This window comes from Neobacillus muris (genome assembly GCF_943193175.1).
Classification (GTDB): Bacteria; Bacillota; Bacilli; order Bacillales; family Cytobacillaceae; genus Neobacillus; species Neobacillus muris.
The window spans coordinates 1-115,343 of record NZ_CALPDF010000003.1; the positions used below are offsets into that span (position 1 = coordinate 1).

At 43.0% G+C, this 115,343-nt stretch carries 105 protein-coding genes, 1 tRNA gene, 1 other RNA gene, 1 pseudogene and 3 other annotated features; of the genes and pseudogenes, 12 read left to right on the forward strand and 96 right to left on the reverse strand.

Translation table 11 applies throughout. The features are described from left to right. A pseudogene (locus NFS43_RS02790) lies at positions 1-198 on the forward strand (DDE-type integrase/transposase/recombinase); the annotation flags it as partial. Positions 199-473: 275 nt separating this feature from the next. Here the strand turns inward: NFS43_RS02790 and NFS43_RS02795 are convergent. The 21 genes from NFS43_RS02795 to cymR all read right to left on the reverse strand — a co-directional run bounded on the left by NFS43_RS02795 (position 474) and on the right by cymR (position 23,130). Beyond that, on the reverse strand, positions 474-1,169 hold the full coding sequence (locus NFS43_RS02795; RefSeq protein ID WP_251549262.1) for a YrrS family protein: 696 nt from the start codon (positions 1,167-1,169) through the stop codon (positions 474-476). A 135-nt stretch (positions 1,170-1,304) separates the two neighbouring features. Further along, positions 1,305-3,296: a S9 family peptidase gene (locus NFS43_RS02800; protein WP_251549264.1), complete on the reverse strand. Its 1,992-nt coding sequence runs from the start codon at positions 3,294-3,296 to the stop codon at positions 1,305-1,307. Between the two features lie 283 nt (positions 3,297-3,579). After that, a complete protein-coding gene (locus NFS43_RS02805) occupies positions 3,580-5,334 on the reverse strand; it encodes a peptidoglycan D,D-transpeptidase FtsI family protein (protein ID WP_251549266.1) in 1,755 nt (584 codons plus the stop codon). A gap of 77 nt (positions 5,335-5,411) precedes the next feature. Beyond that, positions 5,412-5,888, reverse strand: coding sequence for a transcription elongation factor GreA (gene greA / locus NFS43_RS02810; protein ID WP_251549268.1), 477 nt, complete (start codon positions 5,886-5,888; stop codon positions 5,412-5,414). Between the two features lie 172 nt (positions 5,889-6,060). Next, a complete protein-coding gene (gene udk, locus NFS43_RS02815) occupies positions 6,061-6,693 on the reverse strand; it encodes a uridine kinase (RefSeq protein WP_251549270.1) in 633 nt (210 codons plus the stop codon). 4 nt (positions 6,694-6,697) lie between these two features. Next, positions 6,698-7,969, reverse strand: coding sequence for a peptidase U32 family protein (locus NFS43_RS02820; protein WP_251549272.1), 1,272 nt, complete (start codon positions 7,967-7,969; stop codon positions 6,698-6,700). 14 nt (positions 7,970-7,983) lie between these two features. Further along, the gene (locus NFS43_RS02825; protein WP_251549274.1) at positions 7,984-8,913 is read right to left on the reverse strand and encodes a peptidase U32 family protein; all 930 of its coding nucleotides are present in this window, start codon (positions 8,911-8,913) and stop codon (positions 7,984-7,986) included. Then, positions 8,910-9,560: an O-methyltransferase gene (locus tag NFS43_RS02830; RefSeq protein ID WP_251549276.1), complete on the reverse strand. Its 651-nt coding sequence runs from the start codon at positions 9,558-9,560 to the stop codon at positions 8,910-8,912. The genes NFS43_RS02825 and NFS43_RS02830 overlap by 4 nt, the downstream gene beginning before the upstream one ends. A gap of 303 nt (positions 9,561-9,863) precedes the next feature. Next, positions 9,864-10,988: an endolytic transglycosylase MltG gene (gene mltG / locus NFS43_RS02835; protein WP_251549278.1), complete on the reverse strand. Its 1,125-nt coding sequence runs from the start codon at positions 10,986-10,988 to the stop codon at positions 9,864-9,866. 181 nt (positions 10,989-11,169) lie between these two features. Then, entirely contained in the window at positions 11,170-11,493 is a 324-nt protein-coding gene (locus NFS43_RS02840) for a DUF1292 domain-containing protein (protein ID WP_251549279.1), read from the reverse strand. Positions 11,494-11,505: 12 nt separating this feature from the next. Then, on the reverse strand, positions 11,506-11,922 hold the full coding sequence (gene ruvX / locus NFS43_RS02845) for a Holliday junction resolvase RuvX (protein WP_251549281.1): 417 nt from the start codon (positions 11,920-11,922) through the stop codon (positions 11,506-11,508). Between the two features lie 3 nt (positions 11,923-11,925). Then, positions 11,926-12,192 (reverse strand): IreB family regulatory phosphoprotein, encoded by a 267-nt coding sequence (locus tag NFS43_RS02850; protein ID WP_251549283.1) that lies wholly within the window; start codon positions 12,190-12,192, stop codon positions 11,926-11,928. Positions 12,193-12,260: 68 nt separating this feature from the next. Continuing rightward, positions 12,261-14,885 carry an alanine--tRNA ligase gene (gene alaS, locus NFS43_RS02855; protein ID WP_251549285.1) on the reverse strand — a complete coding sequence of 875 codons (2,625 nt, stop codon included), beginning with the start codon at positions 14,883-14,885 and terminating at the stop codon, positions 12,261-12,263. 336 nt (positions 14,886-15,221) lie between these two features. After that, entirely contained in the window at positions 15,222-16,301 is a 1,080-nt protein-coding gene (locus NFS43_RS02860; RefSeq protein WP_251549286.1) for an AI-2E family transporter, read from the reverse strand. A 96-nt stretch (positions 16,302-16,397) separates the two neighbouring features. Then, complete coding sequence (locus tag NFS43_RS02865) at positions 16,398-16,589, reverse strand: hypothetical protein (protein WP_251549288.1); 192 nt, start codon at positions 16,587-16,589, stop codon at positions 16,398-16,400. 48 nt (positions 16,590-16,637) lie between these two features. Further along, complete coding sequence (locus NFS43_RS02870) at positions 16,638-17,147, reverse strand: PRC-barrel domain-containing protein (RefSeq protein ID WP_251549290.1); 510 nt, start codon at positions 17,145-17,147, stop codon at positions 16,638-16,640. Positions 17,148-17,185: 38 nt separating this feature from the next. After that, positions 17,186-19,597, reverse strand: a complete 2,412-nt coding sequence (recD2, locus tag NFS43_RS02875; protein WP_251549292.1) for an SF1B family DNA helicase RecD2 — start codon at positions 19,595-19,597, stop codon at positions 17,186-17,188. Positions 19,598-19,629: 32 nt separating this feature from the next. Then, a complete protein-coding gene (locus tag NFS43_RS02880) occupies positions 19,630-20,283 on the reverse strand; it encodes a tetratricopeptide repeat protein (RefSeq protein WP_251549294.1) in 654 nt (217 codons plus the stop codon). Between the two features lie 83 nt (positions 20,284-20,366). Continuing rightward, positions 20,367-21,485 (reverse strand): tRNA 2-thiouridine(34) synthase MnmA, encoded by a 1,119-nt coding sequence (mnmA, locus tag NFS43_RS02885; RefSeq protein ID WP_251549296.1) that lies wholly within the window; start codon positions 21,483-21,485, stop codon positions 20,367-20,369. A 37-nt stretch (positions 21,486-21,522) separates the two neighbouring features. Next, positions 21,523-22,665 carry a cysteine desulfurase family protein gene (locus NFS43_RS02890; RefSeq protein ID WP_251549298.1) on the reverse strand — a complete coding sequence of 381 codons (1,143 nt, stop codon included), beginning with the start codon at positions 22,663-22,665 and terminating at the stop codon, positions 21,523-21,525. Between the two features lie 45 nt (positions 22,666-22,710). Beyond that, positions 22,711-23,130 (reverse strand): cysteine metabolism transcriptional regulator CymR, encoded by a 420-nt coding sequence (cymR, locus tag NFS43_RS02895; RefSeq protein ID WP_251549300.1) that lies wholly within the window; start codon positions 23,128-23,130, stop codon positions 22,711-22,713. Positions 23,131-23,290: 160 nt separating this feature from the next. Between cymR and NFS43_RS02900 the strand changes: the two genes are divergently transcribed. Continuing rightward, positions 23,291-24,559: a replication-associated recombination protein A gene (locus tag NFS43_RS02900; RefSeq protein WP_251549302.1), complete on the forward strand. Its 1,269-nt coding sequence runs from the start codon at positions 23,291-23,293 to the stop codon at positions 24,557-24,559. Between the two features lie 39 nt (positions 24,560-24,598). Here NFS43_RS02900 and NFS43_RS02905 read toward each other — a convergent pair whose 3' ends face one another. Then, complete coding sequence (locus tag NFS43_RS02905) at positions 24,599-25,549, reverse strand: ABC transporter permease (protein ID WP_251549304.1); 951 nt, start codon at positions 25,547-25,549, stop codon at positions 24,599-24,601. Further along, positions 25,542-26,468 carry an ABC transporter ATP-binding protein gene (locus tag NFS43_RS02910; protein WP_251549306.1) on the reverse strand — a complete coding sequence of 309 codons (927 nt, stop codon included), beginning with the start codon at positions 26,466-26,468 and terminating at the stop codon, positions 25,542-25,544. The genes NFS43_RS02905 and NFS43_RS02910 overlap by 8 nt, the downstream gene beginning before the upstream one ends. A gap of 165 nt (positions 26,469-26,633) precedes the next feature. Here NFS43_RS02910 and NFS43_RS02915 point away from each other — a divergent pair, with 165 nt between their 5' ends. Then, a complete protein-coding gene (locus tag NFS43_RS02915; protein WP_251549309.1) occupies positions 26,634-27,548 on the forward strand; it encodes a nuclease-related domain-containing protein in 915 nt (304 codons plus the stop codon). A gap of 333 nt (positions 27,549-27,881) precedes the next feature. On the opposite strand, the gene NFS43_RS02920 is transcribed toward NFS43_RS02915, so the two are convergent. From NFS43_RS02920 to NFS43_RS02940, 5 genes are all read right to left on the reverse strand, one after another. Continuing rightward, positions 27,882-28,649: a tRNA threonylcarbamoyladenosine dehydratase gene (locus NFS43_RS02920; RefSeq protein ID WP_251549311.1), complete on the reverse strand. Its 768-nt coding sequence runs from the start codon at positions 28,647-28,649 to the stop codon at positions 27,882-27,884. 153 nt (positions 28,650-28,802) lie between these two features. After that, positions 28,803-29,000: non-coding RNA, 6S RNA (ssrS, locus tag NFS43_RS02925), on the reverse strand. Between the two features lie 67 nt (positions 29,001-29,067). Next, positions 29,068-30,840: an aspartate--tRNA ligase gene (aspS, locus tag NFS43_RS02930; protein WP_251549313.1), complete on the reverse strand. Its 1,773-nt coding sequence runs from the start codon at positions 30,838-30,840 to the stop codon at positions 29,068-29,070. Between the two features lie 11 nt (positions 30,841-30,851). After that, entirely contained in the window at positions 30,852-32,123 is a 1,272-nt protein-coding gene (hisS, locus tag NFS43_RS02935) for a histidine--tRNA ligase (protein WP_251549315.1), read from the reverse strand. 125 nt (positions 32,124-32,248) lie between these two features. Further along, positions 32,249-32,487 (reverse strand) — a binding site (T-box leader). A 60-nt stretch (positions 32,488-32,547) separates the two neighbouring features. Continuing rightward, a complete protein-coding gene (locus NFS43_RS02940; RefSeq protein WP_251549316.1) occupies positions 32,548-32,724 on the reverse strand; it encodes a hypothetical protein in 177 nt (58 codons plus the stop codon). Between the two features lie 174 nt (positions 32,725-32,898). Here NFS43_RS02940 and NFS43_RS02945 point away from each other — a divergent pair, with 174 nt between their 5' ends. Then, on the forward strand, positions 32,899-34,641 hold the full coding sequence (locus NFS43_RS02945; RefSeq protein ID WP_251549318.1) for an N-acetylmuramoyl-L-alanine amidase family protein: 1,743 nt from the start codon (positions 32,899-32,901) through the stop codon (positions 34,639-34,641). A gap of 119 nt (positions 34,642-34,760) precedes the next feature. Here the strand turns inward: NFS43_RS02945 and dtd are convergent, their stop codons facing one another. From dtd to NFS43_RS02975, 6 genes are all read right to left on the reverse strand, one after another. Beyond that, positions 34,761-35,204, reverse strand: coding sequence for a D-aminoacyl-tRNA deacylase (dtd, locus tag NFS43_RS02950; RefSeq protein ID WP_251549320.1), 444 nt, complete (start codon positions 35,202-35,204; stop codon positions 34,761-34,763). 12 nt (positions 35,205-35,216) lie between these two features. Continuing rightward, positions 35,217-37,415 (reverse strand): RelA/SpoT family protein, encoded by a 2,199-nt coding sequence (locus NFS43_RS02955; protein ID WP_251549322.1) that lies wholly within the window; start codon positions 37,413-37,415, stop codon positions 35,217-35,219. 288 nt (positions 37,416-37,703) lie between these two features. After that, positions 37,704-38,216, reverse strand: a complete 513-nt coding sequence (locus NFS43_RS02960; protein WP_251549324.1) for an adenine phosphoribosyltransferase — start codon at positions 38,214-38,216, stop codon at positions 37,704-37,706. Positions 38,217-38,218: 2 nt separating this feature from the next. Then, positions 38,219-40,570, reverse strand: a complete 2,352-nt coding sequence (gene recJ / locus NFS43_RS02965; protein WP_251549326.1) for a single-stranded-DNA-specific exonuclease RecJ — start codon at positions 40,568-40,570, stop codon at positions 38,219-38,221. A gap of 102 nt (positions 40,571-40,672) precedes the next feature. After that, positions 40,673-42,937, reverse strand: coding sequence for a protein translocase subunit SecDF (secDF, locus tag NFS43_RS02970; RefSeq protein WP_251549328.1), 2,265 nt, complete (start codon positions 42,935-42,937; stop codon positions 40,673-40,675). 131 nt (positions 42,938-43,068) lie between these two features. Beyond that, complete coding sequence (locus NFS43_RS02975) at positions 43,069-43,365, reverse strand: post-transcriptional regulator (RefSeq protein WP_251549330.1); 297 nt, start codon at positions 43,363-43,365, stop codon at positions 43,069-43,071. A 127-nt stretch (positions 43,366-43,492) separates the two neighbouring features. Here NFS43_RS02975 and spoVB point away from each other — a divergent pair, with 127 nt between their 5' ends. Further along, complete coding sequence (spoVB, locus tag NFS43_RS02980; RefSeq protein WP_251549332.1) at positions 43,493-45,040, forward strand: stage V sporulation protein B; 1,548 nt, start codon at positions 43,493-43,495, stop codon at positions 45,038-45,040. 53 nt (positions 45,041-45,093) lie between these two features. Here spoVB and NFS43_RS02985 read toward each other — a convergent pair whose 3' ends face one another. Beyond that, positions 45,094-45,756, reverse strand: a complete 663-nt coding sequence (locus tag NFS43_RS02985) for a DUF421 domain-containing protein (protein WP_251549706.1) — start codon at positions 45,754-45,756, stop codon at positions 45,094-45,096. A gap of 244 nt (positions 45,757-46,000) precedes the next feature. Here NFS43_RS02985 and NFS43_RS02990 point away from each other — a divergent pair, with 244 nt between their 5' ends. Next, positions 46,001-46,366 (forward strand): TIGR04086 family membrane protein, encoded by a 366-nt coding sequence (locus NFS43_RS02990; protein WP_251549334.1) that lies wholly within the window; start codon positions 46,001-46,003, stop codon positions 46,364-46,366. Positions 46,367-46,404: 38 nt separating this feature from the next. Here NFS43_RS02990 and yajC read toward each other — a convergent pair whose 3' ends face one another. From yajC to safA, 9 genes are all read right to left on the reverse strand, one after another. Then, a complete protein-coding gene (gene yajC / locus NFS43_RS02995; protein ID WP_251549335.1) occupies positions 46,405-46,728 on the reverse strand; it encodes a preprotein translocase subunit YajC in 324 nt (107 codons plus the stop codon). Between the two features lie 33 nt (positions 46,729-46,761). After that, positions 46,762-47,901, reverse strand: coding sequence for a tRNA guanosine(34) transglycosylase Tgt (gene tgt, locus NFS43_RS03000; RefSeq protein WP_251549337.1), 1,140 nt, complete (start codon positions 47,899-47,901; stop codon positions 46,762-46,764). Positions 47,902-47,929: 28 nt separating this feature from the next. After that, entirely contained in the window at positions 47,930-48,958 is a 1,029-nt protein-coding gene (gene queA / locus NFS43_RS03005; protein WP_251549339.1) for a tRNA preQ1(34) S-adenosylmethionine ribosyltransferase-isomerase QueA, read from the reverse strand. Positions 48,959-49,008: 50 nt separating this feature from the next. Next, positions 49,009-50,010 (reverse strand): Holliday junction branch migration DNA helicase RuvB, encoded by a 1,002-nt coding sequence (ruvB, locus tag NFS43_RS03010; RefSeq protein WP_251549341.1) that lies wholly within the window; start codon positions 50,008-50,010, stop codon positions 49,009-49,011. Positions 50,011-50,020: 10 nt separating this feature from the next. Then, a complete protein-coding gene (ruvA, locus tag NFS43_RS03015) occupies positions 50,021-50,635 on the reverse strand; it encodes a Holliday junction branch migration protein RuvA (protein ID WP_251549343.1) in 615 nt (204 codons plus the stop codon). 145 nt (positions 50,636-50,780) lie between these two features. Then, a complete protein-coding gene (locus tag NFS43_RS03020) occupies positions 50,781-51,308 on the reverse strand; it encodes a BofC C-terminal domain-containing protein (protein WP_251549345.1) in 528 nt (175 codons plus the stop codon). A 132-nt stretch (positions 51,309-51,440) separates the two neighbouring features. Further along, a complete protein-coding gene (locus NFS43_RS03025; protein ID WP_251549346.1) occupies positions 51,441-52,124 on the reverse strand; it encodes a YhcN/YlaJ family sporulation lipoprotein in 684 nt (227 codons plus the stop codon). Between the two features lie 98 nt (positions 52,125-52,222). After that, a complete protein-coding gene (locus NFS43_RS03030) occupies positions 52,223-53,206 on the reverse strand; it encodes an aminoglycoside phosphotransferase family protein (protein WP_251549348.1) in 984 nt (327 codons plus the stop codon). Continuing rightward, positions 53,190-54,968: a SafA/ExsA family spore coat assembly protein gene (gene safA / locus NFS43_RS03035; RefSeq protein ID WP_251549350.1), complete on the reverse strand. Its 1,779-nt coding sequence runs from the start codon at positions 54,966-54,968 to the stop codon at positions 53,190-53,192. Before safA ends, NFS43_RS03030 begins: the two co-directional genes overlap by 17 nt. A 209-nt stretch (positions 54,969-55,177) precedes the next feature. On the opposite strand from safA, the gene NFS43_RS03040 reads away from it, so the two are divergent. Further along, on the forward strand, positions 55,178-55,711 hold the full coding sequence (locus tag NFS43_RS03040; protein WP_251549352.1) for a transcription repressor NadR: 534 nt from the start codon (positions 55,178-55,180) through the stop codon (positions 55,709-55,711). Between the two features lie 226 nt (positions 55,712-55,937). Here the strand turns inward: NFS43_RS03040 and pheA are convergent, their stop codons facing one another. The 29 genes from pheA to NFS43_RS03185 form a co-directional block, all read right to left on the reverse strand. Further along, positions 55,938-56,792, reverse strand: coding sequence for a prephenate dehydratase (pheA, locus tag NFS43_RS03045; protein WP_251549354.1), 855 nt, complete (start codon positions 56,790-56,792; stop codon positions 55,938-55,940). Between the two features lie 48 nt (positions 56,793-56,840). Further along, positions 56,841-57,290: an ACT domain-containing protein gene (locus NFS43_RS03050; protein WP_251549355.1), complete on the reverse strand. Its 450-nt coding sequence runs from the start codon at positions 57,288-57,290 to the stop codon at positions 56,841-56,843. Between the two features lie 29 nt (positions 57,291-57,319). Beyond that, positions 57,320-58,612, reverse strand: coding sequence for a GTPase ObgE (obgE, locus tag NFS43_RS03055; RefSeq protein ID WP_251549357.1), 1,293 nt, complete (start codon positions 58,610-58,612; stop codon positions 57,320-57,322). Positions 58,613-58,676: 64 nt separating this feature from the next. After that, a complete protein-coding gene (locus tag NFS43_RS03060; protein WP_251549359.1) occupies positions 58,677-59,216 on the reverse strand; it encodes a sporulation initiation phosphotransferase B in 540 nt (179 codons plus the stop codon). A gap of 197 nt (positions 59,217-59,413) precedes the next feature. Further along, on the reverse strand, positions 59,414-59,707 hold the full coding sequence (rpmA, locus tag NFS43_RS03065; protein WP_026572313.1) for a 50S ribosomal protein L27: 294 nt from the start codon (positions 59,705-59,707) through the stop codon (positions 59,414-59,416). After that, positions 59,708-60,049: a ribosomal-processing cysteine protease Prp gene (locus NFS43_RS03070; protein WP_251549361.1), complete on the reverse strand. Its 342-nt coding sequence runs from the start codon at positions 60,047-60,049 to the stop codon at positions 59,708-59,710. A 12-nt stretch (positions 60,050-60,061) separates the two neighbouring features. After that, on the reverse strand, positions 60,062-60,370 hold the full coding sequence (gene rplU, locus NFS43_RS03075; protein WP_251549362.1) for a 50S ribosomal protein L21: 309 nt from the start codon (positions 60,368-60,370) through the stop codon (positions 60,062-60,064). 13 nt (positions 60,371-60,383) lie between these two features. Beyond that, positions 60,384-60,466: a sequence feature (ribosomal protein L21 leader region), on the reverse strand. Between the two features lie 47 nt (positions 60,467-60,513). After that, positions 60,514-61,962, reverse strand: a complete 1,449-nt coding sequence (locus tag NFS43_RS03080) for an Rne/Rng family ribonuclease (protein ID WP_251549364.1) — start codon at positions 61,960-61,962, stop codon at positions 60,514-60,516. A 63-nt stretch (positions 61,963-62,025) separates the two neighbouring features. Next, a complete protein-coding gene (locus tag NFS43_RS03085) occupies positions 62,026-62,892 on the reverse strand; it encodes a M50 family metallopeptidase (RefSeq protein WP_251549366.1) in 867 nt (288 codons plus the stop codon). Further along, entirely contained in the window at positions 62,885-63,664 is a 780-nt protein-coding gene (locus NFS43_RS03090; RefSeq protein ID WP_251549367.1) for a M23 family metallopeptidase, read from the reverse strand. Before NFS43_RS03090 ends, NFS43_RS03085 begins: the two co-directional genes overlap by 8 nt. A 153-nt stretch (positions 63,665-63,817) precedes the next feature. Continuing rightward, positions 63,818-64,621, reverse strand: coding sequence for a septum site-determining protein MinD (gene minD / locus NFS43_RS03095; protein WP_251549369.1), 804 nt, complete (start codon positions 64,619-64,621; stop codon positions 63,818-63,820). A 1-nt stretch (position 64,622) separates the two neighbouring features. Continuing rightward, positions 64,623-65,303 carry a septum site-determining protein MinC gene (minC, locus tag NFS43_RS03100; RefSeq protein WP_251549371.1) on the reverse strand — a complete coding sequence of 227 codons (681 nt, stop codon included), beginning with the start codon at positions 65,301-65,303 and terminating at the stop codon, positions 64,623-64,625. Positions 65,304-65,431: 128 nt separating this feature from the next. Further along, complete coding sequence (mreD, locus tag NFS43_RS03105) at positions 65,432-65,950, reverse strand: rod shape-determining protein MreD (RefSeq protein ID WP_251549373.1); 519 nt, start codon at positions 65,948-65,950, stop codon at positions 65,432-65,434. Further along, positions 65,947-66,828: a rod shape-determining protein MreC gene (gene mreC, locus NFS43_RS03110; protein WP_251549375.1), complete on the reverse strand. Its 882-nt coding sequence runs from the start codon at positions 66,826-66,828 to the stop codon at positions 65,947-65,949. The genes mreD and mreC overlap by 4 nt, the downstream gene beginning before the upstream one ends. Before the next feature lie 61 nt (positions 66,829-66,889). Continuing rightward, positions 66,890-67,912 carry a rod shape-determining protein gene (locus NFS43_RS03115; protein ID WP_251549377.1) on the reverse strand — a complete coding sequence of 341 codons (1,023 nt, stop codon included), beginning with the start codon at positions 67,910-67,912 and terminating at the stop codon, positions 66,890-66,892. Between the two features lie 171 nt (positions 67,913-68,083). Then, positions 68,084-68,773 carry a RadC family protein gene (gene radC, locus NFS43_RS03120; RefSeq protein WP_251549378.1) on the reverse strand — a complete coding sequence of 230 codons (690 nt, stop codon included), beginning with the start codon at positions 68,771-68,773 and terminating at the stop codon, positions 68,084-68,086. 39 nt (positions 68,774-68,812) lie between these two features. After that, positions 68,813-69,385 carry a Maf family protein gene (locus NFS43_RS03125; RefSeq protein ID WP_251549380.1) on the reverse strand — a complete coding sequence of 191 codons (573 nt, stop codon included), beginning with the start codon at positions 69,383-69,385 and terminating at the stop codon, positions 68,813-68,815. 222 nt (positions 69,386-69,607) lie between these two features. Beyond that, entirely contained in the window at positions 69,608-70,633 is a 1,026-nt protein-coding gene (locus tag NFS43_RS03130) for an SPOR domain-containing protein (protein ID WP_251549382.1), read from the reverse strand. A 126-nt stretch (positions 70,634-70,759) separates the two neighbouring features. Further along, the gene (locus NFS43_RS03135; RefSeq protein ID WP_251549383.1) at positions 70,760-71,530 is read right to left on the reverse strand and encodes a hypothetical protein; all 771 of its coding nucleotides are present in this window, start codon (positions 71,528-71,530) and stop codon (positions 70,760-70,762) included. Next, the gene (locus NFS43_RS03140) at positions 71,527-72,153 is read right to left on the reverse strand and encodes a PilN domain-containing protein (protein WP_251549385.1); all 627 of its coding nucleotides are present in this window, start codon (positions 72,151-72,153) and stop codon (positions 71,527-71,529) included. The genes NFS43_RS03135 and NFS43_RS03140 overlap by 4 nt, the downstream gene beginning before the upstream one ends. Next, the gene (gene pilM, locus NFS43_RS03145; RefSeq protein ID WP_251549387.1) at positions 72,153-73,148 is read right to left on the reverse strand and encodes a type IV pilus biogenesis protein PilM; all 996 of its coding nucleotides are present in this window, start codon (positions 73,146-73,148) and stop codon (positions 72,153-72,155) included. Before pilM ends, NFS43_RS03140 begins: the two co-directional genes overlap by 1 nt. Before the next feature lie 19 nt (positions 73,149-73,167). Further along, positions 73,168-73,917, reverse strand: a complete 750-nt coding sequence (locus NFS43_RS03150; RefSeq protein WP_251549389.1) for a prepilin peptidase — start codon at positions 73,915-73,917, stop codon at positions 73,168-73,170. A 5-nt stretch (positions 73,918-73,922) separates the two neighbouring features. Then, positions 73,923-74,393 carry a type II secretion system protein gene (locus NFS43_RS24340; protein WP_277613892.1) on the reverse strand — a complete coding sequence of 157 codons (471 nt, stop codon included), beginning with the start codon at positions 74,391-74,393 and terminating at the stop codon, positions 73,923-73,925. A gap of 138 nt (positions 74,394-74,531) precedes the next feature. Next, a complete protein-coding gene (locus NFS43_RS03160; protein WP_251549391.1) occupies positions 74,532-75,746 on the reverse strand; it encodes a type II secretion system F family protein in 1,215 nt (404 codons plus the stop codon). Then, positions 75,739-76,788, reverse strand: a complete 1,050-nt coding sequence (locus NFS43_RS03165; RefSeq protein ID WP_251549393.1) for a type IV pilus twitching motility protein PilT — start codon at positions 76,786-76,788, stop codon at positions 75,739-75,741. The genes NFS43_RS03160 and NFS43_RS03165 overlap by 8 nt, the downstream gene beginning before the upstream one ends. An 11-nt stretch (positions 76,789-76,799) precedes the next feature. Beyond that, positions 76,800-78,461, reverse strand: coding sequence for a GspE/PulE family protein (locus tag NFS43_RS03170; protein ID WP_251549395.1), 1,662 nt, complete (start codon positions 78,459-78,461; stop codon positions 76,800-76,802). Between the two features lie 24 nt (positions 78,462-78,485). Further along, complete coding sequence (locus tag NFS43_RS03175; protein ID WP_251549397.1) at positions 78,486-79,814, reverse strand: VanW family protein; 1,329 nt, start codon at positions 79,812-79,814, stop codon at positions 78,486-78,488. Positions 79,815-79,831: 17 nt separating this feature from the next. Beyond that, the gene (locus tag NFS43_RS03180) at positions 79,832-80,599 is read right to left on the reverse strand and encodes a PRC-barrel domain-containing protein (protein ID WP_251549399.1); all 768 of its coding nucleotides are present in this window, start codon (positions 80,597-80,599) and stop codon (positions 79,832-79,834) included. A 73-nt stretch (positions 80,600-80,672) separates the two neighbouring features. Then, positions 80,673-82,235 (reverse strand): hypothetical protein, encoded by a 1,563-nt coding sequence (locus tag NFS43_RS03185; protein ID WP_251549401.1) that lies wholly within the window; start codon positions 82,233-82,235, stop codon positions 80,673-80,675. Positions 82,236-82,591: 356 nt separating this feature from the next. Here NFS43_RS03185 and NFS43_RS03190 point away from each other — a divergent pair, with 356 nt between their 5' ends. The 3 genes from NFS43_RS03190 to NFS43_RS03200 are packed head-to-tail and all read left to right on the forward strand — an operon-like array spanning position 82,592 to position 85,337. After that, the gene (locus tag NFS43_RS03190; protein WP_251549403.1) at positions 82,592-83,035 is read left to right on the forward strand and encodes a type IV pilus modification PilV family protein; all 444 of its coding nucleotides are present in this window, start codon (positions 82,592-82,594) and stop codon (positions 83,033-83,035) included. Next, positions 83,028-83,522: a PilW family protein gene (locus NFS43_RS03195; protein WP_251549405.1), complete on the forward strand. Its 495-nt coding sequence runs from the start codon at positions 83,028-83,030 to the stop codon at positions 83,520-83,522. Before NFS43_RS03190 ends, NFS43_RS03195 begins: the two co-directional genes overlap by 8 nt. 3 nt (positions 83,523-83,525) lie before the next feature. After that, on the forward strand, positions 83,526-85,337 hold the full coding sequence (locus NFS43_RS03200) for a hypothetical protein (RefSeq protein ID WP_251549407.1): 1,812 nt from the start codon (positions 83,526-83,528) through the stop codon (positions 85,335-85,337). A 73-nt stretch (positions 85,338-85,410) separates the two neighbouring features. On the opposite strand, the gene NFS43_RS03205 is transcribed toward NFS43_RS03200, so the two are convergent. From NFS43_RS03205 to NFS43_RS03215, 3 genes are all read right to left on the reverse strand, one after another. Further along, positions 85,411-87,135 carry a sensor domain-containing diguanylate cyclase gene (locus tag NFS43_RS03205; protein WP_338150587.1) on the reverse strand — a complete coding sequence of 575 codons (1,725 nt, stop codon included), beginning with the start codon at positions 87,133-87,135 and terminating at the stop codon, positions 85,411-85,413. Between the two features lie 70 nt (positions 87,136-87,205). Next, positions 87,206-88,528, reverse strand: a complete 1,323-nt coding sequence (locus NFS43_RS03210) for a bifunctional folylpolyglutamate synthase/dihydrofolate synthase (RefSeq protein WP_251549409.1) — start codon at positions 88,526-88,528, stop codon at positions 87,206-87,208. Between the two features lie 69 nt (positions 88,529-88,597). After that, entirely contained in the window at positions 88,598-91,240 is a 2,643-nt protein-coding gene (locus NFS43_RS03215; protein WP_251549411.1) for a valine--tRNA ligase, read from the reverse strand. Positions 91,241-91,294: 54 nt separating this feature from the next. Beyond that, positions 91,295-91,519, reverse strand: a binding site (T-box leader). 270 nt (positions 91,520-91,789) lie between these two features. On the opposite strand from NFS43_RS03215, the gene NFS43_RS03220 reads away from it, so the two are divergent. Further along, positions 91,790-91,978, forward strand: coding sequence for a hypothetical protein (locus NFS43_RS03220; protein ID WP_251549413.1), 189 nt, complete (start codon positions 91,790-91,792; stop codon positions 91,976-91,978). Between the two features lie 17 nt (positions 91,979-91,995). Here the strand turns inward: NFS43_RS03220 and ysxE are convergent, their stop codons facing one another. The 8 genes from ysxE to hemA form a co-directional block, all read right to left on the reverse strand. Further along, positions 91,996-93,048 carry a spore coat protein YsxE gene (ysxE, locus tag NFS43_RS03225; protein ID WP_251549415.1) on the reverse strand — a complete coding sequence of 351 codons (1,053 nt, stop codon included), beginning with the start codon at positions 93,046-93,048 and terminating at the stop codon, positions 91,996-91,998. Between the two features lie 94 nt (positions 93,049-93,142). Beyond that, positions 93,143-94,255, reverse strand: coding sequence for a stage VI sporulation protein D (gene spoVID, locus NFS43_RS03230; protein WP_251549417.1), 1,113 nt, complete (start codon positions 94,253-94,255; stop codon positions 93,143-93,145). Positions 94,256-94,424: 169 nt separating this feature from the next. Next, positions 94,425-95,711: a glutamate-1-semialdehyde 2,1-aminomutase gene (gene hemL / locus NFS43_RS03235; RefSeq protein WP_251549419.1), complete on the reverse strand. Its 1,287-nt coding sequence runs from the start codon at positions 95,709-95,711 to the stop codon at positions 94,425-94,427. 67 nt (positions 95,712-95,778) lie between these two features. Further along, complete coding sequence (hemB, locus tag NFS43_RS03240; RefSeq protein ID WP_251549421.1) at positions 95,779-96,759, reverse strand: porphobilinogen synthase; 981 nt, start codon at positions 96,757-96,759, stop codon at positions 95,779-95,781. Positions 96,760-97,023: 264 nt separating this feature from the next. Further along, on the reverse strand, positions 97,024-97,803 hold the full coding sequence (locus tag NFS43_RS03245; RefSeq protein WP_251549422.1) for a uroporphyrinogen-III synthase: 780 nt from the start codon (positions 97,801-97,803) through the stop codon (positions 97,024-97,026). Continuing rightward, entirely contained in the window at positions 97,796-98,734 is a 939-nt protein-coding gene (gene hemC, locus NFS43_RS03250; RefSeq protein WP_251549424.1) for a hydroxymethylbilane synthase, read from the reverse strand. The genes NFS43_RS03245 and hemC overlap by 8 nt, the downstream gene beginning before the upstream one ends. Before the next feature lie 13 nt (positions 98,735-98,747). Then, positions 98,748-99,581 (reverse strand): cytochrome c biogenesis protein, encoded by an 834-nt coding sequence (locus NFS43_RS03255; protein ID WP_251549426.1) that lies wholly within the window; start codon positions 99,579-99,581, stop codon positions 98,748-98,750. A gap of 17 nt (positions 99,582-99,598) precedes the next feature. After that, positions 99,599-100,936 carry a glutamyl-tRNA reductase gene (hemA, locus tag NFS43_RS03260; RefSeq protein ID WP_251549709.1) on the reverse strand — a complete coding sequence of 446 codons (1,338 nt, stop codon included), beginning with the start codon at positions 100,934-100,936 and terminating at the stop codon, positions 99,599-99,601. Between the two features lie 272 nt (positions 100,937-101,208). Here hemA and NFS43_RS03265 point away from each other — a divergent pair, with 272 nt between their 5' ends. Beyond that, the gene (locus tag NFS43_RS03265; RefSeq protein WP_251549428.1) at positions 101,209-101,697 is read left to right on the forward strand and encodes a LiaI-LiaF-like domain-containing protein; all 489 of its coding nucleotides are present in this window, start codon (positions 101,209-101,211) and stop codon (positions 101,695-101,697) included. Between the two features lie 147 nt (positions 101,698-101,844). Here NFS43_RS03265 and yihA read toward each other — a convergent pair whose 3' ends face one another. The 12 genes from yihA to racE form a co-directional block, all read right to left on the reverse strand. Next, positions 101,845-102,426 (reverse strand): ribosome biogenesis GTP-binding protein YihA/YsxC, encoded by a 582-nt coding sequence (gene yihA, locus NFS43_RS03270; RefSeq protein WP_251549430.1) that lies wholly within the window; start codon positions 102,424-102,426, stop codon positions 101,845-101,847. Beyond that, positions 102,423-104,750 carry an endopeptidase La gene (lon, locus tag NFS43_RS03275; RefSeq protein ID WP_251549432.1) on the reverse strand — a complete coding sequence of 776 codons (2,328 nt, stop codon included), beginning with the start codon at positions 104,748-104,750 and terminating at the stop codon, positions 102,423-102,425. The genes yihA and lon overlap by 4 nt, the downstream gene beginning before the upstream one ends. Before the next feature lie 231 nt (positions 104,751-104,981). Then, entirely contained in the window at positions 104,982-106,649 is a 1,668-nt protein-coding gene (gene lonB / locus NFS43_RS03280; RefSeq protein WP_251549434.1) for an ATP-dependent protease LonB, read from the reverse strand. 144 nt (positions 106,650-106,793) lie between these two features. Continuing rightward, the gene (gene clpX / locus NFS43_RS03285) at positions 106,794-108,053 is read right to left on the reverse strand and encodes an ATP-dependent protease ATP-binding subunit ClpX (RefSeq protein ID WP_251549436.1); all 1,260 of its coding nucleotides are present in this window, start codon (positions 108,051-108,053) and stop codon (positions 106,794-106,796) included. Between the two features lie 431 nt (positions 108,054-108,484). After that, positions 108,485-109,771, reverse strand: a complete 1,287-nt coding sequence (gene tig, locus NFS43_RS03290) for a trigger factor (RefSeq protein WP_251549438.1) — start codon at positions 109,769-109,771, stop codon at positions 108,485-108,487. 170 nt (positions 109,772-109,941) lie between these two features. Beyond that, positions 109,942-110,967: a tetratricopeptide repeat protein gene (locus NFS43_RS03295; protein WP_251549441.1), complete on the reverse strand. Its 1,026-nt coding sequence runs from the start codon at positions 110,965-110,967 to the stop codon at positions 109,942-109,944. A gap of 102 nt (positions 110,968-111,069) precedes the next feature. Continuing rightward, positions 111,070-111,146 (reverse strand) — tRNA-Arg (locus NFS43_RS03300). Between the two features lie 105 nt (positions 111,147-111,251). Next, a complete protein-coding gene (locus tag NFS43_RS03305) occupies positions 111,252-111,761 on the reverse strand; it encodes a metallophosphoesterase (protein ID WP_251549443.1) in 510 nt (169 codons plus the stop codon). After that, complete coding sequence (locus NFS43_RS03310) at positions 111,758-112,369, reverse strand: XTP/dITP diphosphatase (RefSeq protein WP_251549445.1); 612 nt, start codon at positions 112,367-112,369, stop codon at positions 111,758-111,760. The genes NFS43_RS03305 and NFS43_RS03310 overlap by 4 nt, the downstream gene beginning before the upstream one ends. A gap of 66 nt (positions 112,370-112,435) precedes the next feature. Further along, on the reverse strand, positions 112,436-113,191 hold the full coding sequence (gene rph / locus NFS43_RS03315) for a ribonuclease PH (protein WP_251549447.1): 756 nt from the start codon (positions 113,189-113,191) through the stop codon (positions 112,436-112,438). Between the two features lie 115 nt (positions 113,192-113,306). Further along, complete coding sequence (locus NFS43_RS03320; RefSeq protein ID WP_251549449.1) at positions 113,307-114,353, reverse strand: GerMN domain-containing protein; 1,047 nt, start codon at positions 114,351-114,353, stop codon at positions 113,307-113,309. A gap of 166 nt (positions 114,354-114,519) precedes the next feature. After that, positions 114,520-115,314: a glutamate racemase gene (gene racE, locus NFS43_RS03325; RefSeq protein ID WP_251549451.1), complete on the reverse strand. Its 795-nt coding sequence runs from the start codon at positions 115,312-115,314 to the stop codon at positions 114,520-114,522. Between the last annotated feature and the right edge of the window lie 29 nt (positions 115,315-115,343).

Here is a 115,343-nt window from a genome sequence, read left to right on the forward strand (position 1 = left end):
GGATTTGGCTCTGAACACGGATCTGTTTCCTTTGTGACTCTGTTTGTGGCTTACTTTAACTTCTTAAGGCCACATTCCGCATTAGGAGGTAAGGTACCAGTGCTTAATCCAGAGCTACTCCAACTTCCAAATATGCCTGCACGATGGTCAAAACTTATCGGTTTAGCTCAAGACTGGATTATCGAGCAAACAGCTTAACTTTTTGTTTTTGGAGCCCTTGAAAAAAGATTGTGTGAAACGAGCAATCGGCGAAGCGAACTCTTGACAAACCGAACTTGCCAATGGTTTAAAATGGAAAAACCAAGGGCTATTAAGCATGCCTTCTTTTTGTCCCCTTCGCCCTTGTTAAAGTAAAGTTAAACCATTGGCGTGTTTGTCAAGAGCGATTGCGGGGCCTTTTCACCAATAAAATGGAAAAGCACCTACCCAACCTATTGAATTTTCATAGAACTTTTGACACTACCACTAATTGATCACTGAATTTCAGATAGTTCTTCCATTTTAGTCGGCTTCCAGCCTTCGCCATCAACCCACTCCAAATAAACATTATATTTTTGCGTCTTATCTTTTGAAGCAACCGTCGCAAATGAACCATTATTGGTTGATTTATCTCTTCCAAGCCAATAAACGGTCATATTGCTTTGGTCAATTCCTGTTGCATACGTAACCGCCTTTAACATTTCCTGCCAATCAACAGAACTCTGATCATAAACAGCGGTGTGCTCCCCTGTTTGAGAGGTGCCCACTGGCTTCCAGGCTGGGTTGACAATCGTTTTGGCCACATTCGGCGAACTGCCGCCTTCCATAACTGTGGCTTGTTCTGCATCAGCTTCCTCTGGATCTGTTTCCTCTTGATCATCATGAGCTGCTTTAGAATCAGATTCATCCGAATCTTCATCCTTCTGTTTGGCAGTATCTTGGCTGCTGCCATCCGATTTTTCCGCTTCAGTTGACTGCTCATTTTTATCCTTATCTACGGCTGCCTTCTGTTCTGTCTTTGGCGTCGCCTTTGATGACGAGGCATTTTCATCATCTCCAGAAGCAAAAACATTATACGCAACTATAATAATTAACGCCAGTACCAGGATTATTAAACTATTTAAGACGAGGTTCGTTTTCCTTCGTTTTGCCCGATAACCGGAACGTGAACTTTGAAAATCATTATTCAATTGAATCACTCCTTTTAACAATAGGCTTTCAATATTTTAACATGAATTCACGCCAACTTGAAGGAATTACCTCGAACTAGCCCATAAATAGGAAAAACCGCACGCTTTTTTAATAGCGTACGGATTTATTTTGAATTAGTCGATGTATTCCTTGAACCAGCCAGTAATATAATCCAATCGGTTCATCCGCAGCACTGGTTTGCCGCTCCGCGAAAGTTCGTGATTTTGGTCTGGGAACCGGACAAATTTTGTTTGCTTGCCCAGCCGTTTTAGGGCAATAAAATATTGCTCTGCCTGTTCAATCGGACAGCGGTAATCTTTTTCACTGTGAAGGATTAATAAAGGCGTCTCAACGTTTTCCACATAAGCAAGCGGCGAGTGCTTCCAAAGTGTCTGGATATCGCGGAAATCAGATTGAATCTGCCATTCTGTAAAATAATACCCAATATCGCTGACACCATAAAAACTAATCCAGTTTGAAATCGACCTCTGGGTAACCGCCGCCTTGAAGCGATTGGTTTGTCCTACAATCCAGTTCGTCATGAAACCGCCGTAGCTGCCGCCGGTAACTCCAAGCCGACTTTCATCAATGAAATCAAAATGCTGCAATACATAATCCATACCATTCATTAAATCTTGATAATCGTTTCCGCCATAATCGCCGCGTACTGCATCAACAAAATCCTGCCCATACCCATGGCTTCCTCTCGGATTCATATATAGAACAGCATATCCCTCGGCAGCCAATATTTGAAATTCATTCATGAAGGTATTTCCATACATCATGTGCGGTCCGCCATGAATTTCAAGAATGAGCGGGTATTTTTTTCCTGCTTCAAACCCTAATGGTTTGATGAGCCACCCTTGAACCTTCCAGCCATTTTCACTTTCAAATTCAATGGTTTCAGGCGTTGACAGTTCGATTGCCTGCAAATAGTCCCTATTTACTTCTGTTAAGCGCCGCAAGATTTGCCCGTCCGGCAATGACACTGAATATAGGTCACCTATTTGGGCAGGCTGACTAATGGCGCAAATAGCTGTATTTGAGGAATGATCAATGGTGAAACCATAAACATGCTGATCCCCTGTTGTTTGCGGCTGGATTGCCCCATTAACGGAAGCAAAGTATAGATTTGTATTTCCCCGGTCTGTAGCAAGGAAATAAAGCCCATCGCTGCTATGGTTCCACACTAAGCCAGGGTCGGTAACTCCCTGTTGGAAATCCCCCACCATTAAATTGCCAACGGGCACATCCCAGTTCGAGGTTAAACATGTTAGTTCCTGCGTCTCAAGCTGATAGACCCATATTTTGGGGTGGGTGGCATTTTCATATTCCCGTTCATGCCCAATGATCCCTATCCATTGGCCGTTTGGCGAGAAGGATGCTTTTTCGAAATACCCTGTTCCATTGGTGATTGGGGCTAGTTTCTTAGTGTTAACCTCTAATAGAAAAATATCTTGATTGAAGGATAGATCTGATTGCTCCTCGAGATCAGCACCAATTAAAAGATTTTGTCCATCTGGGGACCAGCCGTAAAGCGCATAATCAACATTGCCTTCCGTTAGCTGTGTCACTTCTCCGCTGTTGATATCAATAACGGCAATTTGACTGTATTGTCCCTGCCAAAAGCCGCTGGAATCAGATTTATACTTCATTTGCGAAACTTCGAGCGGCTGTGGCTTATCCTGCTTTTTATCCGCTTCCTCTTGATTAGAAAGGGTCTGGTCCAGCTTTAGGGAAGTCACAAAGGCAATCGTTTTGCCATCCGGCGACCAAACCGGATGGCTGGCACCACTCGGAAGATTGGTCAGCTGTCTTGCTTCTCCGCCAAATTTGCTTAAACAGAACAGCTGGTTTTTTCCGCTGCGGCTTGAAATAAAAGCGAGTTCCGTTCCATCAGGAGACCAGCTGGGAGAATAATTCTTGCCTTTTCCGAACGTCCATTGTACAGCTGGCTCATCGCCAGTTAAGCCTTGGAAAAAGAGATGTGATTGGTAATCATCGGTTTCTTTATCAATGGTTGTTTCGACATAAATGAAGGAGTTTCCATCCGGTGCAAATTGTGGGTTTGCTGCCGACTTAAGCTCATATAAATCTGTTGACTGTATTCCTTTTCTAGTTGTCATAACATTACCGCCTTTTAAAATATTTACACTATTTCATTTCGACACTAGAAATAATTTTTCCTGCAAAAAAAACAGCCAAAATTATTTTAATATATTTTGGCTGTACTGTTCCTCCAAAGTGGGGGGGTTTTATTTGCTTGTAAAGTTTCACTTTTATCTATTTTAGTGACCTTGTCCTTCGAAATACTTGGGCATTAATAGCATTTGGTCCTGATATTTTCATGACGGCGAATCTTTGGGCTCTTCCTTCTTTTTGTCCTCATAAAGGCTTACATCAACACTGTTATCTTTGATCGTTCTCATAAAGCATTTTTACCATATCAGCAAACAGCTGATTAACCCCGCCTTCACTGTCTATTACATCAAGATTAACAGCAACAAGTGCATACTTCGGGTTTTGGTAAGGGAAATAACCGGCAAACCATTTATTGTGCAACTGCTGGCCATTCTCATATTTTCCGGTTTCCGCCGTACCTGACTTACCAGCCACTTCGTACGGCAAATCCTGAAACCAGCGTCCTGTTCCATTCGGATTGACAACCACCTCACGCAGCAATTTTTGCAATTTCGAGGCTGTATAAGGGGAAATCGTTTCTCCTGCAAGGCTATTTTCTGGAAAATCAATCATCGTCGTCCCATTTTTATACTCAATTTTAGTAGCAGCCCGGACCATTTCCTTCTTCCCGCCGCGTGCAATCGTTGCCATCATATTGGCCACAGCCAGCGGGGTGGCACGGACCTCATGCTGGCCGATTCCTGACATGGCCGCATAGTTACTGTCTGTCCTCGCCTCATCCGATAAAAAAACACGTCCCTTGTCTTCGTCAGCAAGCTGCTTAAAATTGCTAGTATGAAACACCTCTCCCTGCCAGCCAACTGAACCAGTCAGAGACAATTTTGCTGCATACTCCTCTAAAGCATTCGGATTCTGTTTTTGCAATTCTTGCGCCAATTCCCCAAACGTGCGATTACAGCTTCTTGCAAAGCTATCAGAGAAGTTTAGCATCCCATAATTATATGTTAATTCCGGATTGCCATTAATTTTTTTGCTGCAATCAAACAAGCGCATAGGATCATCCAAATTTTGGTCAATGGCAGCAGCTGCCACTACCGTCTTAAAAACAGATCCTACTATTTGCTGTTCTGTCATCATATTGGTGATACCAGCACTGCTATAAGGGTCCTTTTTATTTACAGCGGGCCGGGAAACCATGGCTAACACACTGTTATCCTCCATATTGAGGAGCACAAGGCCACCTTTTTTGATTTGATATTGATCCACTAATTTTTCTGCCTTCTCCTGAATGGTTTTATCAATGGTGGTCCGAATATTGACCGGATAAAACGGATTAGCTGGGTCCACATATTTAACATTGGTGCCAAATAATGGGGCTCCGCTGCCGTCCACGTGGTAAACAAGTTTGGATTTGCCTTCAGGCAGGAGAAATTCATCAAAACTTTCTTCTAATCCGGAAACGCCAATCAGCGTTTTCTCCGATAATTCTTTATTTGGATAGCGCCTAGCGAGTTCTTCTGGGTTTTCACCCGTTAACCCGATTAACTGTTCAGCTGGAACGGAGGATCGTTCAAATTTTTTTTCTACAGCAAATACACCTGGAATATTTAAACCATTGATTTTTTTCGTTTGTGAATCAGTTAGTTCAATTGGATCGGGCTCTCCATAGGCAAATGGTTTTTTCGCCGATGCTACTGCCTTTTGCAAATCAGCCGCCGGAATATTGGTGATGGCTGAAACCTTTTCTATGTCCCAATCCAGCTTTGTTAAAAACGGGAATAAAACCAGCACGGATACCATTTTATGAGTAAGCATCGTGCCGTTCCTGTCCAGAAAATTCCCTCTGCCATTATCAATGACGAGCTCCTGTGTTCTTTGTTTAACACTTTCCTCGAGCAAATTCACATGATGCTTAGAAAAGGTCTCTGTATCAACTAGCTGAATTTGAATTAATCGGGCTGCCAGCAGCACCAAACCCGTGATACAAATAAACAGCCAGGCTGCCGCACGTTTCCTCCACATAAAAAAACACCTCGTCAAAAGTTTTGACGAGGTTTCGAATTTTCAAACAATCTTATGATGAATACTTACATTTATTTTTACTTGATGGAAACGATCCGGACGTTCATTTCACCGCCTGGCGTTTGAACCGTTACTTGATCGCCTACTTTTCTGCCGATCAGGCTTTTGGCAATTGGAGAATCGTTAGAGATTTTTCCTTCAAACGGATCCGCTTCCGCACTTCCCACGATGGTATATGTTTCTTCTTCTCCATCCGGAAGTTCGACAAATGTAACGGATCTTCCCAATGATACGGAGTCACCGGCTAATTCGCCGCCTTCAATGATTTTCGCATTGCGGATCATATTTTCTAAAGTGGTAATTCTGCCCTCAACAAAAGCTTGTTCTTCTTTTGCAGAATCGTACTCGGAGTTTTCTGATAAGTCACCAAAGCTTCTGGCGATTTTAATTCTTTCTACCACTTCTTTACGTTTAACAGTTTTTAGATATTCTAATTCCTGTTCTAATTTTTCTTTACCAGCCTGCGTCATTGGAAATACTTTTTCTGCAGCCAAAATCCTCACTCCTTCTAGTCTCACAATCCCCCATTAGAATTGTGCAATATATGTAATTCATATTATGCCGCAGAAGGCATAATATAAGCTTGCGCGTCCTAAAGTTTAGGGCGCGCTTTTTAAAAATTATAACTCCAAAATCAATTTTATGGTGCATTCTGTTGCTATTGTGTCATAAAATTGATTTTTGTTCAAGAATTGTTTGAATTTTTGTGACCATTAAATCGATTGCCACGTGGTTTTGTCCGCCTTCCGGAATAATGATATCTGCATAACGCTTAGTTGGTTCAATAAATTGGTTATGCATTGGGCGCACCACATTTGTATACTGGTCAATCACAGAATCAAACGTACGCCCCCGTTCCTTGATATCCCGTGACAGCCGGCGGATAATTCTGAGATCGGCATCTGTGTCTACAAATAATTTAATATCCATTAAATCCCGCAGACGCTCATCCTCTAAAATCAAAATGCCCTCTAAAATAATGACTTCCTTCGGATCAACATGGATAATTTGATCTGAACGGGTATGAAGTGAATAATCATAAACAGGCTTATCGATTGGTTCATAGTGCAGCAGCCTGCCAATATGCTCGATTAATAAATCATTGTCAAAGGCAAAAGGATGATCATAATTGGTTTTTAACCGCTCCTCAAACGGCAAATGACTTTGATCCTTATAATAATAATCCTGCTCAATCACTAAAAGAGAATGGTCTTTAAAGCTCTCTGCTATGGCTCTTGTCACACTTGTTTTTCCAGAGCCGGATCCACCGGCTACTCCTATAACAACGGGTTTGCGCATCTAGCTAGTTCTCCTTTCGCATCATGTTGTTAGGATAGACCGGCTTATCCATTTTAAAACGGACGATTTGAAGCGGATGTCTGGCAGCATCCAGTTCATTTCCTTTTTCATCCCAAATTTTATCAATGACATGAGTAAAGTTTTGAATTTCCGGTCCGAAGAATTCAACTTCATCCCCAGGTTTAAAATGATTTCGCTGCTGCAGCGTGACCATTTGTGTTGTCTCATCATAATTCAAGACCAGACCGACAAATTCAAACTTTGTCTTTTTGCTATGATTACCAAACATTTGCTCTTTATACCCCGGCACGCCTTCAAAGAATGCTGGAGCGGTTTCCCGATTGGCACATTTATCAAGTTCTTCGAGCCATTCGCGTTTGATCACAAAGTGATCGGGGTCTGCACAATAAGCGTCAATGACTTTTCGATATACACTCACAACGGTAGCGACATAGTGAATGGATTTCATTCGCCCCTCAATTTTCAAACTGTCAATCCCCAGTTCAATCATCTTCGGGATCGACTGGATCAGGTTTAAATCCTTAGGGCTCATGGCAAAGGGCGCGTCCCCTGATCCAAAAAGAGCCGTTTCCTTATCGCTTCCCTCCAACTGGTATAAGTCATAATCCCAGCGGCATGACTGGCAGCATCCACCGCGGTTCGAATCTCTGGCAGTCATATGATTACTTAAAACGCAGCGGCCAGAATAGGCGATACACATGGCACCGTGAATGAAAGTTTCAATCTCAATATCCACTTTTTCTTTCATTTCACGGATTTCTTCCGAACTTGTCTCACGGGCTAATACTACCCGCTCCAACCCTTCTTCCTGCCAAAACTTAATGGCCTTCCAGTTAGCAAGAGATTGCTGGGTGCTTAAATGAATTTCAATCTCCGGCGCAATCCGGCGGCATGTTTCAATGATGAGCGGGTCTGCCACGATAATTCCTGCGATGCCTGCTTCTTTTAAGCCTTGCAGGTATTCCTCTAACCCGGAGATATTTTCATTGTGTGCATAAATATTGGTTGTTACATAGATTTTCGCACCGTACTTTTTGGCGAACTCGACGCCCTCTTTCATTTCCTCTACCGTAAAGTTATCTGCATTGGAACGAAGTCCGTACTCTTGCCCGCCGATAAATACGGCATCTGCACCATACTGCACCGCAATTTTTAATTTCTCCAGATTGCCTGCTGGAGCAAGGAGTTCTGGCTTTTTCACAATGACACGTTTTCCGTCAACTATCTCAGAAATTTTGTCCTTAACTGTATTCACGATTGAACCCCTCCCTAGTATACTGTCTCTTTGAAGAAGAATCCTGTATCTAATGGACGGTTTGCCGGCTGAATTTCTTCAATTGTCTCTAAGAATTCGTCCTTTTTATCCTCATAAAGATCTGGATCCTCAAAATATAAATCAATTGCCTCACGATAGATTTTGGTCACAGCAAGAATATACTCTGGGCTCTTTAGGATACCGTCAATTTTAAATGAATCAATCCCAGCCTCTAGCATATCCTGCAGTTCATCAATGATACAAATATCATTTGGGCTCATAATGTGTGTGCCGTTTTCATCTTCAAAAATGGGATATTTAGTGCCGCGTTCTGGATCGTGAAGGAACATATTTTTTTGCTGATTGCGGTTTTCAATTTCCATCGCCTTGCCTTGGTACTCGAAATAGTTTCCAAGCAGGCTGCGTTTGGATTGGAACATACAGCTCATCCCGTGAACCTGCACTTCAATTTCCACCTCGGCATTTTCCTTTATTTCTACAATGGAATCCATATTAATTTCACGGGCCAGGACCGCTCGCTTCGCCCCTTTTCTCCCCCAATAGTTGCAGGTATACCAGTTTGTCCCCGTTGTTTCCGTACTCCAGTGAAGCTTCATATTTGGCGCTGTTTCCCTCACCGCCATTAACACAGCAGGGTCTCCAAAGATAATCGCATCCGCTTTTGCGTCAGCTGCAAAACGAATATAATCATTTAACTCATCCACTTTTTCATTATGAAAAATCGCATTCATAGCAATATATACTTTTTTTCCAACAGAATGGGCAAGTTCAATTGCTTTCTTTACATTCTCACGGTTAAACTCACCGGCAAGTCTCAAACCATAACGCTGTTCCCCGATAACAAAAGCATCCGCCCCTGCTTGGGCCAAAGGCATAATATCATCAACAGAAATGGGTGTCACAAGCAGTTCAGTTTTTTTCAATTGCTTTCACCTCTTCTTTTACTAATTGCTACACCATCGCCAACCGGCAGGATCACAGAATCGAAATCCGGATGTTTCATTAGCCAATGATTAAACTCATTAATTTTCTTAACCAGATTCCGGGTTCTTTTTGATTCAATCTCTTTCTCCGCCACAAGACCTTTGAATAATACATTATCCGTAATAATCATTCCGCCAGCACTCAGGTACTTGGAGTAAATCTCGAAGAATTTTTTATACTGGCCTTTTGCCGCATCAATAAAGACAGCATCAAAGGGGGCATAGTGCCCGGCCAGTTCCGAAACCTCCAGGGCATCCCCTTTAATTAAGTGAATGTTTCCGCTAAGGCTTGTCCGCTTGAAAAATTCTTCTGCTGCCAAGATGCGTTCTTCATCACGTTCGATTGTGACAATTTGCGCAGTTGGAAGTGCTTCGGCCATGCGCAAAGCAGAGTACCCGATAGCCGTTCCAACCTCCAAGATGGTTTTAGAATGATGGATTCTAAGCAGCTGCAGCATGGATTCAATTCCTGCCAGCTCCATAATCGGAACATGGTGAATTTTTGCATAGCTTTCCATCTCAGCAAACAAGGGCTGGCGTTCTGGTATAAGTTCCTCTAAATAAGTATGCAGCTCTTCATTAATCAAGCTGCGTCACCTCAATCCTAAAAAGAAATCCTTTAAAAATACCCGAGGCGTTGGCTTGCGGGCATCTGAAGCAAAACTATTTACAAGTCAAATAAATTTATTATTTGCTTAATTACGCCAAATTAGACATAAAAAATAGCGTATACAGAAATTTGACAGTGAAGGCAGGCCCAGACAAATAACTGGAAATTCCCTACATTCATTGTTGCTTTACTGTGAGTTACGCTATGGTTTGCAAATAAACACTTGAACTATTCTACCATAAAAAAAGGGGGAATGCTATACTTCCCCCCTTCTATCGAACTATTTTTTGCTAGAAATATATTTTTCCTTTTCTTGATTGTGTTCTTCCAATGTTTTCGTAAAGATCACATCACCCGTTTCAGTAGCCAAGAAGTAATAATAGTCCGTTTTTTCTGGTTCTAATGCGGCTTCAATCGAAGACTTCCCTGCATTGGCAATAGGACCTGGCGGAAGGCCCGTATGGAGATACGTGTTATAAGGGGAGTCCACCTCTAAATCCTTATACATGACCCTTTCCTTATGCTTGCCTTGAGCGTATAGCACTGTCGGGTCTGTTTGCAGCGGCATGCCCTTGTCCATCCGATTATAAAATACACTTGCAATCGTTTTGCGGTCTGTTTTTGCAGTCGCTTCTTCTTCCACAAGCGCAGCCATTGTTAATACTTGATGGACAGATAAATTCTTTTGGCTCATTTGATCCGAATAGTCAGCCAGCACCTCTTGCGTTTTGCTGAGCATTGCTGTCACTATTTCTTCAATAGAAGGATTCGGCTTATAGAATGGATAGGTTGCCGGATACAAATACCCTTCCAGTGGATATTTTACAGCAGGATTGGTTATTTCGGTTGTTAACAGATCAGGAAATTTGGCCATAACCTGTTTAATAAACTCGCTGTCATTTAACTTATTAAAAACATCCGTTTCATTTTGGTTTGTGGACTTTGCCATGATCGCAGCAATTTCTTTTAGCTGCTTGCCTTCTGGAATGGTAATTTTAAAGCTCGCCTCCGCCAATACCTTCCCTGTCTTCAATCGGCTGACAATTTCCGGAACATCCATAGATGGGCTTAGTTCATATTTGCCGGCCATAAAACCGCCTTCATTTTTTAACTTCACATAATATTTAAATACTTTTGCATCCTTAATGATTCCATTTTTTTCTAATGTTTCTCCGATTCCCGTTACGGATGAGCCCAACGGAATTTCGACCTTTTTATTTTCCTTATTGTCGGCATCCATTGGCTTTAAGGCAGATTGAATATATAAGTAGCCTCCGCCTCCAATAATAAAAATCAATAATAGCAATAATATGGAAATCATGAATACGATTCGCCTGACAATTCTTGCTTCACTTTGGTGTTCAAGCATTTTTTCCCGAATTATATCTTTTTTGTCGGTTGTCATCCCTTTCCTCCTTCCTAAAGAAACTGGGTGCACTAATCATTCTCGAAACTTGATTTAAACTAATAAAGCATAGAGGTGACATTGTAATTATTTCAGCATATAGTGAGAAAAATGTCAATTTTACTCTTAAAATGTTGAAAAGAGCCGACAATGTGCCGGCTCTTTTCAACTTTACTTATTCTTATTCTTCTTCCTGGTCGTCGATAAATGTGTTAAATACTTCTTCAATCATATCCCATTCTTCGTCGGACTCGACAGGCAATAATTCGCCAATGCCGCCGTCTTCGGTAGGGACATAGGCATAGGCGTGAACAACGCCCTCCTCATCTTCCTCTAATTCTCCGACTGGAAAACATAATAAATAGGATTTGTCGTACTCATCTGAATCGAAGGTTAACAGGATTTCAAATAATTCTTCATCACCATTCTCATTCACAAGCGTAATAAACTGCTCATCGTGATTATGATCATGGTCATGATGGTTATGGTTGTGCTCGTTTGACATTTCTTCACCTCATTATTTTATACTATCAAGATAGCCTTGCAGAATCATGACAGCCGCCATTTTATCGATGACTTTTTTCCGTTTTTTCCTGCTGACATCTGCTTCAAGCAGGACCCGTTCCGCGGCCATTGTTGTCAGCCGCTCGTCCCAAAGCACAGCAGGAACCGAAAACTTCCGTTCGATTTCCTCGGCAAATTGTTTGCTTGCTTCACCGCGCGGCCCTATGGTTCCGTTCATGTTCTTCGGCAAGCCGACGACCACTTTGCTAACCTGATACTCTTCTATTATTTGACCAATTTCTTCAAAACCAAACTGTTGTTTTTCTTCGTTGATTTTGAGCGTCTTCAGCCCCTGAGCAGTCCACCCCAGTTCATCACTAAGAGCGACACCCACGGTCTTGGAACCTACATCTAAACCCATTACACGCATGCTTTAGACCTCTCGCTGTTGTTTAAGATAGGATTTGACTAACTCCTCAATGATTTCATCCCGCTCCAGCTTGCGGATGATATTGCGGGCATCCCGATGACGGGGAATGTAAGCCGGATCCCCAGATAAAAGGTAACCAACAATTTGATTAATCGGATTATATCCTTTTTCCTGCAATGCTTCATATACTTGAAAAAGAACTTCCTTTACGTCATGTTCAAACGGCTCTTCTGGAAAATTAAACCGCATGGTTTTGTCAAATGAGCTCATTCACCTGCACCTCAACTTGTCATTGTTACCTTTTATTCTACACTACTTTGTCCCTATTACAAAACAGATTATACCGATTCCTCGACAAATTGCAGGGCGCTCTCGAGCTGTTCCGGATTTTTCCCGCCAGCTTGAGCCATATCCGGACGGCCGCCGCCCCCGCCGCCGCATCTTGCCGCCACTTCTTTAATCAGTTTGCCGGCATGATATCCACGTTCGATTAAATCCTTCGTGACTGCAGCAATCAGATTTACTTTTCCTTCATGGGCACTGCCTAGCACAACCACAGCGGAGCCCAGCTTTTGCTTGAGGTCATCAGCCATATTTCTTAGGTTATTCATATCGGCAGCTTGAACTTTGGCTGCTAATACTGTCACTCCATTAACCTCTTTAGCTTTTGATACAAGACTTCCTGCTTCGATATTTCCAAGCTTGGCTGCTAATGATTCATTCTCCCGCTGAAGATTCTTCATTTCAACCATTAATCCGTCAATTCGGGCAACAACATCTTTTGGATTTGTTTTCAATTTTTCAGCCGCTTCTTTCAGCATCCCGACTTGCTCATTTAACAATTTATAGGCAGCCTCTCCTGTTACGGCTTCAATCCGTCTCGTGCCGGCACCAATGCCGCCCTCGGAAACAATTTTAAACAGGCCGATAACAGAAGTGTTTGGCACATGGCAGCCGCCGCAAAGTTCAAGACTGTACTCTCCCACTTTGACAACCCGGACAATGTCCCCATATTTTTCGCCAAACAGTGCCATAGCCCCCATTGCCTTTGCCTCAGCAATTGGTTTTAAACTAATATTGACCTCCAGACTGTTCCAGATTTTTTCGTTAACGATTCTTTCAACCTGCTCCAGTTCCTCTGGCTTCACTTGGCCAAAATGAGAAAAGTCAAAGCGGAGACGCTCATGTTCAACAAGCGAACCAGCCTGGTTCACATGCTCCCCAAGAACATCCTTTAACGCACGGTGCAGCAAATGGGTCGCAGTGTGGTTTTTAATAATCCGCACTCGATTTTCCGGATCAACCGCAGCGGTCACTTGCTGTTTTACCTTTAATATACCTGATTTGACAACAACCTTGTGAAGGTTTTGGCCGTTTGGCGCTTTTTGAACATCCTTAACGGAAACGATGACGCCTTCTCCTTCCAATACGCCGCGGTCGGCAATTTGTCCGCCGCTTTCAGCATAAAAAGGAGTCACATCCAAAATCAGCTGGACTTCTTCGCCTTCATTGGCAGTCTCTGCAAGCTCCCCGTCTTTCACAATGGCCATCACTGTGGACGTGGTCCTAAGCTCATCATAGCCAACAAACTTGCTTGGAACGGTCAAGTCTCTTAAGACACCGCCCTGCACATGCATAGAGTTTTCATCTTGGCGTGCGGCACGGGCTCTTTCACGCTGTCCTTCCATTTCTTCCTCAAAGCCTTCATGGTCAACTGTTAAACCTGCTTCTTCCGCATATTCTTCTGTCAACTCTACAGGAAAGCCGTACGTGTCATAAAGACGGAAAACATCCGCACCACTGATCATGGCTGAGCCTTTTTCTTTTGCATTTTTAATGATTCCGGCTAAAATGGCCAAGCCTTCATGAAGCGTCTCGTGGAATCGTTCCTCTTCATTTTTAATGACTTTTTGGATGAATTCAGTCTTTTCCTTTACTTCTGGGTAAAAATCATGCATGATTTCGCCAACGACAGGAACAAGTTCGTACATAAATGGGCGCTCAATATTAATTTGCTTAGCATAACGGACAGCCCGGCGCAGCAAGCGGCGCAGGATATAACCACGGCCCTCATTGGACGGAAGCGCCCCATCGCCAATCGCAAAAGCAACAGTACGAATATGATCCGCAATTACTTTGAAGGCAACATCCTGTTCTTTAGAAATTCCGTACTGTTTGCCGGAGATTTCCTCCGTGGCCCGGATAATTGGGATAAATAAGTCCGTATCAAAGTTGGTCGGCACATTTTGCACAACCGATGCCATCCGTTCCAGTCCCATTCCAGTATCGATGTTTTTCTTTGGCAGCGGGGTATAGGTGCCATCAGGATTATGGTTAAATTGAGAAAATACCAGGTTCCAAACTTCCAGATAGCGCTCATTTTCACCGCCTGGATAAAGTTCAGGATCATTTAGGTCATCTCCATACTCCGGCCCGCGGTCATAGAAAATTTCTGAGTTTGGACCGCTTGGACCTTCGCCAATGTCCCAGAAGTTTCCTTCCAAACGGATAATCCGTTCCTCAGGAACGCCGATTTTTTTGTTCCAAATTTCAAATGCTTCCTCATCTTCTGGATGAATGGTAACCGAAAGCAATTCTTTGTCAAAGCCGATCCATTTTTCATCGGTTAGAAATTCCCATGCCCAATGGATTGCTTCTTCTTTAAAATAATCGCCGATTGAAAAGTTCCCAAGCATTTCAAAGAACGTATGGTGCCGGGCGGTTTTTCCGACATTTTCAATGTCATTGGTCCGTATTGATTTTTGGGCATTGGTGATTCTCGGATTATCTGGAATAACCCGGCCATCAAAGTATTTTTTTAAGGTGGCTACCCCGCTGTTAATCCACAATAGAGAAGGGTCATCATGGGGAACCAAGGATGCACTAGGTTCGACTGAATGGCCTTTTTCCTTAAAAAAGTCTAAAAACATTTTTCGGATTTGTGATCCCGATAGATCTTTCATAAAAATTGCCTCCTATAATTTAAAAATGCATACAAAAAAGCCCTCATCCCCAAAACAGGGACGAGAGCTTGTCTCGCGGTACCACCCTGATTATGAATACAAAACTGTACTCATCTCTCAATATCGCCTTAACGCGGCTCAAGACGGCAGTGGTTAGCTGCACTCCAGATTAGCGTTCTGTTATCCTTCATCTAGAATCTCTTTCAGCCAAGGAGACTCCTCTCTTCTGCGGTTTTAAACGCTACAGATGGACTATAACATACTCGATCCTTCTTCATTTTCAAACAATTAGCATATATGACGAATTATATCGGCGGAAAAAAGGTTTGTCAAATCCTATGTGGATGATTCATTTCTCTTTACATTGATAAAATGGTTCTTGGCATGAATAAGACCAACCTTTAGCACCGCGAAAACCGGCACAGCCAAGATCAATCCCAGAATCCCGCCAATCTCTCCGCCGGCAGTCAACGCAGCCATGATCCACAACGGGTGCATATGTAAGCTTTTTCCGACAATATAAGGAGATAATATATTTCCTTCAATAAATTGCAGGCCAAATACAATCATAATGGTGATGATGACCAATTTGCCCGAGGTAGTTGCTGCCACAAATACAGCTGGAATGGCTCCAATGATGGGGCCAAAATAGGGGATCACATTCGTCACACCAACCGTCAAACCTAACAGCAAAGGATATCTTAACTGAAAAGCCCAAAATAAACAGGCAGCGATTGTTCCCATCATTAGACAAACGAGCAGCTGGCCTCTAATATAATTTCCTAAAGACTCATCAACATCCCTTAGAAACAGCGCCCCTTTTTTCCGCCAGCGTTTCGGGGTTAAATACCAGATTGTTTGTCTAATTTTGGCGTAGTCTTTTAACATATAAAAAACGATAAAAGGAATAATCATTAATATGACCGCTGAATTAAAAAATTGAATGGATACATTTACAATGGTAGTAAGAAGACTATCCAGCCTTTCCTCAAATGCATCAATCGCTTCATTGATTCGGGCCTGCAGCCCATCAGGCCATTCTCTAGTATGGGATTGGAGTATTTTAATCCATTCCCGATACTGCTCGGCAAAAACAGGCGCGCTTTCCGATAAGTCTTTTATTTGAGCAATAATGGCAGGAATCCCCTTATACAGGGCAAAACCGAGGCCGCCAAAAAATAAAAGATAAATCGAAAAAATAGCCAATCCCCGATGCAGCCCTTTTTCATGCAATTTTTCAATGACGGGATGAAGCAAATAAGTAATAAAGGCGGAAATGCCAAAAGGAAGCAGAATCACAAAAATCACTTTAACAACGGGCAGCCAAACAAACCGCAATTTCAGAAAAATATAGAGGGCAATTAATAAAAGGAGTGTAAAACCGATTCGATATAACCACTTCATACGAATTTCCAAAGCTTTAGGCCTCCTTTTAAAGATAGTGTTGGAGACCCGTAAGGTAAATATACAAAAACCCCCCGAAAAAACCGAGGGGTTCCACCCAATTTCTTTTTACATTGTAAAGCGGCGGACTTCTTCCTCAAACAAGTCGTCCAAAGAGCTTAAGGTTCCGTCTTCTTCGACCTGATGAGTGTTAATAATCCCCTTTGACACAGATAGCTCAATAAAACAGTTCCAGCAGTAGTACTGGTTGATGCCAATCTTACCAATATCCTTGCTTTGACAGTTCGGGCACTTGAACATGGAAAAGACACCTCACGTATTCTTACATTACTCTTATGAAACCTTTGCCTATTTCCTGTCTAGTGAAGGAGTAATAGACGGTGATGTTTCATTTACGTCTACGATGATGGCATCTTTTCCAATCGTTAAGGGCTTCTTGGAATGAACCACTTGTTTCCCTTCCGTTATGTCCGAAAAGAAGCCATCCGAGATCTCGTACCCTACGATTGTGCCCACTTCTTCCTGAAAATATACGTCATTCAACAGCCCCAGCGAATCACCACTTTTAGAAAGTATCATTTTCCCTTCAAGAGAATGCTGAAGGCTTATGGTATTGTCGGCCGTTTCTTTTGCCTTTTCTAAAAGCCCGGCATCCTCAATCATAACCCCATCCCAACCGAAGGAATCCACTTTTTGAATATCAAGAAAGCAGGATTGCTTAAATACAACACCTTTTTTCACCAGTAATCCTTTTACGGTTCCTTCCGGAGAAATATATAAGTCGCTAATTTCGCCAATCTTCATGCCGCTTTTCGTTTCAAATACAGGCTGCCCTTTTAATAAGGAAAATGTTCGCAAAGAGAACCCACCTCCTGTGAACATTTTTAGTTTCAGTCTTATGGCATAAAATCATAAGGTGAAACGTTTTCCATTCCGATCATCGGGTCCACCTTCATTAAAGCTTCTTCATATGGAATGGCTTCAAGCTCCGGCTTACTGTCCAATTCTTGATTCAAACCAGGAATGGGAATGGCTTCTTGAAGCTTTTCGCATAGGGTGGTCAGTCTTGACATTTCATCTGCCCGTTCCACACCCATCCTCAATGCATCCTCTTCACCACAAATGATTAACGATTGCCTTGATCGGGTGATCGCTGTATAAATCAAGTTTCTTTGAAGCATTCGATAATAGCTTCTTGTTACCGGCAGCAGGACGATGGGGAATTCACTGCCTTGTGATTTATGTACCGAACAGCAGTAGGCATGGGTGATTTGGTTTAAATCCTGCCTGGTATACTCCACTTCATTGCCTTCAAAAGAAATATAAATCAAGTCTTGCTTTTCCGTGTTTTCCTTAGCATAAATAATCGAAATAATTTCCCCGATGTCCCCATTAAACACATTATTTTCGGGCTGGTTGACGAGCTGAAGCACCTTATCGCCAATCCGGTATTTCACATCGCCATAGGCAATTTCCTTTCTTGTTCCACCAGGATTGGGGTTGAAAATTTCCTGCAGCAGAACATTTAATCGGTCAATGCCCGCAGGTCCCCGGTACATCGGAGCCAGCACTTGGAAATCCATCGCGGTGAACCCTTTATTCTTGGCGTTAATCGCGATTTTTTCAACCACTTGCGCAACCTGTGCCGTGCTGCATTTAATAAACGATCGGTCCGCCTGCTTCATCGCTATATTCGCCGGGAGTCTGCCCTTCTTAATTTCATGGGCCAGTTCAATGATAGAGGATCCTTCTGCCTGGCGGTAAATGTCTGTTAATCTCACGGTGGGAATTCGTTCCGAACGCAGCAAATCCTTTAATACCTGACCTGGACCGACAGACGGCAGCTGGTCCTCATCTCCTACGAGTATCACTTGGATATGCTCCGGCAATGCTTTAAACAGCTGGTTAGCCAGCCAAATATCGAGCATAGATGTTTCGTCAACGATTAAAATTTTTCCTTCAAGCGGACTAGCATCCTCACGGTCAAAATTTTCAGTGCCGTTATATCCAAGCAGCCGGTGAATGGTGACTGCCGGAAGACCCGTTGACTCACTCATTCTCTTTGCAGCCCTCCCAGTCGGGGCTGCCAATAAAAATGGGAATGGTTCATGGCTTTTATGGTAATCCTTCAGATCAAGCGAGCAGCCATGCAGCTCTGCATAGAGCTCAACGATCCCTTTAATGACCGTCGTTTTACCTGTACCCGGCCCACCTGTCAGAATCAGCATCGGAGACATCAACGCGGTTTGAATGGCTTCCCTCTGGGTTGGCGCATACTGAACACCTAAGCGGTCCTCCAAACTGCCAAGTGCGAGCAAAAACTCCGACTCAGGAAATTGCTCTTGATACTCCGTTTGGCCTAAGATTCTGCGGATATTCGTGATCAGGCCTTTCTCAGCAAAATATAAGGAGGGCAGATAAACACGCTGCTCTTCCCCCACTATTTTTCCTTCTTCTTGAAGCTTAATGATTTCTGTTGAAATATCAGAGTAGTCAATCAGATCGCGTTGATTTCCTTCGAGCAGCGATTTCACCTGTTCGAGCAAATCCTCCGCATGCATATAGACATGTCCGGTCTGCATACATTCATTTTCTAAAATATATAGACATGCCGCTTTAATACGGTCAGGATGATTCCCTGAAATCCCCATTTGGTAACCAAGCTCATCCGCCCGGCCAAAACCGATTCCTTCAACATCCTCGACAAGCTGATAAGGATTTTTTTGTATGATGCCAAGGGTTTCCTCTTTATAAACTTGGTAGATCCTCATAGAGAGCTGCGGACCAAAGCCATATTGATTTAAAGCAATTAAGACCTGCTCAAGCCCCTGGTGTTCCAGCAGGGTATCATACAGCAATTTAGCCTTATCTGGAGGGAGTTTTGGAACAGAATCCAGCAGGGATGGCTGATTGAGAATTTTTGATATCGCATCTTCCCCGAGGGTTTCCACAATGTTCTCCGCGGTTTTTTTTCCAATCCCCTTGAACATTTCTCCAGACAAATAGGCAACGATTCCTTGCTTGGATTGGGGCATGTCTTTACGGAAATGAGTCGCATGAAATTGCAGGCCAAACTTGGGATGCTCCTTAAAATCACCGTAAAAGATATACGTCTCTTGTTCGTGAATTTTAGGAAAATAACCTGTGACGACCGCTTCTTTATCCTCGTATGTATGGTTGGTATCGTCCACCCGGATTCTCAGCACTGTATATAGATTCTGTTCATTATGGAATATCGTCACAAATGGACGTCCCTTAATATACGTCCCCTGTTCGGTGAATAAATCAAGCGATTGCTGGTTCTCCAATCGACTCCCTCCCTTCAAAAAAGAAAAACCATTTATAGATTTTCTTCGATTAACTGTTTAGCATGTCCGGCTAACAGATGGTCTGGCTGAATTTCAAGTGCTTTCGTAAACATTTTAATTGCTTTGCTTGCGTTTTCCTTAAACGCATAGGATACACCCAAATTATAATAGGCATCAGAATGATTCGGCTCGAGCTCCAGGCATTTTTCAAATTGCTCCATTGCCTCCTCAAGCAATTCCAACTGCGCCAAGCACAGCCCAAATTGGAAGCGTGCTTCTGCATCTGTTCCGTTTAGTTCAACACTTCTTTGAAAGTAAGCAAGGGCAAACTTGCTTTGCTCTAAGTTCATTAAGGTCAGGCCAAGCATAAAGAAATTATCGCTCGTTTCCAGCCCGCGTTTCATAGCTTCATCGAACATTTTTTTAGCCTCTTGGAAACGGTCGGCGCTAAAATACAAATTGCCTGCACTGTAATAAGCTGCCGCAGCATTTTCATCAATTTCGATCGCCCTTTGGTAAAATTTCAGTGCCTTGTCCGTTTCACCCAATTCGGCTAGAACATGGCCAAAATTAATATAAGCCGCAGGGTCATTTGGATTCTCGTTAATCGCTTCATTGAACGCCTTAGCCGCCTCCTCCAGATTGCCTTCCTGAAGAAATTGTACACCTTTTTGATTATGATCCATTTTCGTTTCACTCCATTCTATAGGGAAGTATATCATATTTTAAAGGAAAACCCTGACTCCATTCATGGAATCAGGGTTGAATTTTAACCTACATAAGTCAATCGTTCATTGTTTTTATATACTTCATCAATGGTCCCGCCGCCAAGGCATTCGTCACCGTTGTAGAAAACGGCAGCCTGGCCCGGAGTGACCGCGCGAATCGGTTCATGGAAAAGGACACGTACCTTTTGATCGTCCAGCAATTGAACAGTCACTTTATGGTCCTCCTGGCGGTAGCGGAATTTCGCCGTGCATTCAAATTCCACCGGCTTTGGCCGATTTGACACCCAGCTGACATTGGCCGCTACAATCGAGTCAGAATAAAGCTTTTCATGATGAAATCCTTGCCCGACATAAAGGACATTTCGTTTTAAATCCTTCCCAATCGCAAACCATGGTTCACCAGAACCGCCAATGCCCAGGCCATGACGTTGGCCGATTGTATGGTACATCAAGCCTTCATGTCTGCCTTTTACTTCTCCGTCAAAGGTTTCCATGTTTCCAGGCTGTGCCGGTAGATATTGACCAAGGAATTCTTTAAAGTTCCGTTCGCCGATAAAGCAGATCCCGGTGCTGTCTTTTTTCGCGGCAGTTGCCAGATTCGCTTCCTTAGCGATTTCTCTCACCCTTGATTTTTCTAAACTGCCGATCGGGAACATGACTTTACTGATCTGCTCTTGGGAAAGCTGGTTGAGGAAATAAGTTTGGTCCTTATTCTCATCCACACCGCGAAGCATTTTATACTCGCCATCCCGGAACTCAACTCTCGCATAATGTCCAGTAGCCAAATAATCTGCTCCCAATTTCATGGCATGCTCTAAAAAGGCTTTAAATTTGATCTCTTTATTGCACATCACATCAGGGTTTGGCGTTCTGCCTGCCTTATATTCTTCAAGGAAATAGGTAAACACCTTGTCCCAATATTGCTTTTCAAAATTGACCGCATAATAAGGGATGCCGATTTGATTGCAGACCCGAATCACGTCATTATAATCCTCCGTGGCGGTACAAACGCCATTTTCATCGGTATCGTCCCAGTTTTTCATAAAAATGCCAATCACATCATAGCCTTGCTGCTTCAAAAGCAGTGCTGCTACAGAGGAATCCACTCCTCCTGACATCCCCACCACAACACGGGTGTTTTTTGGATCTTTTGCTTCCATCTTTGTTCACCTCACTTTTTCTTAGATGGAGTTCTTTTTATTTGGTAAGGCGCCGCACAGCCTTCGCTGTCTCTTCTGATGCCTTTAAAATTTCTTCGGTGGTTGTCGTAAAGCCAAAACTAAAACGAATCGAATTCGTTATTTTCTCTGAATCTTTTCCATACATGGCTACCAGCACATGGGAAGGTTCGATGGAGCCAGCTGTACAGGCGGACCCGCTGGAAACCGCAATGCCTGCTAAATCCAAATTCACCAGCATGGCTTCGACATTCGTTCCCGGAAAGCTTAAGTTTAATACATGCGGCAGGGAATTTTCAAGAAATCCGTTTACGTGGAACGCTATATCCTGTCTCTTGAGTTCTTTAATGAACATTTCCTTATATCCGTTAAACTTTTGCCGTTTAGTGCCAAGTTCTTTCACTGCGATTAATACGGCTTCATGGAAACCAGCAATGGACGCCACATTTTCCGTACCAGCCCGGCGCTTTCGTTCTTGCTCACCGCCGAACATCCGCGGAGCTATTTTAATATCAGAGCGAACATAGAGAAACCCGATTCCTTTTGGCCCGTTAATTTTATGGGCCGAAACAGACAATAAGTCTATCAAGCATTCATTCACATCTATTTTTTCCACACCATAAGCTTGAACAGCATCCGTATGGAATTTCGCAGGATGTTCCTTTAGCACTTGCCCAATTTCTTTGATAGGCTGAATGGTCCCAACCTCATTGTTTCCGTACATGACTGATACGAGGATGGTGTCATCTCTTAAGGCATCCTTTAAGTCTTGAATAGAGATTCTCCCTGTCTCATCTACAGGTAAATAGGTGACTTCAAAGCCCATTTTTTCTAATTTATTGCAGGCATGGAGAACGGCATGGTGTTCGATTTGTGTGGTAATGATGTGTTTGCCGTTCTGCCGATAACTCTCAGCCGCACCAAATAACGCCATGTTGTCCGCTTCTGTTCCGCCGCTTGTAAAAATAATCTCGTTTTCCTTTGCACCAATACTCTCAGCCATTGCCGCACGGGCCAAATCAATATAATGGCGTGCTTCTCTCCCAAACGAGTGGATACTGGAGGGATTGCCAAAAGTGGTATTCATGACCTCCAGCATTTTTTCAATGACCTGCGGGCGCATCGGCGAAGTTGCCGCATGGTCAAGATAGATTCGATCCATTGTTACACCTTCATTCAACAAAATTCACTATTACCATTTTTTACATTAAATATAAAACATATAACCTTCTGGCTCAGAATCCGTACTGTGGCTGGCTAAATCCTCAAGCGATGTATTTTCCAATACATTCTTAATCGCATCCCGAATCCGAATCCAAAGCTCCTGCTGTGCAGGGTTTTCTTCTTCGATTCCTTCCACAATGATAATCGGTCCTTCCAGAACCCGAATGACATCCCCAGCAGTGATTTTGGATGGTTCATCCGCCAGTATATAGCCGCCGTAAGCACCCCTGATGCTTTTCACTAATCCGGCATTTCTCAGCGGTGCGATTAATTGCTCAAGATAATGCTCCGACAAGTTATTAGCTTGGGCTATTGCCTTTAAGGAAGTGGGCCCTTCCCCAAAATTCTTGGCAAGTTCAATCATAATCGTCAGCCCATAACGGCCCTTTGTAGATATTTTCAATACGTGCACCTCATTTCATATATATAATAAAAGCTTTGATATCCTTAGTAATTTGATAGGCATTAAGAATTATATCATATTCTTCCCTAATATGCTTTTTGCTAAAGAAATGGTATTGTAGAATTAAGTTATTTTCTTATAAAATTTGGAGAGATGCATGATGCAGCAAAAACCATTAGCTTACCGGATGCGGCCAAGAACCATTGAAGAAGTCGCCGGCCAGCAGCACCTTGTTGGCGAGGGGAAAATTATCGCCAGAATGGTTAAAGCGAAACAGCTGACCTCGATGATATTATATGGGCCGCCCGGCATTGGAAAAACCTCCATTGCCAGTGCCATTGCCGGCAGCACAAAGTATGCGTTCCGGACGTTGAACGCGGTTACCAATAATAAAAAAGACATGGAGATTGTGGCCGCCGAGGCGAAAATGTCGGGGAAAGTGATCCTGCTCCTTGATGAGGTCCACCGGTTAGATAAAGCCAAACAGGATTTTCTCTTGCCCTATTTAGAAAACGGCATGATTGTGTTGATTGGGGCAACAACGAGCAACCCGTATCACGCGATTAATCCTGCCATCCGCAGCCGCTGTCAGATTTTTGAATTAAAGCCCTTGTCGCCAGATGACGTGAAAACCGTTTTGCTCCGGGCCCTTCAAGACGAGGAGCGCGGTTATGGAAAGCTACATGTCGAGGTGTCCAACGAAGCATTGGAACATTTTGCCCAGGGCTCAAATGGAGATGTTCGAAGCTCGTTAAATGCGTTAGAGTTAGCAATTCTTTCTACGGATCCGGATGAACAGAATGTCATCCACATCAACGTCCAGACTGCCGAGGAATGTTTGCAAAAGAAAAGCATTTCTGCAGATAAAGATGGTGATGCCCATTATGATGTCATTTCTGCCTTTCAAAAATCAATCCGCGGCAGTGACGTGGATGCTGCCCTCCATTATCTGGGCCGCTTGATCGAGGCGGGTGACCTTGTCAGCATCAGCCGCCGCTTGATCGTCATAGCCTATGAAGATATCGGCCTAGCGAATCCGCAAGCCGGGGCCCGGACATTAGCAGCGATTGAAACAGCAGAACGGCTTGGGTTTCCTGAAGCCAGGATACCTTTGGCCAACGCCGTTATTGAGCTGTGTTTATCGCCCAAATCCAATTCGGCGATTATGGCAATCGATGCAGCGCTCAGTGATATTCAAAAAGGAATTGGCGGCGAAGTTCCGGATCATTTGAAGGATGCCCACTTTAAAGGCGCTAAAGAGCTTGGCAGAGGAATTGACTATAAATACCCCCACAACTATGAAAACGGCTGGGTCAAGCAGCAATACTTGCCCGACAGAATTAAACATAAGCAATATTACGAGCCTAAAAAAACCGGTAAATTTGAGCAGGCGCTTGCAACCGTCTATGAACGGCTTTCACGCAAATAGAAAGGTGTCAGAGATTAGTTCCTGACACCCTTCTTATTGTTATGCGGCCACATCCCGTTTTTTGAAAACATAGAAGGATAAAAATAGAAATACGGCAAAATAGAACAACAGCATCAAAATGGAGAATGGCATCGTCATGCCTTCCAACATCGGGGTTCCTTCTATGTATTGCATTAAATCGGTGTTAGCAAACAAAATATATTTGGCCCAGCTGAATTTTAGGGCCAGCAGGCTGGTAAATTGTTCTCCGGTAAACAATAAAAATAACGATAAGCCGATAGCCAGTGAGCTGTTTCGGAATACAGTGGAAATCATAAAGGCCATTGTCACCAGCATCACCATACTAATGGAGCTCAAGCCATAGTAAATGAATAAATGGATCACGATATTTTGCTCGGTTACCCGGCCGTTATCATAGTTCAAATATGGCTGAGGATGATCTGGAAAGCCGAATAAAATCGCTCCTAAAATACTGGAGAACACAAACAAAATTCCAATCATGAATAGCGCATATAATAAAACCGTTACGTATTTTGACAATAAAATTTTCATTCGATTGATGGGCCGTATCAGCAATAGCTTGATCGTCCCCCAGCTAAATTCACTGGCAACGATACCTGCTGCTACAATAATGGTAAATAATCCTGCGAGGGTAATCAGTGTAGAAGCATCTTTAACAAAAGTCCATACATTATATTTTTCTCTCGCCGGGATATGGTGTTCAATCCGGTACTCATTAATCGCTATTTGTTTTTTATAATAATCTCTTTCAATTTTTGATTGGCTCTGACGCATCTGGCCATCGAGCGCCGTATTTTCTTCTTTAAGGGTCTGTTCCCAATTGGCATCGACTGAACCATTATTGGTGTTCTCCTGTGATTTATAAAACAGCGCTATGGTGCTGGTTATTATGATCAATAGGGCAATCATGACATACGTCCCGGGGCGTTTAAATATTTTCATCCATTCATTTTTGATTAAATTAACCACGGATCGCGCCCTCCTTTTCTCCTGTTACTTCAAGGAAACGGTCCTCTAACGTTTTGCCCGATTCTTTTATGCCGAAAATTTGGAAGCCTTCCTCAACTAATATTTTTACCAGGCCCGGAATCTCTAGTTTCCTAAGCTCAATCGTGACCCCGTCTCTGTAAGAAGTGATTCTTGCTTCAGGATAATGGTTTTGCAAGACAGCTAATGCCTGCTTGCTTGGTATCACTTCCAATTCGAAGGCTGTCCCGCTCCCCTGGATAAATTCCTTAATTTGCTGAACATCGACCAGCCGGCCATCCTGAATAATGCCGATACGGTCACACATCATTTCCATTTCAGAAAGCAAATGGCTCGAAACAATAACCGCCATGTTTTTTTCACGGGCGAGGCGGCGGACATAATCGCGAATTTCTCTGATTCCTGCCGGATCGAGGCCATTTGTCGGCTCGTCAAGGATTAATACCTGTGGATCATGCAACAGGCACTGGGCTAATCCTAACCGCTGCCTCATACCAAGGGAATAGGTTTTGACTTTGTCGTTGATTCGGTCGGTTAATCCAACAAGTTCTATGATTTCCGCAATTTTCTCTTTTGTGATGCCGGTTGTCATTCTGGCGTAATGAATCAGGTTTTGATACCCGGTTAAAAACTTATACATTTCCGGGTTTTCTACGATGGCCCCGATGTGTCTGACGGCCTCCTCAAAATCTGTTTTAATGCTCGCCCCGCCAATTAGGATGTCACCTTTGGTCATATCCATTAAGCCAACGATCATTCGGATGGTTGTGGTTTTTCCAGCACCATTTGGCCCCAAAAATCCAAATACTTCTCCTTTATTTACTTGAAAGCTAATATCGTCAATGATGGTTCTGCCTTTTATCACTTTGGTTACATTCTTAAGTTCGACAATTTGTTCCAAAACAGGTCTCCTCTCTTCACCAAATATCCTCTTTTTAGTTTACCTTAACAGATGACATCCTTCAGGCGAATTTTACAAAAAAATTACCAAAACTTTCATAGACGCTTTGATATTGTTTGCATATTTTTATATACAATGAAGGTAGCCTATGAAAGGATGTGGAAAATGGAGCTGTATAAAACCCGAACCGAGTCAACGGAATTAAAAAAAATGAGAATCTTATACAAGAGAATGGCTTTGACACCAGAGGAAAAGAAAACGTATTTGTTTCTCGAAAAAGGCTATGAAGGCGAATTACTGTTTGACAAGTTAACGGAAAAGCTTCAATGTGATGTGTATGTATTAAACGATTTATGCCTCAAGTATCATAACTCCTATTTTCAAATCGACACCTTACTTATCTTCCAAAAAAGTTTATTTCCGATTGAAATAAAAAATTATGAGGGTGATTGCTGCTACTCACCGGATAAGGATGCCTTTAAGATGTTGCCTGACACGGATATAAAAAATCCTCTGGACCAGCTAAAACGCTGCATGTCTTTATTCCGCCCTTTACTTCAAGGTCTAGGTGTGCAATTGCCGCTTGATGGTTATGTTGTTTTTGTTAATCCCCATTTTACCCTGTATCAAGGGCCCTTACACAAGCCGATTATTTATCCAACGCAGCTTGATAGTTTTTTGAATAGGTTAAATCGGATCCCTTCTAAGCTGGGCAGCCAGCACAAGCGGTTAGCGGACCAGTTGGTGGCATTACACCAAAAGGAAACTCCTTTCACCAGCTTGCCTGCCTATCGTTATGATCAGCAGAAAAAAGGGCTTTGTTGCAATAGATGTGATTCGTTTATGTTAACGGTTGGGGAGCAGGAAATAATATGTGATGTTTGCGGGGAGCATGAGGCAATTGAGACGGCTGTGGTCCGCAGCGTGGAGGAACTAAAGCTTTTGTTTCCGGAGATGAGGATTACAACTAATCTTGTTCATGAATGGTGTGCGGTTATTCCGTCGAAAAAGATGATTAGAAGATTCCTTTTACAACACTATAAAGCCATCGGGTATGGCAGGTGGTTATATTTTGAATGAGAAGACTTAACTGAAGCTTTTTAATAAGAATAGGTCACGTAGAAGACTCTACGTGACCTATTCTTGCTTTTTTCTCTGTTCTTGGTCATGTAGATCCTCTCTACGTGACTCACTTTCGCTTTTTACTCTATTCTCGGTCACGTAGAACCCCTCTACGTTACCCACTTTCGCTTTTTTCCCTGTTCTCGGTCACGTAGAACCTCTCTACGTTACCCACTTTCGCTTTTTTCCCTGTTCTCGGTCACGTAGAACCCCTCTACGTGACCCACTTTCGCTTTTTTCCCTGTTCTCGGTCACGTAAAAACAAGAGCATATACCACCTGCAAAGATTATCTATTTCTCATCCTTCACCCGGCTAATCTTAATATCCTTTAACAACTCCTGGACTACATAACTCGCCATAATCAAACCGCACACAGATGGAACAAACGCATTCGAGGATGGCGGCATTTTTGCCTTCCGAATCGGTGCTTGATCGTTTCCAACCACCTTGCGTACCTCTTCCCGTATCACAATCGGGCTCTCATCAGAGAAAACAACCGGAATCCCTTTTCTAATCCCCTCTTTGCGCAGCCTCGTCCGAATCACCTTAGCAATCGGGTCAGTATGCGTCTTCGAAATATCCGCAATCTGGAACCGTGTCGGATCCATTTTATTGGCCGCCCCCATACTTGAGATAATCGGGATTCCCCTCTTTAAGCACTCTTTCATCAGATGAATTTTATAAACAATCGTATCTGACGCATCCACTACAAAATCCAAAGGATAACTAAAAATCTGCTCATAGGTTTCTTCCGTATAGAACATCTTTAAAGAAATAACTTCACAATCAGGATTAATATCCTTAATCCGTTCCTCCATCAGCTCCACTTTAGGACGGCCAACAGTAGACAAAAGCGCAATCAACTGACGATTGACATTCGTAATATCCACATCGTCCTTATCAATTAAAATTAAACGGCCGACACCAGAGCGGGCTAACGCTTCAGCCGCAAATGAGCCGACACCGCCGATCCCCAAAACAGCCACCGTGCTGTTTTTCATAATCTCCAATCCTTCTTTACCAATCGCCAGCTCATTACGAGAAAATTGATGCAGCATAATGTTCCTCCAACTATCTACAAATTTAAACGATACATATATCATTTCACCCTAAAAAATATATCATACTTCCCCTTAAATACAAGTATCTTGATGGGGATTATGGATTTAAAAACAAAAAAACCTCACTGAATCAGGAGGTGTGAAATAGAAAAGAGTCCCAATGATGCCGTCGTTTTTAAATCCCTCGTTTTGATCCCGCACTCAGCAGGTGGGTGTCCTGTTCCAAATATTGTAAGTCCCCTTACTCGCAATGAGTGGGGCATTTACGCCATTTAAAAAACTCCAGACTCCCAATAATAAAATGTTCGGTCAAAACTTCAGGTTATACAACGTACATTTCAGGACTCTTCTTACTTGTACTTATATTAACATATTTTTATGCCGCCATCAAGATATCCACTAAACAGGATTCCCTTTATTTAGGAAGATTTAGTGACAAATGCAATTCATTTAATTGTGCCTCAGAAACCTCACCAGGAGCATCCGTTAACAGACAGCTTGCACTGGCCGTTTTTGGAAAAGCAATCGTATCCCGAAGGTTCGTGCTGCCGGCTAGAAGCATCACCAATCGGTCAAGACCAAGGGCAATTCCTCCATGAGGAGGTGTTCCATATTCAAAGGCATTAAGCAGGAATCCGAATTGTTCTCGTGCCTGCTCAGGTGTAAAGCCGAGGACTTTAAACATCTTTTCTTGAATATCGCGCTCGAAAATCCTCAATGAACCTCCACCCAACTCATAGCCGTTCAGGACGATATCATAGGCTTGTGCCCGTACTTTGGAAGGATCGGTATCCAAAAGCTCTAAATCCTCACGGAATGGCATGGTGAATGGGTGATGGGCTGCATAATAGCGGCCTTCTTCCTCATCGTATTCAAGCAGCGGCCAGTCCGTGACCCACAAGAAGTTGAATAAACTTTGGTCAATCAAGCCGAGCTCCTTGCCCAGCTTAAGTCTTAATGCACCCAAAGCATCAGCAACCACACTCTTCTTGTCGGCAACAAACACCAGCAAATCACCTTCTGAAGCTTCCAATGTAGCTTTCAATGACTGTCCGTCCTCTTCAGAGAAGAATTTGGCAATCGGCCCTTTAAGACCATCTGCCTCGGCCTTCACCCAAGCCAATCCTTTTGCGCCATAACGGGCCGCATGTTCACCTAAGGCATCGATGTCTTTCCGTGAATATTTGTCAGCAGCACCCTTTACATTGATCGCTTTAACCTGTCCGCCGTTTTGGACAGCACCAGCAAACACCTTGAAGTCTGAATCCTTCACGATCTCGGAAACATCAACAAGCTCCAGTCCGAAGCGGGTATCCGGTTTGTCAGAACCATACCGGCTCATCGCCTCCTGGTAGGTCATGCGCGGAAACGGCACAGAGACGTCAATGCCTTTTACTTCTTTCATCAACTGAGACATCATCCGTTCCATAAGTGCAATAATGTCTTCTTGGCTCAAAAAGCTTGTTTCAATATCGATTTGAGTAAACTCCGGCTGTCGGTCCGCACGCAAGTCCTCATCACGGAAGCAGCGGGCAATTTGATAATACCGTTCAACCCCGCCCACCATCAGCAGCTGCTTAAATATCTGCGGTGATTGTGGCAAAGCGTAGAACTCACCAGGATGCACACGGCTTGGAACCAAATAGTCACGCGCGCCTTCTGGAGTGCTCTTCGTTAAAATCGGTGTTTCGATATCTAAAAACCCTTCAGAATCAAGGAAGTTTCGAATATGTTTCGTCACCCGGTGACGCATTTTTAACGTTTCAAAAATGACCGGACGGCGGAAGTCCAAGTAGCGGTATTTCAAGCGGACATCCTCAGAAGCATCCGTTTTGTCCGTAATCATAAACGGCGGTGTTTTGGATTCATTAATGATTGTGACGTTTTCCGCTTGGACTTCAATGGTACCTGTTTTCAAATTTTCATTAATCGTTCCGGCTTCTCGGGCAACCACTGTTCCCACCACATCCAAAACGAACTCATTACGGATTTTCTCAGCCGTTTCCAATGCTTCTTTAGAAACATCGGGATTAAACACAACCTGTACAACCCCTGTCCGGTCCCGCAAATCGATAAAAATCAGGCCGCCAAGGTCACGGCGTTTTTGTACCCAGCCTTTTAAGGAAACTTTCTCTCCTACTGCTGATTCCGGAACTTCACCACAAAAATACGATCTCCCATATAACATGATAATCCTCCTTACCTTTCCATCCCCTGAATGTACTCAACAATGCCATCCAAATCGACTTCAACTTGGCCGCCTGTTGCCATATTTTTTACATTAATTTTTTTATTTTGAAGCTCTTCATCACCCAGAACCGCCACAAACTTTGCATTTAACCGGTCAGCGGCTTTAAACTGGGCTTTAATTTTTCGATCCAAATAATCCCGTTCTGCCGAAATTCCCGCCAAACGGAGCTTCTGCAGCAATCCAACGGTATAATCCTTGGCTTCTTCACCAAGGGCAGCTAAATAACAATCAATACCTGGATTGACTTCCCATTCGATTCCTTCTGCTTTTAGAGCAGCAATAAACCGTTCAATACTTAGGGCGAAGCCGATGCCTGGAGTTTCGGGGCCGCCAATTTCCTCTGCCAGCCCGTTATAGCGGCCTCCGCCGCAAAGCGTGGTAATCGCCCCGAAGCCCTCTGCATCGCTCATAATTTCAAAGGCGGTATGGTTATAATAATCCAGCCCGCGGACCAAGTTCGGATCGACTTCGAACGGAATATCAAGTTGGCCCAAATATTTTTGAAGTTTATCAAAATATGCTTTGGACTCTTCATTGAGATAGTCGATAATCGAAGGGGCTGATTTCATTAATTCATGGTCCCGGTCCACTTTACAATCGAGAATTCGCAGCGGGTTCTTTTCCAGACGGCTTTGGCAGTCTTTACAAAACTCTCCGATTCTCGGTTTAAAATGATTAATTAAAGCATCGCGGTGAGCAAGGCGGCTGTCTTTGTCGCCAAGGCTGTTAATAATCAGCTTTAATTTTTTCAAACCCATTTCCTTATAAAGATTCATCGCAAGGGAAATCACTTCTGCATCAATGGCCGGATCGTGGCTCCCTAATGCTTCGACGCCGAACTGGACAAACTGACGGAATCGGCCTGACTGCGGACGCTCATAACGGAACATGGGTCCCATGTAGTACAGCTTGACCGGCTGGTTGGCATTACCATACATCTTTTTTTCCACAAATGCTCTCACGGTAGAGGCTGTCCCTTCAGGCCTTAGAGTGATGCTCCGGCCGCCACGGTCCTCAAATGTGTACATCTCTTTTTGCACAATATCTGTCGTATCGCCGACACCGCGGGAAAACAGTTCGGTGTGTTCAAAAATGGGTGTTCGAATTTCCTGATATTGATATTTTTCACAAAGATCCCTGGCTTTATTTTCAATCAGCTGCCACAGCTCTACCTCTCCCGGCAGAATGTCCTGTGTGCCTCTAGGGATGTTAATCGACATTAGGGTATCCTCCTTTAGTTCCATGTTTAATAAAAATATATGTAGCAAGCACAGCTTCCCAGCGGTAAAGATGACTTCATTCTGCAGGCTTGAAAAATAAAAAAACTCCCATCCCTTGTCATTAAACAAGGGACGGAAGTTTAATCCGCGGTGCCACCCTAGTTGAAGAGTTCCAAAAAAGAGCTCTTCCTCTCAAACAGTTAACGCCTGCCACGTTCTTCCCCTACTAAAGCCAAACTTTTTCAGGGAGAAGCCTACGGAGTGTTCTTTCATTAAGATTCATGCAGAAATGCTTTCAGCCCGGGGCATTTCCTCTCTTTTCATGGAAGCTGCCTTAACTACTATGCTCCATCATTGGTTACTTTCAATATAGTATTTTATTTATATAATGATACGGAGCATCGATTCTAATGTCAAGATAGATTTAGGCTCTCCCTAAATGTTTTTTTAACTTTTTGACATCTCCCATCGTCAGCCCGAATTCTGAAGCCAGCTCAAATGTCGTCGATTCGTGCTCTTTTTGGATAAAGTCGTGAAAATCAACCCCAAAAAGCCGTCCTTCCATTGATTGCGCATTTCTTCCTTTTTCACTCATTCGCATCGCAAATCACTCCTCCAGACTCCAACTTTTATCTTAGTATGTCCAACTCCCATGAAGAAATTGCATCTTAATAGTCTATTCGTAGTTTTTTTGGCCTGATTTGCTAATTGAGGAATGATTTTCAGGGCTTATTCCGTTAAAATAAGTAGTGGACATTATAAGAAGGAGGGTTCTATGTTTCGAAAAAATATCATTCTACTGGCCTGTATCATTCTTGTTGCAGGAACCTTCCTGCCGTTGGGGAATACGATGGCTTCCAGTGGCTCGATTGTTATTGATACGGATATGGTCAATGTCCGGAGCGGGCCGGGCTTAAGTTATTCATTAGTGAAGCAGGCAAAACGGGGGGAAAAATATCCCGTCATCAAGGAAAAGGGTGACTGGGTCCAGATTCAGCTATCGGCCTTTAAAACAGGCTGGGTAGTAAATTGGTTAGTTGCAAAAGAGAACGGTGAACCTGCGAAGGCCGATCCCATCTCAAAAAATACGAGGGCCAAAGCAGCAACCGACCAATTGAGGGTCCGCTCTGGTCCAGGGACAAGCTTCCAAATCATCGGATTACTGGCTAAGGACGATGAGGTGCAAATCCTTGACCAAAATGAGAACTGGTATAAAATTGATTCCCAGTTTGGTGAAGGCTGGGCATCAAAGGAATTTTTCAATCTATCCGCTAAAACAACTGACAAAACGGAAACAGCTAAAAAAGATTTAGGGCAAGTTAACGGGGACATTCTAAATGTCCGTGAAGAACCGTCCAGCAAAAGCACCATCGTGGGCAAACTGACAAAAGGAACCAACGTGACGATCCTTTCACAAAAAAACAGTTGGACCAAGATTAGCTATTCCGCCTTAACAGGCTGGGTCAGTTCTGAGTTTATTGACCAGCAATCAGCAGCATCCGCTGGCACAGCAAAAAAAGAAACCAGTAACACAGTGGGAATGGTGACTGCAGACAGCCTGAATGTCCGCTCAGGGACATCCTACAACTCCAATATTGTAGGTACAGTGTCAAATGGAGAAAGCTACCCGATTGTTGAAGAGAAAAACAGCTGGATGAAGATTGAATATCAACCTGGCAGCTTTGGCTGGGTGGCCAGCTGGTATATGAATAAAACTTCTGGAAAAGCCAGCGATGGACAAGCTGGGAAGGCAAACAAGATTAGCATATTGCAAGATGGGACCAATATTCGAACGTCCCCAGATGTCCAGTCGGACGTCATGCTCCGGGCAGACGAAGGGGATCAATTTCCGGTTATCAGTGTGGCAAATGATTGGTATCAAATCAAATTGGATAGCGGAAAAACCGGTTATGTGGCCGGATGGGTGGTTACCGCCGATGGTTCTGCCCCAAACATTGTAAAAGCCGGTGCTGAAGGCTATCTGAAAAACAAGACGATTGTGCTGGATCCAGGGCACGGCGGCGGCGATAATGGAACGACAGGGGCAAACGGAACATTAGAAAAGGAACTGACACTCCGAACAGCCAAGCTTTTATATGATAAATTGCTCTCAGCGGGAGCGCATGTTTATCTAACTAGAAATAGTGACACCTTTATATCACTGCCTTCTAGGGTAAGAGCCGCCCAGGTCTACAATGCCGACGCGTTTATCAGTTTGCACTATGACAGCAATGAAGACCGCAGTGTCCAGGGAATGACGGGCTATTATTATCATTCCTTCCAAAAGCCATTGGCTACTACCGTTTATTCTGCAACAGTGGGACAAACAAAGATGAAAAGCCGCGGCGTCCGGTTTGGCGACTATCATGTGCTCCGTGAAAACAACAAAAATGCTGTATTAATCGAGCTTGGCTACCTGAGCAACCCCGAAGAAGAAATGACATTGAAATCCAGCGGCTTCCAGGAAAATGCAGCAACCGGCCTTTTCGAGGGATTGGCAAGATATTTTAAACAATAACGGAAATCCACAGGCTGGCGAATATAGAGGCGCAGCTGCACTTTTGCCTGATAGGAATTTTTCACTTTCCTATCAGCTAAATAAAGGCTTGGCACCAATTGAATTGGGCCAAGCCTTTTTTATGCTTTACTCTCCACTATTAACGTGACTGGACCGTCATTGGTCAACTCCACATCCATCATCGCACCAAAAACTCCCGTTTCAACATGGATTCCTTTTTCACGAAGCAATTGGTTAAAAGCCTCATAAATTTGAATCGCATGCTCCGGACGGGCCGCCTCAGCAAAGCTTGGGCGGCGCCCATTTCGGCAGTCTCCGTATAAAGTAAATTGCGAAACAGACAGAATTTCACCGCCAACATCCAGCAGGGACAAATTCATCTTTTGGGCTTCATCTTCAAAGATTCTCAAGTTCGCAATCTTTTCAGCCAGATAAGCAGCCTCACTTTCGCTGTCGTTGTGCGTGACACCAACCAGCAGGACAAGCCCTTTTGTAATTTGCCCTGTCACTTCCCCCTCCACGGTTACCCGGGCGGCCTTGCTCCGTTGAACAACAATACGCATATTTCTGACTCCTTAATTCATCATTCGGCGGACTGAGTAAATATCAGGAATTTGTTTAATCCGGTCAACCACCTTTTGTAAATGGGCGACATTGTGAATGGCAATTGTCATGCTGATGGTAGCCATTTTATTGCGGTCCGTTTTTCCGGTTACAGCATTTATATTGGTTTTCGTCTCATTTACCGCCTGAAGGACTTCATTTAACAAGCCTCTGCGGTCAAAACCGCTAATCTCAATATCGACGTTATATTCTTTCCGATCATTCAACGATGACTCCCATTCGACTGGAATCAGCCGTGACTGGGCATCATTCGAGTCGATATTGGTGCAATCAGAGCGGTGCACCGAAACCCCGCGGCCTTTTGTGATATAACCGACAATATCGTCTCCAGGCACTGGGTTGCAGCATCTTGACAAGCGGATTAATAGGTTATCAATGCCTTGAACCCGCACTCCAGATTCCCGTTTTTTCGAGGATTGGGGAACCGCCTTTAAGTCGGTAATTACATTAGCAATGCTTGCGGATTGTTCCTGATCGCGTTTTTTGCGCCACTTTTCAGTCAGCCGGTTTGCAACCTGAAGGGCCGTAACGCCGTTATACCCCACCGCTGCATACATATCCTCTTCATTGGTAAAATTGAACTTCTCCGCCACTTTTTTGAGATTTTCTGGAGTTAAAATTTCTTTCACATCAAACTCCATGCTGCGAATTTCTTTTTCTACCAGCTCTTTGCCTTTTTCAATATTTTCTTCGCGTCGCTGCTTTTTAAAGAAGGCGCGGATTTTATTTTTGGCCTGCGAGGTTTGCGCCAGCTTGAGCCAATCCTGGCTTGGTCCATAGGAATGTTTAGAGGTTAGTATTTCAATAATATCCCCTGTTTTCAGCTTATAGTCCAGCGTCACCATTTTTCCGTTCACTTTTGCGCCAATAGTTTTATTGCCAATTTCCGAGTGAATCCGGTAAGCAAAGTCGATCGGCACGGAGCCGGATGGCAATTCAATGACGTCGCCCTTTGGCGTAAAAACAAATACCATGTCAGAAAACAGGTCGATTTTTAAGGACTCCATAAATTCTTCGGCATTCGCTGTATCGTTTTGGAACTCAAGAATTTCTCTAAACCAAGTTAGCTTCTGTTCAAACGTTGAGCTATCGCTGACCGATTTTCCTTCCTTGTATGCCCAGTGGGCGGCAATACCGTATTCGGCAATCCGGTGCATTTCAAATGTACGGATTTGCACTTCCAGCGGGTCTCCCTTTGGGCCAATGACTGTCGTATGCAGAGATTGGTACATATTAGGCTTTGGCATTGCAATATAATCTTTAAATCGTCCCGGCATCGGTTTCCATAGCGTATGGATGATACCTAATACGGCGTAGCAGTCTTTAATGCTATTGACCACAATCCGAACAGCCAACAAATCATAAATTTCACTGAATTGCTTATTTTGCAAGGCCATTTTTCGGTATATGCTGTAAATATGCTTTGGACGTCCAGAAAGTTCGGCTCTTATGGAAACTTCTTCTAAACGCGATTTAACCCCGTCAATGACATCATCAAGATATTGCTCGCGTTCTTCCCGCTTCTTCTTCATTAAGTTGACAATCCGATAATATTGCTGAGGATTTAAATATCTTAAGGCGGTGTCCTCCAGCTCCCACTTAATTTTGGAAATACCCAAACGGTGAGCTAAAGGGGCGAAAATCTCAAGTGTCTCGTTTGCAATCCTGCGCTGCTTTTCAACAGGCAGATGCTTCAGGGTCCGCATATTATGCAGACGGTCAGCAAGCTTAATTAAAATGACCCGAATGTCCTGGGCCATAGCAACAAACATTTTCCGGTGATTCTCCGCCTGCTGCTCTTCGTGCGATTTATATTTAATTTTTCCTAATTTCGTTACACCGTCTACCAGCATAGCCACTTCGTCATTGAATTCAACCTCAAGATCTGTCAAGGTTACCTGAGTGTCTTCAACAACGTCATGCAGAAAGCCTGCCGCTACCGTCGCCGGATCCATCTCCAAATCTGCCAAAATGCCGGCAACCTGAATGGGATGAATGATATAGGGCTCGCCTGATTTTCGATATTGGTCACGATGAGCATATTTGGCGTATTCATACGCTTTTTTGACTAATTCCACATGCTCCTCATTTAAATATTTCCTGGTTTTGTCAAGGACTTGGTCGGCCGTTAACACTTGATCATTCGCCATGAGATCACCTTTATTTTCTATCTCAATTTAGTTTGTTCACACAAACTAGAGTCTGCCTGATTATCTATAAGGATAACGTTTAGCAATATACTTATATATCCATTCATTCTATAAAAAATTGTTACTATTTTAGAATGATTGTTACTATTATCGAAAAAAATAAGGAAGATGTAAAGTAATTGAGACATATTTTCTACAAATATTGAAAAAATCTGTCGAATTTGAATGAAGCTGCAAGAAATCATTAACAAAGAGAGCACTCTAAAAACGAGTGCCCTCATCGATAAATTAATACTGCATGAGTGTTAAAATATCATATCCATTTAGTTTGTTTCGGCCTTCTAAATAGGCTAGCTCAACAAGGAAAGCAATGCCCGCTACGACTCCGCCCAACTGTTCCACTAACTTAATGGTCGCTTCAATAGTACCGCCTGTTGCAAGAAGGTCATCCGTAATGAGGACGCGCTGGCCCGGTTTAATGGCATCCTTATGAATGGTTAAAACATCTTGGCCATACTCCAGTCCATAGCTGACTTTAATCGTTTCACGCGGAAGCTTGCCTTCTTTGCGGACCGGAGCAAATCCAACACCCAGTGCATAGGCAACCGGACACCCGATAATAAATCCCCTTGCTTCCGGCCCGACGATTAAATCAATTTGTTTATCTTTGGCATATTCAACAATACTGTCCGTTGCATACTTATATGCCTCGCCATTATTCATTAACGGCGTAATATCTTTGAAAACGATCCCTTCCTTTGGATAGTCTTCTACAATGGCGATAAATTGTCTTAAATCCATTCTTAAATTGCCTCCTCAGTTTTCACTGACTCCTGAATGGCTTGATCAAACCAATCTTTCAACTCTTGATAAGAGGACAATAATAAATCTCTTTCAAGCGCATAATGGACCTGTTTTGTTTGGTAGATTTTTGAGTCAGTTAAATCACGCTTTTGCGATTGTTTATTTAAACTAATGAATCCATTGTTTATTGTAACAAAATCCAGTTCAGAAAACACCTGTGACATAAAAACAATTGTTTCCCGCTTCCACCCCCGCCGTTTAGCAATATCATCCGCATAACGCTTTAAATCAATGGGGCCAAATTTCATGAGAAACCCATAATACCATTTAAAGTGATCGCGATTAGGGATCATGCTAAAGAAATCACTGGATTCCTTATAGAAACAAGCATAAATTCTTGAAGGCCGGGCGCCCTTCAACAAATGGAGCAGGATGTCTTTAGACGGAGGAAAATCAGCTAATACCAAGCTGACATGATTAGCATGAAAATTCAGCGCTGCTTGGACATCTTCTATTAATACTGCTTCTTCCTTTAATTTATTATCTAGTTTTTCAAGATTTCCCCTGTTAAAAACAATGATTTTTTTATCCATAGAAGGCACCAATCGCCCTAAGCTGCCTAACTGGACCTGGCCGCGGCAATCAAATAGCTGCCAATCGTTTATGGCCATATCCTGAACAAAGATTTGTGGTTTACGTATATTGTTCCATTCATTAACGGACAATTCACCAATTAAAGAAATTTTCGCAGCAGGCGAGATTTCATCCACTAACGGGCCTAATCCAAAGCCAATCCCATCAAGGCTTGCCCCATTGTCATTTAATAACACCTTTAAATGGCTTTGGTCACTGCCAATTTTCCTTATATTTGAAATCTCCGCATTTTGTATTAAAACCTTCGGCTTGGCGTTGTCCATGCCAAAAGGAGATAATAAATTCATCTCCTCAAGGGCCGTTAAATCCACTTCTTCCAGACTGACCTCCAAGTCCAAAAATGTCACAGGAACAAAGTCCTCGTCTGTTAAAACCGAGTCAGCCAGCTCATTTAACCGGTCCCTAAGCACATCAACATCATCCAGGTTTAGCGTCATTCCCGCAGCCATTGGATGTCCGCCAAAATGAGGGAGAATGTCCCTGCAGGCGGACAGATTTTGAAACATATCAAATCCGGCAATACTTCGAGCGGAACCCTTTGCCAAGCCCTTTTCTTTGTCGAAGCTTAAAACAATGGTTGGACGGTAATATTTTTCCACAAGTCTGGAAGCGACGATTCCTATTACTCCGGCGTTCCAGCCTTCTTTCCCCACAACCAGGACCTTATTGGCATCATCCAAATAATGTTTTTCTACCTCATCCATCGCTTCATCCGTAATGGCATTCACAATCGACTGGCGCGTTTTATTCAAGGCTTCCATTTCTTCTGCCAATTGTTCTGCTTCAATCGGGTCTTGAGTAAGAATAAGCTCAACGGCCAAATCAGCATCAGCCAGCCGGCCGACGGCATTGATCCTCGGCGCAATGGAAAAACCAATCGTTTCCTCGTTGATTGACATCGAGTTCACACCGGCAATCTTTAAAAGCGCTTTTAGGCCGACATTGTCCGTACTCTTTAGATTTTGCAGCCCCTTTTTGGCAATCAGGCGGTTTTCATCCTTCAAAGAAACTAAATCGGCAATTGTTCCGATAACGGCGATTTCAAGCAAATGGTCCGGCAGCTTGCCATACAAGGCGTGGGCTAATTTAAAGGCAACACCCACTCCTGCAAGCTCACGAAACGGGTACACGCTGTCTGGAAGCTTAGGATGGATGATGGCCAAAGCCTCTGGCAAAACAGGACCCGGTTCATGGTGGTCGGTAATGATCAGGTCGAGCCCAAGGTCTTTGGCTACAGCAGCTTCATGAACAGCAGCTATCCCTGTATCGACCGTGACAATTAATTTAATGCCGATTTCGGCCGCATGGCGAAACGCAGCTTCATTGGGGCCATACCCTTCTGTAAACCGATTAGGGATGTAAAACTGAACATTGGCACCTAATTCACGAAGCGTAATCATTAAAACTGATGTACTGCTGACTCCATCAGCGTCATAATCTCCATATATAAGAATGGGTTCCTGCTTGTCAATGGCAAGACGGATCCTGCTTACAGCTAAGTCCATTCCTTTCAGTAAATACGGATCGTGGAATTCATCTTTTCCAAATAAAAAATACCGTGCAGAATCAACGGTATCTAATCCACGATTGACAAGAAGCGATGCAGTTAGAGGCGTAATGTTTAACTCAGTTTCTAGTTTTTTGACTAGATATTGATCAGGTTCTTGAACAACCCATCTTGTTTTCGACTTTAACATACCTTACCTTCACCTCTTTAGACTTTCTTATTATACAGGAGCCTAAGGGTTGTTTCAATAAGAAAAGCGGAAGCGCATGAAAGGCACTTCCGCTTAAATCCACTATACTTGTGGCTGATCGCTGTATTTCTTCTTTTCTTTCACCGTTTTGATAGGGCCGTTCTTTTTCAATTCGCGCACCTTCAAAACATACCAAACTGGTCCTGCGACACAGATAGAGGAATAAACCCCAATCAATAATCCAACAAGTAAGGCGATCGAGAAATTGCGAATCGCTTCACTTCCAAAGATAAGCATAGCAACAACGGTGATGAGTACCGTTAACACTGTATTAAGAGAACGTGCTAATGTCTGGCGGATACTGACATTCATGACCTCGGCGATTTCTTCCTTTGTTTTCAGGCGCCTCTTTTTATGCATGTTTTCTCGCATCCGGTCAAAGGTGACAATCGTATCATTGATGGAATAACCAACAATCGTTAGAACCGCTGCAATGAACGTCAAATCCACTTCAAGCCGGGTGATGCTGAAGAACGCCACCATGAAGAACGCATCATGCAGCAGCGAAGCGATCGCTGCAACAGCCATAGAAAATTCAAAACGGATGGTCGTATAGATGACAATTCCAACAGAAGCAATTAACAAGGCTTTAATTGCATTTTTAGCCAGTTCTTTTCCGACTGTTGGTGACACTGTACTGACATTTGGTTCATGGCCAAATTCTTTATTAAGCTCCGTTTTGACCTCAGCAATCTTATCCTTAGATAATACCCCAATCAATCTAGCAGCAGCAATTTCATTTTCGTCGCCCGATATGACAATATCATCGGAATTCAAGTCTAATTTTTCAAGGACTGAATCCACTTTTTCTGTTGTCAGCGGTTTGTCGGATACCACTTCTATCCGGGTTCCACTTGAGAAGTCAATAGACAAATTCAATTTGAACACAATGAGAACAATTAATCCAGATGCCAGGAGAATCCCTGAAATCGTGAAAAACGTCTTCCTCGGCTTAACAAAGTCAAGCTTGTCAAACCGGGTTGGCAGATCTAACGTATCGACATTCTCAGAAAGATCTCTGATGTCAGATTTTTTGACACCAAACCAGCCTGATTTCTTTTTAAACAACCCGCTCTGAACCCATAAACCCAGCAATAGACGAGAACCGTAAACGGCAGTTAGGAAGCTCATCAAAATACTGATAATCAACATGGTGGCAAACCCTTTTACTGAGCTTGTCCCGTAGAAGAACAGTACGGCTGCTGTCAAAATCGTTGTCAGGTTCGAGTCAAGGATTGATGTGAATGCATTTTTCTCCCCCGCCTGGAACGCTGATTTGAGCGACTTGCCAACCTTCAATTCCTCTCGTATTCGCTCATAGGTAATGATATTGGCATCGACCGCCATACCAACCCCGAGGATGACCGCCGCAATACCCGGCAGCGTGAGAACACCGTTCATCCAATCGAAGATGAGCAAAACCAAGTAAATATAAATGCTTAAAGTGATCGTCGCGATGAATCCTGGGAAACGGTAATAGAAAATCATAAACAAGAAAATGACTATAACACCGATAACCCCGGCTAAAATCGTTTCATTTAAAGCCTGCTCACCGAATTTTGCTCCGACTGAAGTAGAGTATACCTCATGCAGTTTAACCGGCAATGCCCCGGCGTTTAACAGGGATGCCAGATTTTTTGCTTCTTCGGCTTTGAAATTGCCGACAATCGAAACGGTATTTTGATTAAACACTTGATTTACAGTTGGGGCTGACAAATATTTAGGATCTGTTTTAGCAGCCTCGGTTTTAAAAGAATCCTTTCCTTCTTCAAAATCAAGCCAGATGACCAAAACGTTGTTTGGTGCCTTATTTAAAATCTCTTGGGTGACATCTTTAAATTTTTCAGCACTCTTTAAAGTAAGGGAAACGCTTGGTTTGCCATTTTCGTCAAAGGTCTGCTTCGCGCCGCCTTGTTTTAGGTCCGAACCATCCATCATCAACTTATCGTCGGCATCACGGAAAGTCAGATTGGCTTGGGTGGACAGGATCTCCCGTGCCTCATTTTGGTCCTTTACCCCAGCAAGCTGGACACGAATCCGGTCTTTTCCTTCAATTTGGATAACCGGTTCACTGACCCCCAGTACATTGATACGGCGATCCAATGCTTCAGCTGTATCTGCCAAAACATCTTTGTCAATTTTCTGGCCTTTTTTTGCAGGCTGCACTTCGTATAAGACCTCAAAACCCCCTTGGAGATCAAGGCCGAGTTTGATATTGTTTAAGATATTCTTGGTGGTTGCCCCCATTGAACTGCCAATTAACAAAATCAGCAAAAAGAAAGCAACAATTCTACTGCGCTTTACCATTATGTAGTGTCCTCCTTAAAGACTGCACGTGCACGGCACGATACCAAAAAGCTCCCATCTTAATATAAAAAATCACTGCTTACATTATGGAATAGTTAAATAGTACTGTCAATTTCATTATTAGAAAATTGTTATTTTAAAAGTTCCTTTAATTCATTTTCATCATCGAATGAGAATTCTGAAGTTTTATAGGATTCAATGGCTGTAAAGTTCATATAGTCACCAATCTTGACTGAGAGAATATCATCAATTATTTCGTAAAGCTTGATGTCTTCCGAGATCTTTTTCCACTTTTTCTTTTTCATGAATTCCCAAAGTTCTGATTCTGCAACCGAATCATAGCCCAAAAGGCGAAATTCCTCAAGTTTGCTGACAATGGCAGGCTGTACTTGCGTGCGAAACTGATCATAAATATGGCTTTTTTCCATCTAAATCCTCCTTAAGGAGAAACTCCCCCTTATTTAACTATCCAACAACTTGTCATGCTTTGTCCATCATGGAGCATATAGATAATTGTATATGATATCGCCTATTTTGAGAAGGTGGGAAGAAGGTATGTCAAAGTTTTTAAAGGGTACATTTATCTTATTAATCGCCGGCTTCATTACCCGGGTACTCGGGTTTATCTATCGAATTGTCCTTGCACGCAGTATCGGAGAAGAAGGCGTTGGACTATATATGATGGCATATCCAACCTTTATACTCGTCGTCACCATTGTCCAACTGGGCCTGCCAGTCGCGATTTCCAAAAATATCGCTGAAGCAGAAGCACGGGGAGACTATGGTGAAATAAAAAAAATATTGGTCGTGTCACTGGCCACCACCATTAGCTTGGCTGTTATACTCACGCCTGCGCTGCTTCTTCTGGCACCGATGCTTTCCACAACCCTGTTTACTGACGAAAGAACAGTTTATCCTTTAATGGCCATCACCCCGGCCATCCCAATTATAGCCGTTTCTTCCGTCATTAGAGGATACTTTCAAGGGCGGCAAAACATGCGGCCCTCCGCCTTGTCGCAAATTTTTGAACAGGTTGTAAGAATTACCTTGATTGCCGTCATGACCAAAGCATTCCTGCCTTATGGTGTCGAATATGCTGCTGCCGCTGCCATGGCCGCCTCCGTCCTTGGCGAATTGGTTTCGTTGATCTATCTGACGACCACCTTCAAAATAAAAAAGCGATTCAAGCTGAGGACTAAATTTTTTCAGTTTGTCCAAAAAGGAAAGCAGACGTTTTCCAGTTTAATGGAGATCGCCTTGCCGACAATGGGGAGCCGGATGATTGGCTCTGTCTCTTGGTTTTTTGAACCGATTGTGGTCGCTCACAGCTTAGCCATCGCCGGTGTACTCTCGGTGGATGCCACCAAACAATACGGGGCCCTGACCGGCTATGCCATGCCATTGTTGATGCTGCCATCTTTTGTCACATATTCATTGGCAACCTCTTTAGTGCCAGCCATTAGTGAAGCCAATTCCCAAAAAAACAACAAGTTGATTGGCTACCGGATTCAGCAGGCATTGCGATTTACGTTTTTAACCGGTGGACTGGCTGTCATTGTTCTGTACGTTTTAGCTGACCCGCTAATGGAGTTGATGTATGGTTCCACAAAAGGGTCTTATTTTATCAGGGTAATGGCTCCATTCTTCCTGTTTTATTATTATCAAGGTCCTTTACAGGCCGTACTGCAAGCACTTAATCTTGCCAGGGCAGCCATGATTAATAGCCTTATTGGGGCAGTCGTGAAAACGGCCGTTATCTTTTTGCTTGCCTCACAGCCTTCCTTTGGCATAACCGGTGCGGCTTTGGCCATTGTCCTTGGATTTGTGTTAGTCACCATACTGCATCTTGCTACCGTTTTAAAAAGAATTGCCTTTCCCTTTTATGTCCGTGACTACTTAAAGGGGTTTCTGGTTATGGGAGCTGCCGGCTGGATTGGTTATTGGCTATTTAACCATACATTTTTGGGAGAGGCTTTAGTGATAAGGACTTTGGCAGCCACTGCCGGTATGGGCCTCTCTTATTTGGCGCTGCTGCTTATATTGGGATTGATTAAGCGGGATGAGCTTCAGAAGCTTCCTTGGATCGGACATTTGTTTTCATAGAGACAGGAATGGGCAGCCCCCATCAATGCAGTGTTGCGGGGGCCCCCCTAAACTTAGGTCTCATCCTTTAAATCAATAAAAAATTTTCCGTTTTCAAAGCTGCAAAAAGAAATTTTCTTTAAATCACGGTAACCTTGTTTTTTTAATTCCTGACGGAGCCATAGATTCGTCTTATGAATTTTTTTCAAATTCTCCTCATCAATATTGCCATCTAATATTAACGGCATTGTGATGTCCCCGTTATTTTTGTTTTTTTTCCCGCTGTCCGGTTTTTCTATAACAGATAAACTCCCGGATGACTCCAGGATCGCGAACTCAACATCAGCGATACTCCGGACATCTTTTTCTCTTAGCTGAGTTAATAAGTCATCAAAATTGTAGCGTTGATTCCGCATAGCCTCTTCGTCAATCTTTCCCCGATTAATAATAATGCTTGGCTTTCCGTCCACAAAGTCCCGGAATCTCTTGCTTTTAAGGGAAATCATCGAGGAGGAAATCTGAATGGCCATTAACAATAACATCGGTATGACCGTATGGATCAATGGCCGATCAAATTCATCGATAGCTATAATCGCCATTTCACCGATCATGATAAACACAACCAAGTCCAATACACTTAATTCCCCTATTTCCCGTTTACCCATTAACCTAAAAATCGCAAGTATCAGTAAATAGAAAAATATCGTCCGGAAAATGATATTCAAATAATCTTCCACTTTTAGAACCGCTCCTTTTGTTGCATTCAGATTTATTATCAACAAGGACAGTGCAAATCATGAAAGGAAAAATCTCTCAAAAAGCAGGGGGAACTGACAAAATTTAATTCTACTTTTCCGTGAAGGCGAATACGCTTGTACTAGGTAACAAATGTTGTCTGAAAGACAGGCAGAATAGGAAATGGCTGCTTAGTCTTTTAGGCAGTTGAAGGGGGAGAGAAAAATCGAATCAAAGAGTTTAGGAATGTCGATTCTTTATGGGTTGATCTTTATTTTTGCCTTTGCAATCGTCTGCAGCCTGATATTTTCCCTTATATTAAGGTTTACTTCAGTCCAGGAATCTTCACTGCAATACGTTATAACTGCATTGTCCTTTCTAGGACTGTTTGGGGGCGGCTTTCTGTCAGGGGGTAAACGGAAGGAAAGAGGCTGGCTGATTGGCGGGCTAACCGGACTTGTGTACTCGCTAATTGTTTTCTTCTTTCAATTCCTGGGCTACGACCGGCTGTTCACTGCCGAACAATTCATCTACTATACTTGTTATATTCTCATCGCCATGATGGGCGGAATCCTTGGGGTCAATATCTCGGGGAATTCAAGAACTGCCTAAAAACAAAGGAAGCCTGTTTCGGCTTCCTTTGTTTTGTCTTATTTCTCTAAACTTACTTCTTTTGTCTCTTTAGTTTCTTTTGCTTCTTTCGGAGCTTCCTTGCTTGGTTCCGTTACTTCTCGAATCGCGTTGCGATCGTATGTAAGACGGCTGCCATCTCCGCATTTGATCACGACTTTGTTATCATCAATCGAATCAATAAAGCCATGCAATCCGCCAATGGTGACAATCTTGTCCCCTTTTTTCAAACTGCTCTGCATGTTTTGAACATTTTTTTGGCGCTTTTGCTGCGGACGGATTAATAAGAAATAAAATAACACAAACATTAATAATAATGGAATTAATGAACCTAATCCTTGCATCTTGTTATTTCCCTCCTTTCAAATCAAACTTATTTAGAAATTTCTCGCATTTGGCTTGTTAAAACCGTACTGCTCAAAAAATTCTTCTCGGAAATCACCAAGCCGGTCTTCCCTAATGGCTTGTCTGACCTTCTCCATTAATCTTAACAGAAAATAGAGATTATGGTAAGACGTTAAACGAATTCCAAATGTTTCATTACAGTGAATCAAATGACGGATATACGCGCGGCTGTAATTTTTGCATGTATAGCAATCGCACTCTGGGTCAAGCGGTCCAAAGTCCCGGGCATATTTGGCATTTTTTACAACCAGCCGTCCTTGACTCGTCATCAGGGTGCCATTTCTGGCGATTCGAGTTGGCAGAACACAGTCAAACATGTCAATGCCCCGGATAGACCCATCAATGAGCGAATCCGGCGACCCCACTCCCATTAAATAGCGCGGTTTATTCGATGGCAATAATGGTGTCGTATATTCAAGCATACGATTCATAACGTCTTTTGGTTCCCCAACAGACAAACCGCCGACCGCATACCCTGGAAAATCAAGCGACACAAGGTCCTCGGCACTTTGCTTTCTAAGCTCCTCGTATTCGCCGCCTTGAACAATTCCAAATAGGCCCTGGTCCTCTGGGCGCTGATGCGCGTTTAGGCACCGCTCTGCCCATCTGGACGTCCGTTCCACTGATTTTTTCATATATTCAAATGTTGCCGGATATGGGGGACATTCGTCAAATGCCATCATAATATCCGAACCAAGGGCATTTTGAATTTCCATCGATTTTTCCGGTGACAAAAATAATTTCTCACCGCTTAGATGGTTTCGGAAATGAACCCCTTCTTCCTCAATTTTCCGGAATTCACTTAAACTGAACACCTGGAAGCCGCCGGAATCAGTAAGGATTGCCCGGTCCCAGTTCATGAATTTATGCAATCCCCCAGCCTCTTTGATAATATCGTGGCCAGGGCGGAGCCATAAATGATACGTATTGCTTAGTATAATTCCAGCACCCATCTGTTTCAAGTCTTCCGGTGCCATCGTTTTAACTGTGGCAAGTGTCCCTACTGGCATAAAGGCAGGCGTATCAAAAGAACCATGCGGCGTGTGGACTTTTCCAAGCCGGGCACCTGTTTGTTTACATGTTTTAATGAGTTCATAACGTATTGCAGTCAAATTGTTTTCTCCTTCCTAAAAACGAAGCCTAAATGATGAACATCGCATCGCCAAAACTGAAAAAACGATATTGTTCTTTTACAGCTGTATTGTAGGCATGCAAAATATTTTCACGCCCGGCTAACGCACTGACGAGCATAATGAGAGTCGATTTTGGCAAATGAAAATTGGTAATTAATCCATCAATGGCTTTAAAGGTATACCCCGGGTAAATAAAAATATTCGTCCAGCCGCTGCCAGCCTCAAACTTGCCATCATGGGCTGAGGCGATTGTTTCTAATGTGCGTGTGGAAGTCGTACCGACAGTAATGATTCTTCCGCCTTTCTCACGCACAACATTAAGCAGTCTCGCTGTCTCTTCATTCATCATATAAAACTCCGAATGCATATCATGGCCTTCAATATCATCGACATTGACCGGACGGAACGTGCCAAGGCCAACATGCAGGGTAATAAAGGCGACATGCACACCCATCTTCCTAATTTCATCCAGCAATTCTTCCGTAAAATGAAGGCCTGCCGTTGGGGCCGCTGCAGAACCTGGTTCTCTGGCGTAAACTGTCTGGTACCGGCCCTGATCCTCCAGCCTCTCTTTTATGTAAGGAGGTAGCGGCATTTCGCCAAGCTGGTCAAGCACTTCATAAAAAATCCCGCTGTAGCTGAACTCCAATACCCTGCCGCCATGTTCTAGAGTTTCGGTGCAGACCGCTTTTAGAAGTCCCTCGCCAAACTCTAGTTCCGTTCCTTCCTTCACTCGTTTTGCAGGCTTCACCAGCGTTTCCCAGCGGTCGCCTTCCAGTTGTTTTAACAGGAGCACTTCAATATGTGCTCCAGTGTCTGTTTTGACACCAAAAAGACGTGCAGGAAGGACCTTTGTATCATTTAATACGAGGCAGTCTCCCTCACGCAAATATTCAGCAATATTTTTAAATACCTCATGTTTAATATCGCCTGTTTCCTTATTCACGACCATTAATCGGCTGTCCGCCCGGTTCTTCAGCGGAACTTGCGCAATTAATTCTTCAGGCAAATGAAAATCAAACAAATCCAGTTTCATAACTATAACATCCCTATCTTAACAAAATCTGCCTATAACATATAAGCCATTCATGGTGACGGCACCTCCATGCCAAAATGGCGATAAACGGCCAATGTCACAATTCTGCCTCTAGGAGTCCGCTGGAGAAAACCGATTTGCAGCAGATATGGTTCATAAACATCTTCAATCGTTTCCGCTTCTTCCCCAATGGAGGCAGCGATCGTATCCAGTCCAACTGGTCCGCCGCGAAACTTTTCAATGATTCCCTTTAACAGCTTGTGGTCAATATGATCCAGTCCAAGCCGGTCGACCTGAAGCAATTCAAGAGCCTCCCGGGCAAGTGTCAGGTCAATCGTGCCGTTTCCTTTCACTTGGGCAAAGTCCCTGACTCTGCGAAGGAGACGATTGGCAATCCGCGGTGTCCCCCGCGCCCTTCTGGCAATTTCTGCTGCGGAGGCTTCATCTATTTCCGTTTCGAACAGTTCAGCGGTCCTTTGGACAATATCTTTTAATTGATCCTCTTTATAATACTCGAGACGGCTCAAAACTCCAAATCTATCCCTTAATGGGGCCGATAATGCCCCTGCCCTGGTTGTTGCGCCAACGAGGGTAAACGGCGGAAGATCCAGCCGGATTGACCTGGCGCTTGGGCCTTTGCCTATCACGATATCCAGGCAAAAATCCTCCATGGCCGGATATAACACTTCTTCTATCGCCCTTGGAAGCCGATGGATTTCATCGATAAACAATACATCTCCCGGCTCGAGCGCTGTGAGAATGGCGGCCAGATCCCCAGGGCGTTCAATTGCCGGACCTGATGTGGTTCGGATGTTTACGCCCATTTCTTTGGCAATTATTATGGCCAATGTCGTCTTTCCCAATCCAGGCGGGCCATAAAGCAAGACATGATCTAAGGTTTCCTGGCGGAATTTGGCGGCCTGAATAAAAATTTCCAAATTCTCTTTAACCTGCGTTTGCCCGATGTATTGCTTTAATGTCTGAGGTCTTAGGCTCTGCTCAAAGCTAGTCTCATTCTCATTTGCTTCACTGGATATTATCCGGTCTTCCATTGGTCATCACCTATTTTAAAAGCCGCTGGAGGGCCTTTTTAATATACTGGTCTGTCGTCAACTGTTCCTTCTTTAGTTCCGGTGAAATCCTTTTAATTTCTTTTTCGGAATAGCCGAGAGCCTTTAAGGCAAGCATTGCTTCATCAAACTCTGAATGATGGGCTGCGGTTGCTTCAAGCTGGAACTGATCGGCGTTGAAAAGATTTGGAAAAAAGTCCGGCACAATATCCTGCAATTTTCCTTTCAAATCCAAAATCATCTGCCTGGCCGTCTTTTTGCCGACCCCTGGGAATTTGATAAGAAAACTTTCATCCTCCTGTTCAATCGCGTTGACTACTTGCTGCACTTCACCGGAAGCAAGAATCGCGAGTGCCCCCTTTGGCCCGATCCCGGAAACATTTAATAGCTTAGTAAACAGTTTTTTTTCTTCTCTAGAGTCAAAACCGTACAAAGCCATAATATCCTCACGAACATAATGATACGTATAAACAATTACCATTGTCCCCATTTTACCCGAATAAATGAACGGATTGGGTGTTCCGATTTGATAACCGATTCCATTGTTTTCAATCACAATATATTCAGGACCGACAAAATCTACCGTCCCTTTAATAAATTCAAACATCCCATTCTCTCCTCTAGTTTGTTGCACATGGATGCTTTTTTCCACACTGTATTTCATTCTATCATACAATTTTGCAGGAGATGAAGAAAATAGTCTGTCCGAAAAAAAATCAGGCTGAGGCTGTTTCAGTCTGATTAGATAAAAACTATTCTTTTTTAACCGAATATGGCTTAAATGTTTCCAATACCTCGACATAATGATCTTTCGTCATAATCGGGATTCCTTGAATCAACTGTTGCTGCGTTTTACTTTCAAGCTTCTTTATATCGATTTGAAAAAACGATTGAATAATCTTTGAACGGTCCGGTCTTCCGTTGTATATCGTTAAAATTCCGTCCGGCGATACACCAAAGAAACCATTTGCCTTCAGCAAAGGAGAAATATCATCTACTTTCTGTTGAAAAACAAACGTGGAATCCTCAATATCAATCAGCCTCCATTGGTCATATTTCGCCCAAAAGTTTTCCATCGACCAGCATGTCTCATCAACGACCTCCCGGCTGACCTCCCCATCCAGATACATTCTCTCTAATATGACCGTAATGTGCAGAGGTTCTGTCTTCCGTTGATCATCCAATAGAGCGGCAGAGCCAGTCATGGCGAATCCGGCGGTAATACTTATAAGCAGGAAGAGAATAATAGGAAGCGCTTGGTGCAGCCAGGATTTTCTCATCGCATTGAACCTCATGCTATTCACCTCTTATAGTAAAATATAACTATTCACACTCCTAGTGTAGCCTGATCTTTCCTTTTTATCCTAGAAACAGATGAAAAGGGCAAAGCATGATGCTTCGCCCTTTTCTTTCTATTTTCCATCCGGTTCCGGCTGGCGCTGTTGATTATTGATGTTCCGATCGCGTCCCAGTACACCTTCATCCACGATCACTTTCACCTGTCTGCCGTCCGCATAAGGCTTTACCGCATTCTGAATGGCCCGCTTTGTTTCAGCCGCCTTGCTTTCATCTTGCAGTTTAACTGAAACTGTAATGGTATTGCCATATGCTACGGACCGGATACTCCGTACGTTGTCAACGTCCGCGACTTTGCTGCGGATGGCATCAGTGACATTTTCTTGTGTACCAGGTGAGGTTGTTACACCTGCATTGCCAATTTGTTTATTCAAGTGGCCGTGGTAATTCAGATCACTTGTACTAAATTGATTATCCCGCTGAAAAAAATTTCGGTCTGTCTTCGTAAGAGGTTTTGTCGGATTGTCTGGATTCCCATTTTCATCTTTTTTCTGAAGCTTGTTTCTTTCGTTTTCCTGGTCTTCATCACCAAGGGTATGGTCCAAAATATCAACCATAGGTCCGTCATTGTCCCTAAGGACTTCATAATTTTTATCTGAATGGTTCTCATTTGAATAATACCCGAGTGGCTGTGCACCTTGATTCACATTATTATTCGTGTCATCATCATTGTTCGCACAACCGGCAGCCCCAGCAATCATGAGGACTGAAAAAGGAATCATCCACCGTTTCTTGTTCAAGCGAAAAACCCCCTCTATGCATCATGAGCATTTAATATGCTCATGTTTAGGGTGCAATTTTTGAGGAGGTTTCATTCTTCCATAAATTGTTGGCCGCATTATTCTGCCAACCGTTGAATTTGCTGAACAAACTTTTTTCTTAAAAAAAATTGGCCAAGGGATAAGTCAATCACCTGTTTTACTTTCCGCTCATTTGTATAAGATTTTTCCCTCATGAGACGATTCCATTCCCGATAGATGTCCGCCGGATAGGCTAATGCAGATAAAAAGGCTTTATTTGAAAGGTAAGCCTTCATTTGTTTATGCTGCCAAAGATTTGTCAAAGACCAGTCCAAATGAAACAAAATCCGATTGGCGTATTGCAAATAATCATAAACAGGAGGACCGATGGCAATTAAGTCAAAATCAATTAAATACAGTTCCCCATTTTTCGCTCTTAAAAAATTGTGGTGGGCAACATCCCCATGCAGAATGACCTTTGGTTCTTTTGTGAACAAATGATGGCTGCTGCTCATTTTTTCCAAGGACCAATTTCCCCATGAGACCAATTCAGAAAGTAAGGAGTGGTCGATAAATCTTCGGAGAAAAGGCCGGTGATGGCAAAAAATATCAAACCGTTCGATCCATTTTTCATACAGGTCCGCTTGCGAAAGCAGGGTTTGGTAACGGGCGGCGAATCGGGCGGTAGTTTCATGAAAAGAATTGAGCAGCGTCAATCCTTCCTGGCGGTTCCTTTGAGTACGGAACGAAAATCCTGTTTGATTTGGGGGAATATATTCGATACAGCCGAAATAAAGGCCATTTAAAAAAGGCGGCTCTCCTGAAGGGGGCACAAGAAATCGATAGGTTTTGGAAAAACCTTCTTTTCTTAAGGTAGCTGTAAAGGCTTCTTGCAGCTTTAATTTGTTTATCGACTGATACCCCTTTAAAACCCAAGATTGTTTGGCTGTTTTTACCAGGAAGACATTTTTTCGAATCGGGACCCCTTCTACGATTTTCTGAGAAAACTGCGACTGAAAATAAGAGAAGAGACGATCAAAACAATCATCGTCTCCCTTGTTGGCATTATGAACTACTCTCATCATGATACTCTGGCCAACCTTGGCCGACCGGTCCCATACCATACGGATTCATAAACGGGGGCTGTGCAGCACCCATTGGTACGGTATATGGGGCACTGTATATCGGCGGGGTAGGCGGAACAAAGTTTTGTGGAGCTCCTCCGCCGCATCCGCAATCGCCTCCTGCACTTGCAGGCGGATTAGGGGCTGGCATTTGTGCCCCAGCAAACTGTGCACCCATGCCCCCCATATCTGGCGGGTATCCATAAGGTGCACCCAGGGTGTAAGGATTTACTCCAGCAGGATTGACAAATCCAGGGTCGGACATGGATGGGAAGGTTCCCATCGGGCCGCCTAGAGGCTGAGTTGCGGATGCTGGAGGATATCCTGCCGGCATTTGATCAACATCTGCTGGCATTTGACCCATTGGCATTTGGCCTTGGCCCATTGGCATTTGGCCATAGCCCATTGGCATTTGGCCGTAGCCCATTGGCATCTGGCCGTAACCCATTGGCATCTGGCCGTAACCCATTGGCATCTGGCCGTGGCCCATTGGCATTTGGCCGTAGTCCATTGGCATTTGGCCGTAGTCCATTGGCATTTGGCCTTGGCCCATTGGCATTTGGCCTTGGCCCATTGACATTTGGCCTTGGCCCATTGGCATTTGACCTTGACCCATTGGCATTTGGCCTTGACCCATTGGCATTTGGCCTTGACCCATTGGCATTTGGCCTTGACCCATTGGCATTTGGCCTTGGCCCATTGGCATTTGGCCTTGGCCCATTGGCATTTGGCCTTGACCCATTGGCATTTGGCCTTGACCCATTGGCATTTGGCCGTAGCCCGCTGGAGTTTGGCCAGAAAAGCCAGGATCCATTGGCATTGGCTGCTGATAAGGATTGGTTTGTGCTCCCATTGCTGCTCCACCAGGATGATAGGACGGAACGGGCGGCATATAGGACGATTCATCATCAAAATCCTGTGGGATAAAGGCTGGTCCCGATGCTGCAGGTGCGGCTGCAGAAGGAACATATCCTGCCGGCGCAGCCATTCCAGGTGCACCAGGCATGCCAGCAGCCGGCTGGAACGTCATGAATGGCTGAACAGGAAAGCCTCCAAAAGGCGGACAAAATCCTGAACCCGGCAACACTGGCGTAACCGGAACACAGTACTCCTGCTGCGGCATAGCCATTGGCGCTTCCACTGGCGGCGGAGTCTGGATTGGCATTTCTTTAGGCGGCTGTACTTGAACTGGCGCCTCTTTCGGTGGTACAGGAGGTGCAGGCATTTTAATTGGGTTCTCCTTTTTCACCTCTTCTTTCACTTCCGGCAGAATATTTTCTGGCTTTTTCGGAAGCTTCGGCTGTTCTATTTTCATGTTTTGCATATTCATCATATAATAATTGTTTACATCAATTTCTGGGATAATTTGCAGGGGCATTTTCGGCGTATATGGGGCTTTCGGCGCTTCCTCAACCGGCTTTTCTTTAGCAATTGGAACTTCCTTTACAGGAGCTTCTTTAATAGGAACCTCCTTCTGAATCGGCTTCTCTTTGATAGGCTGCTCTTTCAGCGGAACCTCTTTTTTGACTCCTAGATTTGATACGGGCCCTTCTTTTTTTATCGTTCCACCTGAGGTTGGGACTTTTATTTTCATACCGGGCATAATCATATCAGGATTACTGAGCTGTGTATTTAATTTTTTCAGCTCTTCAAAGTTCACGCCGTACTTCTTGGCGATCTTCCAAAGAGTATCCCCTTTCTGTACGATATGGATCTTCACTCTGACTTCCCTCCTATGCATAAGTCCATATAGTGTATGTGAAAATGGGCAAAGTGCTAATAATCTTCACAAAAACTTATGCTCATTTTAAAAAAATTATGTTTGTACAAGGCAAAACCGGTCACACGTTTGGGTTAAGTCGTTTTCCAATTTTATTTCGATATGATAAAATTGTTCATTATCGGACGGTTAGGGAGCGGTTAAACAAAATGGAGCAAAGAAAAATACTTGGGGAAGAACGGAGAAACTTTATTCTGCAATTATTAAAGGATAGCGGTTTCCCGATTACCGGGAGCGAGCTGGCCGAAAAAACAAATGTCAGCAGGCAGGTCATTGTCGGAGACATTACTCTTTTAAAGGCAAAAAATGAACCGATTATTGCGACAAGCCAGGGCTATATGTATTTGAAGCAGGCAAGCGGGACGGTTGTTCATGAAAGGACGATTGCCTGTAAGCATTCACCGGAGGATACAGACAAAGAGCTGCTGCTCTTTGTCGACCATGGTGTTACCGTGAAAGAAGTTAGGATTGAGCATGCTGTTTATGGAGATTTAACTGCATCAATTATGGTATCGAATCGCCAGGAAGTCCAACAGTTCATGGAGAAAATCAGAAAAACGAAAGCTGCCTTTTTATCAGAATTAACAGGCGGCATCCACCTGCATACTGTTTCAGCTGCCAGTGAGGCTGCTCTTGATCAAGTAGAGAAAGCCTTGCAAAAAGAAGGATATTTAATGGAATAAAAGCAAAGCTCAAACCCTTTTCATTGAAGACAGTTTACCAGATTTTTCACTGGCTTTTGTCTTCAAGCACCATTATTAAGGACATTTTGCCCGGTTTCTCGCTGGCTTTTGTCCTTAAGCGGACTTCTTAAAGACACTTCGACGGGCTTCTCATTGGCTTTTGTCCTTAAGAACCCTTCTTTCAAATTCTTACAAAAGCAAGAATGGACCCATAGCGGGTCCATTTTTAGTCAAATCCAACATTTAATTGGGGATAACTGCCTAACAGGGTTACCCCGCAGCCCAAAGCTTCCAGTTCAGCAATCGCTCCAGGTATTAACACTTCATCCAGTTTCATTTCCACATCAATGATAAAAAAGTAATTGCCAATCCCCGTTTTCATTGGTCTCGATTCAATTTTTGACAGGTTAATCTTCCTCCAAGCAAAAGCAGACAGCACTTGATGCAGCGATCCGGCCTGGTCGGAAGGAAGAGTCACCATCAGAGTGGTTTTATAATGAGAAGCCCCGCTCATTAATTGAAAATCAAGAGTATTTACGGACAATACAACAAAACGGGTATGATTATAATCAAAATCATGAATATTTTTCTTCACAATGGTCAGGCCATATTCTTGGGCGGCGAGCTCATTGGCAATGGCGCCTACATTCAAATGAGGGTTCTCCAGTACAAGCTTGGCTGCAGCAGCAGTCGACGATACCGCTTCATACGGGACACCTTTATAATGTGTATGTAAAAATTTGTGGCATTGGGCAATCGCGTGAGAATGACTATAAATTTTCGTAACGTCCTGCCATTTGGAAGCATTATTAGGATGAACCATTAAATGCTGCTTAATCGGCAGGGTGATCTCTCCGACGATTGGAATTTGTACCTCCTGAGTCAAATAATCAAGAGTAATATTGACAGACCCCTCTAATGCATTTTCCAACGGGACCACTGCCAAATCTACCTGCTGCTCCACCACCGCGTCCATACATTCCGGGATTGTACTATATGCCTCTAAATCACAGTCGGAGAATGCATTTCTGACGGCAATTTCACTAAAAGTGGCCTTCGGTCCCAAATAACCTATCTTCACGTTTCTTCTACTCCCTTTCTAGACAGAAAGTGCCGGACAGGAGCTCCTTTAAGCCCCTGTTCCCAGCACTTCCACTTTCTCTACAAATTCAAGTCTTTTCAGTTTAGCGAGTAATTCATCCATTTCATTGGTCATACCAGAAGTATGCAATGAAAGGGTAACATTTGCCCGCCCTTGCAGCGGTATGGTCTGGTGAATAGTCAGGACATTGCAGCCAGAATCAGCCACAACGCTTAATAATTTGGACAGGGTACCGGAACGGTCTTCTAGATGAAAGAACAAGGAAACGAGCCGTTCTTGTTTAATCGTTGAAAAAGGAAACACCGTATCCTTATACTTATAAAAAGCACTGCGGCTTAAATCGACCTTCTGCACAGCTTCCCCAATCGATTCCGCTTTTCCTCTTTCAAGCAATTCCTTAGCCTGAATAGTTTTTCTCATCGCTTCCGATAATACATCCTCTCGGACTAAATAAAACTTTTTCTCAGAGTTATCCATGTCTCTCTTCTACCTCTTTAGGGCCTGTCTTATTCAATAAACTCAAATTCAAATTCCATTAACCTGACAATGTCTCCGTCTTTTGCTCCCCTTGCTCTCAAGGCATCATCCACTCCCATGCCGCGAAGCTGGCGGGCAAAACGCCGAACCGATTCATCTCTTGAAAAATCAGTCATCTTAAACAATCTTTCCAATTTTTCACCGGAAAGTACAAACGCCCCGTCCGGATCCCTGGTAATCTTAAAGGACTCTGGATCAGCTTCGTGTTTATAAAGAACACGATTAATGCCTGCTTCCTCTTCTTCCTCATGCTGCAATGGAAACTCTGGCGTTTCCTCGAGCTTATCAGCTACTGCAAACAATAGCTCCCTTAGACCTTTCCTCGATACAGCTGATATCGCGAAAATCGGATAATCCTCTTGAAGCTGTTCTTTAAACTTCTTGAGATTTTCCTCCGCTTCCGGCATGTCCATTTTATTGGCGACAATAATTTGCGGACGCTCCGTCAGGCGCAGATTATATTCTTTCAATTCCCGATTGATCGTCTGATAGTCTTCATATGGGTCTCTGCCTTCCATGGCCGCCATGTCAATCACATGGACGATGACCCTTGTCCGCTCGATATGGCGCAGGAACTGATGTCCCAGACCTACTCCTGAGTGGGCTCCTTCAATCAGACCCGGTAAATCGGCCATGACAAAGCTTCTGCCGTCCTCTGTTTCCACCATTCCCAGGTTAGGAACAATCGTCGTAAAATGGTACTCCGCAATCTTTGGCTTGGCTGAGGAGACAACAGATAATAAAGTGGATTTCCCGACGCTCGGAAAACCAACTAGCCCTACATCTGCCAAGAGCTTCAACTCTAGGATAACGTCCCTTTCCTGCCCTGGTTCTCCGTTTTCCGCAATTTCAGGGGCTGGATTGGCCGGTGTCGCAAATCGGCTGTTTCCTCTTCCGCCGCGTCCCCCTTTGGCAATAACGGCCCGATGCCCATGCTCAACGAGATCTGCGATGACTTCTTTCGTTTCAGCGTCCATCACAACTGTTCCAGGCGGAACCTTTACAATCATATCCTTGGCGTTTCTGCCATGCTGATTCTTAGACATGCCATGTTCGCCGCGCGGCGCTTTAAAATGCCGCTGATACCGGAAATCCATTAAAGTGCGCAATCCTTCGTCCACTTCAAAGACTACATCGGCACCTTTTCCTCCATCGCCGCCTGCAGGGCCGCCCTTTGGAACATATTTTTCCCGGCGGTAAGCAACCATGCCATTTCCGCCGTCTCCGCCTTTAACATAAATCTTTACTTGATCAACAAACATTGTATTCCTCCCGTCGAATGTGTTGATAATGCTGATTGCGACGAGAATCGCGAGGGTCAGCCGCCTAAACGGTCGGCATAAAAACCTCTAATGCGAGTTCGTTTTCGGAAAATTCCTTGATGCTGACATCCAATTCATGTTCTTTTGGTTCAGCCAGGAACTTTTCAATCAGTTCACTATTCCTTATTATTCCGCTAAAATCAAAAAAGAAACGAATCCCTTCTGCTTGCGGGTCAATGGTAATTGATAAATGATTTTCTTGGTATACATCAACTGCTTGGTCTAGGCATGAAAACAACAGGCCGGACCATTTAGTTAGGTCAACATCGTTAATACGTGCCGAATCGTGATCTTCAAAGACTTCATATTCGAGCACAAAGGACCGGCTCTCCCAGTTGGTTTTTAACAGCAAGGACGCAAAATGGGGCACTCCCAAGTTGGACAGTTTTGTCTCATGCTGTGCTTCGATGACAATTTTATCAATGACCGCCTTAGCCCGGTCGATTCGATTTAAGTCTATGTTCCCCTTAATCAGCTGCAGCTTGTTTAACCAATCATGCCGTGAATGCCGCAGCACTTCAATAATATCCCACTGTTTTTCCATACATACGCTCCCAATAAAAAATTTGGAAAAGGGTTTGGTGTTAGTATATCAAAAAAATAAGCTATCGTAAGCATTTTTTACGGAATGATGTGGGGGCTGGGGAAAATCTATATTGAAGGATGCAATTAAATGGAAGTTTTTTCCTTGGTTATTCAAAAAGAAAACTCTAACCAATCCGGTTAGAGTTTTCATATGGCTTATGCTTCTTGAGCAACAGGGTATACGCTCACTTTTTTACGGTCACGACCTAAACGTTCAAATTTTACAACGCCGTCGATTTTTGCAAATAAAGTGTCGTCTCCGCCACGGCCAACGTTTTCACCTGGATAAATCTTTGTACCGCGTTGACGGTAAAGGATTGAACCGCCAGTTACGAATTGGCCGTCTGCACGCTTAGCGCCAAGGCGCTTTGCGATAGAGTCACGTCCGTTCTTTGTAGAACCTACCCCTTTTTTAGATGCAAACAACTGAAGATCTAATTTTAATAACATTTATTCCACCTCCTGCTTTTTGAAGGTAATTTTTATGTGCTTTCCATACTCTTCTTCCAACGTCTGTAAAGAGATAATCATTCCTTCGAACAGAAGTTGAACTTTCTCGAATATGTCTTCCGGTAAATGGGCCGGAATCACACAGCGGAGAAAGCCATCTCCCTGTTCAATTTCAGGAGTGACGCCAGTAATGGCGTGCACTGCATTGATTGCCCCTACCGAGACAGCGGATGCGCCTGCACAGACGATATCCTTGCCCCGTTCGGCAAAAAAAGCATGACCACTTATGATAAACGAATGGATGAATCCAGAGTCAGTACGATTAATCGTTACATTAATCATCTAATCAACACCTTACGCGTTGATTTTTTCGATCACAACTTTAGTGTAAGGTTGACGATGACCTTGTTTCTTACGGTTGTTTTTCTTTGCTTTGTACTTGAAAACAATAATTTTCTTCGCACGGCCTTGTTTTTCAACTTTAGCTGTAACAGTAGCGCCTTCAACTACAGGGCTTCCTACCTTCACAGTTTCACCGCCAACGAAAAGAACCTTGTCAAAAGTAACTGTTTCACCAGCTTCTGCATTTAATTTTTCAATGTAGATAGCTTGGCCTTCTTCGACTTTCAATTGCTTACCGCCAGTTTCGATAATTGCGTACATGAACTGCACCTCCTTATTAACTCAGACTCGCCAAATACAGGCGCTTTGCACAACAAGCAAAATCTTACTACCTGCACTGTGCGGTTGTAGCACGGGTGCTACAAACATAACGTTAAAATATTAACATAACAGAAGCATAAGTGTCAATAGAAATCGGCTGCTTTTTGGGCCACCTCGGCTTCCTCTCCAAATTGCTTGACCACATAATAAGGCTCAATCGAAGGATGAAGAGTAAAATAGAGTTTTAAGTGAATCATCTGTTCCAGCAGTCCGCGATGCTCCTCATTTGGACCAAGCAGGGCGGTTTGCACGTCAGGTGTCGTTTCGATCAGTACGGCTTCAGAATCTGAAAAGCGGTGTTCCAGCAGTTCCCGTTCGAGCCGGAACGCCACTGTCTCCGGACTCAAAATCCGGCCCGTCCCGCCGCAAGCAGTACACTTTACCTGCAGGGTCTCAGAGAGGGTGACCTTCGTCTTTTTTCGCGTCAGCTGCAGGATGCCCAGCGGTGTAAATCCGATCAGCTTAGTCCGTTTGTCATCTCGAATGATTTCCTGCTGCATGATATCGAGAATTGCCTGTTTATCCTGCTCCCGGCTCATATCAATAAAATCGATTAACACAATTCCGCCAATATCACGCAGCCTGAGCTGGTGCATAATTTCTTGGGCGGCAAGCTGATTGGTCTTTAAGACGGTATCGCGATAGTCCGCTTTTCCGGAAAATTTGCCTGTATTCACATCGATAACCGTTAAGGCTTCGGTCTCATCAAAAATTAAATAAGCCCCATTATCGAGCCAGACAACCCGTTTTAGCGCTTTCTCCAGCTTCTGTTCAATGCTGTAGGCGGCAAAGATATTCTCTTTTCCATTATAAAAGGTAAGGCCAGCTGGAAGATTTTTTTGTTCCAGCCATTTTTTCAGTTCCAGATCATCCACCATTATTTCGCCTGCTCCCATTTTTGCCGCTTGACTTGCGACCAATTCAAGAAAGGTATCCTGCTGGTAAAGGATGCCGGGCTTAGATAAGCCAGCAGCCTTCGCAAGCAGTTCATGATAGCTATGGCGCAGTGACTCGAATTCTTGTTGGATTTCATCCTCTGTACTGTTAATGCTTGACGTGCGAAAAATCAGCCCCTCTTCCTTGTTTTTGAGCTTTGAACCCAGCTTTCGGAAACGGGCTTTCTTTTGTTCGTCCGCAATTTTTTTCGAAACCGATACATACTGTCCATTTGGCAGGTAGATCAGATTATCTCCTTGGATTTCGATATTGCCTGTGACCCTTGGGCCTTTGGTGCCAGTCGCATCCTTGTTTACTTGGACCAGCAGCTTTTCCCCTTGATGGGCGAATGATGTAACGTTTTGTTGTTTGTCTGATGACAATAAGTAGGATGGGAGTTCATCACGATGCAAATAGGCATTCTTTTCCTCGCCAATATTGATAAAAACGGCATTCATCCCCGGCAATACTTTGGTGATGGTCCCATAATAAATATTGCCGACCAGAGAATGCTGCTCCGGACGGTCAATGATGAGTTTTTCAATTTGATTGTTTTTTAAATAGGCAAATCTTTTCTCTCTCGAAAGGTAATTCACAATTAGAGTTTCCAAACCAGTGTCCTCACTTTTCCAGCCATAATGGTATTATTATATCTCTATTTAGTATAAAAAAAGAAGGTCGCTGATTTTATCCGTTAACCGTTTTTCCGTGAAATAGGCATGCAGCAATTCATTTTCATCTAATGTATGTTTCTCCCTGTCATCACCCTGCACAATAATTGGGTGCTTGCAGCCCCGCTGAAATTTTTCCAAGACATCAATAAGCAAATCCTGTTCGCTGGCATGAATCGGCTTTAGATTACTTGGCTCAGATTTTTTTCCGTAATATCGTTCCAGTAAAAACCGCATAAAAATAAACCGGCGCTGTTTCCATTCATAATGGAGCGAGAACAACAAGAAGGCAATGATAACCCATACATTCAGATGTGCCGGTGCATTTACTAAAACAAGTCCTGAGAATATCAACAGGCTTGCGAACGAAATCAGAAGCGTCAGGCGGTGTGCTTCAGGAAAGGCCCGCTTTAGGGAAAGTGCCAGGAACACCATTTTTCCGCCGTCAAGCGGCCAGATTGGGAATAAATTAAAGATGAGGATCATCAGGTTGTATTCGATAAATAAATGATAAAGATCCTCCGGCATGAGCTGGAAAGAAAGCAAGCCGTAGGCAGCTGCCATCATCCAAAAATGCTGGATAGGACCTGCCAAGACGACAATGGTCTCTTCCTTTAACGGACGATTTCCATGCTCATCCATTTCCGCCACCCCGCCAAATGGCAGGAGGGTAATTTTCTTGATTCTCCATGAAAAAAAAGAAGCCGCCGCTGCATGACCCATTTCATGGATAAAAATAATCGTTAAGAGCAAACAGACATCCATGAAACGGGCGGTGGCAATGGCGAGGGCAAGGATGATCCATAATAATGGATGGATTTGAACAAGTTTCAGTAACCCTATCGCTTTATTCAACTCGTATCACCTTTATTGGATCGATGAACGCATCCCCTTTTTTCACTGCAAAATAGTACTGTCCTTTGCTCGCATCATCTCCAGCCGAATCAGACACCGTCCCGACAATCGTTTTATTATCGATATATTCATATAATTTCACCTTGATATCTGCCAAATTGCCATACCATGTCTCTGTTTCGTCGGCATGCTGGATAACAATCGTTTTGCCTAATCCATCCTTCACTCCTGCGAAGGTGACAAATCCATCATTGATAGCCTGAACAGGGGCTCCCTTCCCTGTCTGAATCATGATACCCTGCCCATTTTTTTCGAAGTTTTCAAGGATTTTGCCCGTTACCGGAACCGCTCCCTTTGCCTCTTGTTTGTTATCTGCGTTATCTTTTTCGTTAAATGGCAGCAAGGCAAGCGGTTTTCCGAACTTTTCCTCATACCAGTTGGATACAACTGCAAATTTAAAATCGGTTTCCATTGTTTTCACAATAAAGGTTCTGGCTGATTCAAGGCCAGCGGACTGGTTGCGGAACAGGATCGCAATCCCCAAAAACAAGAGGATGGATGCCAATATTTTGAAAAAGAAGACCTCTTTTTTGAATAATGGGTGTCCGGCTTCATCATTATGGTTCATCGAAGGAGGGGAATAATTCCAATCAAATGAATCATCGTTACCTGACCAGACTAAAGGCCGTTCGTTCACTTTTTCTGCTGAACCCTTTTCTTTTTTCCTTTTGGCGATTCGCCGCCTTATTTCATCCGGAGTAGATCGTGCCATACCCATCAACCCTTTTCACACTGTTTGTACAAGTTTATGATAGGGCTGGACAGAGTATGACAGGCCAGTCATCAAAAATGACAGCTGGGATACAACCATCCCAAAATAAAAAAATCTGTTCACTGCTTAATGCCGATGAACAGATTTTAGATTTTATCTCACACCAAAGAATTTCTTGATTTTGGTAAAAACGTTCTTATTATCTTCCTCCAGCGGCTGAAGGGGAATCGATTCACCGAGAATTCTTCGGGCAATATTCCGATACGCAATCGATGCCTTGCTGTTTGGATTCAGGGCAATCGGCTCTCCGTGATTGGAGGCACGGATGACTTCCTCATCATCGGCCACAATCCCAATCAATTCGATCGATAAATGCTGCGTGATCTCATCAATATCCAGCATGTCACCGCTTTTCATCATATGATTCCGAATCCGGTTCACGATTAATTTCGGCGATTCCATATGCTTTTCTTTTTCCAGAAGCCCAATAATTCGGTCAGCATCCCGTACAGCGGAAACCTCCGGCGTGGTGACCACAATCGCTTTATCGGCACCGGCTACTGCATTCTTATAGCCTTGCTCAATACCAGCAGGGCAATCGATAATGATATAATCATAGTCTTGCTTTAATTCTGTGATCAAGTCACGCATTTGCTCCGGCTTAACGGCTGATTTATCAACCGTTTGCGCAGCAGGGAGCAAATACAATAACCCATCAAATCGCTTATCCTTGACTAAAGCCTGATGGATTTTGCATCTGCCTTCCACTACATCGACTAAATCATAAATAATTCGATTCTCAAGCCCCATTACGACATCCAAGTTTCGAAGACCGATGTCAGTATCTACCAAGCATACTTTCTTTCCTTGGAGGGCAAGTGCAGTGCCAATATTAGCTGAGGTAGTTGTTTTGCCGACGCCGCCCTTACCTGATGTAATTACGATTGCTTCTCCCACTTTAATGTCCCCCTTCTAATCTGGTCAAATTAGGCCTTATTTTCATTAATGCTTGTAATCTATCAAAAACTATCTGCCGATTTTCATTCATATAGGCGCATTCCATATCATGATTGTCCTCACTTTGCCATGCTTCGGAAATCCGATTGATGCAATCACTAATGCGCAATTGGGATGGTCTCATGCTAGAGGCAGCAATGACAGCCTGCTCATTTCCATTGCAGCCGGCATGGGCAACTCCTCTTAACGTGCCCATCACAAAAATATTTCCGCCAGCAATAACAGAGCCTCCTGGGTTTACATCACCAATCAAGAGCAAATCCCCGGTCACTTTTAAGACTTGGCCGGAACGGACGATACTTGCGACGGTTACGACCTCTGTTTCTTCACGCAGCCGCTTGGCCTCGTCCTTTGTCATGACGTTGGATTCAATCTCATCCACTGCAAAATTTTTCTTTTGGCGGATTAATTGTTTCAGTTCTTCGAGCTGTTCCTCTATTAAATACCGGTTGCCGATATTGACTGTAACGGGGATCAACTGGCGGTCATCTTGGGTTCTGGTATTGGCAGAAAGCTTTTCGTCCAGCTCTAGTTTTAGCTCCTGAAAGGAACAGTTATCATCAAGATGCAGCACCAGACCGCCCTTTGTCCCCTTTATTGTAACATTTTGCCGTTTTTTCATGGAGAATTTTTCACCTCATAAATTAGGAAAACCATCTCGGGATTTTCGAGTACATCCTTATTCCCTGGATAAACACACACTATCTAAATATATTTCGACACGTTGTGCCTATTCTCCTCTTTTTCCAATCAATCATCTTTTAAAGCTTCGGAATACTTTTCAAAGCAGCGCTTAAACAGGAACCCTGTCAGCAAAATAAAAATCGCATTCAAGATTAGTGTAGGATAAAATCTTAAATTGATAAAGCTCATAAAATCTAAATCGGTTACATGGATTAAAAAGTTCATTTCATAGACGCCAATTTCCAGCAGCGCAATGCCGCCAAGGGAGACGATGGACGCCACAATAATGTTGGACTGCAGCACATGCATCACTTTGGTAACGATATATGCAACGAAGGGGAAGAGAAATAAGTAAATCCCCAGCACTTCCACATAAACAATATCAAATAGCAGGCCGAAAATAGCCGAATAGAGGATTCCTTTGTTTTTCCCAATATAGATGGTAAAAAAAAGCAGGCCGGTATATAAGAAATGAGGCACTAAAATTTTGCTTTGCCCAAAAACTTTCTCGGGCATAAACTGAACAAACAAACTTTCAGCAATAAACAACGCTAAAAACAAAAGAGGAAGAAGGAATTTTCTCACAAGTCCTCCTCCTTCCCATCTGACATATCGCTTGTATCCGGCTGCGTCATTAATCGTTTGATGACCAGGACGTTTTCAATATCATAGAAATCTGCTCCCGGCTTGACCAGCGCTGTTTGGTTTAACCCATACTGATCTGGCTTCACATCGACCACTTTCCCAATTAATAATCCTTGCGGGAAGACTCCCCCGAGGCCTGAGGTAATGACGGTCTGTCCTTTTTCAACCTTCGCACCGGAAGGAATTCCTTTCACTAACAAAGCTTTTTCTTTGTCGTCATACCCCTGGACAAACCCATAAATATTGGTATCGGATTGGATGAGAGCTGAAATCCGATTTTTCGGATCCATGGCGCTCAAAAGCTGGACCGTCGAGCTAAATTGGTTCACGCTTTTTACTTTTCCAATTAGGCCGTCAGCAGTTACGACTGCCATGTTTTTCTTGATCCCGCTTAGGCTGCCTTTGTCAATAATCAGCATTTCATGCCAGCGGTCCGGATTTCGCCCGATGACGGTGGCAGGCGATGGTTCCATATCTCTCAATGTTTTTTCTTCACCATTAATTTTCCGCAAATCTTCATTATCTTTTTTCAGTGCCTGAATCTCTGCTTCAAGGCTGGCGATTTTTTCTACCCGTGATTTTAATTCTTTATTCTCTTTATATGTATTTTGCAAATCCTGGAGATTTTCAAAAAAGCCTGCAACATAATTGGCAGGCTTTGAAACCAGGGATTGAACCCAGCCGGTGGTATCTTTGACAAATTGCTCCGGCCAGGTTAATTTACTTCTCTCCCTTAATGAAAACCCAATCAATGCCACGAGAATAATAATGCTGACGAGCAAAATGATCAGTCGTTTATTCAAAAAGAACTGTGGCATGATGATACACCTCTACTATAAGATGGAACATCACGTTACATATCCAGCTGCAGTGCCCGATTTAACGTGAGTCCTTTGCTTTATTTTTAAACAAATGAATATGGTCTAATGCATTGCCTGTGCCAATTGCTACGCAATCAAGCGGATTTTCAGCTATTAAAACAGGCATTTTCGTTTCTTCACTAATGACCTTGTCCAAGTTGCGAAGCAGCGCCCCGCCTCCTGTCAAGACGATTCCCCTGTCCATAATGTCGGCTGCCAATTCCGGCGGGGTCTTTTCTAATGTATTCTTCACGGCCTCAACAATCGCGTAAACCGTGTCGTTTAAAGCAGAGGCAATTTCTTTGGCAGTGATTTCAATCGTTTTTGGCAGTCCTGTCAATAAATCACGGCCGCGGATTTCCATATTATCGATTGCTTCCGGCGTGCCAGCAGAGCCAATTTCCATTTTAACCATTTCCGCCGTGCGATCGCCAATTAATAAATTGTAGCTTTTGCGGATGTAGGAAATAATGGCGTCATCCATTTCATCCCCTGCAATGCGAATGGATTGGCTGGTTACAATGCCCCCAAGGGAGATAATGGCCACTTCGGTTGTACCGCCGCCAATATCCACCACCATGCTGCCAGTCGGCTCCCAGACAGGAAGATTGGCCCCGATAGCCGCTGCAAACGGCTCCTCAATCGTATAGGCATCTTTTGCCCCTGCTTGCCTAGTAGCATCGATTACGGCCCGCTCTTCAACGGCTGTAATTCCTGATGGGACACAAACCATGACATGAGGTTTGCCAGAAAATGCGCCTTTCGCCTTTTGTGCTTGGCGAATCAAATGTTTCATCATGGCTGCGGTTGTTTCAAAGTCAGCAATGACTCCATCCTTCATCGGCCGAGTTGCGACCACGTTGCCCGGTGTCCGGCCAATCATATTTTTGGCATCATTACCAACGGCAACGATTTGTTTTGTGTCAGTCTGAAGGGCCACTACGGATGGCTCCCGTAAAACAATTCCTTTTCCTTTTACATATACAAGGGTATTGGCAGTTCCCAAATCTATCCCAAGATCTTTTGTTCCAAATCCAAACATTGTGTTGTATCTCCCTTTCTGATACGAAATGCAAAAAATTAAAATGATGGGCAGGTGATTACCTTTTTTTTTTTATCCTACCAAATTTCTATTACTTTTATAGCTGTTTCGACAGCCTTCTTCAAAAATCATAACCAATATTATAACTCATCGTCCAGTAAAATCATAGTATTATAAATACCCTTTTTCCTTTAAACTAACAAACTTATTTTCACCGATGATAAGATGGTCCAATAAATCAATGCCAATAATCTTCCCGCATTCAGCCAGCCGCTTCGTCACTTCGATATCTTCACGGCTAGGTGCGGGATCACCGGATGGATGATTATGGACCGCGATAATGGAAGCGGCAGAGCGCTTTAACGCTTCCCGGTATACCTCCCTTGGATGTACAATCGAGGCATTAAGGCTCCCGATGAAAATCGTTTGTTTATGAATCACCTGATTCTTGGTGTTTAAATACAAACAGACAAAATGCTCTTGGGACAAAAAACGCATGTCATTCATGACATATTTCGCACCATCTTCTGGTGAGCGAATGACATAGCGATCATTATAGTTTAAATTGGCCATTCTGCGCCCAATTTCAACGGCAGCCAGAATTTGAATCGCCTTGGCGGAGCCAATCCCTTTTATTTCGGTTATTTCTTCTAATGTTGCTGTTTTTAACTGCCTTAATCCTTCAAAATGGGTCAACAGCCGGTTGGATAGCTGCAATACCGACTCATCTTTCGTACCCGTCCGAAGTAAAATGGCAATTAATTCATGATTCGATAAGCTTTGCGGGCCATGCTTGATAAATCTTTCTCTTGGCCGTTCGTCTTGAGGGAAATCACGGATCATTAACGTATTCGTGGACATTGTTTTCCTCCCTGTTTCTTGGGAGTCATGCCGAAAGGATTAATACGGCAGCTGAAAGCCCAAACGCTTTAATTCCCGGACCGTCCTGGCAACAGGCAGACCGACAACAGCAAAATAGTCGCCATGAATTTTTTTGACTAACATACCTCCCAGTCCCTGAATGCCATAAGCGCCCGCTTTATCAAACGGTTCGCCGCTTTTCACATACGACCGTATCTCATCGTCCGTTAACTCCCAAAACCATACTTCTGTTTTTTCAAAAAATCGAGCCGAACTTGCTGGCGATACAATGGAAACACCAGTGTACACATCATGCTGATTGCCTGATAAACGTTTCAGCATTTGAATCGCTTCTGCCTCATCAGCGGGCTTTCCTAAGATTTGATTTTCCGCCGCGACAATGGTGTCTGAACCAATTACAAATGCATCATGGTTTTCCTCAAAAACTGCCTGTGCTTTCCGATGGGCCAGCTCCATGACAACCTCATCTGGCGAGAGGTCCGGATTAAAGCTTTCATCCACATTACTGCTTGAAATTGCGAATGGTATTCGGAGAGTTTCTAGAAGTTCTTTTCGCCGTGGAGAAGAAGAGGCTAATATGAGGTTTTGCATTTCATCACCTTACCTTTGATTGCTCGCGTATTGGGAGATACATTTAAATGGTATCAGAAAATGGCCCAGCAAACAATTTTTATACCATTAAATTTTGAAGATATATGTCAAACTATGCATATTTATTTTTTGTAGAAACAAAAAATGCCTGCAGCGATCGGCCAGGCATTTTTGCAGAATAATTTCCCGGAAAATAGTCCGTAAGTCATGTCTAAGCTCGCCTTACATAGAATAATATAAGGACAAGAAGGTTAATAAGCTTTGCTGTGCTTCTGTAAGTGTCTTTTTATCTTTTGATTTTTGGTAGGACTGGATATTGTCATATGCGTTGGATAGCTCCACCTTGATTTTTTTCACATTCTCATTTTTTAAGCCATTGGTTTTTAGCGGCTGCCCGGCTCCTTCCAACGTTTTTGCTGATCCATCTGTCATCGCCTGCGCCAGTGATTGATAGATTACAGGTACCGATTCAAGAAAGGTTTTATCGCCGTCTGTGAGATCTGAAATTTTCTTTTCACCGACCACGATGGATTTGGCAAATGCATCATTCACTCCCGATTCCTTATACTGGCTGCTGAGTGTTTTGGCTGTTTCCAATGAATCGGCAGCTCCGAGAAAGATATAATGTTTTCCTTCCATTTCAATTATTTGCGCCGGGATACCCTTTGACTTTAACTGTGTTTCTGTTTCCTTGGCACCATCAGTGGAGGAAAAATATCCTCCCTGAACAAGATAGGTAGTAAATTCTTTGACGACGCCCGAAGCTTGTCCAGTTGTTTCGGCTGTCCCTGCATTAGTTTCTTCCTGTGCCACTGTATTGGTATCTGCCCCTGTTTTTTCATCTGATTCGACAATCACTAATTTCAGCATAAAAACACCAATTGTGGTGCCAATAAGAATGGCAAATATCCCCGCTGTCACAATCGAGCCGATTGGTCTCCTGGTTTTTTTAGGGGAAAACGGATGGGTGATTTTATGGCTGGTTTTCATTGGGATTTCTTCTATTTCTTGATCCGAGGATTCCGGGATAATCCAGTCGAAGCTTTCTTCAACGGATTCTTGTGCTGCCGCGGTCTCCAAAAAGACGTCTTCTTCCAGATCGGGCTCACTATGATTGGTTTTGATCACTTTTAATTGAGGTGGTTTTTGGGGTTCTGGCCCCTTTTTCTTCGGTTCTTCTTGGTACGGTGTTTGCTCTCCGTTTATTTTAACGGTTATGGTATGGTCTTTTTTTCTGGGCTTGTCCACGTTTTGAACTCCTTTCTGACTAGGCAGTAATTTGTTCCATCCTATCATAAAGGGCAAAAAAAATAACAAGACTTTTGTCGTCTTGTTATCGTAGAGTTTCGCCAAATTATTTATGAACCAAGCAGCTTAAGGTGTCGGAGTGTCAGCGAATTGACTTAATGGATTGTCCTTATTAGCTGGTTCGGGTGAATCCATTTTAGGAAGCTGGGCCTTGAGATCAGTCAATTCAGGCATATAATAAGCCGAAACTGTTATATCGTAGGTTAATGGCTGGCGGCCTTGATCCACACTAGTAATTTCCTGAACATCCGAATAATTTATTGATTCCACTACCACAATCCGTTTTAATGACTCCAAGGTATTGATAAATTTCTCAAAGTCCTCATACTTTGGCGATTCAACCTTAAGTTGGACAGTCAGTTTTTTCATCCCTTTTATGGCAGCGGAATTATTTTGAGCCGTTTGAGCTGCCTGAGTATCAGCTTGTGTCTGACTCTCTGTATTGGTTTGTCCTGTAGCTTGTTCCGCAGTTTGTCCATTAGATACAGAATCTGCATTAGCCGAACCATCTTTGGTGAAACCCATCGATTTAATTTCACTATTCGAGATCGTCTCCGCTTTTTGAAGGTCTACTATCAACTGCTCTTGCAGCGGCTTTACAGGAATCCTTTGCTGCAGCCCCCTTGTATCATCTATGAGCGCTGCCGTTTCGTTTCCCTTATTTTTATTCATCGTTGTCAATATTTTTTGTGCAGTGTCCAATTCCATTTGCTTGCCTGCCAAGTCAGTTTTTAGCGGACTTAAAAAGTTTAATTGAGCAAAAAGTATCATTAAAAGAAGTAACAGCACACAGATGGCAATGATTAAATTATTCCTATTCGAGAACAGGGCTCTCATGTTCCCGCCACCCCTTCCGATGCAGTCTGCTCATTTTTTATTTTTAGGATGATGTCCTTATTCAGATGAATTTCATATTGTCCTTGATAACGGGGCAAATATTCGGTATCTGTTTGATCAACCTGTTCACTGTTGTCTTCAACAGTATTTACTGTATTTAATGAAGCCAGTGTTGCATCTTCAATCCAATCGGAATTAAGCAAATGATTTAAGAAATAGGCTCCGTCTGTCGCTGTTTCAAATTGGACTGTCAGGGTAACCACTCCAGTTTCCGAATAATTAAACGATTGGATAAACCCCCGTTCCGGCAGCAGGGATGTCAAATGCTGCATTACCGGAATCGTTTGGAGCGGGTAGGTTTTTGCCCAATCAATAGCCGTTTTTAATTGTTCAACGGAATTGGAAGATTCATTGGCAGAAATCTTAGCCTGCTGCTGATCAATCCCTTGATTAACCGACGTGATTTCTTGATCCAAGTAGGCAATTTGGGACTTAATCGAATAAGATTGCCAAAAATAATAGCTGCCAACTGCTAGAAATGCGACAAGGAAACTTATGAGAACTAGATGAAAATTTCGTTTTACGGGTTCTTTTTTTGGAAGGAGGTTTATTTCTACTAACATTATGATTCTCCTTTCAAACCGAGACCTAGCGCAAGTAATAGGTGAACAGGAACAGCCCCGTTCATGCTTTGAATTTCATTATTGGCTGAAAATTGCTGAACTGGGTTTTCAAACCGCTCTTTCATCTCTTCTACTAATTGTTTGAGCATTGGATGGTCACCGCTTACCATGAACTTACTCACTTCTTGATGTGCATTGTTTAAAGAGTAACGGTAAAAATCCAATAACATATTAATTTCTTTGATAACCTCTTCCCTCTGAAGTGTCAGCTCCTCCTCATTCCCAATAAACTTGTACTCGACTTCCCCGCTTGTGGCCCGCTCAATTTCCCATTGCATAACATTAAACGGCAACGAAAAATACCGCATAACAAGCGGAATACTGCCGTCAAAAATGCATAAGTTAACACCGGTTAATTCCAGATGAAGGGTGAAGAGTATTTGATTTTTTTGGGATAAATTCAGATGATGGTAAAGACGGTAAAGGGCCAGTGGCGATATATCAGCAGCTATTGGCTTCAGTTTTATATTGCTAAGCAAATCGGCATACTGCTGGACTTCTGCTTCTGGTGCGGCAAACAATAGAATTTCTTGATTTTTGTCATTCTTTGTCAAGGGATAAAAATCAAATACCGGCTCTTCAAAGGGAAGATGAATCGTTGAGCCAAGTTCCACGTATAAATAGCCTTTTATTTCATCTTCTTGGATTTCAGCCGGAACTGAAACCTTCCTGATAATAACAAGAGGATCGGGTACAGTGAATCTAACGGGTTGTTTTTGTATCTTCCATTCCTCGATACATTCCTCCAAGATATTAGCTAAGGTCTCGAAATCAGTAATTTTCCCTTTACTAATAATACGCGGCGGCAGAAATCGCTCACTCCATTTATGAACAGTAATGGGATTAGTTTGTTTTAATTCGACAAATCGAATAGAGTGGTCATTTAATACCAAGTTAGCGATTCGTTTTTTTGGCGAGAATAGGGAAAATTCCATAAATACACCCCATTTGTGTTTAGCTATAATTAAGTAATTGTAAATAGACGCGGATGAGATCGTTGCCCCAATAATAGGCTGTCAATGTACCGGCTGCAATAAAGGGGCCAAACGGTATGGGCTGGCGCCTCTTTATAATTCTGAATAGGAGTGCTGATCCGCCGATAACTGCTCCAAAAAGGGTAGAAAGAAAGAACGACAAGAGGACGAGTTTAAGGCCAATAACAAACCCAAGCAGGGCATATAGCTTTACATCTCCGAATCCCATCCCGCCTTTGCTGACTACAGCAATTAATAAGAGAAGAAGGAAGCCGGCTGCTGCCCCTAGGAGGCCGTCCCACCATGGTGTTAACGGTATAAGGATCCGTTCCAATAAAAAAATCCCTGCAAACCAAATTAAAATTTTATCAGGGATGATCATATAGTGAATATCCGAAACAACAATGACCATGAACATGGATATTAATGTCAGGGCAATAACCAATTCTCCGGACCATCCGACTGCATATGGCGCTGTCATAAATAGAATTCCTGTCAGTAATTCGATGGCAGGATAGATAGGAGAAATCCGCGACTGACAGCCGCGGCATTTCCCCTTTTGAATCAAATATGATAGTACAGGTAGTAGTTCGTATGCTTTTAGTTGGTGCTTGCAAATCGGACAAGATGAACGTGGTGTAACAATTGATTGTTTTATAGGAACACGAAGACCAACTACGTTAAAAAAAGATCCCAATACTACTCCGTATAATATTAATAAGATAGCCATTATATTTATGGAAGAGTAACAACATCTCTTTCAATACTGTTTAACTCTACTTCATTAATATAGGTTTTTGCAGTTCCACCAGAAGGAGCGGTAGATTTAAGTGTTATAGTATAAATTACTGTACTATCACTTTCACTTGTTAATTTTACATTCACAACTGAAGTTTCTGGATCATATCCAATACCCGATGGATCTTTTACAGTATCTAAAACTCCTTCAGATGTCAATTGGGACATTTTGATATTTTCACCTGTTGTAGTTACTTGCTTATTTTTTTGTGCTATATATAACTTAGCAGAATTAGCCATTTGTTGAGCATTTGCGATATGAGCATCTTTTTTTGAATTGTTCATAATATTCATTACCGATGGTACTGCAATTGCAGCAATAATCCCCAAAATAACAATAACAGCTAATAACTCAATTAAAGTAAAACCCTTTTGTTCTTTCAATTTATTCTTTAACTTTTGAAACATGTTTCCACACTCCTTTATAGTTCTATTATCCTAGTATTTTTTTCTCACTTATTATACATCACCTGACAATTGGCTGGGAAGTGGATTATACTGGATTTTGTCATTTTTTATAAACTTTTTTGTTTTTTTGGAAATTTTTTAATTATTTTGCTGGAATTGATTAAACATATCAAACATAGGAACGATAATGGACGTTACAATCGTCCCGACAAGCGCGGCCAGAATAATGATCATGATTGGCTCAATCAACGACTTTAACCGATCTGTTACCGTATCGACTTCTTTTTCATAAAATTGGGCGATTTTGTCCAGCATGGAATCCAATGCTCCTGTTTCTTCCCCGATAATAATCATCTGGGTTACCAGGGGAGGAAACGCCCAATGATTTTTTAACGGCTCCGCCATGGAATGGCCTTTTTCCAGGGAATCGCGGGAATCACGAATCGCCTTGGCAATAACCTCATTTTCCACTACTTTTTCAACGATCGCCATTGCCTGCAAAATCGGGACCGAGCTGGCAAACAGCGAGCTTAACGTCCGCATCATCCTGGCAAGCTCTGCCTTCTGGAGCAGATTTCCAAAAAGCGGCATCCTCAGTAACGTATAATCGAGATAGAATTTAGTTTGTTTATTTTGTTTCAGATATAAAAATCCAACAACAAGTGCGGCCATAATCAGGGCAATCAGCCACCAATGCGACTGCATAAAACCACTCGCAGCCAGAACGAACTTCGTAATCGCCGGAAGTTCCCCTCCCATATCATCAAACATTTGGACGAAAGTCGGGACCACCGTAACAAGTAAGAAGATAACCACGGCAATCGCCACAATTGCGATTGTCATTGGATACGTAAGTGCCGAAATGATTTTTTGTTTCGTATCATGCTGCTTTTCAAAATAATCTGCCAAACGATCAAGCGAACTGTCCATATTACCGCTGACTTCCCCAGCTTTGATCATATTCACAAACATGGGCGAAAAGATCTTCTTATACTTGGTAATTGCTTCAGAAAAGGGGTTCCCCTGACGCAATTCCTGCTCAATATCCAAAAGCGCCCTCTTTAATCCCTTGCTCTCTGTCTGATAGGCAAGAATCGATGTTGCTTCGACTATAGTCACACCTGCCTTCAGCAGGGTGGCAAACTGCCTTAAATACATGACAAAATGCTCGAGTTTAACTGGATTTCCAATCGTAATATCTCTTGTTAAAAAGGTATCGGGAATATCCGTAATATCGATGACTCTAATCCCTTCTTCTCTTAGTCTTACGACCGCTTCCCGTTTCGATCCGGCTTGGATTGTCCCCTCGAGTTTTCCTTTTTTTCCGCGTGCCGTGTACTTAAATCTAGCCATTTAACATCGCCTTTTCCTGTAAATATTGGGCAGCTGATTCTTTGATAATGTGTCCCCGCTCAATTAATTCCCTTATATTCATTTCCAGCGTATGCATGCCTTGGACGCGGCTTGTTTGCATAACACTTTGGATTTGATGGATTTTTTCATTACGGATTAAGTTTGCGATGGCCGGGTTATTAACCAAAACCTCCGTGGCAGCTTTCCTGCCTCTTTTATCTGCGGTCGGGAACAGTCTTTGCGAGATAATACCCACTAACACCGATGCCAGCTGAATACGAATTTGCGGCTGCTGGGATGATGGAAATACATCGATAATCCGGTTTATTGTCGACGCTGCGCTGGAAGTATGAAGTGTACCCAGCACTAGATGTCCCGTTTCAGCAGCCGTAATGGCTGTTGATATCGTTTCAAGATCCCTCATCTCACCCACAAGGATGACATCCGGGTCCTGTCTGAGCGCTGCCCGCAATCCGCTGGCATAATTGTTCGTGTCAAAACCGATTTCCCGCTGGTCAATGATGGAATTGCCGTGACGGTGCAAATACTCAATCGGATCCTCAAGTGTGATGATGTGCCTTCGCATTGTTCGGTTCATATAGTCAATCATGGAGGCAAGTGTTGTCGATTTCCCGCTCCCGGTCGGTCCTGTGACAAGAATTAACCCATGGGGCTTTTCTACAAGCTTTGGAATAATCGGAGGTAAATCCAATTCTTCGATGGTTGGCGTTTTAGAAGCAACCACCCTTAAAGCCAAGGAAATACTTTTACGTTGATGGAATGCATTGACACGAAATCGGGACACACTGGGAAGACCATATGAGAAATCCAATTCTCCATTTTGAATAAAAACATCCCACATATTTTCCGGCACTACGATTTTGGCAATGGCTTCTGTATCAGCTGGAAGCAGTTTTTCTGTTCCAATTTTCCTCAAGTCCCCATTAATTCGCAAAATCGGCGGTGCCCCCACTGTTAAATGGATATCAGAAGCTTTATGTTCGATAGCAGTCCGTAATATCAATTCTAATTTCTCTTTCATGTCGTGATCTCCTACTCCAAAATTGCTACGCGCAGTACTTCTTCTGTTGTAGTTACGCCCTGTTTGACTTTAAGTAAACCATCATCAATTAAAAATACCGTTTTATTTTTGGCTGCCAGATTGCGCAGCTGCTGATGTGACTCGCCATTCATAATCACTTGGCGGATCTCGTCATTAATGACCAAGAGCTCATGCAAGGCCAGCCTGCCTTTGTACCCAGTCATATTGCAGGATGAACAGCCTTTTCCTCTAGTAACTTTTTCAATTTTCATTCCCCGTCTTGCAAATATTTCAATCTCGCGCTTTGACGGCTCATGGACCTCCTTGCAATCCCGGCAAACTTTTCGCACGAGCCGCTGCGCAACAATCCCGCTTAGCGAAGAAGCCAATAAAAACGGTTCAATTCCCATATCCATCAGCCTGGTGATTGTTCGAATCGAATCATTTGTGTGCAGGGTACTTAGCACTAAATGTCCGGTTAAAGATGCGCGGACAGCTGTTTCTGCCGTTTCTTTATCGCGAATTTCCCCTACCATGATAATGTTTGGATCCTGCCGGAGGATCGACCGGAGACCGGCCGCAAATGTCATCCCCACATTGGGATTAACCTGTATCTGATTGATTCCTTCCAGCTGGTACTCTACTGGGTCTTCGATGGTAATAATGTTCACTTCTTCTGTATTCAATTTGTTTAAGGCTGCATAGAGCGTCGATGACTTGCCTGAACCGGTTGGACCTGTAATTAAAACAATTCCTGTAGGTTTTTGGATTAACTCCTTAAACCGTTTTAAGTTAAGCGCGTTAAACCCCAATTTATCAATATCGTTTAAAGTTGCTCCCATATCGAGAAGCCGCATAACAATTTTTTCCCCGTATACCGTCGGCAACGTCGACACCCGCAAATCAATCGGATGAAATTCCAAGTTCATTTTAATCCGTCCATCCTGTGGCACCCGATGTTCGGTAATGTTCATATTAGCCAGAATTTTAATTCTGGCCGTCAATACACTATGCATCGTCCGGGGCAGGGTACGTTCAACCCGCAGTACTCCATCGATCCGATAGCGAATGACTATTTTGGTTTCATGAGGATCAATATGGATATCACTTGCCCGCTGCAGTATGGCATTGGATAAAACTTGGTTGACCAAACGAACAACAGGGGAATCCACATTTGCTTCGTCTTCTTCTGGAGTATTGCTGCCGATTGGGATTTCAGTAAAAAGGTCAGAAAAATCATCGTCTGTGTTGTAATATTTGGTAATTGTCTTTAATACATCGTCCCGGGTAGCAATCGCCGGTTCTATTTCAAAACCAGTTGAGAGCCGAAGGTCATCAATCACAAAGAAATCCATAGGATTGACCATAGCAACAAACAATTTGTTCCCCTCTTTTTTTAGCGGGACAATTAAATTCCTTCTTGCTGTTTCTTTAGGGATAAGGGAAAAAAGTCTCTTATCAAAAGGGTACTGGTACAAACTGATATGTGGGATACCCAGCTGGACTTCCAGCACTTCGATCAGCTGCAGCTCCGTGATATATCCACGTTCCAGCAATGCTTCCCCAATTTTCTGTTCAGGTTTTTTCTCTTTTAATGTGGATTGAAGCTGGTCTATTGTAATCAGACCAGCTTCAACTAGTAAATCTCCAAGGCGCTTTCGCAGTTGTCTCATTTTATTGTCACACCTTTAGCAAGCTTATTTGGAAACTTCATTTGGTTTGCCAAATAGATCACTTTCATTAGTGGCGGCTGAAGAACCATCCTGATCTGATGCTTCCGTACTGCCTGTATTGGCAGCATCACCTGTATTAGCTTGTTCCGCCTCCTGTTCAGCCGTTTGCTGCGAAGCAGCTGCATCTGTTGTTTGTCCATTTTCCGTCAACGACCGGACTTCAATCGTCGGAATGGGCGGATAAAAATCTTCTGATATCAGTTGTTTTTGCATGAGGTTCCCATTTCGATATTCCTCGCGGTAAACCTTAATTAATACACCTTTACTGCCGGACCGTTGTACCTTCATCTGGCCGGTTGATAGTACTGGACTATATTGAATAACCGTCTTCGGTGAAAAGTATTGTATATCGCTCGCATTAAATTTATACTGGCTGACAAACTTCTGCCCGATTAATTGAACGTGCAGCCCATCCGACTCCCAGCTCAATTTTAATGTATAAGAATTGAGATTGGGATTATCAAATACAAAGTCTAAATTCTTTTCAGCATCCACACGAGCCTCCATTCCTAATGGAACGTAATCAGGAGCTTCAGGGCTGGTGTTTTTTTCAATTATGGTAAAATTAGTTGTTAAAATAACTTGATAGATACCTGAGGCAATGATGCTAGCCGCTTCGGTTGGGATATCCTGCAACTTCATTGCAGTAAGCGTCTCAAGCAAGGAAAACTGAGACTGGGGCTTAACCGGGATCGTGCCCAGCTTTTCAATAGCCAATGTCAAATGGGCTGGAACATCTTTTGGATTTAACACAGCTTGTCCAAGAACTTCCTGATCAGCCGAGTTTTGCAAATAATCATTCAACTTTACAGTATGAATGCCGGTCTTTAGAGCTGCAGCGATCGATGTAAGCTGTTTCGCGAGTTTTTTAGTATCAAGATCATCAACACTAACAATAAATGAATCGATGGCAGCCAGCACCCCAGATAAATCGTCAGAACCAATTGTCACATTGAGAAGGTTTTGCTGTCCGCCTTTTATTTTCTTTAAGGACTCTTCCACATTAAATTGGAATAAATTTAAATCAAATGGTATTATTTGTTCACTTATCTGAAGATTAATCTCTGTGTCATGTTTCCACTTTGAAATTTTTTTCGTAATTAGCGCCATTGCCTCACTTTCAGTTTTCCCGCCTGCATCGGCAGCAGCAATCAAGGTACCTGAAGGATATGTGTTTTCTTTTATTTTTAGTAAATTAGTAGCCCGTACCCCTATATGCGAGAAGCCAAACACATATGCTGTACTTAAAATAAGGACGATAAATAACTTGATACCTTGACTGAATGGCTTCAACCCAATTCCTCCTTGCTTTAGACTTCAACATTCATGGAAAGTTCAACGATCGTACCTGGACCTTCTTCCTGAGCTTTTTCCACATTTTCCGGAGTAAGAACTGTTCCTGCACGAAACAGTAAGCTTCCGTCCTTACCGTAAATATCACTGATGAGTTTTTTTCCTTTAAGAAGCTCAATTTGTTTTAATTTAAGACTGAAAATACCCGAGTTTTCACCCTGTACTTCATCCAGTAAAGAAGAAACCTCATCTTTTTCAGAGGTAGATTGAGCTTCGTACTCGTTTCCATCAAGCTGGTCAATCGACTGAAGAAAATGAGAGGATGAATCCTCTTTGACAATAATAATATCTTTACCAAAAGTGACCACCTGTTCAGAAGCTATAGCCACTTGTTTATTGCCAACGGTTAATTCCATACCTAATATATCTCCCGTTTCCTGGTCGACATAGTACTCATTGACAACGCCAATAAGCTCCCCTTTTCTGGTCATGACTCTGGTATTTACAATTTTGATTTTTTTATTTACTAACTGATTCGCAATTGGAATTTCGTTTAAATCGATTACCGCATTTTCACTTTCAATGGTTACAGCAAATTCACCAATTCCCACCACTTTTTTATATGGAATGGCTTTAACGCTAACTTGCCAATCTTCATGCTCAATCGTTAAGAAATCAATGGAACCTTTGTCAGGGTTAATAACTAGAGATTTTACTTTGCCTAATTGATTTCCATCTGAAATATTAATAATTGGTAACCCGCCGATTTGTTTACTATTTTTCATTCTATTCACCAATCCTAATCTATTAGTAACGAACCTATTATAGCTGAAAACCTTTCAAACTGATTAAGGTAAATTATAGGGATTTTTCACAATAATGCTTGTACACATACTCCACTTCTTCTTCAATAATTGGATATCCATGTATTTTTCCCTTCATATCTTCCAGTAATTTTTCCAGTTTGTTTATGTTATCGGAACGGATGTAATGCTCCATTAATAAATTGGCAAAAGGAAAATAATCTTCCACTGAAAGCTCGAAACGCATAGCCTCTTTAATACGAAGTTCATATTCCAATGGACTTAAACGTTTCCTTTCGAGTTCCAGTTGCGAAACCATTGTTTGGAGCAGCGGTTTAGGAATCCTTCCTTTACCGGTGATACGTGAGTCACCTGATTCAATTTTATTAGTCTCACCGCTCGATAAATCCTCCAGCTGGCCGCTCTCGCTTTCATCCTCTGATTTGAACCGTTGGTCATTATCTATGGTAGTTAACTTATCGTCTATATCCGTAAGTCCCAGAGAATCGTCTTGGATGGCAGTTTGAGAAGGTTCCAAATCCGGCTCTTGGAAAAGCACTTCATACAATTCCTGTTCTTTATGCATCACAGCTGCATCATCATGCTCTATATGATCTTCAGATGAATCTCTTTGTGAGATCATTGTGTTTTCATCAATAATATCCAGTAATGGCTCTTCGATGGTTTCGGTCTCCAATAACTCTGATTTGGTTCTATCTGGCACTTCTTCGATATAGCTTGTTTGTTCAGAAATCTGTAAATCAACTGTTCGGATATCCACCAATTGGGGTTTTTCAGAATCATTATCCACCCCAGGATATTCTGTATGCTCCAATTTCACTTTCTCTTTAGATACGTTTAAGTATTCATTTTCCAATAATTCTGCATAAGCTTCATTTGAAGATTTCCCCACAACCATATCGATATCTTCTAATGGAGATTTTTTTTCCCATTCATTGGATGGTGCCGTATCACCAATTTCAGACAATTCCAGGGATTCGATAGAAGGATTAGACAAATATCCTTCATGGAGTTCAAAATCACTATGTTCAAGTGAGTCCATTCTATCTTCTGTATAATCTGACATTGATAATGCATTTTCATTATCAGGTGAAACCGGACTCCACTCTTCCAGCAACTCCTCAATCGATTCAGCCGACGGCTGATCTTCTGTGCTTATATCGCTATACAAAACTATTTCTGCGGAAGGTTCATGGTTCCTGTCTTCTAGCAGACTAGAAGGTTTAATTTCGTGTCCCTTTGTACCCAAATCTTCTGACTTTTCTTCTGTTAATCCTCCGTCCTTAGTATCAATACTTTGCGGGGGATTTATTTGAAAAGGCAAGATTTCTTCCTTTTCAACCTTATTTGCAGAAAGATATAGTGAATTGCTGAACCGTTTATTCATGAAGTATACGATGAGTCCTATGAGCAATAAAATGATGATGATTGTTTTCCACATTGGAAATACCGCATTGGCAAACAAGCCGATAACAGCTAATATAAATGAAATTCCAATAATCCCCCATTTTCCCCGTGCCGTAATACCTAGAGGTAAATAGTAAATAATTGGGACAAGTATCACGAGTGACACAGCGGCCCACAGTAAAGTCTGCATTCGTCCACCCCTAACATAGGTTCGTTTTACATATTTTTACAAAATACCAAATATTCTATATATATTTGCAGATTTTGTCGATAAAATTATTGTATAATAAACTTAGGTATTTTGAAAGATGACAATTGGATTATTGGAGGTTTTTCATTATTTTTTCAAATAGTGAACCTCGCAATACAAATATTGCCCATTCATCATCACTTTACTTTATTTATGAAAACAATTGGCAATTTTATTTTATTTAAATTATGAAAAACGGTTCTAATTTTAGGTTAAAATATACCTATTCATTCACTAGTTTCATAGAACTACAATTTAATCCGATGGTGATGAAAATGAGGACAAAATTAAAAAGCATGAACGAAAATGGACTGACATTAGTCGAGATTTTAGTATCCATTGTTATACTATCGATTATTCTCTTATCTTTTTCAAGCTTATTTATCTTTTCAAATAAGACAGCTGTATCAAATAATGAAAAGTTAGTTGCTGTTCACTTGGCAAAGGCCACTCTTGAAAGAATTAAAGTTGATCCATTTTCATATATCAACATTCCAGATGATAATCGTCCGTATGGGAAAATCACATTTAATAAAGATAACTGCCCAGAAAATAACAAAACCTGTCAATCCCTTTTCTTAATTCCAATCAATAATAGAACTTATAATATTTCTGTAGCAGCCACACAGACTGAAAGTGAAGAAAACTTAAAATTTGTTAATATAGTAGTTGAGGTGCAGTTAACTGATTCGAAACCAAACATTTCAAGTAAAGTTGAAGGATACGTTAATTATGAATAAAACATTACATCCATTAAATAGAGGTGTTACACTGGTCGAGTTGCTTGCTGTATTAGCAATTCTTTCTATTATTAGCCTAACAATTTATTCAGTACTATTTGGCGGTTTTAAAACCTATGACCGTGTTATTGCAGAAAATGAATTACGCGATGAAGCAGATTATATTTTGACATATCTAATCAATGACTTTTTCACATTAAAATCCAGCGAAATAGCAGAAAAGAAGCTTCCTGAAACTACCACAAAAAACTATTTTTTTGTTAAAACAGATGGGAAAAAGCTCGGAATTATTAACTCAGAAATTATTGTTAACAATAATCCGATTTCATTAACCAATGATAACGTAATCCTTTCAAACGAATCAAAAATTGAGGAAACATCACCGAATACATTTAAAATTACGCTTGTACTTAAACATAAAAAAATTAATAAGGAAGTTAAACTTTCTAGTACCCTAAGTATTGTAAACGATAGAAAGGAGGATTAGAAAATGAAACCTCAATCTAGAAATGAACAGGGCTACGCGCTGGTTTTAACACTGTTAGTTATTTTGATATTTACTGTATTGACGGCTACACTCTTATCTCTTACTATGGCTGGCGCTAAAAAAGACCGTGTAAGTGAAACCAATATCCAAGCCACAGAACTGGCGAATAAAGGTGTTGAGTATATTACAGCCCAGATTAACAATGATCTGGAAAGTGCTATCGGAACCAATGGTCTTTCAAGAAGCGAATTTATAGACGTGCTAAATACTACATTAAACAAATATACAACCAAGTTAAACCGGACCGGAACTACTGGTGAGTATGAAGTGAAAATTACAAATATCGAAAAAACATTTGATAATAAAGGAAACGAGAATCCTTTAAGAAAAAGGGTAACCTTTTTAAGTACAGGTATAGTCAATGGAAAGCAAAAGCATATCATATCAAAAATCGAGTTTGGAGCACAATTTGTTTTAGAAGCGTTAAAATATACTGTTGGAGCAAACAAGTGTATTGATGATCCACAAACCACTAAAAACGAGTGTCAAGATTTATCCTATCTTCCCGGCGAGGGAAACATGTTCTTGCATGGTGGAGTTACGATAAAAGGGGATTTTAAGGTGGATAGTAACTTAATTACCACTGATCGTGGATATGCTTATTTAAATGGTGAAAAGTGGATTGAATCACAGTATCCAAGCGTACTGCCCAGCACAGGAGAAACAAATGCGCGTTTGGTTTTGGGAGGAAATATATACACTTTTAGTGGTGTCCCCTCAAGTTACAATAACCACATTTCATCTAATTCTTTTGGTGCAGACTATATAAATCAAACCAAGAATATAAGTGCAGCTTTTTATACCGGTTATGCCCCAATTATAGCCGACCGGCAAATCGCTCGAGATGACATTGATATCGAGGGCAAAGAAGACATTTTTTATTTTGATAAAAACAGCGGTGTCCAATACATTACCACATCAAGACATTTATTCGGTGGAGTTGATGACTTTTCTGATGATATCATCAGACCAAATGATAAAATTTATGCCAGAAGCTGTCTCTCATTTTTGGGATGTAATTATTCATACACAGACAATTACACATTTACCAAAAATAATTCCTTCAAAAGTTTTGCAACAGAAGGCAGTTTAACTATTAAGAGTTCGACAACAACTTTACAAACAACAAAGTTCGGAAATGGTGCGTACATTAAAAAAAATCTAACAATTGGTAATGGTTCTGATTCCTATGACATAACTAAATATGATAAGGTCCAAATAGAAGGTCCAATTTTTGTAAATGGAAATGTAACAATAAAGGGTGCTGATGCAAAATTTAAATCCATCATGTATGTAATGGGGGATGTTACCATTGAAAATTCACAATTAAGTGGAATAAATAGTAATGAAGGCTCATTAATTATTTTTGCTAAAGGGAATATCAATATTAGAAATAACAGTGTTAACCAGACTAATCCAAGTTATATAAAAGGTTATTTCTATTCTGAAAAGGCACTGGAAATGTTTGGAGTAGGTTCCAATATCAAAATTGAGGGTGGCCTGTCTGCCCGGCGCATTGTTTTAAATGCCATTAAAGGAACCGCCAGCAATAAATACTTTGACGGATCGCAAGAAATAACCAAAAACGATTATTTTGAAGGGAAAGTAAATCAAGCTAGCCAAGACAAACAATCCCGTCTACAAATAATCTATGATTCAAATATCATGGACACATATGCAGATATAAAATCCATGGAACCGTTTATAAAGAGCGTCGATCAGCCAAGATTAATTGATAGAAGTTATCAAGAATAAAAACTTTATAAAATAAAAAGCTTTCACTTTTTATCCTCTTAAAAGGTGAAAGCTTTTTATTTTTTTCTTATTATTAGCAAGTCGAATACTCCGCCACCCGGTTTCTCCCAGCCCGCTTCGCCCCGACATACAACGCCCGATCCGCATGTCTCACCAATGCCAGTGCATCCTCGGCATCCTCTGGTGCCGTTGCCACACCAATCGAAACCGTAATCTTTACCTGAAGCTTCTTTTTATCCTGGTCAAGTGCTTGATAGAGAATAAATGGCCAGTTAGCAATCGATTGTCTGATGAGCTCAGCAATTTGGAAAGCTTCTTGCTTTTCTGTATCCGGCAGCAGTACGACAAACTCCTCGCCGCCATAACGCGCGACCGTTCCGCGATTTGCCACCAGCTTACTGATTCTGCCGGCTATATCCATAAGGATTTCATTGCCGCTTTGATGGCCATAGGTATCGTTTATGTTTTTAAAGTGATCAATATCCAGAATGATCAACGAAAGGCACTTCCGTTCAAACCGCGTTAATTTTTCAAACTCCTTCGTCAGCATCCCTTCAAAGTATCGGAAATTATACAATTTTGTCAGCGGGCAGCGCTCACTTTGAATTTTGGTTCTTTCATAATGCTTGGCATTTTCAATGGCCACGGCAAAGTAGGAACACAGGATATCTACCATACTAAGCTGAAATTTTTCATAAGAGTGCTTGCGTTTTGAAGCCAGCACTAAAACCCCAATAATCTTTTTGCTTCTGACAATTGGGACACTTAAAATGCTCTCTGCCTGCTCCGGCAAATATCCGTTTGCGAATTTCCGCCATTCTTTTCGGGAATGGAACAGGAAAGCCTTCTCTTTTGCCCAGACCACGCCGCTGATTCCTTCGTTTTTCTTGAGGCCGGGAAATTGATGGGAAACCACCTGTCCGTGATGGACCATTCGATCTATAACCAATTTATCTCCCTGGACTTCGAGGATATATGCGTAATCAACAGGAAGTATCTCACTCAGCCTCTGAATAAATAAATTCACCACATCATCCACATTTAGCCGTTCTGCCATCTGATGGCCGATTTCTGCCGCCTTTTGCAGATGCTCGTTCATCTTTTGGCTAGAATAATAGAGATTAAATATGATAGATAAGCTGACAAACGGTATCCCAACAAAAAGGATCGCCAGCAGGCCTACTTGGTGATAGAGTATGTATAAAACAAAACCTATTGGAAAAGTAACAAATGTCGTGATGGTTTCCACAAACAAATCCTTGCTAAAGATAGGTTCCTTGATTTTATAAATAAAGTAAAGGTTGAAAGAAACAATCACCTGATTCAACAGATAATTTAATAGGGCATAAAAAGCTGCCAGCCATAAGGCATGGGAATCAGTAGATAAAGAAGGGGCTAACTGCCCTCCGATTAAGTAATAGACGGTTCCGCTTATAAAGGAAACAAGAAAAAACATGATTAAATTTAACGGCAGGCGGAACCATTCACCCTTGCGAAGCACGCTTAACCTAACCAGTAAAACGACAATCGAAATTTGGGCAAAGACCATTTCGACAAATAAGCCAAATTTTAAGAAGACGACCAAGGTGACCCACTGAATCAAAAAAATAAACATTTCATTGATCACGATTGGCATCGAAGCGACAATCGTGGCTAATAGGAAAAAGGCCAATATATCAAGCCATTTAGCCGAGGAAGGAGGAGGATATGATTGATAGGCATACCACATGCCAGCCGGAACCAGCAGGAACCAGACGATAAAAATAACCCGCTTCACAGATGGGCTTACATCATTCACTTCAATCCCCCTCCTCTCTCCAAAATATTTATTTAAGATAAATATATTTTATCAAATTTTGTAAATCCTGTCATAAAGAAGTCATAATATTCTTCAAATATTTACACAAGTACGGTTTCACTTCTGAAATGAAATAAAGTGAGCCTGTAATAACCAAAATGCGCTCCTTAGGAAGATGCTGGATTTCCTCCAGCAGATAGGATTTCCAATCTTCGACAGCCACCTTATTGGTTGATTGGCTCAAATCCAGCAAATCTTCTGCTTTCGCGGCCCGCGGATAGTCAAAACTGACAAATGAGAGACGGCTGGCAATTTTATCAAGCCTGCCGATCATTTGGTCGAGAGGTTTATCCCGCAAGGCAGCAAACACGATATCAATTGGCTGGTCAGGATACCGAGAGGACAGTTCATTAACTAATACCGTAACCCCCTCGTTATTATGAGCCCCATCAATTATGATAAGAGGGTGTTCTGAAAGCACTTCAAATCTTCCCGGCCAGAATGCCTGTTTTAACCCTTCCCTGATGGCGGCTGCATTCAGATTGAACCACCCCGAATTTTGCAAATACAAAGCAGCACAAACAGCCAGTGCAGCATTTTCGGTCTGATGCTGGCCGATCATGCTAATTTCCAGGCCGCTTAGTATTTCCCCTTCCAATTCAAGTGAAAATACCTCACCCTTCGGCTTTGATTCATGTTGAGTGACCGAAAACTCATCCCCCAGGTGATAAAGCGGCGCTTGTTTTTTCATGGCCTGCTCTTTAATGACCTGAAAGGCCCCCTGATGCTTGGCAGCTGTAAAAATAGGAATGGCCTCCTTTATGATTCCGGCTTTTTCAAAAGCAATTTCCTCATAGGTGTTTCCAAGAATGTTGGTGTGGTCCAATCCAATATTGGTAATAATCGAGACAAGGGGATGAATGATATTGGTCGAATCGAACCGACCTCCCAAGCCTACCTCATATAAGACAATATCCGTTTTTTGCATATTGGCAAAATAATAAAAGGACATTGCGGTGATGACTTCAAATTCGGTAGGACCGCCAAGTTCCGTTTCTTCTAATTCATCTGCCAGAGGGCGGATGATGTTCGTCAAATCGAGAATTTCTTGGTCACTGATCGGCCTTCCATTTACGCTAATCCGCTCATTAAATTGTTCTATATATGGCGAGGTAAACGTTCCGACCGAATAGCCGCCTGCCTGGAGAATCGAACGAAGAAAAGTGACGGTTGATCCTTTTCCATTGGTTCCGCCAATATGGATGGACTTCATCTTTGTTTCCGGGGATCCCAGCCGCTCCATCATCCACTCCATCCGCTTTAACCCTGGCTTTATTCCTAACCTTAATCGCGAGTGAATCCAATCTAAGGCTTCTTGATAGGTAGTAAACATGTATGACACCCCTGTTTGTCCTAAAATAAAGGTAGACGAACCCCATTCGGATTCGCCTCCCTCTTCTATTTATCCTTTTAATTCTTTGATTCGCTGTTCAACAATGGATCGCTTTTCAAGATAATCCTTTTCTTTTGCCCGCTCTTCTGCCACGACCGCTTCAGGCGCTTTTTTCATAAAGCCTTCATTGCTTAATTTCTTTTGCACCCTGTCAACTTCTTTAGTTAATTTGTCCAGTTCTTTTTCAAGACGGGCAATTTCCTCATCAATGTTAATTAAGCCTTCCAGCGGCAGGATGATTTCCACCCCAGTGATAACTGCTGTCATCGCTTTATCTGGAGCATCCACGTCTGTTCCCATCATCAATTCTTCCGGATTACAGAAGCGTTCAATATAGCTGCGGTTTGCCTCGAGCGCTTTAAGGATCTTTTCATCCTTCGCTTTCACCAGCATTTTAATTTTCTTGCTTAATGGTGTGTTTACCTCAGCGCGGATATTCCGTACCGAACGGATCATTTCGACTAACAGCTTCATTTCTTGGGCTGCTTGCTCATCAGTCAGTTCAGGTTTAACCTCCGGCCATTTGGCAATGGTGATGGATTCCCCTTCATGCGGCAGGTTTTGCCAGATTTCTTCGGTAATGAATGGCATAAATGGATGCAGCAAACGCATCGTATTGTCTAAGACATAGGCTAAAATGGAGCGGGTTGTCTTCTTAGCCGGTTCATCTTCCCCATATAATGGAAGCTTCGCCATTTCAATATACCAATCACAGAAATCATCCCATATGAAATTGTATAAGGCACGGCCGACTTCACCAAATTCATAGCGGTCTGAAAGTTTGGTCACATGGTCAATGGTTTCATTCAAGCGGGTTAAAATCCATTTATCCGCAACCGATTTTTCACCGCTGAAATCAATTTCTTCGTATTTCAGCCCATTCATATTCATTAACGCAAACCGGGATGCGTTCCAAATTTTATTAGCAAAATTCCAAGTTGCTTCAACCTTTTCTGTGCTGTAGCGCAAATCCTGCCCTGGAGATGAACCAGTGGACAAGAAATACCTAAGGGCATCGGCACCATATTGGTCAATAACATCCATTGGATCGACACCGTTGCCTAATGATTTACTCATTTTCCGGCCTTGCTCATCGCGGACGAGACCATGGATGAGCACATCTTTAAATGGACGGGTTCCTGTAAATTCCACGCTTTGGAAAATCATCCGGGATACCCAGAAGAAGATGATATCATAGCCCGTTACGAGCGCATCTGTTGGGAAATAGCGCTTGAAATCCGCTGCCTCTGTATCCGGCCAGCCTAGGGTTGAAAATGGCCATAATGCTGAACTGAACCAAGTATCCAATACATCCTTATCCTGTTCCCAATTCTCCTCGTCAGCAGGCGCTTCTTGGCCGACATAGACTTCACCGGTTTCTTTATGGTACCAAGCTGGAATCCGATGGCCCCACCATAATTGCCGCGAAATGCACCAGTCGCGGATATTCTCCATCCAGTGCAAATAAGTTTTTTCAAACCGGTCTGGAACAAAGTTCACCTTATCCGCTTGCTTTTGCAATTCAACAGCAGCATCAGCCAGCGGCTGCATCTTTACAAACCATTGGGTTGACAAGTATGGTTCTACTACTGCACCGCTGCGCTCCGAGTGTCCGACCGAATGGAGGTGATCTTCAATTTTGAACAGAACGCCAAGCTCCTGCAGGTCTTTGACAATCTGCTTGCGGCATTCAAACCGGTCCAATCCTTGGTATTTGCCTGCCTTCTCATTCATTGTGCCGTCCTCGTTCATGACAAGAATCCGCTCAAGGCCATGGCGGTTGCCGACTTCAAAGTCATTCGGGTCATGTGCAGGCGTAATTTTTACGGCTCCTGAGCCAAATTCTTTATCAACATAATCATCTGCCACAATCGGGATTTCCCGGCCGACGATTGGCAAAATGACTGTTTTGCCAATGAGATGCTGGTAGCGCTCGTCTTCTGGATGGACAGCGACTGCTGAATCGCCAAGCATCGTTTCTGGGCGGGTGGTCGCCACTTCAATGGAACCAGAGCCATCTGCCAACGGATAGTTCATATGGTAGAAAGCACCTTGAACATCCTTGTAGATAACTTCGATATCCGATAATGCTGTTTTGGTTGACGGGTCCCAGTTGATAATATATTCGCCGCGATAGATTAATCCTTTATTATACAGTTTTACAAATACTTCTCTTACTGCTTTGGATAATCCTTCATCCAATGTGAAACGCTCGCGGGAGTAATCGAGGCCAAGGCCTAATTTCGCCCATTGCTGACGGATATGGGAGGCATACTCTTCCTTCCATTTCCACGTTTCCTCGACAAATTTTTCTCGGCCTAAATCATAGCGGCTTTTGCCTTCACTGCGCAGCTTTTGCTCAACCTTTGCCTGAGTCGCAATTCCGGCATGGTCCATGCCTGGCAGCCATAAAACGTCATAGCCCTGCATCCGTTTCATCCTGGTAATTATATCTTGAAGGGTTGTATCCCATGCATGGCCTAAATGCAGTTTTCCTGTTACGTTTGGCGGCGGGATCACGATCGTATAGGGCTGTTTTCCCTCATCATCTTTTGCTTCAAAAAATTTGCCCTTTACCCACCAATCATAGCGCCCTTTTTCAATGGATTGTGGCTCGTATTTCGTGGGCATCGTCAGTTCCTTTGTTTCCATTTGGTTTGCCTCCTTTATAACCTTCTCCAAACAACAAAAAACCCCATTCGTCGTTAAAAGGACGAATGGAGCTGCTTCGCGGTACCACCTTTTTTCCAATCAAATAGAATTGACTGGCACTTCATCGAATAACGGGTTTCCTCCGTCTTCTGCTACTGGCTGTTCACAGAAGAAGCTCTCGGGCGACCTTCCGATGTCCCGCTTAGGAAATCTTTCAGCTGATGATTTCCCTCTCTTAAAGCCGGATGGTATCGTACTCTTCCCTGTCTTTGCTTTTGGTTTTTAAATTTATATTGTTATACTACCCAAAAAAGGGCGGCTTCGTCAATCATGATGACCAAATATTTTAATTTATATACTATGTTTTTACGAAATAAATGCTCCAACATTTAAGCCCTTTTGTTCCTTTCTTTAGAAAACTAGTTCCTCGTTTTTTATCAAACGATGCATTTGCCTATTTTAATGGATTTATTTTGAACCTATATTGGGGAATTTATACCATTGTCTGAATATACATAAAGTACATGGAGTCTGAGGGGAGGTTTTTCAGTGAGGAATTTCCAAAAGTATAAACACCGTCCCTGGTTTAGAACGTTCCGCAAGCTAAGCGGACAGTTAATTGTACCGTTTATGATTTTTCAATTCTTAAGGACGATCTTTTTGCCCACCGTCTTTGATGTGATTTTATTATCCTTATTCGTGGTGATCGCCTTTTCTATCTATTTTGACATTATGTAGGAGCCCTGCTGCAGTTTCTATTGCTGCTGTTGGGCTCCTTCTTTTGCCTGCTGGGCTGCTGCCTGCTGTTGGGCATCAATCTCGGTCATCCGCATGACAACATACTCGGTATTTTTCAAATGCCAATAGCGGTGCTGCAGCTGCCGGACGAACTTCAGCTCATTTTTCGGACGCTGCTTGCGGTAAAACTTCTCCGCCGCCTGAATGATTGGGATGGGGTATGACAGGTAACTGTAGAATAATAGTTTTTCGTCAGCTTTAAAGGGAAAATATTTATAATAATGATAAACCCAGTCAATCACATCATCATTGCGCTTCGGGCTCGTATTCAGCGCCCTTGACAAGTACGGCAGCAAATCATGGATCGGCGACCCATATTGGGCATTTTCAAAATTGATAAAAAAGCCATAGCCGCGGTCATCGTAAAGAAAATGCTCATGGGACAGCTTTCCATGGACAACGACCATCCGTGCCTTTTCGTTGTCTTTCGTTTGCTCATACCATTCTTCAAACTTAGATTTTGAAAACCGTAATGCCTGGCTGATTTCGTTATAATACAAGCAGTAGAGCAATTCAAATGGAGACATGTAGGTCTTTTTTTCACAAACGTCAATAAAGCCATCAAGAAATTCTTGATGTTTATCAAGCTGCTGGATCGTCTTTTCATAATGCTCCGTCCGCTCTTCCTTACTAATCTTGACCTCTTTGGCTGACAAGGTATGAAGTCTTGCCAGTTCACGGAACAGCTGATTGTTTTTAAACTGGCGGTTTTCCGCATAATCATTGGACATCCATGGCATTAAATAATAGAGATTGTTCTCATGCAATACCGCATAACGGCCGTCCATTGTCGGATAGATAGGGACAATCCGGTTATAGCCTTTTTGGTAAAGATAATGGACATGGCGGATGAAATCGGTACCGGTGGATGGAGAAATTTTTTTTAAGGCAAAGGTCCCCTTGTTAGAATAAACCTTTTGAATGCTGCCGTAATCATCGACAAAATGGGGCTCCACTTGGTAATGCTGCAGGATTGGCGTGATATTCTCCAATCGGTTGGAGTCACTCATGAACCTCAACTCTCTTCCTTAAAGAAAAGCAGGTGGTTATGGCATGAAAAAGAAGCTGAGCAGGTCCGGCCGACCCGCTCATTTTCTAAAAAATTTACTTTTTTGCTAAAGCAGCCGGTATATATAACACTTGACCTTCATGTACATCCTGGCTGATTTCCAGCTGATTCTCACGCATGAGATTATGCACAGTCACTGAGTACCGTTCCGCAAGGGATTCAATCGTGTCACCTTTTTGGACAATACATACCCGAAGTGTGGCTGTTTGAGTGCTCTCATCCTTGCGGGCAAAGAACTCTGTCAGGGTCATGGTTTTCTTTTTGCCTGCTTTTATTTTTTTCTTAGGCGCTTCTTCAGAAGACGACGAGCTTTCCTCCTGCTCTAATACCTCCTCAGCCTCCTCCAATATCTCCGGCACGACTTCCGCCTTCTTCTCCAACTCTGTCTCCACTTCTACATGATGCTTCTCGCTCCGGGCATCTTGAAAGTTCAAGACCGGCTCGCCGGGTTCTTGCTGGTATTCTTGGAATTGCCATGCAGGATGCCCTTCTCCACTTTCCTCCGTTACATCTGGCTGGTAGTTAAACGTAGGGAATTTAGGTAATAGCTCGGCTTTCGGTTCCTCTTCCTGTTGCTTTCTTGCCTCAATTTCAAATAACACATTGTCCGCAAAAGGGCTGTATGCAGCCGGCTCTTCGATTTCGATTTCTTCTTCCTCATTGACAGGATCAGCGCGGTGAACGACCTCATATTCCTGCTCTTGTTCCTGCTGTGATTCGGTTTCATAGAGACCGCTAATTGTCAGTTCGGCAGAAAGCTTTAAGCAGCTTCGCTCAGGCAGCGAATAATCAAATGAATCCACCAGCACATCGATATCGTAGACACTTTGAATCCGGTTATTGGGGATCGTAATGTCAACTGGGAACCGGTGTGAAAATTCACACACTCCTTCTTCCTGTTCGGCCACCCGTTCCACAAATTTCTGCGAAGGCTGCTCTTGTGCCTGGCCATCAGGGCTTTCCTGAATGTTTTTATATTCGCCGGTGAGCTCCAGCGACCCCCGTATAGTTACGTACTGGTCATTTTCCTGGATGGTAATGTCCGGGTCTAGGGAAATGGAGATAAGCTCCTCGACTTCCTGTCCTTTTCTAAACCACAAAGATTCCTCCACGGAAAATCTAAGGTACGATTGATTCTCCTGGGACAAAGCGACTCCTCCTTTCGTATCCTCCACGTAAAATCACTATGTCACTTACACTTTATGAGGCAATATTTTTATTTATGATAAAAAAGCCTGATTGTCTGGAAAAATTGCATAAAAACAAAGGTTTGCTGACAAAAAAACACTCAGCCATAGGCCGAGTGCTTCCTTTTGATTATTTAAGCTTTGAAAAAGCAACTTCTGCTGCTTGAATGGTTTTGGCAATATCCTCATCCGTGTGTTCGGTAGACAGGAACAATCCCTCAAATTGGGATGGCGGCAAAAATACGCCTTGGTCCGCCATTTCCGCGTAATATTTCGCAAAGTATTCCAGATTAGAGGTTTTGGCGGTGTCATAATTGATGACTTCTTCATTTGTAAAGAAGAAGCCAATCATCGAGCCGGCACGGTTAAACGTAATCGGAACATCGTACTTTTCAGCGGCTGCTGTAAAGCCTTTTTCAAGCATGTCCGCTTTGCGGATGAATTCCTGATAATGCTCTGGGGTCAGCTGGCTTAATGTTTCGTAGCCGGCAGTCATGGCAAGCGGATTTCCGGACAAAGTGCCGGCTTGATAAATTGGTCCGCTAGGCGCAATTCTTTCCATGATTTCTGCTTTTCCGCCATAAGCTCCAACCGGCAGTCCGCCGCCAATGACTTTTCCTAAACAGGTCAAGTCAGGGGTGATATGAAAATAACCTTGGGCACAGTTGTAACCGACACGGAAGCCCGTCATCACTTCATCAAAAATAAGCAGAGCCCCGTATTGGGTGGTCATCTCACGCAGCCCTTCCAAGAAGCCTGGCAGCGGAGGCACTAGGCCCATGTTGCCTGCCACAGGTTCCACGATGATACAGGCGATGTCATCCCCAAATTTTTCAAATGCCAGTTTGACGCCTTCTAGGTCATTGTACGCTACTGTGATGGTATTCTTGGCAATGCTCTCCGGCACACCAGGACTGTCAGGAAGACCGAGTGTCGCAACACCCGAACCTGCTTTAATTAACAAGGAATCCCCATGGCCATGATAGGAGCCTTCAAATTTCAATATTTTGTTGCGGCCGGTATAGCCACGTGCCAGACGAAGCGCACTCATGGTTGCTTCTGTGCCGGAGTTGACCATCCGGATGATTTCAATCGACGGGACACGCTCTTGAACGAGCTGGGCCAATTGATTTTCTAATAAGGTAGGAGCGCCAAAGCTTGTGCCAAGCTCGGCCGTTTTTTTCAATGCTTCGACAACCTGATCATTGGCGTGGCCGAGAATTAGCGGTCCCCAGGACAACACATAGTCAATATATTCATTGCCATCAATGTCATAGATTTTCGAGCCTTTGCCTCTTTCCATAAAGATCGGATTCATGTTAACGGATCTAAAGGCGCGGACCGGGCTATTCACTCCGCCTGGCATTAAGTTCTGGGCCTCTTTAAAGGCTTCAATTGATTTGGTATAAGAACGCATCCTGTTCCCTCTTTTCACCCATGTATTTATAAATGAACAGCTTCAGAGGCAGCACAGCCTCAGTGATTTATTGGTTTTCTCTTAACCAACGAATCGCATCTTTAGCATGATAGGTAATGATTAAATCAGCGCCTGCACGCTTCATGCCAACAAGCATTTCCAGAACGGTGGCCTTTTCGTCAATCCAGCCGTTTTGGGCAGCTGCTTTAATCATGGAATATTCACCACTGACATTGTAGATCACGACTGGCAGGTTAAAGGTATTTTTCACATCACGAACAATATCCAGGTACGGCATGCCTGGTTTTACAATTAAAAAGTCTGCGCCTTCTTCTACATCGGATTCAGCTTCTCTGAATGCTTCTATGCGGTTGGCTGGATCCATTTGATAGGTTTTCCGGTCGCCAAACTGCGGTGCGCCTTCTGCAGCCTCACGGAATGGCCCATAGAAGGCAGAAGCATATTTTACAGCATAGGACATGATTGGCGTATCTTGGAAGCCAGCTTCGTCCAATCCTTTGCGGATAGCGGCTACGAACCCGTCCATCATGTTCGATGGGGCGATGATATCGGCTCCAGCTTTCGCTTGGCTGACTGCTGCTTGCACAAGTAAATCCAGTGATTCGTCGTTTAGGATTGTATCCCCTTTGACCATTCCACAGTGACCGTGGCTTGTGTATTCACACAGGCAGGTATCGGCTACTATCAGGATGTCTGGGAACCGCTCTTTAATAAACCGTGTGGCTTCTTGGACAATTCCATGGTCGTGGAAGGCTCCTGTGCCGCACTCGTCTTTTGTTTTAGGGATCCCGAATAATAATACCGATTTAATGCCGTGAGCGGCGATGTCTTCCATTTCTGCCTGCAGGTTATCAAGGGAAACTTGGAATACGCCTGGCATAGAGGAGACTTCTTTGCGGATGTTTTCCCCTTCGTATATGAACAGCGGATAGATAAAGTCATCGGCACTTAAATGGTTTTCTCTAACAAGTGCCCGCATATTGGCACTTGACCGTAACCGGCGGTGCCGTTTAAATTGTAAATCCATTATTATGACCTCCAAATATGTAAAAAATATTTAAAAAAGTGATGAGGGGCGGCGGCTTTTACTGTCGGATAGCTATCGACAACTGTCGCTTAACCTCTCTTTACTGTCGCTTAACTCTTGCTAACTGTCGGATAGCCATCCTTTACTGTCGGGTGATTCTCCAACTGTCGCTTAGTCTCGCTTTACTGTCGCTTAACTCGGGTCAACTGTAGGATAACGTACGACAACTGTTGCATGACCGCACGTCACTGTCGCCGCACCACGTTACCTCTTATTTTTCTCCAAATAAGCAATCGTAGCTTTGATCATAGCCTTCACTGTATATTCCTCCGGTGAAGCATGCACCGGCAGCTGATACTCTAACAATTTTTTCTCCGTCACTGGTCCAATGCATCCGAAAATACAGCCAGCAAGCTTCTCCTCAAGATGGCATTCCTTTACAACATCCATAAAATGGTCCACAGTCGAAGGGCTAGTAAACAGCAAAATATCGAGCTGGTTCTCCTCTATCATCTTGGCTAGCTTGCCGCGGCTTTCTTCCGGCATGTAGTTTTCATAAATGACGATTTCCTCCACATCAGCACCAGCAGCCGTTAAAGAATCTGCTATATATTCCCGTGCGAGATTCCCTTTTGGAATTAACACGCGGTCCCCCGGCTGGATACGGGGAAGAAACTCCTCAACAAACGCTTCTGCCACATAGGCAGACGGGACAAACTCAACCTGGATCTCCCGTTTATATAATTCCTCTGCCGTCTTCTTTCCGATCACTGCAATCCTAGGCAAGCTGACTGCCGCGGGATCGACAAATGAAAAGAACGTATCCACAGTCACCTTGCTGGTAAAAATCAGCCAGTCAAAAGTGTCCAGCGCCTGCAAAACCTCTTGAAGGCGCTGATTCATTCCTGCAGGGCGGAAGGCAATCAGCGGAATTTCCACTGGAATCCCTCCATACGCCTTAACTAGCAGCGAGAAGGATTTCGCTTGGCCTTTCCCTCTTGGAACAAGAATTTTTTTATCGAGTAAAGGCAATGGGTTATTCAAGGCCCTCAAGCTCTCGAAGGACCCGGTCAATCAAGTCTTTTGCCCCTTTTTGCGTTAGCAGGTCGGCCGCTTGAACACCTAGTTCCTCTGGGTTCTGGCCCCTCAGCTCTTCTTTAAAAATCTCCAGGCCTTCTGGAGAGGCTACCAGCACATTTAACACAATCTCATCATTATCCTCGACGCGGGCAAAACCCGCGATTGGCACCTGGCAGCTCCCCTCCATCTTTTGAAGGAACGCGCGCTCAGTCCGGACAGCCCGCTCGGTTTTTTGGCAGGTAAATTGATCCAACAGCTCAAGAAGCTCCTTGTCATCTTCACGGCATTCGATTGACAATGCTCCCTGGCCGACTGCCGGGATACAAACATCGGCATCTAAGAATTCCGTTACGACGTCACTCGCCCAGCCGAGGCGGGAAAGTCCAGCCGCTGCTAAGATGATCGCATCATACTCATCTGTCTCCAATTTAGCCAATCTAGTATCGACGTTGCCTCGGATCCATTTAATCTCTAAATCAGGGCGTTTGGCCAAAAGCTGGGCACTCCGGCGCAGACTGCTTGTTCCAACAATAGCGCCTGGCTTTAAATCCATCAATTTCACATGCCCTTTGGAAATCAAAGCATCCCGGTGGTCTTCTCGGAAAGGAATGCAGCCAATGGTCAAGCCCTCCGGCAGGACAGCCGGCATATCCTTCATGCTATGAACAGCCATGTCAATTTCTTTATTCAGCATCGCCTGTTCGATTTCCTTTACGAATAACCCTTTGCCGCCAACCTTCGAAAGTGTCACATCAACGATTTTATCGCCTTTTGTGACAATCTCATGGACTTCAAATTCATAGCGGGGATCGATTTTTTTCAGCTGGTCAATGACCCAATTTGTTTGTGTTAATGCTAATTTGCTTCGTCTAGAGCCTACAATAATTTTTCTCATGACTGCCTCCTAATTATGAGTACCATATATGAAAGGAAGATAATTGCCCAAATAAGAAGAAGTTAATTAAAACGATTAAAAATGAACCCGCATTCCAAAGCGCTAATTTTTTGCCTGATAAGTTTCTTGCTGTGTGCAAATATAAATAAATGCTATAAGCAATCAGCAAGATAAACGAACCGATGATTTTAATATCATACCAAGGCATGCCCGGGAGTTTTAGGAAAGCCCATTGCAGGCCGAGAATTAACGCCAATAGCAGAAGGGGAACCCCTATGACCGCAGATATGTAGGACAATCTTTCCAATTTTTCTAAATCGGCCAGCCTCAGCAGCCTTTTTCCCCATTTCTTTCGTTTTAATAAGTCGTATTGCAACAGGTATAATAGAGAAAAAACAAAAGACAGAGAAAAAGCTCCATAGGATAAAATGGCCATTGTGACATGAATCAAAAGCAATTCCGACACGAGTTGTTTTGCCATGACGTGGGAATCAACCTGCATCGGGGCAAAGGTATGAATCGCCATAACGGTAAAACCAAGGATATTGGTAAAAAAGACAATAAAGTCGACCCTCAATAAATGATTAATCGCGATGGACAATGTCACTAATACCCAAGCATAAAAATAAAGTCCCTCAAAAATGGTAAGTACGGGGAACCTTCCTGTTTCTTTCATATAAAAAAATAAAAAAACAGTTTGCAAAACCCATACAAATGCAAGTAACCAGAAGGCAATCCGATTTGCCTTCCGGTTATGATGAATGAAGTCGAAAAAATACAGCAGGACGCTGAAGGCATATAGAACAACCGATAATTCATGAATCCTTGTCATAAAGCCTATAGTCATCACAAAATCACCTTAGACTAAAAGGAAGCCTGAACTTCACGAACAGGAGCTGTTTTCGTTTCGGCCGCTTTCAATTGTTGTTCCTTTGCCTGCTTTTCAATATTAAAAATTCGGATGAATAATTCCATTGCCTGATCCGCATCAGGTCTTGCAGCCAATTCTTTTGCTTGTAAGATTGGATCTTTTAACATCTGGTTAACGATACTCTTTGTATGTTTATTTAACACTTTCATATCGTGTTCACTTAAATGAGGAAGCTTCCTCTCCAAACTGGTCATCGTTTCGGCCTGGATGGCCAATGCCTTTTCCCTCAGGGCCGAAATAACCGGAATAACCCCCAGCATGCCAAGCCAGTGATTGAAGTCGACGATTTCTTTTTCAATCATCAGCATGATTTTTTCAGCTGCTTTCTTACGTTCCTGGAGATTCGCCTCGACAATTCCTTCTAAATCATCGATATCATATAAAAACACGTTTTCAAGCTCGGCAATTTGCGGGTCTAAATCGCGGGGCACCGCAATATCAACCATAAATAATGGCTTGCCTTTCCGCAGCTTTTCTACTTCTGCCATCATTTCCTTTGTAATGACAAAATCCTTTGCGCCGGTAGAGCTGATTAAGATATCCGCTTCCACAAGCGAATGCTGCAGGTCTGCGACCGTTTTGGCGTCACCATTAAACCGGCTGGCCAAAGCCTTGGCTTTATCATAGGTCCGGTTAATGACCGTTACTTGTTTAACGCCATTCCCAGAGAGATTCTGAACCGCTAATTCCCCCATTTTCCCTGCGCCGAAAATCAACACATGTTTGTTGGCAAGCGAGCCGAAAATTTTCTTGGCTAATTCAACAGCGGCGTAGCTGACGGAAACAGCATTCGAACCAATCTCGGTTTCAGAATGGCCGCGCTTTGCCACTGTAATGGCTTGTTTAAATAAATGATTAAAGACTGTGCCGGTTGCTGCTTGTTCTTGAGCAAGCAAGAAGCTTGTACGAACCTGGCCCAAAATCTGTGTTTCGCCAAGCACCATCGAATTTAGACCGCATGCGACAGAAAATAAATGTTCGACTGCCCCATCGTCCTCATAGATGAAAAGAAAAGGTGAAAATTCCTTTTGCTCAATACCAAACCATTCTGACAGAAACTCTTTCATGTAGTAGCGGCCGGTATGAAGCTGGTCGACTACGGCATATATTTCAGTCCGGTTACAGGTTGACAAGATGACATTTTCAAGAATGCTTTTCTTGTTATTCAGCTGCTTAACAGCCTCCCCAAGATCTGCTTCATTAAATGTCAACTGCTCTCGAATTTCTACAGGGGCAGTTTTATAGTTAAGACCGATCACGACAATATGCATTTTAAAAAAGGCACCCCCAATAAAATAATGCAGTTTAACTAGAATCATTATATCACTCACATTTTCAGCAAAGACTGGAAAAATGTGAACATAAAGCGAAACTATATGGTAAGATAGACTAACAAAACAGGAATGTACAGCAGCCAGGGCCCAAATCTCTACTGCTGCTATTTTTGTTTCCAAAAGCCTATGTTTTCTAATATACTTCCTTATGTACAGTACCAAAAAACTAGAAGATATTCAAGTGAACCTTACTGGAAGTGGTGTTTGTCATGAAAAATCAACGAATATTTCCCGGAATCATTCTCATTGGATTTGGCGGCTATTTTTTCTTGCAGCAAACAGGAATTACTATATTCCCACAGTTTTTTTCCTGGCCCACTTTATTCATCATTGTGGGGGCAGCTTTTTTAGGACAGGGTTATTCTGCACGAGAATATGAAGCGATTCTGCCCGGCGTCATATTGACGGGCTTCGGCCTGCATTTCCATCTTGCCGGCCATGCCTCGTTTTGGCCGGCGGATACGAGCGGCATGCTGATTTTGATCCTATCGATTGGCATTTTTCTGCGGTTTTTAAAAACAAAGACCGGATTGTTTCAAGCGATTGTCTTTTTCCTGCTTGCCTTCCTGCTTTTGTTTAATGCCAAAATCACAGGCTATTTTGGGGTATTGCAAAGCGGGATCAGCTTTATCTGGAAATTTTGGCCAGCCTTAATTATTGTTATTGGTGTCTATTTTTTACTAAAAAAGAAAAAATAACCCCACAGCATAAACTTATTTAGGTTTCCTTCCCTTACATATTTTTTTGAATCAAAGAGCATGACGTCATGCTCTTTTTATATGTATACAAAAAAGCACACGGAATTTTCCATAGCAGAAAACTCGTGTGCTCTTTCAAATCGTTGTTTACATATAACTTTCGATAATGGCCCAGACTTGATCTTTTCCCTCTCCAGTCTCTGAGGAGAACACGACAATATGGTCGTCTTTTTCAAGCTGCAGGGTTTCTTTTGTGACCTTAAGATGCTTTTGCCATTTTCCCTTTGGGATCTTATCGGCTTTTGTGGCAATAACGATGCAAGGAAGTTCGTAATGCTTTAGAAAATCATACATCATCACATCATCCTCGGTCGGCGGATGCCGCAAGTCAACGATTAAAACGACAGCCCGCAGCTGCTCACGGGTTGTAAAATACGTCTCAATCATTCTTCCCCAAGCCGCGCGTTCCGTTTTGGAAACCTTCGCATAACCATAGCCGGGCACATCGACAAAATGCAGAACCTCATTAATAAGGAAAAAATTCAAAGTTTGGGTCTTGCCTGGCTTAGAAGAAATCCTTGCTAACCCTTTACGGTTCAGCATTCGATTAATAAACGAGGACTTCCCCACATTTGAGCGGCCGGCAAGGGCAAATTCAGGCAAATCGGTCGCCGGATATTGTTCCGGCTTAACCGCACTTATGACAATGTCGGAGCTTACTACCTTCATTTCGCCCCTCCCTCTAAGAGGGCATGCTTTAGAACTTCATCTAAATGTGCCACAGGCACAAATTCCAATTCGCTTCGGACGCTTTCTGGGATATCCTCAATATCCATTTCATTGTCCTTTGGCAAAATGACTTTGGTCAAACCGGCACGGTGGGCGCTAAGAGTTTTTTCCTTCAACCCGCCGATCGGCAGCACCCGCCCTCTTAGTGTAATTTCGCCAGTCATCCCCACTTCACGGCGAATTGGCCTGCCTGTCAATGCCGATACAAGGGCCGTTGCTATCGTGATTCCTGCTGATGGGCCATCTTTTGGCACAGCCCCTTCAGGAACGTGAATATGAATATCAAATTTTTCATGAAAGTCCTCATCAATTCCAAGTTCCTTTGCCTTGGAACGAACGTAACTAAACGCAGCCTGTGCTGATTCCTTCATCACATCTCCCAGCTTGCCGGTTAGCACCAGTTTCCCTTTACCAGGAGCCAGCGACACCTCAATTTGCAATGTATCGCCGCCAACCGTTGTATAAGCTAAACCGGTTGCTACGCCAACCTGATCCTTCGCTTCAGCCTGTCCATAGCGGAATCTTGGCTTCCCTAAGAAGTCCTCGACTGTTTTCTCGGTTACGACCACCCGTTTTTTCTCTCCGGAAACAATAATCTTGGCGGTCTTCCGGCAGATGGTGGCCATTTGCCGCTCCAAGCTCCGTACTCCTGCTTCACGGGTATAATAGCGGACTACTTTTAAGATGGCGTCATCGCGAACTTGAAGGGCGCCTTTTGAAAGGCCGTTTTCCTTAATTTGCTTTGGAAGCAGGTGGTCCCTTGTAATATGAACCTTTTCAAGCTCGGTATAGCCGGCGATCGTAATAATTTCCATCCGATCCAAAAGCGGGCCCGGAATGGTCCCGAGATTGTTCGCAGTTGCAATAAACATGACCTTCGATAAATCATAGGTTTCTTCAATATAATGGTCACTGAAATTGGCATTTTGCTCAGGGTCTAACACCTCTAAGAGGGCTGACGATGGATCGCCGCGGAAGTCACTGGACATTTTATCAATTTCATCGAGCAGGAACACCGGATTAATCGTCCCAGCTTTTTTCATCCCTTGGATAATCCGCCCTGGCATGGCCCCAACATAGGTTCTGCGATGGCCGCGAATTTCCGATTCATCCCGGACTCCGCCCAAAGAAACCCGGACAAAATTTCGGTTAAGCGATGTGGCAATTGATTTAGCTAAACTGGTTTTCCCCACTCCTGGAGGGCCTGCCAAACAGAGAATCGGCCCTTTTAAGGAATTCGTCAGCTTTTGTACTGCTAAATATTCAAGGACTCGTTCTTTGACTTTTTCCAGCCCGTAATGCTCTTCGTTTAAAATCTTCTCGGCACGGGCTATATCGATATTGTCGTCTGTTTTTTTCGACCATGGCAGTGAAATCAGCCATTCAATATAATTGCGGATCACGCTGCTTTCCGCCGAACTGGATGGCACTTTTTCATACCGATCGAGTTCTTTCATAGCGGCATTTAGAACGTGTTCCGGCATGCCTGCTTCCTCGATTTTTTTGGTCAGGTCGGCAATCTCGCCTGTTTTGCCTTCTTTGTCGCCCAATTCCTTCTGAATCGCTTTCATCTGTTCACGCAAATAATATTCCTTTTGTGTTCGTTCCATAGAACGCTTGACGCGCTGGCCAATTTTCTTTTCGAGATTGAGCACTTCTTTTTCGTTATAAATGATATCAATAACATGATTCATTCTTAGTTTCACATCGAGCGTTTCAAGGATCTCCTGCTTTTCCTTAAGCTTGATAGGCAAGTGGGAGGCAATAATATCTGCCATCCGGCCAGGCTCTTCGATATCTGCCACCGTAGCAAATGTTTCAGCTGAGATTTTTTTCGAAAGTTTTATGTATTGTTCAAAATAATCAAGCATCGTCCTCATTAATGCCTGATCTTCTACATCTCTTGTTTCCGGATCTTCATATGTGACAATACTGACTGAATAATATTCCTCTTCATCTTGAAATGAAGTCACTTCTGCCCTGCCTAATCCTTCTACTAATACACGGATTGTCCCGTTTGGGAGTTTAAGCATTTGCTTAACTCTTGTTAAGGTTCCAAACTTGTATAAATCCTCTTCGGAAGGCTCATCAATCGAGACATCCTTTTGAGTGGTCAAGAAAATTAAATGGTCATCTACCATCGCTTTTTCGAGTGCTTGGACCGACCGGTCACGCCCAACATCTAAATGAAGCACCATTGTCGGATAAACAAGCAATCCTCGAAGCGGCAGGAGGGGAACGATCAATTCATTCTGTTTCGCCATAACACTGCACCTCCACATACTAAAAAATAGATTAATTCCCGCATTTGCGGAATCGTCTTTGTACAATTCTATCTCATTTATATTTACGTGTCTATCTTTTGAGATAGCCGTCAAGTTATCCTTGAATTAGCTTCCCCAATGCCCCAAAAAATACTTCGAAAACCTGCTGAATAACACAATAAAAATCCATTTGCTTTAACACATTAAAGGAGTGGGGGACAGTCCCCACTCCTAGATTGTTTCTTTTTTGGATAATTCAATTGATGCGGGTACGGCTTTGTTTTTGGCGTACTCATGTACTAATGCGATTTCGAATACTTCGTGAAGATGGCTGACGGGAACGATTCGGATTCCGTCTATTTCATTCAGGAGTGTCTGCATGTTTTCCTCTGGAATGATGACGGTTTTGGCTCCGGCTTTTTTCGCTGCCTTTACCTTTGGATAGACGCCGCCAATCGGCTTAACGTTTCCATGAATGCTGATTTCCCCTGTCATGGCAACCGTGTTATCAATCGGGATTTTATAAATGGCCGAATAGATTCCTGTTGCCATGGCAATTCCGGCTGATGGCCCGTCAATCGGCACACCGCCAGGGAAATTGACATGGATATCGTAGTCATTTGCCGGGACACCCATGGAGCGAAGCACGGTAATCACGTTTTCAATCGACCCTCGGGCCATGCTTTTGCGGCGTATTGATTTTCCTTGCCCGCCTATACTTTCTTCTTCCACAATGCCGGTAATATTGATTGACCCTTTCTCCTTCGCCGGAATCACCGTAACTTCGATTTCCAGCAATGCCCCTGAATTCGGGCCGGAGACCGCCAGTCCGTTGACTAACCCGACTCTGGATTCCTCGTTAATCATCCGTTCCATTCTTGGGGTCAGCTGGCTTGATTGGATGACCCACTCAATGTCTTCGTCTTTAATAAAGGTTCTGTCTTCAGTGATCGCCAGCCCTGCGGCGATTTGAATCATATTCACCGTTTCACGGCCATTCCTTGCATAGGTTGAAAGGGTCTGAATCGCCGTTTCATTGATGTGCATATTGACCTTGTCCGCCGCCTTCTTGGCCACAGTCATAATTTCCTCCTGCGTTAAATCCCTGAAAAACACTTCCATACATCGCGAGCGGATGGCTGGCGGAATTTCACTCGGGGTTCTGGTCGTTGCCCCAATCAAGCGGAAATCGGCCGGCAGCCCATTCTTAAAAATATCATGAATATGTGAAGGAATCTGGGTATTTTCCTCATGATAATAAGCACTTTCCAAATATACTTTCCTGTCCTCTAAAACTTTTAACAGCTTGTTCATTTGGATCGGATGCAGTTCTCCAATTTCATCTATAAACAGCACCCCGCCATGGGCGTTTGTAACGGCGCCCTGCTTTGGCTGAGGGATTCCCGCCTGCCCCATGGCACCGGCACCTTGATAAATCGGGTCATGCACTGAACCGATTAATGGATCAGCAATCCCTCTTTCATCAAACCGGGCCGTTGTCGCATCCAACTCAATAAATACCGAATCACGTTTAAATGGAGATTTTGCATTTTTCTTAGCTTCCTCCAAGACAAGCCGTGCTGCAGCCGTTTTACCGACGCCGGGAGGTCCATAGATGATCACATGCTGTGGATTTGGCCCGCATAATGCCGCTTTTAACGACTTGATTCCATCCTCCTGGCCGACAATATCTTGAAAACTGGTAGGCCGTACCTTTTCTGATAATGGTTCTGTTAAAGAAATGGATCTCATTTTCCGCAGCTGCTCCATCTCTTTTCTGGATTCACGATCAATTGAAACCTTCTGTGTCCGCTGGTTTTTTAACAGATTCCAAAAATACAGCCCAATAATGATGCCAAAAAACAGCTGAATAAATAAAGCAATCCCCGTCCAACTCATACATTTTCCCTCCTGCACCAAAATACTCATTCCTTTAGATAGTAATAAGTATTTCCTGCAGGGATAGGGAATAAACCCATTTCAAAAAAAGATAGGAAAATGTGCACAAAAAAAGGCTTGGTAACTATTACCAAGCCTGAGTATTTAAGCCGATTTTTCTTCAGCCACCACGGTGCCATCTTCCAAAATTAATTTTGGAGCGCCATTTTCGGCAACCGTTTCTTTTGTAATGATACATTTTGATATATCATCGCGGGATGGCAAATCGAACATGACATCCAGCATAATGCCTTCAATGATTGAGCGTAAGCCGCGGGCACCCGTTTTGCGTTCAATTGCTTTTTTGGCAATTTCTTTTAGGGCCCCTTCTTCAAACTCCAGCTCGACATCATCGATTTCAAGCATCTTTTGATATTGCTTAACAAGCGCATTCTTTGGTTTTGTTAAAATTTCAATTAATGCATCCTCATCCAACTGTTCGAGGCTGGCAATAACCGGAAGACGGCCAATGAATTCCGGAATTAAACCAAAGCGTAAAAGGTCTTCAGGCAGCACCTTTGAAAGCAGTTCTCTTTGGCTGATTTCCTGCTGTTTGACATCTGCGCCAAATCCGATTACCTTTTGGCCCAAACGGCGTTTAATGATCGGCTCAATGCCGTCAAATGCTCCGCCGCAAATAAACAGAATGTTGGTGGTATCGATTTGAATAAATTCTTGGTGCGGATGCTTTCTGCCTCCTTGAGGCGGAACACTGGCAACCGTCCCTTCAAGAATTTTTAACAACGCCTGCTGGACGCCTTCACCGGACACATCACGAGTGATCGATGGATTTTCCGATTTGCGGGCAATTTTGTCAATCTCATCAATGTAAATGATTCCTTTTTCAGCTTTTTCCACATCATAATCAGCTGCTTGGATTAACTTTAATAAAATGTTTTCAACGTCTTCCCCTACATAGCCAGCCTCCGTAAGCGAAGTCGCATCGGCAATCGCAAACGGCACATTTAGAATTCGTGCCAGCGTTTGGGCCAGCAAGGTTTTACCGCTTCCTGTAGGTCCAATCATACAAATATTACTTTTGGAAAGCTCGACATCATCAATTTTGCTGTTAGAGTTAATCCGCTTGTAGTGGTTATAAACTGCCACTGACAATGACTTTTTCGCCTGGTCTTGCCCGATTACATACTCATCGAGAATTTCACAAATTTCCTTTGGCTTCGGAACATCCTTAAACTCCACTTCTTCTTCTGTCCCAAGCTCTTCTTCAACGATTTCTGTGCAAAGTTCAATACACTCATCACATATATATACTCCAGGACCGGCAACCAATTTGCGGACTTGATCCTGTGTCTTTCCACAGAACGAACACTTTAATTGTCCTTTTTCATCATTAAATTTAAACAATCCTTTCACCCCTTGAAAAAAACATTTGGAAGCTTTATTCTAATCGCGAATCCTAACAAATTCCGATATTTTACTTTTACGTCAATGGTATGTATTTTGCATTTTAACACATTTAGTCAGCAGAGCGGAAATAATTAGCTTGATACAAAATATGTTCTTATGGCTGTTAGGATTCGCATCAAAAACCTATGTACCCAATAATGATAACCATTTTTCAAAAAAATAAATCGGGCCTTCCTTGGAATTATTTAATTCGCTTTCAACGGAAGTTATTCCTGCCTGCTTATGAAAAAGGTTTCCCTGACATTATTATAATATGTAATTGAAAAAATGTATAAAATAAGGCACGACAGATATCGTGCCTTATTTAAAGGAATTAAAATTTTTTGTGACAAAGTTCGACTAGCCCGATTGGCCGTCTCCTTTAAAAATTATTTTTTATTTTCAATTAGGAAATCAATAGCTTTTTGAAGCTTAAGGTCTTCCTTAATTCCTTGTGTTCCGCCAAGAGCTGCTTGAATGTTTTCAACCGTCATATTGTACATGCCAGCCATTTTTTCAAGCTCTGCATTGACATCTTCTTCTGTTGCTTCAAGGTTTTCAGCTTTGGCAATTGCTTCTAATACCAAGTTCACGCGAACACGCTTTGTTGCATCTTCTTTCATTTGTTCGCGAAGGGCATTCTCGTCCTGCCCTGAGAATTGATAGTACAATTCAAGGTTCATGCCTTGCATTTGCAAGCGTTGTTCGAACTCTTGAAGCATACGGTTTGTTTCATTTTCCACCATCACATCAGGAATTTCCACTTCAGCATTAGCTGCAGCTTGATCAATTACAGAATCTTGAATATGGTGCTCAGCTTCATGATTTTTGCTGTCTTGTAGACGAGTTCTGATTTTTTCTTTTAATGCATCTAAAGTTTCGACTTCATCGTCAACATCTTTTGCAAACTCGTCATCTAATTCTGGAAGTTCTTTTGCTTTAATTTCATGAACAGTCACTTTAAAGGTAGCAGGTTTGCCTGCAAGCTCAGCAGCATGATATTCTTCAGGGAATGACACTTCCACATCTTTAGATTCGCCAGCAGCAAGACCAACAAGCTGCTCTTCAAATCCTGGAATGAAAGAACCTGATCCAAGCTCTAGTGAATAGTTGTCAGCTTTTCCGCCTTCAAATGCTTCTCCATCAACAAATCCTTCAAAGTCGATGACAACAGTGTCGCCAAGTTCAGCAGTGCCGTCTTCTTTCACTACTAGCTCTGCATGGCGGCTTTGTAGCTGCTCCAATTCATTTTGAACGTCTTCGTCTGTTACAGTCGTGTCAAACGCTTCTACTTCAAGACCTTTGTACTCGCCCAATTTCACTTCAGGCTTCACTTGTACTGTAGCTTTGAAAGTAAAATCTTTATCTTTGCCCATTTGTTCAAGATCGAAATCTACATTTTCCGGCTGAGCAATTGGCTCGATACCTGTTTCGTCAAGTGCATTCATATAAGCTTCTGGAAAAATGACGTCCAAAGTATCTTGGAATAATGATTCAATGCCAAAGCGCTTTTCAAACATCGCACGAGGCATTTTTCCTTTACGGAAGCCAGGAACGTTGATTTGTTTTACTACTTTTTTGAACGCAGTGTCTAAGCCTTCGTTTACTTTTTCTGCACTTACATCAAATGTAAGGACACCACGGTTTCCTTCTAACTTTTCCCATTTTGCAGTCATACCTATTTTCCCTCCAACATCTATATTTCCTTTTTCATTCGTAGCGAATTTACTGTAGATATGCCTTGTCCAACAAGCCACTTTCTACTTTTTTATGTAAAAAAATTACCTTTTTACACAATGCAACCCTTACATTATAACACACGTTTGATTTCTTTCAACATATCATCCTATATATTGGGATAGGAAATTTTCTCTAATTGGATAATTTGCTCCAAAGCCTCATCTATTTCGCTTGGCAAAACTCCGAATTCATCAGCTATCTCCTGTATTTCCGCTTCCATGCCCAAATATTCATTTCCCAGGAGAATGAAGGCAGCAGCCCAGGCAGAAGCATTGTCCGGCTGTAATCCAAATGGATAGCTGACAAAATAGATTCTTTCTACTACCGGCGCAATATTTTCATATAATACAGGATTGTCATTTTCAAGGCTCGCAGCAATTAACTCTTTCACTGCCAGCATTTTGGGCTCCAGCCTGACTTCCGGAAGCAGTGCTGGATTCACTCGTTTTTCCTGGCCAAATTTTTTGACCGCAAGATCCCGGTTAATTTCCTGTTCTTTCATAAGAGTCAGTAGTACTGTTTTCATAAGCGGATGCCCGGCATCCATCTTAAGGTATTCTTCCATTTCCCTCAAATAGGGACGGATATTTTTATCCGCCAAGCTCGATACGAGCAGCATTTGTTCGTTTAGATTCGTCAGCTCCAATAGATTTAATGGCTGCGGTTCCTGCTCCTCCGGCTCGCCTTCGTCTGCAGACTGGCTATGATTTTCCGCCATTTTTCTGCTAAACTGCAGGATGTTTAAAAAGTGGGACAGCTTATCAGGCGGAATCTCCTTTTCCTCTAACAATGCCTCGAGGGTGTCAACAATTTCCTGATATTCATGAAGCTGAATCAAGACTGTTAAATACAAGTCTACCATCTTATAATAATCGCCTATGCCCTTATGCAGCATTTCCTTTGCCAGCACCTTTGCTTTTTGATAGGCAGCTGCTTCGAAATAGGCGAGTACCAGTCCAATTAAGTTCTCATCATTCTCGGGGTCCAGCTCGTTTGCTTCTTCAAGCAGCCGGATGGCTTCGGTATAGTTTCTTGCTTGCAGGGAGTCCATCCCCTTGGCTGTTAATCTTTTCTCAACACCGGGAAGGAAAATCACATTGTCTTTTCGTTTCACCTGTTCCCGCTTTTTCATAAAAAAACCGTCCTTCAAATGTCATTGGAAAATAGTGTATCATATAATTTTCATAAAAAAAACTCACCTTTAAAGGTGAGTTAACTTTTTTGGTATGTAGTATGGCGTCCCAGGAGAGATTCGAACTCCCGACCGTACGCTTAGAAGGCGTATGCTCTATCCGGCTGAGCTACTGGGACATTGATGTTTATCAAAGACAAGATTTATTATATTACCCTAACAACCTAATGTCAACAGGTTTTTATATTTTTTTAAAGGGGAGTTTGGATGCTCCCCAATCCTTTTTAAAAAACAAACTCCCTGGACAAGCTTTCCAATTCATGTCCAGATAGGTTATAAACCAACAATTTCACTGCCTCTTTTTCGACATCCAGAATGCAGTACGTTTTTTCCATCCGGCCGCGGGGCAGGCGGATACTTCCCGGATTCAAAAATAAAGTCCCTCCCACCAATTCTGCCCCCAACTCATGGGAATGCCCGAAACAAACAACATCCGCATTCACTTCCTCGGCTTTGAATTTCAAATTCATTAACGAGGATTTCACCCCATAATGATGCCCATGCGTAATGAAAAACTTTTTGCCCGCCACATTGGTCATCAGCTCTTGAGGAAAAGGGCCAAAATCACAATTGCCCGCGACCGTGAAGTAGCCGGCAATCGACTTATGGTCCGGCATCAGCTGTGAATCACCGCAATGGATCAAGAGATCTACTTCCATTTGATGCCTTTTCCGAATGGTCTCCAGCTCTTCCGTCAATCCATGGCTGTCACTGATCACTAACACCTTGCTCATAGCTGATCCGCTCTTTCTAACAAGGAATCCAATACAGCATCCAACTTCTTCAACGCATTCGCCCGATGGCTGATTTTATTTTTTTCATCAGAGGATAGTTCAGCCATCGCAACTCCTTGTTCCGGAACAAAAAATACCGGGTCGTAGCCAAATCCATTGGTTCCTCTAGGGTCTTCTAAAATTCTGCCCTCACAGGTGCCCGATACCGTGAAGGTTTCTCGTCCGGGTATTGCGGCCGCCAGCGCACAATAAAACCGGGCTGTCCGTTTTTCCTCCGGCACATCTTGAAGCTCCGATAAGAGTTTATTCGTATTGTTCTGGTCATTTTTCGGCTCACCGGCATACCGCGCCGAAAAGATTCCTGGTCTTCCGTCCAGAGCATCCACCACTAACCCGGAATCATCTCCGATCACCATTCGGTTGAGAGCCTTTGAGATTGTCTCCGCTTTTAAAATCGCATTCTCTTCAAACGTCGATCCGGTCTCCTCCACTTCGGGAATTTCCGGAAAATCAAGCAATGTCCGCACCTGTATCCCCCTTGGTGCAAAAATATGTTCAAATTCCCTTGCTTTTCCCGGATTTTTTGTAGCTATTATGACTTCTTTCATGATATTCGCCTCTCTTCCAGGTAATAACCAAATGATTGATGGCATTAGTCCAAAAATAACTCTTTGCTATTTGGTCCGCCGTTCCTCAATTTTTCGCGAAATTTCCTCGCCTAACGCCGCTTTTTGATCTTCAAACAATTCCATTAAGCCTTCTTGAGCAGCATTTAACAGGCTATGGAGCTGATCATAGGAAAACGTGGATTCCTCGCCAGTCCCTTGTAATTCCACAAATTCTCCTTTGCCAGTCATGACGATATTCATATCAACATGAGCCTTCGAATCTTCACGATAATTGAGGTCAAGTACGGTTTGTCCATTTTGCAGGATTCCCACGCTTGTCGCTGCTAAATAATCGATGATAGGAAATCTCGGCAATGACCTTTTTTTCGCCAGACCATTCAACGCGAATGCCATAGCAACGAATGCCCCAGTTATTGAGGCAGTCCTTGTGCCGCCATCGGCCTGGATGACATCACAGTCAATCCAAACGGTCCGCTCGCCAATCGCCTGGAGGTCAACCACCGCTCTAAGGGCCCTCCCGATCAAACGCTGGATTTCCATTGTCCGCCCGGAAACCTTCCCCTTCGAGGACTCCCGGATATTCCTTGTTTCGGTTGCCCGCGGCAGCATCGAATATTCAGCCGTAATCCAGCCTTTTCCCTCTCCTCTCATAAACGGAGGAACCCGTTCTTCAATACTGGCCGTACAAATTACCTTCGTGTTTCCGACCGAAATAAGAACAGAACCTTCTGGATGCATTAAATAGTTGGTTTCAATATGTATAGGTCTTAATTGCAGCGGTTCTCTGCCATCTGCGCGCACACTTCTTCCTCCTCTATGTTTTCGGTAATGGACCAGCCATTTCAGCAAATGAAGAAAGAGGCGGACATAGTGCCTGCCTCTTTCATTGTCATTATATAGTATAACAAAAATTTTCTTAAAAACTACCAGTATTGACTTTTTCCGGACGAGTTACTGGCTCAGACAACTTTTTATCGTCATCCGTTTTTAATTCTGCCTTGCCATCCACCTGAATTGCCACTTTTTGAACTCCTTTTTGTTCGGTTAAAGATAGGACAAGGGAATCAAGCAAATGCTGGGAAATGACATTTTCTTCAAAGCTGCCATAAATGTTTTTGTCAAAGTTTAATGTGACCGTACCGTCCTTAACCTTTGGAGCATCAAGCAGTTTCACGTCTGGCATAAACTCAGAAACCAGGTTTGATTGGTCACTCGGCCCCTTAATTAATTCGTTGACAGCTGCAGCGATTGGGTCCTTCTCATCGTTGCTCACCCTGCGGGTTACTGGAACATAATAATAAGAATCTTCCTCGCCCCCGATATAATAAACGGTAACGGGCTTCGTATTCGTTATATCGATAACATCCGTAGTATCCAAATTGATTCCTGTCGACCTGGACAGCTTATCGCTGATTGGAGTTCCATTCACTGGCATTTCCGTCAATTCATGGCCATTCATTTTTAGTTTTACGGTTTTAACATTTTCAAATTGTGTCAGTGTCCATGTTACGGATTGCAGGATCTTTAATTCATCCTCCGGCTGATAATTTTTAAATTCATTGGAAAAATTTACAGTGGCAACCCCATCTTTGATATCGACGCTAAGTTCTGTATCCTCAGGCAGTACCGCTTTAAAATCATTTGGAAGCATGTCTGTAACCGGACCATTAATCACCAAGTACTGAAGGGCTTGTGTTGCGACAGATTGGGTTTTCGGCAGATTTAATGTCTGAGGGACCACATAGCCATTTTTGTCGATGAGATATAGCTCCGTTTTTACTGTGTTTTCCGTATTTTCCGTCGTCTCCGCTGTCTTTTCACCAGCGTCTTTATCCTCCACCGAGACAGTTTTTGGCGGATCAATTTTCTTTTGCGTTTCCGTTTCAAACAAGCCGCAGCCAGATAGCAATACAGAAGCCGTAAGGACAGTGGAACCAAGAATTTTTGCTTTATGTTTGAACATATTTTTCCCCCCAAAGACAGTTTGTACTATCATATATACGAGCCTTTGAAAAATTTAGACCGTCTGGAAGAAGAAAATTTGGACAAAACATGAAATTTTCCATCAAGGGCTTTGCTGATTGCCCCCCGCCTAACACACAAAAAAAGCCCCGTTAATCGGAGCTTCATTATAATTTGATTTTTTTTACATGTTCGACCGGGAACCCCAGCCATTGGGAAGCGATTTTGGAAAAAATCCATCTTGAACCGGTTGTGTAAAATTCATGTTCTGGTTCTATTTCGCCTGAATCCAAGATTCCATTATATTGGAGAATCGCACTGACTTCCCGGGCTGTTTCATCACCGGAACTAATCACTTTGACTTGCTCGCCCATTACTTTTTTTATGATAGGCTCGAGCAGCGGATAATGGGTACAGCCGAGTATAAGAGTGTCCAGATTATGATTCAATAAGCATTGCAGGGATTCATTGACAATTTTTTCTGCAATCGGCCCCTCATACTCACCACTCTCAACGAGCGGAACAAACTTTGGACACGCATGGCTTTTAACAAAAAGCCGGCTATTTAATGATGTAAGTGCTCTCTCGTAGGCACCGCTTTTGACAGTACCTTCCGTGCCAATAATGCCGACACGATAATTTTTTGTCCGCTTGATCGCGGCGCGTGCTCCAGGATTAATGACCCCAATCACTGGAATCGGCAATTCCTTGCGTATATCATCTAGAGCTGCTGCTGTTGCAGTGTTACATGCAATCACGAGCATCTTAATATTTTTTTCTAATAAAAAGTTGGTTAATTCCCATGTAAATCGCTTTACCTGATTGGTGGATCTTGGTCCATAAGGACATCTCTTCGTATCACCCAAGTAAATGATTTTCTCGTTTGGCAGCTGCCTCATTACCTCTTTGGCAACAGTCAATCCGCCAACGCCGGAATCAATCACACCGATCGCTTGCTTCAAACTTTTCGCCCCATTTTTAGCGGATGGGC

Excerpts from the sequence above, each read along its gene's own strand:
- NFS43_RS03070 (WP_251549361.1), bottom strand. The coding sequence starts at position 60,049 with ATGATTAATGTAACGATTAATCGTACTGACTCTGGATTCATCCATTCG.
- NFS43_RS03115 (WP_251549377.1), bottom strand. The coding sequence starts at position 67,912 with ATGTTTGGATTTGGAACAAAAGATCTTGGGATAGATTTGGGAACTGCC.
- NFS43_RS03180 (WP_251549399.1), bottom strand. The coding sequence starts at position 80,599 with ATGAAAAATAGTAAACAAATCGGCGGGTTACCAATTATTAATATTTCA.
- ysxE (WP_251549415.1), bottom strand. The coding sequence starts at position 93,048 with ATGAGTGACTCCAACCGATTGGAGAATATCACGCCAATCCTGCAGCAT.
- NFS43_RS03125 (WP_251549380.1), bottom strand. The coding sequence starts at position 69,385 with ATGCAAAACCTCATATTAGCCTCTTCTTCTCCACGGCGAAAAGAACTT.
- NFS43_RS02880 (WP_251549294.1), bottom strand. The coding sequence starts at position 20,283 with ATGGATCATAATCAAAAAGGTGTACAATTTCTTCAGGAAGGCAATCTG.
- NFS43_RS03215 (WP_251549411.1), bottom strand. The coding sequence starts at position 91,240 with ATGGAAACAAAGGAACTGACGATGCCCACGAAATACGAGCCACAATCC.
- NFS43_RS02890 (WP_251549298.1), bottom strand. The coding sequence starts at position 22,665 with ATGGATCGAATCTATCTTGACCATGCGGCAACTTCGCCGATGCGCCCG.
- minC (WP_251549371.1), bottom strand. The coding sequence starts at position 65,303 with ATGAAAAAACGGCAAAATGTTACAATAAAGGGGACAAAGGGCGGTCTG.
- NFS43_RS03020 (WP_251549345.1), bottom strand. The coding sequence starts at position 51,308 with ATGAGAAAATCCTGGCTGCACCAAGCGCTTCCTATTATTCTCTTCCTG.
- NFS43_RS03040 (WP_251549352.1), top strand. The coding sequence starts at position 55,178 with ATGGAGCAAAGAAAAATACTTGGGGAAGAACGGAGAAACTTTATTCTG.
- NFS43_RS02800 (WP_251549264.1), bottom strand. The coding sequence starts at position 3,296 with ATGACAACTAGAAAAGGAATACAGTCAACAGATTTATATGAGCTTAAG.
- NFS43_RS03320 (WP_251549449.1), bottom strand. The coding sequence starts at position 114,353 with ATGTTCAAACATAAAGCAAAAATTCTTGGTTCCACTGTCCTTACGGCT.
- NFS43_RS03030 (WP_251549348.1), bottom strand. The coding sequence starts at position 53,206 with ATGAGAGTAGTTCATAATGCCAACAAGGGAGACGATGATTGTTTTGAT.
- ruvX (WP_251549281.1), bottom strand. The coding sequence starts at position 11,922 with ATGCGTGTAATGGGTTTAGATGTAGGTTCCAAGACCGTGGGTGTCGCT.
- NFS43_RS03295 (WP_251549441.1), bottom strand. The coding sequence starts at position 110,967 with ATGAAAAAGCGGGAACAGGTGAAACGAAAAGACAATGTGATTTTCCTT.
- NFS43_RS03050 (WP_251549355.1), bottom strand. The coding sequence starts at position 57,290 with ATGGATAACTCTGAGAAAAAGTTTTATTTAGTCCGAGAGGATGTATTA.
- alaS (WP_251549285.1), bottom strand. The coding sequence starts at position 14,885 with ATGAAAGATCTATCGGGATCACAAATCCGAAAAATGTTTTTAGACTTT.
- NFS43_RS03160 (WP_251549391.1), bottom strand. The coding sequence starts at position 75,746 with ATGGCTAGATTTAAGTACACGGCACGCGGAAAAAAAGGAAAACTCGAG.
- pilM (WP_251549387.1), bottom strand. The coding sequence starts at position 73,148 with ATGGAATTTTCCCTATTCTCGCCAAAAAAACGAATCGCTAACTTGGTA.
- aspS (WP_251549313.1), bottom strand. The coding sequence starts at position 30,840 with ATGTTATATGGGAGATCGTATTTTTGTGGTGAAGTTCCGGAATCAGCA.
- hemB (WP_251549421.1), bottom strand. The coding sequence starts at position 96,759 with ATGGATTTACAATTTAAACGGCACCGCCGGTTACGGTCAAGTGCCAAT.
- radC (WP_251549378.1), bottom strand. The coding sequence starts at position 68,773 with ATGTCCACGAATACGTTAATGATCCGTGATTTCCCTCAAGACGAACGG.
- NFS43_RS03150 (WP_251549389.1), bottom strand. The coding sequence starts at position 73,917 with ATGGCTATCTTATTAATATTATACGGAGTAGTATTGGGATCTTTTTTT.
- NFS43_RS03195 (WP_251549405.1), top strand. The coding sequence starts at position 83,028 with ATGAATAAAACATTACATCCATTAAATAGAGGTGTTACACTGGTCGAG.
- NFS43_RS02960 (WP_251549324.1), bottom strand. The coding sequence starts at position 38,216 with ATGGATTTAAGACAATTTATCGCCATTGTAGAAGACTATCCAAAGGAA.
- NFS43_RS03060 (WP_251549359.1), bottom strand. The coding sequence starts at position 59,216 with ATGGAAAAACAGTGGGATATTATTGAAGTGCTGCGGCATTCACGGCAT.
- NFS43_RS03265 (WP_251549428.1), top strand. The coding sequence starts at position 101,209 with ATGAAAAATCAACGAATATTTCCCGGAATCATTCTCATTGGATTTGGC.
- ruvB (WP_251549341.1), bottom strand. The coding sequence starts at position 50,010 with ATGGAAGACCGGATAATATCCAGTGAAGCAAATGAGAATGAGACTAGC.
- spoVB (WP_251549332.1), top strand. The coding sequence starts at position 43,493 with ATGTCAAAGTTTTTAAAGGGTACATTTATCTTATTAATCGCCGGCTTC.
- NFS43_RS03190 (WP_251549403.1), top strand. The coding sequence starts at position 82,592 with ATGAACGAAAATGGACTGACATTAGTCGAGATTTTAGTATCCATTGTT.
- NFS43_RS02920 (WP_251549311.1), bottom strand. The coding sequence starts at position 28,649 with ATGCTGCATCAATTTTCTCGTAATGAGCTGGCGATTGGTAAAGAAGGA.
- hemC (WP_251549424.1), bottom strand. The coding sequence starts at position 98,734 with ATGAGAAAAATTATTGTAGGCTCTAGACGAAGCAAATTAGCATTAACA.
- yajC (WP_251549335.1), bottom strand. The coding sequence starts at position 46,728 with ATGCAAGGATTAGGTTCATTAATTCCATTATTATTAATGTTTGTGTTA.
- NFS43_RS24340 (WP_277613892.1), bottom strand. The coding sequence starts at position 74,393 with ATGTTTCAAAAGTTAAAGAATAAATTGAAAGAACAAAAGGGTTTTACT.
- recJ (WP_251549326.1), bottom strand. The coding sequence starts at position 40,570 with ATGTTAAAGTCGAAAACAAGATGGGTTGTTCAAGAACCTGATCAATAT.
- NFS43_RS03135 (WP_251549383.1), bottom strand. The coding sequence starts at position 71,530 with ATGAGAGCCCTGTTCTCGAATAGGAATAATTTAATCATTGCCATCTGT.
- hisS (WP_251549315.1), bottom strand. The coding sequence starts at position 32,123 with ATGTCGATTAACATCCCTAGAGGCACACAGGACATTCTGCCGGGAGAG.
- mnmA (WP_251549296.1), bottom strand. The coding sequence starts at position 21,485 with ATGGAAGCAAAAGATCCAAAAAACACCCGTGTTGTGGTGGGGATGTCA.
- NFS43_RS02805 (WP_251549266.1), bottom strand. The coding sequence starts at position 5,334 with ATGTGGAGGAAACGTGCGGCAGCCTGGCTGTTTATTTGTATCACGGGT.
- lonB (WP_251549434.1), bottom strand. The coding sequence starts at position 106,649 with ATGAGTTGGACGGGGATTGCTTTATTTATTCAGCTGTTTTTTGGCATC.
- NFS43_RS03255 (WP_251549426.1), bottom strand. The coding sequence starts at position 99,581 with ATGACTATAGGCTTTATGACAAGGATTCATGAATTATCGGTTGTTCTA.
- NFS43_RS03165 (WP_251549393.1), bottom strand. The coding sequence starts at position 76,788 with ATGAAAGAGAAATTAGAATTGATATTACGGACTGCTATCGAACATAAA.
- NFS43_RS03200 (WP_251549407.1), top strand. The coding sequence starts at position 83,526 with ATGAAACCTCAATCTAGAAATGAACAGGGCTACGCGCTGGTTTTAACA.
- secDF (WP_251549328.1), bottom strand. The coding sequence starts at position 42,937 with ATGGTAAAGCGCAGTAGAATTGTTGCTTTCTTTTTGCTGATTTTGTTA.
- NFS43_RS03210 (WP_251549409.1), bottom strand. The coding sequence starts at position 88,528 with ATGTTTACTACCTATCAAGAAGCCTTAGATTGGATTCACTCGCGATTA.
- NFS43_RS02900 (WP_251549302.1), top strand. The coding sequence starts at position 23,291 with ATGCAGCAAAAACCATTAGCTTACCGGATGCGGCCAAGAACCATTGAA.
- tig (WP_251549438.1), bottom strand. The coding sequence starts at position 109,771 with ATGACTGCAAAATGGGAAAAGTTAGAAGGAAACCGTGGTGTCCTTACA.
- NFS43_RS03140 (WP_251549385.1), bottom strand. The coding sequence starts at position 72,153 with ATGTTAGTAGAAATAAACCTCCTTCCAAAAAAAGAACCCGTAAAACGA.
- NFS43_RS02990 (WP_251549334.1), top strand. The coding sequence starts at position 46,001 with ATGTCGATTCTTTATGGGTTGATCTTTATTTTTGCCTTTGCAATCGTC.
- mltG (WP_251549278.1), bottom strand. The coding sequence starts at position 10,988 with ATGACAACCGACAAAAAAGATATAATTCGGGAAAAAATGCTTGAACAC.
- lon (WP_251549432.1), bottom strand. The coding sequence starts at position 104,750 with ATGGCGAAACAGAATGAATTGATCGTTCCCCTCCTGCCGCTTCGAGGA.
- NFS43_RS03305 (WP_251549443.1), bottom strand. The coding sequence starts at position 111,761 with ATGAGCAAGGTGTTAGTGATCAGTGACAGCCATGGATTGACGGAAGAG.
- NFS43_RS02940 (WP_251549316.1), bottom strand. The coding sequence starts at position 32,724 with ATGCGAATGAGTGAAAAAGGAAGAAATGCGCAATCAATGGAAGGACGG.
- hemL (WP_251549419.1), bottom strand. The coding sequence starts at position 95,711 with ATGCGTTCTTATACCAAATCAATTGAAGCCTTTAAAGAGGCCCAGAAC.
- yihA (WP_251549430.1), bottom strand. The coding sequence starts at position 102,426 with ATGAAGGTAGTAAGCTCCGACATTGTCATAAGTGCGGTTAAGCCGGAA.
- NFS43_RS02850 (WP_251549283.1), bottom strand. The coding sequence starts at position 12,192 with ATGAGCTCATTTGACAAAACCATGCGGTTTAATTTTCCAGAAGAGCCG.
- NFS43_RS02915 (WP_251549309.1), top strand. The coding sequence starts at position 26,634 with ATGGAGCTGTATAAAACCCGAACCGAGTCAACGGAATTAAAAAAAATG.
- udk (WP_251549270.1), bottom strand. The coding sequence starts at position 6,693 with ATGCGCAAACCCGTTGTTATAGGAGTAGCCGGTGGATCCGGCTCTGGA.
- NFS43_RS02945 (WP_251549318.1), top strand. The coding sequence starts at position 32,899 with ATGTTTCGAAAAAATATCATTCTACTGGCCTGTATCATTCTTGTTGCA.
- NFS43_RS02975 (WP_251549330.1), bottom strand. The coding sequence starts at position 43,365 with ATGGAAAAAAGCCATATTTATGATCAGTTTCGCACGCAAGTACAGCCT.
- NFS43_RS02865 (WP_251549288.1), bottom strand. The coding sequence starts at position 16,589 with ATGTTCAAGTGCCCGAACTGTCAAAGCAAGGATATTGGTAAGATTGGC.
- NFS43_RS02840 (WP_251549279.1), bottom strand. The coding sequence starts at position 11,493 with ATGTCAAACGAGCACAACCATAACCATCATGACCATGATCATAATCAC.
- NFS43_RS02955 (WP_251549322.1), bottom strand. The coding sequence starts at position 37,415 with ATGGCGAATGATCAAGTGTTAACGGCCGACCAAGTCCTTGACAAAACC.
- queA (WP_251549339.1), bottom strand. The coding sequence starts at position 48,958 with ATGAAACTGGATTTGTTTGATTTTCATTTGCCTGAAGAATTAATTGCG.
- NFS43_RS03090 (WP_251549367.1), bottom strand. The coding sequence starts at position 63,664 with ATGGCACGATCTACTCCGGATGAAATAAGGCGGCGAATCGCCAAAAGG.
- NFS43_RS03310 (WP_251549445.1), bottom strand. The coding sequence starts at position 112,369 with ATGAAAGAAGTCATAATAGCTACAAAAAATCCGGGAAAAGCAAGGGAA.
- NFS43_RS03170 (WP_251549395.1), bottom strand. The coding sequence starts at position 78,461 with ATGAGACAACTGCGAAAGCGCCTTGGAGATTTACTAGTTGAAGCTGGT.
- dtd (WP_251549320.1), bottom strand. The coding sequence starts at position 35,204 with ATGCGTATTGTTGTTCAACGGAGCAAGGCCGCCCGGGTAACCGTGGAG.
- obgE (WP_251549357.1), bottom strand. The coding sequence starts at position 58,612 with ATGTTTGTTGATCAAGTAAAGATTTATGTTAAAGGCGGAGACGGCGGA.
- NFS43_RS03185 (WP_251549401.1), bottom strand. The coding sequence starts at position 82,235 with ATGCAGACTTTACTGTGGGCCGCTGTGTCACTCGTGATACTTGTCCCA.
- hemA (WP_251549709.1), bottom strand. The coding sequence starts at position 100,936 with ATGCATATTGTCGTGATCGGTCTTAACTATAAAACTGCCCCTGTAGAA.
- ruvA (WP_251549343.1), bottom strand. The coding sequence starts at position 50,635 with ATGTTTGAATTTATTAAAGGGACGGTAGATTTTGTCGGTCCTGAATAT.
- rpmA (WP_026572313.1), bottom strand. The coding sequence starts at position 59,707 with ATGTTATTAAAATTAGATCTTCAGTTGTTTGCATCTAAAAAAGGGGTA.
- mreC (WP_251549375.1), bottom strand. The coding sequence starts at position 66,828 with ATGCCACAGTTCTTTTTGAATAAACGACTGATCATTTTGCTCGTCAGC.
- rplU (WP_251549362.1), bottom strand. The coding sequence starts at position 60,370 with ATGTACGCAATTATCGAAACTGGCGGTAAGCAATTGAAAGTCGAAGAA.